110 protein-coding genes (2 of these 110 running past the window's edge) are annotated in these 111,920 nt (G+C 59.7%); 66 read left to right on the top strand and 44 right to left on the bottom strand.

Annotated elements, in window-relative coordinates; genetic code table 11:
* The 4 genes from ACLBW8_RS19920 to ACLBW8_RS19905 all read left to right on the top strand — a co-directional run.
* On the top strand, window positions 1-706 hold the 3' portion of the coding sequence (locus ACLBW8_RS19920) for a hypothetical protein (RefSeq protein ID WP_447806143.1). The gene continues 2,315 nt to the left of window position 1, outside the view; the window shows 706 of its 3,021 coding nt (coding positions 2,316-3,021); its start codon lies off the left edge, out of view; the stop codon is at window positions 704-706.
* Window positions 707-936: 230 nt separating this feature from the next.
* Complete coding sequence (gene mpl / locus ACLBW8_RS19915) at window positions 937-2,286, top strand: UDP-N-acetylmuramate:L-alanyl-gamma-D-glutamyl-meso-diaminopimelate ligase (RefSeq protein ID WP_447806142.1); 1,350 nt, start codon at window positions 937-939, stop codon at window positions 2,284-2,286.
* The gene (gene ubiX / locus ACLBW8_RS19910) at window positions 2,283-2,912 is read left to right on the top strand and encodes a flavin prenyltransferase UbiX (protein ID WP_003219402.1); all 630 of its coding nucleotides are present in this window, start codon (window positions 2,283-2,285) and stop codon (window positions 2,910-2,912) included. The genes mpl and ubiX overlap by 4 nt, the downstream gene beginning before the upstream one ends.
* Window positions 2,905-3,189: a YceK/YidQ family lipoprotein gene (locus tag ACLBW8_RS19905; RefSeq protein WP_447806141.1), complete on the top strand. Its 285-nt coding sequence runs from the start codon at window positions 2,905-2,907 to the stop codon at window positions 3,187-3,189. The genes ubiX and ACLBW8_RS19905 overlap by 8 nt, the downstream gene beginning before the upstream one ends.
* 132 nt (window positions 3,190-3,321) lie before the next feature.
* Here ACLBW8_RS19905 and ACLBW8_RS19900 read toward each other — a convergent pair whose 3' ends face one another.
* The 3 genes from ACLBW8_RS19900 to ACLBW8_RS19890 form a co-directional block, all read right to left on the bottom strand.
* Window positions 3,322-3,963, bottom strand: a complete 642-nt coding sequence (locus tag ACLBW8_RS19900) for an oxidoreductase (RefSeq protein WP_064454293.1) — start codon at window positions 3,961-3,963, stop codon at window positions 3,322-3,324.
* A 29-nt stretch (window positions 3,964-3,992) separates the two neighbouring features.
* Window positions 3,993-5,711, bottom strand: a complete 1,719-nt coding sequence (locus ACLBW8_RS19895; protein WP_064454292.1) for a C13 family peptidase — start codon at window positions 5,709-5,711, stop codon at window positions 3,993-3,995.
* Window positions 5,712-5,816: 105 nt separating this feature from the next.
* Window positions 5,817-6,272, bottom strand: a complete 456-nt coding sequence (locus ACLBW8_RS19890) for a MaoC family dehydratase (RefSeq protein ID WP_128587790.1) — start codon at window positions 6,270-6,272, stop codon at window positions 5,817-5,819.
* Between the two features lie 159 nt (window positions 6,273-6,431).
* Between ACLBW8_RS19890 and ACLBW8_RS19885 the strand changes: the two genes are divergently transcribed.
* Genes ACLBW8_RS19885 through ACLBW8_RS19875 form a run of 3 tightly spaced genes read left to right on the top strand, consistent with a single transcriptional unit; the run spans window position 6,432 to window position 8,113 of the window.
* Window positions 6,432-6,785, top strand: coding sequence for a CidA/LrgA family protein (locus ACLBW8_RS19885; RefSeq protein WP_064454290.1), 354 nt, complete (start codon window positions 6,432-6,434; stop codon window positions 6,783-6,785).
* Complete coding sequence (locus tag ACLBW8_RS19880) at window positions 6,782-7,498, top strand: LrgB family protein (RefSeq protein WP_064454289.1); 717 nt, start codon at window positions 6,782-6,784, stop codon at window positions 7,496-7,498. The genes ACLBW8_RS19885 and ACLBW8_RS19880 overlap by 4 nt, the downstream gene beginning before the upstream one ends.
* A 21-nt stretch (window positions 7,499-7,519) precedes the next feature.
* On the top strand, window positions 7,520-8,113 hold the full coding sequence (locus ACLBW8_RS19875; protein ID WP_447806140.1) for an LON peptidase substrate-binding domain-containing protein: 594 nt from the start codon (window positions 7,520-7,522) through the stop codon (window positions 8,111-8,113).
* On the opposite strand, the gene ACLBW8_RS19870 is transcribed toward ACLBW8_RS19875, so the two are convergent.
* Complete coding sequence (locus ACLBW8_RS19870; RefSeq protein WP_447806139.1) at window positions 8,107-9,423, bottom strand: bifunctional DedA family/phosphatase PAP2 family protein; 1,317 nt, start codon at window positions 9,421-9,423, stop codon at window positions 8,107-8,109. The genes ACLBW8_RS19875 and ACLBW8_RS19870 overlap by 7 nt on opposite strands.
* A gap of 113 nt (window positions 9,424-9,536) precedes the next feature.
* Complete coding sequence (locus tag ACLBW8_RS19865; RefSeq protein WP_447806138.1) at window positions 9,537-10,220, bottom strand: DNA-3-methyladenine glycosylase; 684 nt, start codon at window positions 10,218-10,220, stop codon at window positions 9,537-9,539.
* 175 nt (window positions 10,221-10,395) lie between these two features.
* Here ACLBW8_RS19865 and ACLBW8_RS19860 point away from each other — a divergent pair, with 175 nt between their 5' ends.
* The 13 genes from ACLBW8_RS19860 to ACLBW8_RS19800 all read left to right on the top strand — a co-directional run bounded on the left by ACLBW8_RS19860 (window position 10,396) and on the right by ACLBW8_RS19800 (window position 22,912).
* On the top strand, window positions 10,396-11,661 hold the full coding sequence (locus ACLBW8_RS19860) for a glutamate-5-semialdehyde dehydrogenase (protein WP_128587784.1): 1,266 nt from the start codon (window positions 10,396-10,398) through the stop codon (window positions 11,659-11,661).
* Entirely contained in the window at window positions 11,661-12,305 is a 645-nt protein-coding gene (gene nadD / locus ACLBW8_RS19855) for a nicotinate-nucleotide adenylyltransferase (RefSeq protein ID WP_048724668.1), read from the top strand. The genes ACLBW8_RS19860 and nadD overlap by 1 nt, the downstream gene beginning before the upstream one ends.
* Before the next feature lie 69 nt (window positions 12,306-12,374).
* The gene (rsfS, locus tag ACLBW8_RS19850) at window positions 12,375-12,869 is read left to right on the top strand and encodes a ribosome silencing factor (protein ID WP_003215432.1); all 495 of its coding nucleotides are present in this window, start codon (window positions 12,375-12,377) and stop codon (window positions 12,867-12,869) included.
* A 9-nt stretch (window positions 12,870-12,878) separates the two neighbouring features.
* Window positions 12,879-13,346, top strand: a complete 468-nt coding sequence (rlmH, locus tag ACLBW8_RS19845; RefSeq protein ID WP_003176297.1) for a 23S rRNA (pseudouridine(1915)-N(3))-methyltransferase RlmH — start codon at window positions 12,879-12,881, stop codon at window positions 13,344-13,346.
* A 15-nt stretch (window positions 13,347-13,361) separates the two neighbouring features.
* Complete coding sequence (gene mrdA, locus ACLBW8_RS19840; RefSeq protein ID WP_064454283.1) at window positions 13,362-15,260, top strand: penicillin-binding protein 2; 1,899 nt, start codon at window positions 13,362-13,364, stop codon at window positions 15,258-15,260.
* 31 nt (window positions 15,261-15,291) lie between these two features.
* Window positions 15,292-16,395 carry a rod shape-determining protein RodA gene (gene rodA, locus ACLBW8_RS19835; protein ID WP_057703348.1) on the top strand — a complete coding sequence of 368 codons (1,104 nt, stop codon included), beginning with the start codon at window positions 15,292-15,294 and terminating at the stop codon, window positions 16,393-16,395.
* Between the two features lie 17 nt (window positions 16,396-16,412).
* Complete coding sequence (mltB, locus tag ACLBW8_RS19830; protein WP_064454282.1) at window positions 16,413-17,423, top strand: lytic murein transglycosylase B; 1,011 nt, start codon at window positions 16,413-16,415, stop codon at window positions 17,421-17,423.
* On the top strand, window positions 17,423-18,424 hold the full coding sequence (locus ACLBW8_RS19825; protein WP_221295713.1) for a septal ring lytic transglycosylase RlpA family protein: 1,002 nt from the start codon (window positions 17,423-17,425) through the stop codon (window positions 18,422-18,424). The genes mltB and ACLBW8_RS19825 overlap by 1 nt, the downstream gene beginning before the upstream one ends.
* Window positions 18,425-18,602: 178 nt before the next feature.
* A complete protein-coding gene (locus ACLBW8_RS19820) occupies window positions 18,603-19,760 on the top strand; it encodes a D-alanyl-D-alanine carboxypeptidase family protein (protein WP_064454280.1) in 1,158 nt (385 codons plus the stop codon).
* 85 nt (window positions 19,761-19,845) lie between these two features.
* The gene (locus ACLBW8_RS19815; RefSeq protein WP_064454279.1) at window positions 19,846-20,121 is read left to right on the top strand and encodes a DUF493 domain-containing protein; all 276 of its coding nucleotides are present in this window, start codon (window positions 19,846-19,848) and stop codon (window positions 20,119-20,121) included.
* The gene (gene lipB / locus ACLBW8_RS19810; protein ID WP_447806137.1) at window positions 20,121-20,768 is read left to right on the top strand and encodes a lipoyl(octanoyl) transferase LipB; all 648 of its coding nucleotides are present in this window, start codon (window positions 20,121-20,123) and stop codon (window positions 20,766-20,768) included. Before ACLBW8_RS19815 ends, lipB begins: the two co-directional genes overlap by 1 nt.
* A gap of 26 nt (window positions 20,769-20,794) precedes the next feature.
* A complete protein-coding gene (gene lipA / locus ACLBW8_RS19805; protein ID WP_167353740.1) occupies window positions 20,795-21,796 on the top strand; it encodes a lipoyl synthase in 1,002 nt (333 codons plus the stop codon).
* A gap of 183 nt (window positions 21,797-21,979) precedes the next feature.
* Window positions 21,980-22,912, top strand: coding sequence for a S66 peptidase family protein (locus tag ACLBW8_RS19800; RefSeq protein WP_447806136.1), 933 nt, complete (start codon window positions 21,980-21,982; stop codon window positions 22,910-22,912).
* Between the two features lie 253 nt (window positions 22,913-23,165).
* On the opposite strand, the gene ACLBW8_RS19795 is transcribed toward ACLBW8_RS19800, so the two are convergent.
* The 5 genes from ACLBW8_RS19795 to leuS all read right to left on the bottom strand — a co-directional run bounded on the left by ACLBW8_RS19795 (window position 23,166) and on the right by leuS (window position 29,339).
* Window positions 23,166-24,491 (bottom strand): lytic murein transglycosylase, encoded by a 1,326-nt coding sequence (locus ACLBW8_RS19795; RefSeq protein ID WP_447806135.1) that lies wholly within the window; start codon window positions 24,489-24,491, stop codon window positions 23,166-23,168.
* Between the two features lie 61 nt (window positions 24,492-24,552).
* Window positions 24,553-24,717, bottom strand: a complete 165-nt coding sequence (gene arfA / locus ACLBW8_RS19790; protein WP_447806134.1) for an alternative ribosome rescue factor ArfA — start codon at window positions 24,715-24,717, stop codon at window positions 24,553-24,555.
* Between the two features lie 244 nt (window positions 24,718-24,961).
* Window positions 24,962-25,999 (bottom strand): DNA polymerase III subunit delta, encoded by a 1,038-nt coding sequence (gene holA, locus ACLBW8_RS19785; protein WP_447806133.1) that lies wholly within the window; start codon window positions 25,997-25,999, stop codon window positions 24,962-24,964.
* A gap of 39 nt (window positions 26,000-26,038) precedes the next feature.
* Window positions 26,039-26,644 carry an LPS-assembly lipoprotein LptE gene (locus tag ACLBW8_RS19780; protein ID WP_064454273.1) on the bottom strand — a complete coding sequence of 202 codons (606 nt, stop codon included), beginning with the start codon at window positions 26,642-26,644 and terminating at the stop codon, window positions 26,039-26,041.
* A gap of 88 nt (window positions 26,645-26,732) precedes the next feature.
* Entirely contained in the window at window positions 26,733-29,339 is a 2,607-nt protein-coding gene (leuS, locus tag ACLBW8_RS19775) for a leucine--tRNA ligase (RefSeq protein ID WP_447806132.1), read from the bottom strand.
* A gap of 261 nt (window positions 29,340-29,600) precedes the next feature.
* Between leuS and ACLBW8_RS19770 the strand changes: the two genes are divergently transcribed.
* Both ACLBW8_RS19770 and ACLBW8_RS19765 read left to right on the top strand, forming a co-directional pair.
* Window positions 29,601-29,918: a hypothetical protein gene (locus tag ACLBW8_RS19770; protein WP_064454271.1), complete on the top strand. Its 318-nt coding sequence runs from the start codon at window positions 29,601-29,603 to the stop codon at window positions 29,916-29,918.
* Window positions 29,919-30,015: 97 nt separating this feature from the next.
* Window positions 30,016-30,777: a YdcF family protein gene (locus ACLBW8_RS19765; protein ID WP_447806131.1), complete on the top strand. Its 762-nt coding sequence runs from the start codon at window positions 30,016-30,018 to the stop codon at window positions 30,775-30,777.
* 123 nt (window positions 30,778-30,900) lie between these two features.
* On the opposite strand, the gene lnt is transcribed toward ACLBW8_RS19765, so the two are convergent.
* From lnt to miaB, 5 genes are all read right to left on the bottom strand, one after another.
* A complete protein-coding gene (gene lnt / locus ACLBW8_RS19760) occupies window positions 30,901-32,424 on the bottom strand; it encodes an apolipoprotein N-acyltransferase (protein ID WP_064454269.1) in 1,524 nt (507 codons plus the stop codon).
* An 8-nt stretch (window positions 32,425-32,432) separates the two neighbouring features.
* Window positions 32,433-33,272, bottom strand: a complete 840-nt coding sequence (locus tag ACLBW8_RS19755; protein ID WP_015373027.1) for an HlyC/CorC family transporter — start codon at window positions 33,270-33,272, stop codon at window positions 32,433-32,435.
* A 43-nt stretch (window positions 33,273-33,315) separates the two neighbouring features.
* Window positions 33,316-33,774 (bottom strand): rRNA maturation RNase YbeY, encoded by a 459-nt coding sequence (gene ybeY, locus ACLBW8_RS19750; RefSeq protein WP_221295707.1) that lies wholly within the window; start codon window positions 33,772-33,774, stop codon window positions 33,316-33,318.
* On the bottom strand, window positions 33,767-34,768 hold the full coding sequence (locus tag ACLBW8_RS19745) for a PhoH family protein (RefSeq protein WP_262666328.1): 1,002 nt from the start codon (window positions 34,766-34,768) through the stop codon (window positions 33,767-33,769). Before ACLBW8_RS19745 ends, ybeY begins: the two co-directional genes overlap by 8 nt.
* A 226-nt stretch (window positions 34,769-34,994) precedes the next feature.
* On the bottom strand, window positions 34,995-36,323 hold the full coding sequence (miaB, locus tag ACLBW8_RS19740) for a tRNA (N6-isopentenyl adenosine(37)-C2)-methylthiotransferase MiaB (RefSeq protein WP_053258162.1): 1,329 nt from the start codon (window positions 36,321-36,323) through the stop codon (window positions 34,995-34,997).
* Between the two features lie 131 nt (window positions 36,324-36,454).
* Between miaB and ACLBW8_RS19735 the strand changes: the two genes are divergently transcribed.
* Window positions 36,455-36,781 (top strand): DUF1820 family protein, encoded by a 327-nt coding sequence (locus tag ACLBW8_RS19735; RefSeq protein WP_003194436.1) that lies wholly within the window; start codon window positions 36,455-36,457, stop codon window positions 36,779-36,781.
* 129 nt (window positions 36,782-36,910) lie between these two features.
* On the opposite strand, the gene ACLBW8_RS19730 is transcribed toward ACLBW8_RS19735, so the two are convergent.
* From ACLBW8_RS19730 to ACLBW8_RS19715, 4 genes are all read right to left on the bottom strand, one after another.
* Window positions 36,911-37,465, bottom strand: a complete 555-nt coding sequence (locus ACLBW8_RS19730) for a tetratricopeptide repeat protein (protein WP_064454266.1) — start codon at window positions 37,463-37,465, stop codon at window positions 36,911-36,913.
* Between the two features lie 225 nt (window positions 37,466-37,690).
* Entirely contained in the window at window positions 37,691-38,974 is a 1,284-nt protein-coding gene (hemL, locus tag ACLBW8_RS19725) for a glutamate-1-semialdehyde 2,1-aminomutase (RefSeq protein WP_064454265.1), read from the bottom strand.
* An 11-nt stretch (window positions 38,975-38,985) separates the two neighbouring features.
* A complete protein-coding gene (gene thiE, locus ACLBW8_RS19720) occupies window positions 38,986-39,615 on the bottom strand; it encodes a thiamine phosphate synthase (RefSeq protein ID WP_064454264.1) in 630 nt (209 codons plus the stop codon).
* A 32-nt stretch (window positions 39,616-39,647) separates the two neighbouring features.
* The gene (locus ACLBW8_RS19715; RefSeq protein ID WP_064454263.1) at window positions 39,648-40,445 is read right to left on the bottom strand and encodes a hydroxymethylpyrimidine/phosphomethylpyrimidine kinase; all 798 of its coding nucleotides are present in this window, start codon (window positions 40,443-40,445) and stop codon (window positions 39,648-39,650) included.
* 288 nt (window positions 40,446-40,733) lie between these two features.
* Between ACLBW8_RS19715 and ACLBW8_RS19710 the strand changes: the two genes are divergently transcribed.
* From ACLBW8_RS19710 to ACLBW8_RS19695, 4 genes are all read left to right on the top strand, one after another.
* Complete coding sequence (locus ACLBW8_RS19710) at window positions 40,734-43,112, top strand: hybrid sensor histidine kinase/response regulator (RefSeq protein WP_447806130.1); 2,379 nt, start codon at window positions 40,734-40,736, stop codon at window positions 43,110-43,112.
* 88 nt (window positions 43,113-43,200) lie between these two features.
* Window positions 43,201-44,850 (top strand): acyl-CoA dehydrogenase family protein, encoded by a 1,650-nt coding sequence (locus ACLBW8_RS19705; RefSeq protein ID WP_447806129.1) that lies wholly within the window; start codon window positions 43,201-43,203, stop codon window positions 44,848-44,850.
* 182 nt (window positions 44,851-45,032) lie between these two features.
* On the top strand, window positions 45,033-46,505 hold the full coding sequence (amn, locus tag ACLBW8_RS19700; protein ID WP_162238864.1) for an AMP nucleosidase: 1,473 nt from the start codon (window positions 45,033-45,035) through the stop codon (window positions 46,503-46,505).
* 71 nt (window positions 46,506-46,576) lie between these two features.
* Window positions 46,577-47,212, top strand: coding sequence for a pseudouridine synthase (locus tag ACLBW8_RS19695; RefSeq protein ID WP_262666326.1), 636 nt, complete (start codon window positions 46,577-46,579; stop codon window positions 47,210-47,212).
* On the opposite strand, the gene ACLBW8_RS19690 is transcribed toward ACLBW8_RS19695, so the two are convergent.
* Together ACLBW8_RS19690 and ACLBW8_RS19685 are read right to left on the bottom strand one after the other, a co-directional pair.
* Complete coding sequence (locus ACLBW8_RS19690; RefSeq protein ID WP_007975837.1) at window positions 47,207-47,416, bottom strand: DUF2788 domain-containing protein; 210 nt, start codon at window positions 47,414-47,416, stop codon at window positions 47,207-47,209. The two genes, ACLBW8_RS19695 and ACLBW8_RS19690, sit on opposite strands and share 6 nt — an antisense overlap.
* Before the next feature lie 204 nt (window positions 47,417-47,620).
* On the bottom strand, window positions 47,621-48,100 hold the full coding sequence (locus tag ACLBW8_RS19685) for an Lrp/AsnC family transcriptional regulator (protein WP_003194418.1): 480 nt from the start codon (window positions 48,098-48,100) through the stop codon (window positions 47,621-47,623).
* A 457-nt stretch (window positions 48,101-48,557) separates the two neighbouring features.
* On the opposite strand from ACLBW8_RS19685, the gene ACLBW8_RS19680 reads away from it, so the two are divergent.
* Window positions 48,558-49,649, top strand: coding sequence for a DUF6515 family protein (locus tag ACLBW8_RS19680; protein WP_262666325.1), 1,092 nt, complete (start codon window positions 48,558-48,560; stop codon window positions 49,647-49,649).
* On the opposite strand, the gene ACLBW8_RS19675 is transcribed toward ACLBW8_RS19680, so the two are convergent.
* Together ACLBW8_RS19675 and ACLBW8_RS19670 are read right to left on the bottom strand one after the other, a co-directional pair.
* Entirely contained in the window at window positions 49,646-50,539 is an 894-nt protein-coding gene (locus tag ACLBW8_RS19675) for a cation diffusion facilitator family transporter (protein WP_064454258.1), read from the bottom strand. The two genes, ACLBW8_RS19680 and ACLBW8_RS19675, sit on opposite strands and share 4 nt — an antisense overlap.
* Before the next feature lie 15 nt (window positions 50,540-50,554).
* Entirely contained in the window at window positions 50,555-50,974 is a 420-nt protein-coding gene (locus ACLBW8_RS19670) for a hypothetical protein (protein ID WP_064454257.1), read from the bottom strand.
* 252 nt (window positions 50,975-51,226) lie between these two features.
* Between ACLBW8_RS19670 and hrpB the strand changes: the two genes are divergently transcribed.
* A complete protein-coding gene (gene hrpB / locus ACLBW8_RS19665) occupies window positions 51,227-53,734 on the top strand; it encodes an ATP-dependent helicase HrpB (RefSeq protein WP_447806128.1) in 2,508 nt (835 codons plus the stop codon).
* Between the two features lie 375 nt (window positions 53,735-54,109).
* On the opposite strand, the gene ACLBW8_RS19660 is transcribed toward hrpB, so the two are convergent.
* Window positions 54,110-54,739 (bottom strand): response regulator transcription factor, encoded by a 630-nt coding sequence (locus ACLBW8_RS19660; protein ID WP_221295701.1) that lies wholly within the window; start codon window positions 54,737-54,739, stop codon window positions 54,110-54,112.
* A gap of 338 nt (window positions 54,740-55,077) precedes the next feature.
* On the opposite strand from ACLBW8_RS19660, the gene ACLBW8_RS19655 reads away from it, so the two are divergent.
* The 9 genes from ACLBW8_RS19655 (at window position 55,078) to ACLBW8_RS19615 (ending at window position 67,097) form a co-directional block, all read left to right on the top strand.
* Window positions 55,078-56,286, top strand: a complete 1,209-nt coding sequence (locus tag ACLBW8_RS19655) for an EAL domain-containing response regulator (RefSeq protein WP_221295700.1) — start codon at window positions 55,078-55,080, stop codon at window positions 56,284-56,286.
* Window positions 56,287-56,403: 117 nt separating this feature from the next.
* The gene (locus ACLBW8_RS19650; RefSeq protein WP_447806127.1) at window positions 56,404-60,096 is read left to right on the top strand and encodes a transporter substrate-binding domain-containing protein; all 3,693 of its coding nucleotides are present in this window, start codon (window positions 56,404-56,406) and stop codon (window positions 60,094-60,096) included.
* A gap of 344 nt (window positions 60,097-60,440) precedes the next feature.
* Complete coding sequence (locus tag ACLBW8_RS19645; protein WP_169998335.1) at window positions 60,441-60,980, top strand: fimbrial protein; 540 nt, start codon at window positions 60,441-60,443, stop codon at window positions 60,978-60,980.
* Window positions 60,981-61,290: 310 nt separating this feature from the next.
* Entirely contained in the window at window positions 61,291-63,708 is a 2,418-nt protein-coding gene (locus ACLBW8_RS19640) for a fimbria/pilus outer membrane usher protein (protein ID WP_447806126.1), read from the top strand.
* A gap of 13 nt (window positions 63,709-63,721) precedes the next feature.
* Entirely contained in the window at window positions 63,722-64,459 is a 738-nt protein-coding gene (locus ACLBW8_RS19635; RefSeq protein WP_221295697.1) for a fimbrial biogenesis chaperone, read from the top strand.
* 75 nt (window positions 64,460-64,534) lie between these two features.
* Window positions 64,535-65,047, top strand: coding sequence for a fimbrial protein (locus ACLBW8_RS19630; RefSeq protein WP_447806125.1), 513 nt, complete (start codon window positions 64,535-64,537; stop codon window positions 65,045-65,047).
* On the top strand, window positions 65,044-65,544 hold the full coding sequence (locus ACLBW8_RS19625) for a fimbrial protein (RefSeq protein WP_447806124.1): 501 nt from the start codon (window positions 65,044-65,046) through the stop codon (window positions 65,542-65,544). The genes ACLBW8_RS19630 and ACLBW8_RS19625 overlap by 4 nt, the downstream gene beginning before the upstream one ends.
* Window positions 65,545-65,735: 191 nt before the next feature.
* A complete protein-coding gene (locus ACLBW8_RS19620; RefSeq protein WP_447806184.1) occupies window positions 65,736-66,134 on the top strand; it encodes an MrpH family fimbial adhesin in 399 nt (132 codons plus the stop codon).
* Between the two features lie 153 nt (window positions 66,135-66,287).
* A complete protein-coding gene (locus ACLBW8_RS19615) occupies window positions 66,288-67,097 on the top strand; it encodes an MrpH family fimbial adhesin (protein WP_447806123.1) in 810 nt (269 codons plus the stop codon).
* Window positions 67,098-67,188: 91 nt separating this feature from the next.
* Here the strand turns inward: ACLBW8_RS19615 and ACLBW8_RS19610 are convergent, their stop codons facing one another.
* The 3 genes from ACLBW8_RS19610 to ACLBW8_RS19600 form a co-directional block, all read right to left on the bottom strand.
* On the bottom strand, window positions 67,189-67,569 hold the full coding sequence (locus tag ACLBW8_RS19610; protein WP_221295694.1) for a hypothetical protein: 381 nt from the start codon (window positions 67,567-67,569) through the stop codon (window positions 67,189-67,191).
* A gap of 378 nt (window positions 67,570-67,947) precedes the next feature.
* Complete coding sequence (locus tag ACLBW8_RS19605) at window positions 67,948-69,036, bottom strand: endonuclease/exonuclease/phosphatase family protein (protein ID WP_447806122.1); 1,089 nt, start codon at window positions 69,034-69,036, stop codon at window positions 67,948-67,950.
* A 40-nt stretch (window positions 69,037-69,076) separates the two neighbouring features.
* A complete protein-coding gene (locus ACLBW8_RS19600) occupies window positions 69,077-69,736 on the bottom strand; it encodes a YciC family protein (RefSeq protein ID WP_064455015.1) in 660 nt (219 codons plus the stop codon).
* 180 nt (window positions 69,737-69,916) lie between these two features.
* Between ACLBW8_RS19600 and ACLBW8_RS19595 the strand changes: the two genes are divergently transcribed.
* The 3 genes from ACLBW8_RS19595 (at window position 69,917) to ACLBW8_RS19585 (ending at window position 71,949) form a co-directional block, all read left to right on the top strand.
* A complete protein-coding gene (locus ACLBW8_RS19595) occupies window positions 69,917-70,690 on the top strand; it encodes a DUF2076 domain-containing protein (RefSeq protein WP_407017080.1) in 774 nt (257 codons plus the stop codon).
* Window positions 70,691-70,818: 128 nt separating this feature from the next.
* Window positions 70,819-71,295 carry a LabA-like NYN domain-containing protein gene (locus ACLBW8_RS19590; RefSeq protein WP_053258147.1) on the top strand — a complete coding sequence of 159 codons (477 nt, stop codon included), beginning with the start codon at window positions 70,819-70,821 and terminating at the stop codon, window positions 71,293-71,295.
* 42 nt (window positions 71,296-71,337) lie between these two features.
* Window positions 71,338-71,949, top strand: coding sequence for a 3'-5' exonuclease (locus tag ACLBW8_RS19585; protein WP_221295693.1), 612 nt, complete (start codon window positions 71,338-71,340; stop codon window positions 71,947-71,949).
* 139 nt (window positions 71,950-72,088) lie between these two features.
* Here the strand turns inward: ACLBW8_RS19585 and ACLBW8_RS19580 are convergent, their stop codons facing one another.
* On the bottom strand, window positions 72,089-72,397 hold the full coding sequence (locus ACLBW8_RS19580) for a DUF3077 domain-containing protein (RefSeq protein ID WP_447806121.1): 309 nt from the start codon (window positions 72,395-72,397) through the stop codon (window positions 72,089-72,091).
* A gap of 334 nt (window positions 72,398-72,731) precedes the next feature.
* Here ACLBW8_RS19580 and ACLBW8_RS19575 point away from each other — a divergent pair, with 334 nt between their 5' ends.
* On the top strand, window positions 72,732-73,298 hold the full coding sequence (locus ACLBW8_RS19575) for a hypothetical protein (RefSeq protein WP_447806120.1): 567 nt from the start codon (window positions 72,732-72,734) through the stop codon (window positions 73,296-73,298).
* Window positions 73,288-73,551: an acyl carrier protein gene (locus ACLBW8_RS19570; RefSeq protein ID WP_447806119.1), complete on the top strand. Its 264-nt coding sequence runs from the start codon at window positions 73,288-73,290 to the stop codon at window positions 73,549-73,551. Before ACLBW8_RS19575 ends, ACLBW8_RS19570 begins: the two co-directional genes overlap by 11 nt.
* Window positions 73,552-73,671: 120 nt before the next feature.
* Here the strand turns inward: ACLBW8_RS19570 and ACLBW8_RS19565 are convergent, their stop codons facing one another.
* A complete protein-coding gene (locus ACLBW8_RS19565; protein ID WP_053258144.1) occupies window positions 73,672-74,133 on the bottom strand; it encodes an Lrp/AsnC family transcriptional regulator in 462 nt (153 codons plus the stop codon).
* Between the two features lie 160 nt (window positions 74,134-74,293).
* Between ACLBW8_RS19565 and yedA the strand changes: the two genes are divergently transcribed.
* On the top strand, window positions 74,294-75,190 hold the full coding sequence (yedA, locus tag ACLBW8_RS19560; protein ID WP_221295690.1) for a drug/metabolite exporter YedA: 897 nt from the start codon (window positions 74,294-74,296) through the stop codon (window positions 75,188-75,190).
* 47 nt (window positions 75,191-75,237) lie between these two features.
* A complete protein-coding gene (locus ACLBW8_RS19555) occupies window positions 75,238-76,575 on the top strand; it encodes a DEAD/DEAH box helicase (protein ID WP_262666323.1) in 1,338 nt (445 codons plus the stop codon).
* A gap of 112 nt (window positions 76,576-76,687) precedes the next feature.
* On the opposite strand, the gene ACLBW8_RS19550 is transcribed toward ACLBW8_RS19555, so the two are convergent.
* Both ACLBW8_RS19550 and ACLBW8_RS19545 read right to left on the bottom strand, forming a co-directional pair.
* Complete coding sequence (locus tag ACLBW8_RS19550) at window positions 76,688-77,914, bottom strand: TIGR03862 family flavoprotein (protein ID WP_447806118.1); 1,227 nt, start codon at window positions 77,912-77,914, stop codon at window positions 76,688-76,690.
* A 170-nt stretch (window positions 77,915-78,084) separates the two neighbouring features.
* Entirely contained in the window at window positions 78,085-79,005 is a 921-nt protein-coding gene (locus tag ACLBW8_RS19545) for a histone deacetylase family protein (RefSeq protein ID WP_447806117.1), read from the bottom strand.
* A gap of 75 nt (window positions 79,006-79,080) precedes the next feature.
* On the opposite strand from ACLBW8_RS19545, the gene ACLBW8_RS19540 reads away from it, so the two are divergent.
* The 3 genes from ACLBW8_RS19540 to ACLBW8_RS19530 are packed head-to-tail and all read left to right on the top strand — an operon-like array spanning window position 79,081 to window position 81,145.
* On the top strand, window positions 79,081-79,650 hold the full coding sequence (locus tag ACLBW8_RS19540; RefSeq protein ID WP_064454246.1) for a GNAT family N-acetyltransferase: 570 nt from the start codon (window positions 79,081-79,083) through the stop codon (window positions 79,648-79,650).
* Window positions 79,651-79,691: 41 nt separating this feature from the next.
* The gene (gene tesB / locus ACLBW8_RS19535; RefSeq protein ID WP_064454245.1) at window positions 79,692-80,561 is read left to right on the top strand and encodes an acyl-CoA thioesterase II; all 870 of its coding nucleotides are present in this window, start codon (window positions 79,692-79,694) and stop codon (window positions 80,559-80,561) included.
* Window positions 80,558-81,145: an HAD family hydrolase gene (locus ACLBW8_RS19530; RefSeq protein WP_447806116.1), complete on the top strand. Its 588-nt coding sequence runs from the start codon at window positions 80,558-80,560 to the stop codon at window positions 81,143-81,145. The genes tesB and ACLBW8_RS19530 overlap by 4 nt, the downstream gene beginning before the upstream one ends.
* Window positions 81,146-81,313: 168 nt before the next feature.
* On the opposite strand, the gene ACLBW8_RS19525 is transcribed toward ACLBW8_RS19530, so the two are convergent.
* The 3 genes from ACLBW8_RS19525 to ACLBW8_RS19515 all read right to left on the bottom strand — a co-directional run bounded on the left by ACLBW8_RS19525 (window position 81,314) and on the right by ACLBW8_RS19515 (window position 83,776).
* Window positions 81,314-82,300 (bottom strand): alpha/beta hydrolase, encoded by a 987-nt coding sequence (locus ACLBW8_RS19525; RefSeq protein ID WP_447806115.1) that lies wholly within the window; start codon window positions 82,298-82,300, stop codon window positions 81,314-81,316.
* Window positions 82,301-83,188: a KPN_02809 family neutral zinc metallopeptidase gene (gene ypfJ / locus ACLBW8_RS19520; protein ID WP_064454242.1), complete on the bottom strand. Its 888-nt coding sequence runs from the start codon at window positions 83,186-83,188 to the stop codon at window positions 82,301-82,303.
* A gap of 171 nt (window positions 83,189-83,359) precedes the next feature.
* Window positions 83,360-83,776, bottom strand: a complete 417-nt coding sequence (locus ACLBW8_RS19515; protein ID WP_064454241.1) for a membrane lipoprotein lipid attachment site-containing protein — start codon at window positions 83,774-83,776, stop codon at window positions 83,360-83,362.
* A 199-nt stretch (window positions 83,777-83,975) separates the two neighbouring features.
* Here ACLBW8_RS19515 and ACLBW8_RS19510 point away from each other — a divergent pair, with 199 nt between their 5' ends.
* Window positions 83,976-84,854, top strand: coding sequence for a DMT family transporter (locus ACLBW8_RS19510; protein ID WP_407017086.1), 879 nt, complete (start codon window positions 83,976-83,978; stop codon window positions 84,852-84,854).
* Between the two features lies 1 nt (window position 84,855).
* Here ACLBW8_RS19510 and ACLBW8_RS19505 read toward each other — a convergent pair whose 3' ends face one another.
* The gene (locus ACLBW8_RS19505) at window positions 84,856-86,190 is read right to left on the bottom strand and encodes an MFS transporter (RefSeq protein WP_447806114.1); all 1,335 of its coding nucleotides are present in this window, start codon (window positions 86,188-86,190) and stop codon (window positions 84,856-84,858) included.
* A gap of 225 nt (window positions 86,191-86,415) precedes the next feature.
* On the opposite strand from ACLBW8_RS19505, the gene quiC reads away from it, so the two are divergent.
* Together quiC and ACLBW8_RS19495 are read left to right on the top strand one after the other, a co-directional pair.
* Window positions 86,416-88,317 (top strand): 3-dehydroshikimate dehydratase QuiC, encoded by a 1,902-nt coding sequence (gene quiC, locus ACLBW8_RS19500; RefSeq protein ID WP_447806113.1) that lies wholly within the window; start codon window positions 86,416-86,418, stop codon window positions 88,315-88,317.
* Between the two features lie 76 nt (window positions 88,318-88,393).
* Window positions 88,394-89,059: a TetR/AcrR family transcriptional regulator gene (locus tag ACLBW8_RS19495; RefSeq protein WP_128587730.1), complete on the top strand. Its 666-nt coding sequence runs from the start codon at window positions 88,394-88,396 to the stop codon at window positions 89,057-89,059.
* Window positions 89,060-89,180: 121 nt separating this feature from the next.
* Here ACLBW8_RS19495 and ACLBW8_RS19490 read toward each other — a convergent pair whose 3' ends face one another.
* Both ACLBW8_RS19490 and aroQ read right to left on the bottom strand, forming a co-directional pair.
* Complete coding sequence (locus ACLBW8_RS19490) at window positions 89,181-90,035, bottom strand: shikimate dehydrogenase (protein ID WP_447806112.1); 855 nt, start codon at window positions 90,033-90,035, stop codon at window positions 89,181-89,183.
* A gap of 5 nt (window positions 90,036-90,040) precedes the next feature.
* Complete coding sequence (gene aroQ / locus ACLBW8_RS19485; protein ID WP_017253796.1) at window positions 90,041-90,481, bottom strand: type II 3-dehydroquinate dehydratase; 441 nt, start codon at window positions 90,479-90,481, stop codon at window positions 90,041-90,043.
* Between the two features lie 273 nt (window positions 90,482-90,754).
* On the opposite strand from aroQ, the gene ACLBW8_RS19480 reads away from it, so the two are divergent.
* Both ACLBW8_RS19480 and ACLBW8_RS19475 read left to right on the top strand, forming a co-directional pair.
* The gene (locus ACLBW8_RS19480; protein ID WP_447806111.1) at window positions 90,755-91,183 is read left to right on the top strand and encodes a DUF4160 domain-containing protein; all 429 of its coding nucleotides are present in this window, start codon (window positions 90,755-90,757) and stop codon (window positions 91,181-91,183) included.
* Complete coding sequence (locus ACLBW8_RS19475) at window positions 91,180-91,620, top strand: DUF2442 domain-containing protein (protein WP_447806110.1); 441 nt, start codon at window positions 91,180-91,182, stop codon at window positions 91,618-91,620. Before ACLBW8_RS19480 ends, ACLBW8_RS19475 begins: the two co-directional genes overlap by 4 nt.
* 6 nt (window positions 91,621-91,626) lie before the next feature.
* Here ACLBW8_RS19475 and trmA read toward each other — a convergent pair whose 3' ends face one another.
* Both trmA and ACLBW8_RS19465 read right to left on the bottom strand, forming a co-directional pair.
* Window positions 91,627-92,706 (bottom strand): tRNA (uridine(54)-C5)-methyltransferase TrmA, encoded by a 1,080-nt coding sequence (gene trmA, locus ACLBW8_RS19470; RefSeq protein ID WP_447806109.1) that lies wholly within the window; start codon window positions 92,704-92,706, stop codon window positions 91,627-91,629.
* Window positions 92,703-93,998: an NCS2 family permease gene (locus ACLBW8_RS19465; RefSeq protein ID WP_064454233.1), complete on the bottom strand. Its 1,296-nt coding sequence runs from the start codon at window positions 93,996-93,998 to the stop codon at window positions 92,703-92,705. The genes trmA and ACLBW8_RS19465 overlap by 4 nt, the downstream gene beginning before the upstream one ends.
* Window positions 93,999-94,208: 210 nt before the next feature.
* Between ACLBW8_RS19465 and ACLBW8_RS19460 the strand changes: the two genes are divergently transcribed.
* The 4 genes from ACLBW8_RS19460 to ACLBW8_RS19445 all read left to right on the top strand — a co-directional run bounded on the left by ACLBW8_RS19460 (window position 94,209) and on the right by ACLBW8_RS19445 (window position 98,439).
* The gene (locus tag ACLBW8_RS19460; RefSeq protein WP_064454232.1) at window positions 94,209-94,652 is read left to right on the top strand and encodes a DUF4879 domain-containing protein; all 444 of its coding nucleotides are present in this window, start codon (window positions 94,209-94,211) and stop codon (window positions 94,650-94,652) included.
* A gap of 96 nt (window positions 94,653-94,748) precedes the next feature.
* Window positions 94,749-95,273 carry a (2Fe-2S)-binding protein gene (locus ACLBW8_RS19455; RefSeq protein ID WP_447806108.1) on the top strand — a complete coding sequence of 175 codons (525 nt, stop codon included), beginning with the start codon at window positions 94,749-94,751 and terminating at the stop codon, window positions 95,271-95,273.
* Entirely contained in the window at window positions 95,270-96,259 is a 990-nt protein-coding gene (locus ACLBW8_RS19450) for an FAD binding domain-containing protein (RefSeq protein WP_064454230.1), read from the top strand. Before ACLBW8_RS19455 ends, ACLBW8_RS19450 begins: the two co-directional genes overlap by 4 nt.
* Window positions 96,256-98,439, top strand: a complete 2,184-nt coding sequence (locus tag ACLBW8_RS19445; RefSeq protein WP_447806107.1) for a xanthine dehydrogenase family protein molybdopterin-binding subunit — start codon at window positions 96,256-96,258, stop codon at window positions 98,437-98,439. The genes ACLBW8_RS19450 and ACLBW8_RS19445 overlap by 4 nt, the downstream gene beginning before the upstream one ends.
* Window positions 98,440-98,595: 156 nt before the next feature.
* On the opposite strand, the gene ACLBW8_RS19440 is transcribed toward ACLBW8_RS19445, so the two are convergent.
* Window positions 98,596-99,834: an MFS transporter gene (locus ACLBW8_RS19440; protein ID WP_262666312.1), complete on the bottom strand. Its 1,239-nt coding sequence runs from the start codon at window positions 99,832-99,834 to the stop codon at window positions 98,596-98,598.
* A gap of 329 nt (window positions 99,835-100,163) precedes the next feature.
* On the opposite strand from ACLBW8_RS19440, the gene ACLBW8_RS19435 reads away from it, so the two are divergent.
* The 3 genes from ACLBW8_RS19435 to ACLBW8_RS19425 are packed head-to-tail and all read left to right on the top strand — an operon-like array spanning window position 100,164 to window position 102,792.
* Window positions 100,164-101,603, top strand: a complete 1,440-nt coding sequence (locus ACLBW8_RS19435; protein WP_447806106.1) for a cytochrome ubiquinol oxidase subunit I — start codon at window positions 100,164-100,166, stop codon at window positions 101,601-101,603.
* 1 nt (window position 101,604) lies between these two features.
* Window positions 101,605-102,612: a cytochrome d ubiquinol oxidase subunit II gene (cydB, locus tag ACLBW8_RS19430; protein WP_053258117.1), complete on the top strand. Its 1,008-nt coding sequence runs from the start codon at window positions 101,605-101,607 to the stop codon at window positions 102,610-102,612.
* A gap of 12 nt (window positions 102,613-102,624) precedes the next feature.
* Window positions 102,625-102,792, top strand: a complete 168-nt coding sequence (locus ACLBW8_RS19425; RefSeq protein ID WP_064502999.1) for a DUF2474 domain-containing protein — start codon at window positions 102,625-102,627, stop codon at window positions 102,790-102,792.
* A 64-nt stretch (window positions 102,793-102,856) separates the two neighbouring features.
* Here ACLBW8_RS19425 and ACLBW8_RS19420 read toward each other — a convergent pair whose 3' ends face one another.
* Complete coding sequence (locus tag ACLBW8_RS19420) at window positions 102,857-103,981, bottom strand: methyltransferase (protein WP_447806105.1); 1,125 nt, start codon at window positions 103,979-103,981, stop codon at window positions 102,857-102,859.
* Between the two features lie 181 nt (window positions 103,982-104,162).
* A complete protein-coding gene (locus tag ACLBW8_RS19415) occupies window positions 104,163-104,873 on the bottom strand; it encodes a helix-turn-helix transcriptional regulator (protein ID WP_447806104.1) in 711 nt (236 codons plus the stop codon).
* Between the two features lie 457 nt (window positions 104,874-105,330).
* Between ACLBW8_RS19415 and ACLBW8_RS19410 the strand changes: the two genes are divergently transcribed.
* Window positions 105,331-106,107 (top strand): ferredoxin--NADP reductase, encoded by a 777-nt coding sequence (locus tag ACLBW8_RS19410; protein ID WP_447806103.1) that lies wholly within the window; start codon window positions 105,331-105,333, stop codon window positions 106,105-106,107.
* A 42-nt stretch (window positions 106,108-106,149) separates the two neighbouring features.
* On the opposite strand, the gene mscL is transcribed toward ACLBW8_RS19410, so the two are convergent.
* A complete protein-coding gene (mscL, locus tag ACLBW8_RS19405; protein ID WP_064454222.1) occupies window positions 106,150-106,566 on the bottom strand; it encodes a large-conductance mechanosensitive channel protein MscL in 417 nt (138 codons plus the stop codon).
* A 286-nt stretch (window positions 106,567-106,852) separates the two neighbouring features.
* On the opposite strand from mscL, the gene katB reads away from it, so the two are divergent.
* Genes katB through ACLBW8_RS19385 form a run of 4 tightly spaced genes read left to right on the top strand, consistent with a single transcriptional unit; the run spans window position 106,853 to window position 111,155 of the window.
* On the top strand, window positions 106,853-108,394 hold the full coding sequence (gene katB / locus ACLBW8_RS19400) for a catalase KatB (RefSeq protein ID WP_447806102.1): 1,542 nt from the start codon (window positions 106,853-106,855) through the stop codon (window positions 108,392-108,394).
* 57 nt (window positions 108,395-108,451) lie between these two features.
* On the top strand, window positions 108,452-108,991 hold the full coding sequence (locus tag ACLBW8_RS19395; RefSeq protein WP_064454220.1) for an ankyrin repeat domain-containing protein: 540 nt from the start codon (window positions 108,452-108,454) through the stop codon (window positions 108,989-108,991).
* A gap of 35 nt (window positions 108,992-109,026) precedes the next feature.
* A complete protein-coding gene (gene radA, locus ACLBW8_RS19390) occupies window positions 109,027-110,394 on the top strand; it encodes a DNA repair protein RadA (protein ID WP_053258110.1) in 1,368 nt (455 codons plus the stop codon).
* A gap of 26 nt (window positions 110,395-110,420) precedes the next feature.
* Window positions 110,421-111,155, top strand: coding sequence for a hypothetical protein (locus ACLBW8_RS19385; protein WP_447806183.1), 735 nt, complete (start codon window positions 110,421-110,423; stop codon window positions 111,153-111,155).
* A 4-nt stretch (window positions 111,156-111,159) separates the two neighbouring features.
* On the opposite strand, the gene ACLBW8_RS19380 is transcribed toward ACLBW8_RS19385, so the two are convergent.
* On the bottom strand, window positions 111,160-111,528 hold the full coding sequence (locus ACLBW8_RS19380) for a PilZ domain-containing protein (RefSeq protein WP_447806101.1): 369 nt from the start codon (window positions 111,526-111,528) through the stop codon (window positions 111,160-111,162).
* A gap of 184 nt (window positions 111,529-111,712) precedes the next feature.
* Here ACLBW8_RS19380 and ACLBW8_RS19375 point away from each other — a divergent pair, with 184 nt between their 5' ends.
* Window positions 111,713-111,920, top strand: the 5' portion of a protein-coding gene (locus tag ACLBW8_RS19375) for a carbon starvation CstA family protein (RefSeq protein ID WP_064454217.1). The gene runs 1,859 nt beyond the window's last position; the window shows 208 of its 2,067 coding nt (coding positions 1-208); its start codon is at window positions 111,713-111,715; the stop codon falls past the right edge of the window.

The raw sequence follows: 111,920 nt of genomic DNA, 5'->3' as shown, positions 1-111,920 counted from the left end.
CGCTCGAGAAAAGATTTTCAACAACTTCATCCTGAGCCTTCTTCCCTTCCACGACTTGGTGAAAAATATAATCGAAGGCAATAAACATGATGCAGTTGTTAGCGGGGTTTTTGACTTTATCGGGTTGTTTAATCCTGCTGCTAAAGGCGGCTTCATAGCGGCTAGCGTCGGTGCCAAAGGGGTAAGTTCAGCCTTGACGTTTCTCAAAGGGGCTGCCAAGGCAGGGCTCAAGGCTGCCAACCCGTTAGGGGCTGTTTATGATGTGGGGAGTGGTTTATTCAAGCTGAGTAAGACCGCTTTGAATGCGGGGGGAGCTGTCACCTTGTCCTCGTTGGCGAATAAACTTCGCATCTCTGGGCGTGGTTGGGACATCCCTCACGGTGGTTCCAAACAGACCATCGCCGAAGGCACTTATCGGCGGCCAGGTGAAAGGAGTAGCAACACGCCCGTCGTTGCGGTGAAACAAGGCAACAACTGGTACGCCTTAGATTTCCAGACACTGAAGCCCTATGGTCCTGTGTTGAATGACTTCACGCCCATTACGGTGAAAGAGTTGCGTAATCTTCGTTATGACATTGGTACTTCTGTGAAGGACGGTTCTGGACCTGTTGAGACGGTAGGAGAGTTTCAGTCCGACACCGCCCCAGCAGCCTTTTCAGCTGCAGGCAGCCCGGTAGGCGTTGGTAAGACAACCCGTACTGCATGAGGGTGATGATCAATCTGGCAGGGCTGCGGGGTTCTTTTCCAGGTTTGGCCGCAAGCCTGCTGCTGTTAAGCCACTCGCAACCCTGTCCACGCCAGGTATTCACAGCCATCGCCTGACGTGAACGCGGCCAAACGAAGTGCAGGGATGCGCCTCGCTGCCTGCAGGCCCTATAAATAGTGCGATTTGCCCCTCCCTGCGCTAACCTGCCTCGATGTTTTACGAGGTCAACCATGCACATTCATATTCTCGGTATTTGCGGCACATTCATGGGCTCGATGGCGGTTCTGGCCAAAGAATTGGGCCATCACGTCACCGGCTCCGATGCCAACGTTTACCCGCCCATGAGCACGCAACTACAAGCCCAGGGTATTGAGTTGACCCAAGGCTACGATCCTTCGCAATTCGACCCGGTCCCGGACCTGGTGGTGATCGGCAACGCCATGGTGCGTGGCAACCCGGCGGTCGAGTACGTACTGAATAAAGGGTTGCCTTATGTCTCCGGCCCCCAGTGGTTGGCGGACCATGTACTGCAAGGCCGTTGGGTGCTCGCGGTGGCCGGTACTCACGGCAAGACCACCACCAGCAGCATGCTGGCCTGGGTGCTGGAGCACGCGGGCATGAGCCCGGGCTTCCTGATCGGCGGTGTGCCGCAAAACTTCTCGGTGTCGGCGCGTTTGGGCGATACACCGTTTTTCGTGATTGAGGCGGATGAATACGACAGCGCTTTCTTCGACAAGCGCTCCAAGTTCGTCCATTACCGCCCGCGCACCGCGATCTTGAACAACCTCGAGTTCGATCACGCTGACATCTTCCCCGATTTGTCGGCCATCGAGCGTCAGTTCCACCACTTGGTGCGCACCATCCCGAGTGAAGGCCTGGTCATCCATCCGACCACCGAGCCTGCCTTGCAGCGGGTGATCGAGATGGGCTGCTGGACCCCCGTGCAAACTACCGGTGCGGGCGGGCAGTGGCAGGTCAAGTTGCTCAGCGAAGACGGCTCCAGGTTTGAAGTGCTGTTCGAAGGCGAAGCACAGGGCATTGTCGAGTGGGGCATGACCGGCCAGCACAACGTCGCGAATGCCTTGGTGACCCTGGCAGCCGCGCGGCACGTGGGCGTGGTGCCTGCCATGGGCATCGCCGCGTTGAGCGCGTTCAAGAGCGTGAAGCGGCGTATGGAAAAAGTCGCCGACGTGAATGGGATTACCATCTACGACGACTTTGCCCACCACCCGACGGCGATTGCCACCACGCTGGATGGCCTGCGCAAGCGTGTCGGGGAGGCCAACATCATCGCGATTGTCGAGCCGCGTTCCAATTCCATGAAGCTTGGCGCACACCGTGATGGCCTGCCGGAAAGCGTCAATGACGCCGACCAGGTGGTCTGGTACGCACCGGCCAACCTCGGCTGGGACCTGCCGGCCATCGCCGCGCTTTGCACGGTGCCATCAACCGTCTGCGATTCCATCGAGGGCATCATTGAACACGTCAAGCATCAGGCCAAGCCCGGCACCCATGTGGTGGTCATGAGCAACGGCGGTTTCGGCGGCCTGCACGGCAAGCTGGCCGAGGCGTTGAAATGAGTGGCCCGGAACGCGTCACCCTGGCGATGACCGGCGCCTCCGGCGCTCCGTATGGCCTGCGCTTGCTCGATTGCCTGGTGCGCGAAGACCGTGAGGTGCACTTTTTGATCTCCAAGGCTGCGCAACTGGTGTTGGCCACCGAGACCGATGTCGCGCTGCCGCCCAAGGTGCAGATGATGCAGGCGTTCCTCACCGAATACACCGGTGCGGCGGCGGGTCAGATCAAGGTTTATGGTAAAGAGGACTGGATGTCGCCAGTGGCCTCCGGCTCGGGCGCACCGGCGGCGATGGTGGTGGTGCCGTGTTCCACCGGCACCTTGTCGGCGATTGCCACGGGTGCCTGCAACAACCTGATCGAGCGTGCGGCGGACGTGACCTTGAAGGAGCGTCGCCAGTTGATCCTGGTGCCGCGCGAAGCGCCGTATTCGAGTATCCACCTGGAGCACATGCTCAAGTTATCAAACATGGGCGTGACCATTTTGCCGGCATCGCCCGGGTTCTATCATCAGCCGCAGACCATCGATGACTTGGTGGACTTCGTCGTGGCGCGGATTCTCAACCTGCTGAATATTCCTCAGGACATGCTGCCGCGTTGGGGCGAGCACCATTTGAGCAGTGATGAATAAGGTGCTGCTGGTGGTGTTGGCGTTGCAACTGACGGGCTGCGCCACGGCGTGCACGCTGGATGCCGCGCAGCCTGGCGCACCGGTGGTGTATGCCGGTACGCGCCTGGATTTGTATGCTATTAACGGCGGCTGCTGCGCCAAAGATCGCTTTGGCGCTGAGGCACCGAGCTATCCACATGTCGATCTGCCGGCCAGTGCGGTGCTCGACACCTTGCTGTTGCCGTTGTCGTTATTGACGGTGTTGGGCGTGGGGTTTAATGCAACCGGCGGGCTTTAACCCCAGACTTATAAGCGACCTGAATCTATTGTGGGAGCGGGCTTGCTCGCGAATGCGGCGTGTCAGTCAGCTTATGCATCGACTGAAACACCACATTCGCGAGCAAGCCCGCTCCCACATTTTTAGATCGTATTACTTGCCGAGCTTACGCAACTCATCCGACTCCACCACCCGCACGCCGTCCTGCTCTTCCAGCGCCAGGCGCCACATGGCACGGGCCAGTTCGCAGACTTCAATGCCGTGATACTTGCCCGGAATCAAGCGCGACAATGTCCCGACCACCTGCTCGGCCAAGCGCGGCTCCAGTCGTTCGCCCAGCAGTAATGAAGGTCGCACGATGGTCAGTTGTGGCCAGTCCTGCGCCCTCAACGCCTGTTCCATCTCGCCTTTGACCCGGTTGTAGAAGATTGAGGATTTCGGGTCGGCGCCAATGGCGCTGATGACGATCAGGTGCCGTGCGCCCATTTCCCGTGCGCGCTTGGCGAAGGCCACCACCATGTCCAGGTCGACAGCGCTGAAGGCGGCTTCGGAACCCGCCTGCTTGATGGTCGTGCCCAGGCAGCAGAAGGCGATGTCCACCTGGCCGCTCAGTTGCGGCAGGAACACGGCCGGGTCACCCACGGGGTTTTCCAGGCGTGGGTGTTCGGCCAGTGGTTTGCGGCTCGGCGCGAGTACGCGGGTCACCGTGGGCTCATTGAGCAGGCGGTCCAGCAGGTGCTCGCCCGTCAGCCCGGAGGCCCCGGCAAGCAAAATATGCTGAGGTGTCAGGTACATGGTGTTTCCCCCTTGTTACACGTTACAGCTTAGTTGCCTTTGGCTTCCTTGCTATTCATTGAGACGCTTTCGAGCGCCTTTCGTGCCTGCTGTTTACGTAATAGTTGCCAATGGGCGATCACCCCTTTGGGGGCCCAGATCTGCGGTTCGGAGGCTTCGAAGTTGTCCGCCTGTTCGCGTTCGGCTACATGCAGTTGGGCCAGTTTGAAGGCTTGCTGCAAGTCATCGGTCTGGTTGAAGGCTTGCGCGAAAAGGGCATCGCCAAAGTAGGTGAAGTCCGCCTCTTCCGAGCAACCGAACGACACGCGGTCGGCACGGGAGGCCGTCATGATCAGCGTGCGCTCATCCTTCAGTGCCGGGATAAACCCGCCCGAGTAGCAGGCGGAAATCACGATGATTTTGTCGCGGTTCTTCAGCGGCGCGAGCACGGCGGCCAGTTCATCGGCGGGCAGGTCGGCGAGTTCCATGCGCGGTTGGTCCAGCACCAGTTCGTGCTCGTGGGTGCCGTGGCTGGTCATGTAGATAAACACCAGGTCTTGCGGCCCGGTGCGCTCGGCCAGGGTTTGCACCGCACGGCGCAGGCTTTCGCGGGTGGCCAGGGGGCGGTCGGCGATGTGGTCGCGGTGGTTGACCAGGCGAATCTGCCCGCGCGCACCGAAGCGGGTGGCGAGCATGTTGCTGACGTAATCGGCCTCACGCAGGAACACGCTTTGCTTGCCATCACCGGCCAGCGCCAGGGTGTATAACTCGACGGCGCCCGTTGAGGGCGGCACGGCGGCGAGGGCGGCATCGAGCAAGCGGCCTTGGGCCAGTACGCCGATTTCCAGCGGGTCGGGCAGCAGCTTGCCGTCGGCATCGCGCACGCGCATGCCGTTGACCCAGGTGCCGGCCTGCACCGTGCCGTCGCTGAGTACGAGGGTGCCGATGCCTTGATAGCTGTCGCTGTCGAAGCCGCCGATATAGAAGCTGCCGTCGGTGAGGTTCAGGCGGCCTTGGCCAGAGAAGCGCCATTCACTGAACTGACCGACATAGTGGCTGCCATCGACGCCAATCAGCTCGCCTTTGCCACTGAGTGCGCCTTCCTTGAACTGGCCGATCCACACGTCGCCGTCGGCGTTTTCATAACGGCCTTTGCCATTGAGTTGGTTCTGTTTGAACTGGCCGACATAGATATCGCCGTCGGCGCTGTTGAAGGTGCCGTTGCCTTCGAGCTGGCCGTCGACAAAGTGGCCGCTGAACTGGTTGCCACTGTCGTCGTTGCGCTGGCCTTCGCCATTCGGTTTGCCGTGGGCGAACTGGCCCTGGTATTGGCTGCCGTCGGCCAATTCCAGGCGGCCGAGGCCGGAGTACTGGTCGTCTTTGAATTCGCCGCGATAGGTCATTTGCCCCTCTTTGAGGGTACCTTCGCCATTGCGTCGGCCGTTCTTGAAACCGCCGACGTAGCTGCTGCCCGCCGTGGTCAGGCTGCCCTGGCCGTCGAACAGGCCTTGCTGGAACTGGCCTTTATAAACCTCGCCGTTGCTGCCATGCCATTCGCCCTGGCCGTGCCACTGGCCTTTGTCGAACTGGCCGGCGTACCAACTGCCGTTGGGGTAGTCCACGCGGCCCTGGCCTTGCAGCAAACCATTGACCACATCGCCACGGTAGCGGCCGCCGTCGGGCAGGCGCGCATCGGGCGGCAACAGCGATTCGCCGTCTCCGCAAGCGGTGAGCAACAGGGCAAGGGCAAGGGGAGCGAGTGGGCGCATAGCGGGATCCGGATAATTGAGCGCCGAGTATGCCGCAGCTGCGAGTTTCATACATAAATTTACATACACTGTGGCAAGGTTTCTCACCTCGCCACAGGCATAGCCTTATACGAAGTAGAGTGACAACGACTCGGCGACGTAAGCAGGCTTTTCCTGGCCTTCGATTTCCAGGGTGGCGGTGGCCTTCAGCAGCCATTGCCCCGGTTTTTTCTCGGTGACGTCGTTGAGGGTCACGTTTAGCCGGACCTTGGAGTCAACCTTCACCGGCTGGATGAAACGCACGCTGTCCAGCCCGTAGTTGACGGCCATCTTCAGGCCTTCGGGCATGATCAGGATGTCTTCCATGAGCTTGGGCATCAGCGACAGCGACAGGAAACCGTGGGCGATGGTGCTACCGAATGGCGTCTTGGCGGCCTTGACCGGGTCGACGTGGATGAACTGATGATCGCCGGTGGCCTCTGCGAACAGGTTGATACGCGCCTGGTCGATGGTGAGCCATTCGGAACGTCCCAGTTCCTTGCCGACATAATCTTTGAGTTGCGCTACAGGTACATAGGGCATTGCGACTCTCCTTGGTTCATCGTTTTTTATAGGTGTGCGAAATCCATCTTAGATCATCATGGGCAACCAGCCCGGTCAACCCACCATGCTTTTGGCGAATGCCGGAGCATAGGGCCGGCGTGCTTATAATGCGGGCGAGCGTCGAGGGGGAGAGAACGCATGCTGTTACGTGGCCTGACATGGCTGGTGCTGTTTCAATTGATTGGCACCGCCATCAATCATTTGCTGTTGCCGGTGCTGCCGGGGCCGATCATCGGGTTGCTGCTGATGCTCGGTTTTCTGATCTGGCGCGGTGAAGTCGGCGAGCCCTTGAGCCTGGCCGCCAGCAGCCTGTTGCGTTATTTGCCGTTGCTGCTGGTGCCGCCGGCGGTGGGCGTGATGGTGTATGCCAAGGACATCGCCGCGGACTTCTGGGCCATTGTCGGCGCACTGGTGTTGTCGCTGGTGATTGCCATGGGCTTTGTCGGCGTACTCATGCAGTCCATGGTCAAGCGCAAGGAGAAGGATCAATGACCGTCGACTGGCAGGGCGCTTGGACGGCAGTGATTCATCACCCGCTGTTCGGCATCGGTATCACCCTTGGAGCCTATCAACTGGTGCTGGCGGCGTTCGAGAAAACCCGCTGGATCTTCCTGCAACCGGTACTGGTGTCGATGCTGCTGGTCATCGGCGTGTTGCTCTCCTGCGGCCTGACTTACGCCGAGTACCGCAAGAGCACCGAGATCATGGGCATCCTGCTCGGCCCCGCGACCGTGGCCCTGGCGGTGCCGCTCTTTTTGAACCTGCGGCGGATTCGCCAATTGTTCTGGCCGATTTTTACTACGCTGGTGATAGGCGGTGTGGTGGCTACCGGCTTGTGCGTCTTGCTGGGCTGGTGGTTTGGCGCCGAACACAGGATGCTGATGACCATGGCGCCCAAGTCGGTTACCTCACCGATTGCCATGCTGGTGGCCGAGCAGATCGGCGGCGTGGCCGCGTTGGCGGCGGTGTTTGTGCTGATTACCGGAGTGATCGGTGCGATGATCGGCCCGGCTTACTTGTCACGATTGGGTGTGCACAGCCCCGAGGCGCGCGGCATGGCCCTGGGCATGACCGCCCACGCCGTCGGCACTTCGGTGGCCTTGCAGGAAAGCGAAGAGTGCGGTGCCTTTGCGGCGCTGGCCATGAGTCTGATGGGTGTGGCCACGGCGGTTTTTCTGCCGCTTGCCGTGTCCGTGATCGTTTAAACCGGGTTTAAGGAAACCTTTATGAGTCTGGCGCTGTTCCCGCTCAATACCGTGCTGTTCCCTGGCTGCACCCTCGATTTGCAACTGTTCGAGGCGCGCTACCTGGACATGATCAGCCGCTGCATGAAAAAGGGCGAAAGCTTTGGCGTGGTGTGCATCCTCGACGGCAGGGAAGTGGGCGTGGCCCCGGACGGCTACGCACTGGTCGGCTGTGAAGCGCTGATTCGCGATTTCAAGCAGCAGGATAACGGCCTGCTGGGGATTCGCGTCGAAGGCGGGCGCCGGTTTCGCGTGCGTGACGCCGGGGTGCAGAAGGACCAGTTGCTGGTGGCCGAGGTGCAATGGCTCGAAGAATTGCCGGACCAGCCTCTGGAAGAAGAGGACGCTGACCTGCTGGCGTTGCTGCAGGCCCTGGCCGAGCACCCGATGGTCGCCTCGCTGGACATGGGCACCCACGCCGATGGCCAGCAAGCCCTGGGCAATCAGCTGGCTTATCTGTTGCCGTTCACAGAGGCCGACAAGATCGACCTGCTGCAACTCGACGATCCGCAGCAACGCCTGGATGCAATCCAGATGTTGCTCGACGAATTGCAGGGCGAACTGTTCCCTCAGTAGGCGTAGCGCAACAGGGCGTGAGGTGTGCCGGTGAGGGCGATAACGCTGAGCACCGCCACCAGCACCGGAAGCAGCAGCCACCAGGTTTTTTGCGGCATGGCCGGCAGCGGGCTTCGATACTGGATAATGGTCAAACTGAACGCGCACACCGTCATCGCCAGCAGCGTGCCGGCGAGGATGTCCGTGGGCCAATGCGCCCCCAGGTAAACCCGTGACAGCGCAATAAAGGCGGCCGGAATACAGCCCAGCAGCATCCAGGTCAGGCGCAAGCGCGTGGGTTGCCCACGACCGGCCAGCACGGCCAGAGCCAGGAAAAACGCGAAGGCGCCGGAGGCGTGACCGCTGGGCATGCTGAAACTGGTCAGCGGGTCTGTGAGGATTTCCGGTCGACCACGGGCAAAAAACAGTTTGGTGCCGGTGTTGATCACCGCCGCCCCGGCCAAGGTGGCGCCGACAAACACGGCGTGCCGCCATTGCCGTGCCAGCAGCAACACGCCAGTAAACACCGCGCTGGCGACAAACATCTTCTTGAACTCACCCAATTGGGTAATCCGCACCATCACCTCGTCCAGCCATGGGCTGCGGTGTTCCTGCACCAGTGCGCTAAGGCCCTGATCGAAGTTATGAAGGTGCGGGTAGCCGATAAACAGCGCGATCAACAACGTCAGGCTGGCGCAGCCAATCCACAACGTGGCGCGACGATGGCCGCGCAGGCTGCTGTTCAAACTCAGCCCCAGCAACACCGCCAGGCAGGCAGTGACTATTCCGGCCTCCGGCCAGAAACCTTCCGGCAGCGGCAGGCGGAACGCGGCACCGGTTGCCCAGCCCGGCAGCAGATAAGCCACCGACCAACCGGCTGCGGCCACAATGCTCACGGCGGCAAAGCGCGGGAAGGGCATGTCGCACATCCCGGCCACCATCGGCAGCATCGGACGCAACGGGCCGATAAAGCGCCCTACAAGTAGACTGGCGATACCGTACTTATGGAAGTAGGTTTCTGCGCCATTCATCCACTCAGGGTGGTGGCGCAAACCCGGAAGCCGCCGAATGTTCTGATGAAAGTGTCGGCCCAGGAAGTAGGAAACCCCGTCACCGAGCAAACCGCCGAGGAAACCCAACAGCAAGGTTTCACTCAGGGATAACGCACCGCTGCCCGCCAGTGCGGCAATGGCAAACAGCAATACCGTGCCCGGCACGATCAGCCCGGCAATGGCCAGGCATTCCACGCACGCGACGACAAACACCGCCACGGCCAGCCATTCGGGGTTCAGGGTTAGCCAGCCGGTAATGCTATCGAGCCATTGGCCCATACAATCAACTCCCTTTATTCAATACATAACCTGAGACGCTGAAGATCAATTGTGGGAGCGAGCAAGCCCGCTCCCACATTCGATCCGTTGCGCGGCCGGTCTCAATGTTCAATTCAAATCAAAAAATAATCACGGCCTTCGACCTGGCCCCGGCGCAGCGGGTTCCGAGTGCAATAGGGCGCGTAGCCAGCATCGACGAAACGGTACATCAGGTGTTCATCACGGCCGCTGGGAATGCCCAGGCGAGTGGTCTGGATAATGTGCGTCGGGGCCTGGCCCACGTCTTCGACATAAAGCAACGCGGGGTCAAAGCGCTTGGCATCCCACATCGGCACTTTCAGGCCCAGGGCTTTGCACAACAGGGTCTGGCCGGCGCAGAGTTTCTGCGATGGGCGAGGGTGGCCGCTGGTGTCCGGGTTGTTCAATAGCATCTGCGCCAAGCTGGCCGGGCCAGACACGTCATCGACCCAGGGATAGGCCGATTTGATCAGCACGGCATTGCCGGGGCCCTGGGCGCTGAAGTTCAGCGAATCACCACCACGGGCGTAGTACATGTAGATGTGCCCCCCATCCAGAAACAAAGCCTTACGCTTTTCTGTGTAGCCAAGCGACGCATGGCTGCCTTTTTCGGCCACGTAATAGGCTTCGGTTTCAATAATTCGCGCGGAAAGCCACAAATCGCCGACGCGATGGCGTATGACTTTTCCGAGTAGTTCTCGCGCAAGAACTTGCGCGTCACGGTCGAAGAAGCTGTCGGGCAGGGCGCTGGCGGGGGGCTGCGGAGCAAAACTGGGCATGGCTGTCTGGGGTTAATACGGCTAAATGTGACGGAATAATAACAACTCCCGCCTTAATTACGGCTGAACCCCAGGTTTTTACAGTTCATTTCGACCATCCGCCCCACACCGCTGTCAGTCGGGCGGCGTCACAGCTATAATCTGCCGCTTTCCTCTTTGCCAAGACTCCCTGACCATGACTGAGTCCGTTCTTGACTACATGACCCGCCTGGGTCGCGCTGCCCGGCAGGCCTCGCGGTTGATCGCCCGTGCGAGCACTGCGCAGAAGAACCGCGCCCTGTTGGCTGCCGCCGATGCTCTGGATGCTTCGCGCTCCGAGCTGGCTGTCGCCAACGAACGGGACCTGGCCAACGGCCGCGCCAATGGCCTCGAGCCAGCCCTGCTGGACCGCCTGGCGCTGACGCCCGCGCGTATCGACGACATGATCGAAGGCCTGCGTCAGGTGGCCAAGCTGCCTGACCCCATCGGTGAAATCCGCGATATGCGCTACCTGCCGTCCGGCATTCAGGTCGGCAAGATGCGTGTGCCCCTGGGCGTCATCGGCATCATTTATGAGTCGCGCCCGAACGTGACCATCGACGCTGCGAGCCTGTGCCTCAAGTCGGGCAACGCGACCATCCTGCGTGGCGGTTCCGAGGCGATCAATTCCAACCGCGCCATTGCCGCCTGCATTCAGCAGGGCCTGGCGGTGGCCGAGTTGCCTGCCGAAGTGGTGCAAGTGGTGGAAACCACCGACCGCGCCGCCGTAGGCGCGCTGATTACCATGCCGGAATTTGTCGATGTGATCGTGCCGCGCGGTGGCAAGGGCCTGATTGAGCGCGTCAGCCGTGATGCCAAAGTGCCGGTGATCAAGCACCTGGACGGCGTGTGCCACGTGTTCATCGACGTCGCCGCCGATATCGACAAGGCGATCCGCATCGCCGACAACGCCAAGACCCACCGCTATGCCCCGTGCAACACCATGGAAACCCTGCTGGTGCACGTCGGCATTGCCGATCGCGTGCTGCCGCCGCTGGCTGCCATCTACCGGGACAAGGGTGTGGAATTGCGTGGTTGCGAGCGTACCCGTGCGCTGCTGGGCGCGGACGTGATCGAGGCGACTGAACAAGACTGGTACACCGAGTACACGGCGCCGATCCTGTCGATCCGCATCGTCGATGACCTGGACCAGGCCATCGAACACATCAACAAGTACGGCTCCAAGCACACCGACGCCATTGTTTCCGAGCATTTCAGCGATGCCCGGCGTTTCCTCAACGAAGTGGATTCCGCTTCGGTGATGGTCAACGCCTCGACGCGTTTTGCCGACGGCTTCGAGTATGGCCTGGGGGCGGAGATCGGCATCTCCACCGATAAGCTCCACGCACGCGGCCCGGTTGGCCTGGAAGGCCTGACCAGCGAGAAGTACGTGGTGTTCGGCGACGGTCATGTGCGCACTTGATGGCTAAACGCATCGGGCTGCTCGGCGGTACTTTCGACCCCGTGCACATCGGCCATTTGCGCAGTGCCCTGGAAGTCGCGGATGCCCTCGCGCTGGATGAGTTGCGCCTGGCACCCAATGCCCGGCCGCCGCATCGCGATACGCCGCAGGTGTCAGCGCAGCAGCGCCTGGAAATGGTGCGCCTTGCCGTAGACGGCATACCGCCGCTGGTGGTGGACGACCGTGAGCTCAAGCGCGATAAACCGTCCTACACTGTCGATACCCTGGAGCTGATGCGTGCCGAACTGGCCGCAGATGACCAGTTGTTTCTGCTTTTGGGCTGGGACGCATTTTGCGGCCTGCCCTCTTGGCATCGCTGGGAGGAACTCCTCCAGCATTGCCACATCCTGGTTTTGCAACGCCCGGATGCCGACAGCGAACCGCCGGATGCCTTGCGCAACCTGCTGGCCGCGCGGTCGGTAAGTGACCCCTTGGCCCTGACCGGGCCGAACGGGAATATTGCATTCGTCTGGCAGACCCCGCTTGCGGTGTCTGCCACCCAGATCCGTCAACTGCTGGCCAGCGGGAAGTCGGTACGTTTCCTGGTGCCTGACGCGGTCCTGGCCTACATCGATGCGCACGGGCTTTACCGTGCGTCGAACTGAAAAGGCGCGCTTGAACGCACGAACAATCGTGCAGCGAGCGCCCGAACATACGAGCAAAACGAGTTTTATATGACGAACAAAGACGTAAGCAAAGTTAAGCGTAAAGGCACTTTCAAAAGCGCCCCGCTGCCAGTTGAAGCGCACACCGGCCCTGAGCTGGCTGGCGAAGAGCTGGTAAAAGTCGCCGTAGCTGCCCTGGAAGACGTTAAGGCCCAGGACATCCAGGTTCTGGACGTACGCGACAAGCAGAGCATCACCGACTTCATGATCATCGCCACCGGTACCTCCAACCGCCAGATCGGCGCGATGCTGGACAAGGTTCGCGAAGCCGTCAAAGCCCAAGGCGTGAAGCCGCTGGGTGAAGAAGGCAAGGGCGACAGCGACTGGGTGCTGCTGGACATGGACGACGTGATCGTTCACATGATGACCTCCAACGCCCGTCAGTTCTACGACCTGGAGCGTCTGTGGAAAGGCGCCGAGCAGAGCCGTGCGGCAGATGGCAAGCACCACAGCCCGGAAGTGGGCCACGCGCACTTCGACAAGCTCAACAAAGACCAGGAATAAGGAACGGCTGTGCGCCTGCGTCTGATCGCTGTCGGTTCACGCATGCCCAAGTGGGTGGAAGAAGGCTGGCACGAGTATGCCAAGCGTCTGCCCGCTGAGCTGTCGCTGGAGCTGGTGGAAATACCGCTCAACACCCGGGGCAAGAATGCCGACGTGGCGCGCTTTATCCGTCAGGAAGGCGAAGCCATGTTGGCCAAGGTCGGCCCCAACGAGCGTATCGTCACCCTTGAGGTGCACGGCAAGCCCTGGAGCACCGAGCAGTTGGCGGTGGAACTGGACCGCTGGCGCCTGGATTCGCGCACCGTCAACTTCATGGTCGGCGGCCCCGAAGGGCTGGCGCCGGAAGTGTGTGCGCGGGCGGACCAGCGATGGTCGCTGTCGGCACTCACGTTGCCGCACCCGTTGGTAAGGATTCTGATCGGTGAACAGCTGTATCGCGCCTGGACAGTTCTGTCCGGGCACCCTTACCACAAATAATCTGCGCCCCTCCCGATGACCCAGCCGATCCGCATCAAGGACCACGAGAAAGACGCACGTCTGGTGCGCTCGCGGGTCGTTTTCGGCGCGTTTTTGGTGGTGGGTCTGATTGCGGTGCTGATTGCGCGCCTGTATTTCCTGCAGGTGATCCAGTACGACTATCACTCCACGCTGTCGGAGAACAATCGGGTGCATGTGCAGCCGATTCCGCCGACCCGTGGGCTGATTTTCGATCGTAATGGCGTGGTGGTCGCGGATAACCGGCCCAGCTTCAGCCTGAGCATGACCCGTGAGCGTTCCGGCGACTGGCAGCAGATCCTCGATGTCATCGTCGAAGTGCTGCAACTGACGCCGGAAGACCGGGTGATCTTCGAAAAACGCATGAAGCAGGGGCGCCGGCCCTTCGAGCCGGTGCCGATCCTGTTTGAACTGACTGAAGAGCAGATCGCGCGGATCGCGGTGAACCAGTTCCGCCTGCCCGGTGTGGAAGTCGTGGCGCAGTTGGTGCGGCACTACCCGCAAGGGGCGCATTTTGCGCATTCGGTCGGCTACATGGGCCGAATCAACGAGAAAGAGCTGAAAAGCCTCGATCCGGTGAATTACAGCGGCACCCACCACATCGGCAAAACCGGCATCGAGCGTTTCTACGAGCCCGAGCTGCACGGCCAGGTGGGTTACGAGGAAGTCGAGACCAACGCCCGAGGCCGTGTGCTGCGGGTGCTCAAGCGCACCGACCCGGTGCCGGGCAAGGACATTGTGCTGAGCCTGGACATCAAGCTGCAGGAAGCGGCCGAGATGGCGCTCGGCGGTCGGCGTGGCGCCGTGGTGGCACTGGACCCCAAGACCGGCGAAGTGCTGGCGATGGTCAGCCAACCGAGTTTCGACCCTAACCTGTTTGTGACCGGGATCAGCTTCAAGGCCTACGCCGAGCTGCGTGATTCGGTTGACCGGCCGCTGTTCAACCGCGTGCTGCGCGGGCTGTATCCGCCAGGCTCGACCATCAAGCCGGCGGTGGCGATTGCCGGCCTGGATTCGGGCGTCGTGACCGCATCGAGCCGTGTGTTCGACCCGGGCTACTACATGCTGCCCAACTACGATCACAAATACCGTAACTGGAACCGCACCGGTGACGGCTATGTCGACCTGGATACCGCGATCATGCGCTCCAACGACACTTATTTTTATGACCTGGCCCACAAGCTGGGGATCGACCGGCTATCTGCCTATATGGGCAAGTTCGGCCTTGGTCAGAAAGTCTCCCTGGACATGTTCGAAGAGTCTCCCGGACTGATGCCGTCGCGGGAGTGGAAGCGCGCGACCCGTCGCCAGGCGTGGTTCCCGGGTGAAACCCTGATTCTCGGGATCGGCCAGGGCTACATGCAGGCGACGCCGCTGCAACTGGCCCAGGCCACGGCGCTGGTGGCCAACAAAGGCATCTGGAACCGCCCGCACCTGGCCAAGACCATCGAGGGCGAGAAGCCTTTGGATGAAAACCCGATTCCCGACATTGTGCTGCGCGACCCGTCCGACTGGACCAAGGTCAACCACGGCATGCAGCAGGTGATGCACGGCGCCCGTGGTACCGCGCGCAAGGCGGCGGTCGGTGCGCAGTATCGCATTGCCGGCAAGAGCGGTACCGCCCAGGTGGTCGCGATCAAGCAGGGCGAGAAATATGACCGTTCCAAGGTTCAAGAGCGCCACCGTGACCACGCCTTGTTTGTCGGCTTCGCTCCGGCCGACGACCCGAAAATCGTGGTGGCGGTGATGGTTGAAAACGGCGAGTCCGGCTCCGGCGTCGCAGCGCCCGTGGTGCGCCAAGTGATGGACGCCTGGCTGTTGGCCGACGACGGCAAGCTCAAACCCGAATATGGCGGCCCCCCTTCAAGCACCGAGGTTACGGCCCGTGAAGAGTAATTTTGACCGCATCCTCTCCAGCGAAGATGTGATGCGTCGCCGTGCGACGTTGTTGCAGCGCATGCACATTGATGGCCCGTTGCTGATCCTGCTGCTGACGCTTGCAGCCGGCAGCCTGTTCGTTCTTTATTCGGCCAGCGGCAAGAACTGGGACCTGTTGATCAAGCAGGCCTCGTCGTTCGGCCTGGGTCTGTTGTCGATGGTGGTGATTGCCCAGTTGGAGCCGCGTTTCATGGCGCGCTGGGTGCCACTCGGTTATGTCGCCGGCGTATTGCTGTTGGTGGTGGTGGACGTGATGGGCCACAACGCCATGGGGGCGACGCGCTGGATCAACATTCCGGGGGTGATTCGCTTCCAGCCGTCGGAATTCATGAAGATCCTGATGCCAGCGACGATCGCCTGGTACCTGTCCAAGCGCACCTTGCCGCCACAGCTCAAGCACGTGGGGATCAGCCTGATATTGATCGGCGTGCCATTCATTCTGATCGTGCGCCAGCCGGACCTCGGCACCTCCCTGCTGATCCTCGCGGGCGGTGCGTTCGTGCTGTTTATGGGCGGTTTGCGCTGGCGCTGGATCCTCAGCGTGCTGGCTGCGGCGATCCCGGTGGCCGTGGCCATGTGGTTCTTCTTTATGCACGACTACCAGAAGCAGCGGATCTTGACGTTCCTCGACCCGGAGAGCGACCCGTTGGGCACCGGCTGGAACATCATCCAGTCCAAAGCCGCCATCGGCTCTGGCGGTGTATTTGGTAAGGGCTGGTTACTGGGCACTCAGTCGCACCTCGACTTTTTGCCCGAGAGCCACACGGACTTCATCATTGCGGTAATGGGCGAAGAGTTCGGCCTGGTGGGCATTTGCGCGCTGTTGCTGATTTATTTGCTGTTGATTGGTCGCGGGTTGGTGATTACCGCGCAAGCGCAGACGCTGTTCGGCAAATTGCTTGCCGGCAGCCTGACCATGACTTTTTTTGTTTACGTTTTCGTCAACATCGGTATGGTCAGTGGCCTGTTGCCGGTGGTTGGGGTGCCGTTGCCGTTCATTAGCTACGGCGGAACTTCGCTGGTGACATTGCTGTCAGCGTTTGGGGTTTTGATGTCGATTCATACGCATCGCAAGTGGATCGCGCAGGTTTGAATAAGGTGAAGATGTCAATGCAAGTAATGCGCGGCTGGGCGACTCGGCACGCGTCCTGGATGGGCCTGATTGGGCTGCTGGGCGCGACGCAAGAGGTGCAGGCCGGTGACTACGATGGCTCACCCCAGGTCGCCGAATTCGTCGGTGAAATGACCCGCGACTACGGTTTCGCCGGTGAGCAGTTGATGGGCATATTCCGTGAAGCCCAGCGCAAGCAGGCGATCCTCGACGCGATCTCGCGTCCCGCCGAGCGCGTAAAACAGTGGAAAGACTATCGCCCGATGTTCCTCACCGACGCCCGTGTGGCCCGCGGTGTGGATTTCTGGCGCCAGCACGAAGCCGTGTTGGCCCGTGCCGAGCAGGAGTACGGCGTGCCGGCTCAGGTAATCGTCGCGATCATCGGCATTGAAACCTTTTACGGGCGCAATACCGGCAGCTACCGGGTGATCGACGCCTTGTCGACCCTGGGCTTCGATTACCCGCCGCGCGCCGAGTTCTTCCGCAAGGAGCTGCGCGAATTCCTGTTGCTGGCCCGCGAAGAGCAGGTCGACCCGCTGACCCTCAAAGGCTCCTACGCCGGCGCGATGGGCTTGCCGCAGTTCATGCCGAGCAGCTTTCGCGCTTATGCAGTGGATTTCGACGGCGACGGCCACATCAATATCTGGAGCAACCCCGACGACGCCATTGGCAGCGTGGCCAGCTACTTCAAACGCCACGGCTGGGTGGCTGGCGAGCCCGTGGTGATTCGTGCCGATGTCACCGGTGATCGCGCCGATGAGGGCCTGACCCAGGGAATCGAGCCGGTCAAGACCGTTGGGGAGTTGCGAGCGCTGGGCTGGTCGAGTCAGAATGCGCCACGCGATGATATGCCAGTGACGGCGTTCCGCCTTGAAGGCGAAAACGGCCCGGAATACTGGATGGGCCTGAAGAATTTTTACGCAATCACGCGTTATAACCGCAGTGTGATGTACGCCATGGCCGTGCATCAGCTGTCAGACATGCTGGTCCAAGCACGGGGCAACAAGTAATGCGGGTACCGCCGTTCAATAAACCGCTCAAGCTGGTGGCGTTCGCCGCGTTGTCCTTGCTGGTCGTCAGTTGCTCATCCACCACCAGCCGCGCGCCAGCGCAAAAGGGCGGCGCGATCGTCCGTGCCAAGCCTGGGCTGGACATCAACCGCGCGCACAAAGATGGCGCGCCGTGGTGGGATGTCGACGTTTCGAAAATCCCGGATGCCACGCCAACCCTGCACACCGGCCCGTACAAGGCCAACCCCTATACCGTGCTGGGCAAGAACTACTTTCCGCTGCAGGATTCCAAGACCTATGTCCAGTCGGGCACGGCGTCCTGGTACGGCACCAAGTTCCATGGCCAGAACACCGCCAACGGCGAAGTCTATGACCTGTACGGCATGAGCGCGGCCCACAAGACGTTGCCGCTGCCCAGCTACGTACGCGTCACCAACCTGGACAACAACCGCTCGGTGATCCTGCGGGTCAACGACCGTGGCCCGTTCTATTCGGACCGGATCATCGACTTGTCCTACGCCGCGGCCAAGAAACTCGGTTATGCCGAAATCGGCACTGCGCGGGTGAAAGTAGAAGGCATCGACCCGGCGCAGTATTGGGCCCAGCGTGGCAAACCGGCACCGTTGATGCTCAACGAGCCGCAAACCCCGCAACCGCAAGTGACCGCATCCGCCGGCAAGATTGAACAGTGGACGCCACCTCCGGCGCAGCACGCACCGGACACCGTTGTCGTGCCTCGCGCGGCGCCGGGGGCTTCTACCGTGGGCGGTCAGTACCTGCAAGTGGGTGCTTTCGCCAACCCGGATGCGGCAGAACTGTTAAGGTCCAAGCTCAGCGGCATGGTCAACGCGCCGGTATTCATCAGCTCCATCGTGCGTAACCAGCAGACCTTGCACCGTGTGCGCATGGGGCCGATCGGGTCGCCAAGCGAAGTGGCGCAGGTTCAGAACAGCGTGCGCCTGGCCAACCTGGGGCAACCCAGCGTGGTCACCGCCGAATAACAAAGATTGATGGCTCAGGCGCGTACGCGGGCCTGGGCCCTGGTTGTTGGCTCGTTGAACAATAAAAACCCAGGGGCAAGGGGTGAGCGGGCAACCGAACACGTGACAGTCTGGCAGCGGGCTGTCTGAATAGTTTTGCCCGCGAGGGCAAGTTTCCATAAGCAATTTCGAGAGACGGATGAACATCACCACCTTAGCCAAACGCACGTGCCTGCTTCTTTCGCTGATCATCACTCCGGCCGCCTGGGCGGTTGAAATGGTGCCGGCTTCCCCGCAACTGGCCGCCAAGGCCTGGGTTCTCATGGATGCCGCCAGCGGCAACGTGCTGGTCGAGAACAACGGTGACCAGCGCCTGCCACCGGCCAGCCTGACCAAGCTGATGACGGCTTACATCGCGACCCTGGAAATCCGTCGCGGGCAGATCGGCGAAAACGACCCGGTCACCGTCAGCGAAAATGCCTGGCGCACCGGCGGTTCGCGGATGTTCATCAAGGTGGGTTCGCAAGTCACCGTGAGCGACCTGCTGCACGGCATCATCATCCAGTCTGGTAACGACGCCAGCGTGGCCCTGTCCGAGCACATCGCCGGCAGCGAAGATGCGTTCGCCGACATGATGAACAAAACCGCTGGCGACCTGGGCATGACCAACAGCCACTTCATGAACCCGACTGGTCTGCCGAACCCGGAGCACTATTCGTCGGCTCACGACATGGCGCTGCTGGCTCGCGCGATTATTCGTGTCGACCCGGTGCACTACGCGATCTACTCCCAGAAGGAATTCTTCTGGAACAACATCAAGCAGCCTAACCGCAACCTGCTGCTGTGGCGCGACAAGACCGTCGATGGCCTGAAAACCGGCCACACCGACGAAGCCGGCTACTGCATGGTGTCGTCCGCCGTACGTGATGGCCAGCGCCTGATCGCCGTCGTATTCGGCACCAACAGCGAGCAGGCCCGTGCGGCCGAAACGCAAAAACTGCTGACCTACGGCTTCCGCTTCTTCGAAACCCAGACCTTCTACCAGAAGGGCACTGAACTGGCGCAGGCGCCGGTATGGAAAGGCGCAACCCATCAAGTCAAAGCCGGCCTGGCTGAAGACCTGACCCTGACCATGCCTAAAGGCCAGCTGAAAAAGCTCGCTGCCAGCATGACCATGAACCCGCAATTGGTAGCGCCAATCGCCAAGGGTGACGTTATCGGTAAAGTCGAAGTGAAACTGGACGACAAGGTGGTGCACAGCGCCGACCTGATCGCGCTGGACGCCGTCGACGAAGGTGGTATCTTCCGCCGCGTGTGGGATAGCATCCGTCTATTCTTCTACAGCTTGTTCAACTGATAAGTGTGCACCTGCAAAGCCCCGTGTTGATCCGACACGGGGCTTTGCCCGTCGCCACGGCTTACGCTTACGAGGCCGTTACGCCATGACCGATAAAGAAGTAAAGGCGCCAAAGATCGAATTCCCAAACGTGGACTATCCCGTCAAGGTGATCAGCGATACCGGTGTGGGCAACAAAGACAAGATTCTCGAGATTGTGCGTAAACACGCGACGATCAACGACAACCGGGTGGACGAGCGTTTGAGCTCCAACGGTAAATACACCACGATCCAGTTGCACATCGTTGCGACCGGTCAAGACCAGCTCTACGACATCAACAGCGAACTGCGGGCCACCGGCTTCGTGCACATGGTGCTGTGATGTCACAGGTCCTGGGCTTTCGCGAGCTCGGCCAGATGGCCTACGAGCCCGTCTGGCACGCCATGCAGCGCTTCACCAATGAGCGCGGCAGTTCGGCACCGGATGAGATCTGGCTGGTGGAGCACCCGCCGGTGTTCACCCAGGGCCAGGCTGGCAAGCCAGAGCACCTGCTGCTGCCGGGGGATATCCCGGTGGTGCAGGTCGACCGAGGCGGTCAAGTGACTTACCATGGGCCGGGTCAGCTTGTAGCGTATCTATTGCTGGACGTGCGCAAGCTTGGGTTTGGCGTACGTGACCTTGTAAGCCGCATGGAGGCTTGCCTGATCGAGCTGTTGGCCAGTTACGGCGTGAGCGCTGCGGCCAAGCCCGATGCACCCGGTGTGTACGTGGACGGCGCGAAAATCGCCTCACTCGGTTTGCGGATTCGCCACGGTTGTTCCTTTCATGGCCTGGCCCTGAATGTGGACATGGACCTGGCGCCGTTTCGGCGGATCAACCCGTGCGGTTACGCCGGGTTGGCGATGACCCAACTGAGCGACCACGCCACACCGATTAAATTTGCCGAGGTAAGTGCCCGGCTGCGTGCGCAGCTCGTCAAACACCTCGACTATGCTGAGCAGACGACCCTCACGGGCGGAATCGACTGATTATGACTACTGATGCAGTGCAAACCATGATCCCGACGCTGGATGTTACCGAACGTCCGGCCCCGGCCCCGCGTGCCAAGGTGGAAGCCGGCGTCAAGCTGCGCGGCGCCGAGAAGGTTGCACGCATCCCGGTCAAGATCATCCCGACCACCGAACTGCCGAAAAAACCGGACTGGATTCGCGTGCGCATCCCGGTTTCGCCGGAAGTCGACCGTATCAAGGCCCTGCTGCGCAAACACAAGCTGCACAGCGTGTGCGAAGAAGCGTCCTGCCCGAACCTGGGTGAGTGCTTCTCCGGCGGCACCGCCACCTTCATGATCATGGGTGACATCTGCACCCGTCGTTGCCCGTTCTGCGACGTTGGCCATGGCCGGCCGAAGCCACTGGACGTCAACGAGCCGGAAAGCCTGGCCATCGCCATTGCCGACCTGAAACTCAAGTACGTGGTAATCACCTCGGTAGACCGCGACGACCTGCGTGATGGCGGTGCCCAGCACTTTGCCGACTGCATCCGCGAAATCCGCAAGCTGTCGCCGAACGTGATGCTCGAAACCCTGGTTCCTGACTATCGCGGTCGCATGGACGTCGCGCTGGAAATCACCGCGGCCGAGCCACCGGATGTGTTCAACCACAACCTGGAAACCGTGCCACGCCTTTACAAGGCAGCGCGCCCAGGTTCGGACTACCAGTGGTCGCTGACCCTGCTGCAGAAATTCAAGCAGATGATGCCGCACATCCCGACCAAGTCCGGCCTGATGCTGGGCCTGGGCGAAACAGACGAAGAAGTGATCGAAGTCATGAAGCGCATGCGCGAACACGACATCGACATGCTGACCTTGGGCCAGTACCTGCAGCCGTCCCGCAGCCACTTGCCGGTGCAGCGTTTCGTGCACCCGGACATCTTCGCCTGGTTTGCCGAGGAAGGTTACAAGATGGGCTTCAAGAACGTGGCGTCAGGCCCGCTGGTACGTTCCTCGTACCACGCTGATGAGCAGGCCAAGCTGGTCAAGGCAAGCCTGGTTTCCTGATAGGGGTTTGCGTAACGCCGCTTATCCAATGTGGGAGCGGGCTTGTGTGGGAACTGGCTTGCCTGCGATACAGACACCTCGATCTATCCGTTTATCGAGGTGATGCAATCGCAGGCAAGCCAGCTCCCACAAGGTCCCGCTCCCACATTTCGTTCTGCGTTGTTATATAGAGGGAGAGCATGGATGAAGACTCAACTCGCGGCTGCTGTGCCTGCTTTACGTGCCGAAGGTGTGATCGGCCTGATCGCCCCTGCCGGTCCTGCCGCACTGGATGTTGAAAAAGCCGGGCAATGGATGCGCGCCCGTGGCCACGAACTGCGGATATTTTCGGGTGTGTATGAGCGCGACGGCTACCTGGCCGGCAGTGATGACGTGCGCCTGCGTGACTTGCATGCTGCTTTCTCCGATCCTGAAATCGATGCCATCTTCTGCCTGCGTGGCGGCTATGGCACACCGCGCTTGCTCGACCGGCTGGATTTCGAGCTGATTCGCGCCAATCCCAAACCGTTCGTGGGTTATAGCGATATCACTGCTCTGCACCTTGCCATCAACCGTTATGCGGGTTTCTTGACCTTTCATGGGCCGATGCTTAACGCCGACCTGCTCGGTGACAAGCAGCAGCCTACCGAGTCGTCCTTGTTCAGCATGCTACGTGGCCAACTCCGCGCCGGTGGTGTGCTCGCGCACCCGGTGGCTTATCCGCTGACGACGATTGAGCCCGGTATCGCGTGTGGGCGTTTGCTCGGGGGGAACCTGTCGATGATCGCGGCGGTGATGGGCACAGCCTACGAAATCGACGCTGAAGGCATCATCCTGTTTATCGAAGACGTCAACGAGCCGATTTATCGGATTGACCGCCTGCTGACCCATTTGCGCCTGGCGGGCAAGCTGGCCCAGGTGGCGGGTGTGTTGGTGGGGGATGTCTCGGGTGTGGATAACGCTGCGCTTTCGCGACTGCTGAAGCAGACCTTCGAACCGTTGTGCATACCGGTATTGTCCGGCTGGCGCAGTGGCCACTGCGATCCGAACCTGACGTTGCCAATGGGCGCGTTGGTGCGGTTGGATGCCGGGGAGCAGCGTGTGGTGTTGGAACAGGATGTCGTGTCCAACTGCTGATTTTTGTCGCTGGTCAGGCCGCTATCGCAGGCAAGCCAGCTCCCACATTCAACCGTGTCCATACGTTGGAGTGCAGTCTAATGTGGGAGCAGCGGGTGGGGCTGGAACAGGATGTTGTTCTGAAGTAATTTTCGCCTGTCATGCCGTCTTCGCGAGCAAGCCCGCTCCCACATTCAACCGTGTCCATACGTTGGAGTGCAGTCTAATGTGGGAGCGGGCTTGCTCGCGAAGACGGCAGTCGCTGTAAGCCGATTTAACGGTTCTGCAACGACTCCAACAGCTTCACCGTCGGATATCCATCCGCCGGCCAACCCAACGACTGCTGTGCTGCCCGGATCGCCTTACGCGTATTCGCGCCGATAATGCCGTCCGGGTTACCAGCGTCATACCCATTGGCGCTGAGCGCCGTCTGCAAATCAATGCGCTGGGAACGACTCAGCGGCAGTTCATCTTTTGGCCAATCGCCACGAATCACACCCGCGCCACCAAACCGCCCTGACAACAGGCCCACGGCCAGCGCGTAGGACGACGAGTTGTTGTACTTGAGGATTGCGCGGAAGTTATCCAGCACCAGGAACGCCGGGCCACGGTAGCCTGCCGGCAGCAGCAGGGCGGCGGACAAGGAGTCGACGTTTGGCGGCATGCTCGCACCCGGCGGCAGTTGGATGCCAAGCTTCATCCACTCGCCAACGCTTTTGCGTATACCGCCATCGGCGAGGGCGTAATCGAAGTTCGCCGGCAGTTGTTTCACCTCAAAGCCCCACGGCTGGCCTTTCTGCCAGCCGGAGCTTTGCAGGTAGTGCGCGGTGGAGGCGAGGGCGTCGGCCGGGCTGTTCCAGATATCGCGACGACCGTCGCCATCGAAGTCGACGGCGTGGGTGTTGTAGGTGGTCGGGATGAACTGGGTCTGGCCCATGGCACCGGCCCAGGAGCCTTTCATCTGGTCGGCCTGGATGTCGCCATGCTGGATGATTTGCAGCGCCGCCAGCAGTTGTGCCTGGGCGAACGCCGGGCGACGGCCTTCATAAGCCAGGGTTGCCAGGGAGCGAATCACCGAATTATTGCCCTGGAACTGGCCAAAGTTGCTTTCCATACCCCACACCGACACCAACGCCTGGCGGTCGACGCCATAACGTTGCTCGATACTTTGCAGGATATCGGCGTACTTGATCAGCAAGGCCTGGCCGTTACGCACGCGCACTGGCGACAGGGCACCGTCGAGGTATTCCCATACTGGCCGGGAAAATTCCGGTTGGCTGCGGTCTGCGCGAATCACCGCCATATCGGGCGTGACGTTAGCGAAGGCGTTATCAAAAACGGCAGCGGTGATACCCGCTTTGAGGGCTTCCACTCGAAAGCCAGCCTGCCATTCGGCAAAGGTCTGGGTCGGTTGGATATCAAGGTTGTCCACAGCCAAGGGCGCAACCACAGCAGGCGCAACGGCCGGCACGGTCTGGAGTCTTGGCAGGGGTTGAGCGTCCGCGGCGGTAGGTTTTTCCGCGCAGGCGACAAGCAGAATGAGGCTGGAGGCAGCAATCAATTGGCGAAGGTGCCAACGACGGGAAAGACTAGAGGGCATGCACAGGTCCAGGGATTACAAATCAGGTACAGACCTTATCATGCCGGAGGGGCGCTTGCCTTCAGGCAGCCAGAAAGTAAGAAGCCTCCCAGCTATTAGACTGGAAGGCTTCGCGGCGGTAGCTGCCTTTGCCCTTGCCGGCGCGTTCCCGACGGCTGCGGAACAGTGGCTGGGCGATGATCGATTTGGCCTTGTTGGGGCCATGCTTGGATGGCTTTTTGCTCATGTCGGTGGTCTCTTTATGTGGGCTGAGATGGGATGAAGCGGTGCAAATCATCTGCCGAAGTGGCGCCGCTGTAAAGCCCGGCGCTGTGTAGGAAATATAGAAGATCTGAACGTGTGCACCGTTAAAAGGTGGTAGCGGGCTTGCTCGCGAATAGGGTGTGTCAGTCACTATACAGGTTGATTGAACCACCGTATTCGCGAGCAAGCCCGCTCCCACATAGGTTCTGTGCTGTCAGGTGAAACAGCTATTCAGCAGGCAATGTCAGGCGCTGGCCAGACATCAACAGTGACAAACGACTCAGGCTCATCCACGGCGAGCCCGCCGCCTGGCCTTTGATCTGCGCATCGATGCGCTGGGCTTCCAGCAACAGTTGAGCCCAGCGTTGCGCCGAGTACCGTTGCAGGGCTTTGCTCATCAGCGGTTTTCGTTTGTCCCACACAGGAGGTTTGGCCTGGCTGAAGCATTTGTCCAACGGTGTGCCCTGACTGAATTGCAGGGAAATATTAGCCAGTACCCGCAGTTCCCGGGCCAGGGCCCACAGAATCACCGGTGGCTCCACGCCTTCGCCACGCAGCCCTTCAAGCATGCGCAACGCGTGGGCGGGTTCGCCGTTAAGGATCGCATCCACCAGCCCGAACACGTCAAAGCGAGCGCTATCGGCCACTGCACCTTGGACGGTTTCGACCGTGATCTGCCCTTCGTCAGCCATCAGCTTGAGCTTTTCGATTTCCTGGGCGGCGGCAAGCAAGTTGCCTTCGACCCGGGCGGCAATCAGCTCTACCGCGTCTTGTGTGGCCGACAGCCCCGATTGGGACAGGCGCTGACGAATCCATTGCGGCAACTGGTTGCTGTCCACTGGCCAGATCTGGATGAACTGGGTTTGCGGGCCTTCTACCAGTGCCTTGCCCCACTTGGTTTTCTGCGCGCTGCCATCCAGCTTGGGCAGGCTGATCAGCAAGACCGTGTCTTCAGCGGGGCGCGAGCAGTATTCCATCAAGGCCGCCGCACCCTTGTCCCCGGGCTTGCCCGAAGGCAGGCGCAGTTCCAACAGGCGTTTTTCGGCGAACAGCGACATGCTCGCACCCGCTTGCAGCAGCGTCCCCCAGTCGAAACTGGCATCGGCACTGAACACCTGGCGTTCGTCGAAGCCTTGTTGGCGTGCGGCGGTGCGAATGGCGTCTGCGGCTTCCTGGCACAACAGCGGGTCATCACCGCTGACGATATAGACAGGCGTAAGGCCACCTTGCAGGTGTTTGGCGAGTTGGGCGGGGGCGAGTTTCATAGGCGGGGCGAACGGGGCGCCAAAGGCGCCCCGTCTGGCTTACTCGACAGGGACTTCAACAGGCGATTGTTTCGGCGTGTTGTCTTCATACTCTTTCGCGGCTTTCAGGGCATCGGCGTCAGCCTTGGCCTTGTTGTCGGCAGTTTGCTGCAAGGCTGCGAGTTTGTCCGGGGTCAGTTGCTGCAAGCGGACCATCAGACGCTGCACCAGCTCACGACGCATTTCCTTGCGAACCTGGATGATCTCCGAGTCCGAACCCACCAGGTTGTTACCGTCGTGGCTCACGACCTTCTGCACTTCAACCTTGTCACCCATCAATGGCAGGTGGTCGCGGCCTTGCAGTTCGTAGATCACCAGGCTGTTCAGCTCAATGTCCGACGCACGGCCGGCACTGGCGTAGCTGAGGTTACGCTGGGTTTCTTTCTCGTCCACCAGGACCAGTTTGTAGGTCGCGCCGGCAGCGACACGCACACCGCTGCTTTCCAGGGTCTGGCGCAGTTGCGTCACGGTATCGCCATAGGCGTTACGGGCGCTGACGTCCAGTTCCTTGATGCTCAGTTCGTTGGTGCCGGTGCCACGCAGCTGAAAGCCGCAAGCGCTCAGCAGCACAGCGAGGCCCATCACCAGCAAATTGCGTTTGATCATTTTGTTGCTCCCCTTGAAACCATGTGGGCCTTATCGAGGCCTTAAAGGTTTAGTTCGGCGCAGGGCTCAAGCCCTGCGCCCGATCCGATTAGCTGGCGACGATATTGACCAGTTTGCCAGGCACTACGATCACTTTGCGGATCGTCAGGCCTTCGGTAAAGCGCAGCACGTTCTCGTTGATACGCGCAGCCGCTTCCACGTCTTCACGGCTGGCGCTAGCCGGCATGTCGATCTGGCCACGCAGTTTACCGTTGACCTGAATCACCAGTTGCAACGTGTCCTGTACCAGGGCGCTGTCATCCTGAACCGGCCATTCGGCGTCGATCACCGCGCCGTCGTGGCCCAAACGGTTCCAAAGTTCGTGGCTGATGTGCGGCGTGATTGGCGCCAGCAGCAGTACGACCGTTTCCAGGCCTTCGTGCACCAGCGCGCGGTCCTTTTCGGTGGCTTGCGGTGCTTTTTCCAGCACGTTCATCAGCGTCATCACCTGGGCGATGGCGGTGTTGAATTTGTGGTTCTGCCCGACGTCCTGGCTCGCTTGGCGAATGGCCAGGTGCGTGCTGCGACGAATGGCTTTCTGTTCATCGTTCAAGGACGCCACGTCCAGCTTGCCCGGAAGGCCCTGGCTGACATGGGCGTGCGCCAGGCGCCAGACGCGCTTGAGGAAGCGGTGCGAACCCTCGACGCCGGAGTCGGACCATTCGGCGCTCATGTCAGGCGGCGAGGCGAACATCATGAACAGGCGGCAGGTGTCGGCGCCAAACTGATCGATCATCGACTGAGGGTCGACGCCGTTGTTCTTCGACTTGGCCATCTTCTCGGTGCCGCCGATTTCCACCGGCAGGCCGTCGGCGATCAGCTTGGCGCTGATGACCTTGGCTTTGCTGTCACGCTCGAGTTCGACGTCGGCCGGGTTGAACCAGGTGTAGGCGCCATTGGCTTCGCGGCGATAGTAAGTATCGGCGATCACCATGCCCTGGGTCAGCAGGTTCTTGAACGGCTCATCGGAGCTCACCAGGCCTTCGTCGCGCATCAGCTTGTGGAAGAAGCGCGCGTAGAGCAGGTGGAGAATGGCGTGCTCGATGCCACCGATGTACTGGTCCACCGGCAACCAATGGTCGGCTGCGGATTTTTCCACCAGGCCGCCTTCATAGTGCGGCGAGGCGTAGCGAGCGTAGTACCAGGAGGACTCGACGAAGGTGTCCATGGTGTCGGTTTCACGCTTGGCCGGTGCGCCGCATTTCGGGCAGCTGCATTCGTAGAACTCGGGCATGCGCGCCAATGGCGAACCCGCGCCATCCGGCACCACGTCTTCCGGCAGTACCACCGGCAACTGGTCTTCCGGCACCGGCACATCACCGCAGGTTTCGCAGTGGATGATCGGGATCGGGCAGCCCCAGTAGCGCTGGCGGCTGATGCCCCAGTCGCGCAGGCGGAACTGGGTGCGCGAAGCACCGAGGTTTTTCTTGATCAGTGCGACTTCGATGGCGTCGAAGGCGCCTGCGAAGTCCAGGCCGTCGAATTCGCCGGAGTTGATCAGTTCGCCGTGCTCGCCGTAGGCGTCTTGCCACGGGGCCGGGTTGGTATCACCCGAGCTGGTGCGCACGACCGACTTGATCGGCAGGTTGTACTTGGTGGCGAATTCGAAATCGCGCTCGTCGTGGGCCGGCACAGCCATTACCGCGCCATCGCCGTAGTGCATCAGCACGTAGTTGGCGACCCATACCGGCAGCTTCTCGCCGGTCAGTGGGTGCTCGACGAAGAGCCCGGTTGGCAGGCCTTTTTTCTCCTGGGTGGCGACGTCGGCTTCGGCCACGCTGCCGCCTTTGCATTCGGCGATGAACGCCTGCAGCTCAGGGTTGTTCTGTGCGGCCTGGGTGGCCAGCGGGTGTTCGGCGGCCACGGCGACATAGGTCGCGCCCATCAGGGTGTCCGGACGGGTGGTGAAGACTTTGAGTGCGCCCGCTTCGCCGATCGAATCGACGTTGTACGGGAATTGCACTTCCATGCCCTTGGATTTGCCGATCCAGTTGCGCTGCATGGTCTTGACCTGTTCAGGCCAGCCCGGCAGATCGTCGAGGCTCGACAAGAGTTCATCCGCATAGGCGGTGATCTTGAAGTAGTACATCGGGATTTCGCGCTTTTCGATCAGCGCGCCGGAACGCCAGCCGCGACCGTCGATGACCTGTTCGTTGGCCAGTACGGTCTGGTCGACCGGGTCCCAGTTCACGGTGCCGCTCTTTTTGTAGATCACCCCTTTTTGGAACAGGCGAGTGAACAGCCATTGTTCCCAACGGTAGTAATCCGGCTTGCAGGTGGTCACTTCGCGGGACCAGTCCACCGCCAGGCCCAGGCTGCGCAGCTGGGTCTTCATGTAGGCGATGTTTTCGTAGGTCCACTTGGCGGGCGCCACGTTGTTTTTCATCGCGGCGTTTTCCGCCGGCATGCCGAAGGCGTCCCAACCCATGGGTTGCAGGACGTTCTTGCCGAGCATGCGCTGGTAGCGCGAGATGACGTCGCCGATGGTGTAGTTACGCACGTGCCCCATGTGTAGCTTGCCGCTGGGGTAAGGGAACATCGATAGGCAGTAGTAAGTCTCCTTGCCTGGCTGTTCACTGACTTCAAAGGACTTTTGCTCGTCCCAGAAGGTTTGGGCGGCATTTTCTATTTCACGGGGCTGATATTGTTCGTGCATGGCTACTTTTGAACTGAATAGGGGTGGCCTAATCCTCTTCGGTGCAATGTTCAGGTTGATCGACACCAAAAAGCGGCGCGTCCGTGCCCAAACCCTGCGGGAAGTGGAGTTACAGGAAGCGCCGTAGCATACATGACCCCACTCTATCGAGGGAAACCCTGATTGCGCAGGCAGGGCCGTCTGTCGCGGCGCCAGGCAGGTGCAGCGATGGAGACTACGCTGTTTATTGGGGAGTGAGTCTTATCTTCAATGAGGTGAGGGATGGTTGAATCGCAGCGAACTTTAACGAAACCGCAGTTGTACGAAGGACTGATCGACCGTTTGGGTCGGGCATTGGATGCTGCAAGAACCGCAGGCCGTTTACGTGATGAACGGCCTCTGGAACTGGAGTTGCGAGGCTTGAGCCAGGCAGAGCTTGAATTGATCAAGGTCTACCTGGAATTGAATCACCACCGTGCCTCTCAGGAGCAGGCTTCCCCGCCTGTTCAAGGGCCCTCGCGTTCGGCCAAGGTGATCTGGCTGAAAGATGTGGCTGCCGGTCGCGGCCCCGAAAAACACCGGGCCGTACGGTGCAAGTGAAGCACAGCGTTACCCGTTAGCCTTCTCGAAATAGGCTGGTAAAGATTGTCGCTAAACCCCGTTGCATCTAGGCTTCGGGCATCTGTGGAGATGCCCGATGCCTTTTCGTTATTTCATTAAACAATTGCTCTTGCCGCCCGGTATTTTTTTGCTGTTGCTGGCGTTTGCCTGGTGGTTTCGTAAAAGCCGCCCGCGCCTGGCGGGCTTCTGCTTTGCGGTGGGATTGGGCGGGATGTGGCTGATCAGCTTGCCGGTGGCGGTGCAATGGGGTGCACATGCCCTGGAGACCGAACCGCCCTTGGCCCGTGAAGAGTGGGCAACGCTGGCCCAGCGCGCCGATGCGATTGTGGTGCTGGGATCCGGGCGTGAGCGGGGAGACCCCGCGTGGGGCACCGACCAACCCACCGGGATCGGGCTTGAACGCCAGCGTTATGCCGCGCGGCTGGCCAAGGCGTCCGGCTTGCCGGTGTTGACCAGCGGCGGCTTGCACTACGGCACGCCGCCGAGTGAGGCCGAGCTTATGGCGGTGTCGATGCAGGATGATTTCGGCGTTACGGTACGCTGGAAGGAAGAGCGCAGCCGTACCACCTGGGAAAACGCGCAGATGAGCGCCGGGATTCTATTGCCGCAAGGCATCAAGCGAGTGGTGGTGGTGACCCAGGCCTGGCATATGCCGCGCGCAGTCTGGAGCTTTGAGAAGGCCGGTTTCACTGTGGTGCCGGGGCCGGTGGGCTTTTTGGGCGTGGACAATACTCGACCGTTGGGCGGCTGGATGCCTGAGTTTGTGTCGGTGTGGCGCAGCGGGCAGTTGATCAATGAGGCGGTGGGGCAGGTGGGGTATCGGTTGTTTTATCGATAACGCCGCAATTCAAAATGTGGGAGCGGGCTTGCTCGCGAATGTAGTGGTTCAGCCAGCCCATACAGTGACTGACACCCCGCTTTCGCGAGCAAGCCCGCTCCCACATTGGTTTTGCAGTGTCTGTTAAACCGTTTTGGACATCCGGCCCGCCAGCAGCGCCCAGCCAAACAAGCCCAGGCACACGATGATCAGCGGCCACGAGCGCCATTGCAGGTACGGCGTCAGGTTGTGCATCGGCACCACTTCACCGTAGAGAATTCCCCGCTCGAACTGCGGGATCTGCTCGGTGATCTGCCCGAACGGGTTGATCAGGCCGGTGACGCCGTTGTTGGTCGCGCGGATCATCCAGCGTCCCGCCTCCAGTGCGCGCATCTGCGCCATTTGCAGGTGTTGCAGCGGGCCGATGGAGCGGCCGAACCAGGTGTCGTTGCTGATCGTCAGCAACAGATCGCTCTGGGCCGACAGGCCGGCGGCAAATTCCGGGTACACCACTTCATAACAAATGAACGGCGCAATCTGATAGCCCTTGGCTTGCAGCATCGCCTGATCGGCAGGGCCGCGGGCGAAGTCCGACATCGGCAAGTCGAAGAAGGCAATCACGCCACGCAGCATGTCTTGCAGCGGCACGTATTCGCCAAAGGGCACCAGCTTCTGCTTCAAGTAAGTGCCTTCGCCTTCGCCGACCACCGTGATGCCGTTGTAGTAGCGCTTCTGGTGGTGCACTTCCTGGCGGATCGGCACGCCGGTGATCAGCGCGGTGTGACGGTCGGCAGCGAACTTGCCCATCATGCCCAGATAGCCTTCGACGGATTCCTTGAGCACCGGTACGGCGGTTTCCGGCCACACCAACAAGTCGACTCGCTTGGAGCTGAAACTCATGTCGCGGTACAGCGCCAACTGCGCATTGAGCTGCTCAGGGTCCCACTTCATGCTTTGTTCGACATTGCCCTGCACGGCGGCCACGCTCAGGGGGGCGCCAGAAGGCGTCGTCCAGGCGTGATGCTTGAGCGCCAAACCGATGGCCCACGGCGCAACCAGCAGCACCAGGCCCGCACCGATAAAGCCGTTGCGCTTGCTCGCCAGCAGGCGCGGCAGGTTGCACAGCACGGCAGCGGTCAGTGCCAGGGCGAAGGAGATCAGCCACATCCCGCCCAGCGGCGCGAGGCCGGTGAGTGGGCCGTCCAACTGGCTGTAGCCGGAGTACAGCCATGGGAAACCGGTCAGGAACCAACCTCGAAACGCCTCCTGGCCAACCCACAGCGCAGCAAACGTCAGCGCATCGGCCAGCGGCGCTTCATTACGACGCAACCAGCGTGCCCATAACCAGGCGGGCAGGGCGAAGAACCAGGCAATGGCAGCGGTAAACAGCAGCATCAAAAAGCCAGCGAGCAACACCGAAGCGCCGCCGAAGTGGTGGATGCTGTAGTAGATCCAGCTGGTGCCGGCGCCAAACAGGCCGAACCCGAAACACCAGCCACGGCCCAGGGCCTGACGGGGTGTCAGTTCGCGCAGGCCGATATAGAATAATCCGACTGCCACCAGTGCAAACGGCCACAAGTCGAACGGCGCCAGCGCCAGGGTAGTGATGGCGCCGGCCACCACAGCCAGCAAATTACCGGGCCAGCCGGGTGCGATCATACGGCGCATGTCAGTCCTTAGCGGGCAATAGGTGTCAGGCGAATCAGATGGATGCGGCGGCTGTCGGCATTCAGGATGCGAAAGCGATACGCGCCGATCTCCGTGGTTTCGTTACGCTTGGGCAGGTGCCCGAACGCACTCATCACCAGGCCACCCACGGTGTCGAACTCATCGTCGGAGAATTCGCTGTCGAAGAACTCGTTGAAGTTCTCGATCGGCGTCAGTGCCTTGACCAGGAAGTCACCGCTGGGCAGTGGCTTGATGTAGCTGTCTTCTTCGACGTCGTGCTCGTCTTCGATGTCGCCGACGATCTGTTCCAGCACGTCTTCGATGGTCACCAGGCCCGCTACGCCGCCGTATTCGTCGATCACAATGGCCATGTGATTGTGGTTGGCGCGGAATTCGCGCAGCAGCACATTCAGGCGCTTGGATTCAGGCACGAAGGTGGCCGGACGCAGCAGGTCCTTGATGTTGAAGTTGTCGCCGTTCTCCTTGAGGATCAACGGCAGCAGGTCCTTGGCCAGCAGGACACCCATGACGTCGTCATGGCTTTCACCGATTACCGGGTAGCGCGAGTGCGCCGAATCGATCACGGCCGGGAGGAATTCCCGTGGGGTCTGGGTCGCCTTGATGCTGATCATCTGCGAACGCGGGACCATGATGTCCCGAACTTGCAGGTCAGCCACCTGGATGGCGCCTTCGACGATGGCCAGCGCTTCGCTGTCCAGCAACTTGTTCTGATGGGCCTCGCGCAGCAGCTCAAGCAGCTCCTGGCGGTTTTTCGGCTCGTGGGCAAAAGCCTGGGTCAGTTTACCCAGCCATGACTTCTGCCCGTTGCTCGATCGGTCTTCGCTCATAGCGATTACTCTAAATCCTTTGTTGTGTCAGTAAGGTGTCGTTTCAGTTTTCGTCGTCAGCGTAAGGGTCACGGTGACCCAATTCTGCAAGCAACGTTTGTTCCAGTGTTTCCATTTCCAAGGCTTCGTCATCGTCTATATGGTCGTAACCCAAGAGATGCAAGCAGCCGTGGATGACTAGATGGGCCCAATGGGCCTCAAGTTCCTTGCCTTGTTCCTTTGCTTCGCGTTCCACCACCTCGACGCAGATCACCAGATCGCCCAGCAACGGGATATCCAGTAACTCATCCGGTACGTCGGCGGGGAAGGACAGCACGTTGGTCGCGTAATCCTTTTGGCGCCAGGTGTGATTCAGTTCACGGCCTTCGGGCTCGTCCACCAGGCGGATGGTCAGTTCCGAATCCGCGGTGCGCTGGCGCAGGGCCAGTGCGCACCATTGGCGGAACTGGGCTTCGCTGGGGGCGGGCGCTTCGGTGGCCAGCTGCAGGTCAAGCTCAAGCATCGCGGCGAATGTCCTTGGCGGGGGCGTCATCTTTGTGCTCGAAACGCTCGTAAGCCTCGACAATGCGCTGCACCAACGGGTGACGCACCACGTCCTTCGGCATGAAATGCGTGAAGCTGATGCCCGGCACGTCCTTGAGTACGTCGATCACCTGCGCCAGCCCCGACTTGGTGCCCTTGGGCAGGTCGACCTGGGTCACGTCACCGGTGATAACGGCCGTGGAACCGAAACCGATACGGGTGAGGAACATCTTCATCTGTTCGACGGTGGTGTTCTGGCTTTCGTCGAGAATGATGAAGCTGTTGTTCAAGGTACGGCCACGCATGTAAGCCAGCGGGGCGATCTCGATAACCTGGCGCTCGATCAGCTTGGCCACGTATTCAAAGCCGAGCATCTCATAGAGCGCGTCATAGAGCGGGCGCAGGTACGGGTCGATCTTCTGGGCCAGGTCGCCGGGCAGGAAGCCGAGCTTCTCGCCAGCCTCGACCGCCGGGCGCACCAGCAGGATGCGGCGTACTTGCTCGCGCTCCAGGGCATCCACCGCACAGGCCACGGCCAGGTAGGTCTTGCCGGTACCGGCGGGGCCGATGCCGAAGTTGATGTCGTTGCCGAGAATTTCTTTGACGTAGCGCTGCTGATTCAAGCCGCGTGGGCGAATCATGCCTTTTTTGGTGCGCAGGGCCACGCTGGCTTCGGCCACCGGGTTGTTGGCCAGGTCTTCCACGGCAGATTCCTGCAGGTACAGGTGCACGGTCTCCGGCGAAAGCTCACTACCCTTGGTTTCGCGGTAGAGGCGGCGGAGCAGGTGTTCTGCAGACGTGGTGTGCTGGGGTTCACCAATAAGCTCGAACTGATTGCCGCGGTTGCGGATCTCGATACTCAGGCGTTGTTCGATCAGGCGCAGGTGCTCGTCGAACTGTCCGCACAGGTTGGCGAAACGGCGAGCCTCAAAGGGCTCGAGGAGAAAACGATGGGGTTCTATGGGTGCGTTCAAGGTCGCTTTTAGCCGCCCTTTGGCTGTTGAGATGAAAGAGAGGATAACGCCAGTGGCGCGGGTACGAAAGCACTTATCTAGCCCAAGTGCAGCACGGTTCCGATGTGGGAGCGGGCTTGCTCGCGAAGGCGGTGGGTCAGCTAATACATGTATCAACTGATCCACCGCCTTCGCGAGCAAGCCCGCTCCCACATTTTGATCTCAATCAGTCAGAAATATGGGTGGGTTACTGCACCAGCGAGCCGCGCAATGAGTGCGGTTGCGCCGCATCAATGTGCACATCGGCGAACTGGCCGATCAGGGTTGGGTTGTCGCAACGGAAATTGACGATTCGGTTGTTCTCGGTACGGCCTTGCAACTCGCCGGGGTCTTTTTTCGAATAATCGGTGACCAGGATGCGCTGGATCGAACCGACCATTTGTCGGCTGATCTCGAAACCTTGCTGGTTCAGGCGGTGCTGCAGCGCATTCAAACGCTCTTTTTTCAGCGCTTCCGGCGTCTCATCCAACAGGTCGGCAGCCGGGGTGCCCGGGCGCTGGCTGTAGACGAACGAGTATGAGAAGTCGAAGCCGACGTCCTCGATCAACTTCATGGTTTGCTGGAAGTCTTTCTCGGTTTCACCAGGGAAGCCGACGATAAAGTCTGAGCTGATGCAGATACCCGGCACCGCCGCACGCAATTTGCGCAGTTTGGATTTGTACTCCAGCGCGGTGTGGTTGCGCTTCATCGCAGACAGGATGCGGTCCGAGCCTGACTGCACCGGCAAGTGCAGGTGTTTGACCAGCTCCGGCACCTCGGCGTGGGCCTGGATCAGGCTGTCGGAAAACTCCAGCGGGTGCGAGGTGGTGTAGCGAATACGCTCAATACCATCGACGGCGGCGACCACGCGGATCAACTCCGCCAAGTCTGCCAGGCGCCCATCGTGGGTCTGGCCGCGATAGCCGTTGACGTTCTGGCCCAGCAGGGTGACTTCGCGCACGCCGTTTTCGGCCAGGTGGATGATTTCCGACATCACGTCGTCAAACGGCCGGCTGACTTCTTCGCCACGGGTGTAGGGCACCACGCAGAAGGTGCAGTACTTGCTGCAGCCTTCCATTACCGACACGTAAGCACTCGGCCCGTCGATGCGCGGCTCGGGCAGGTGGTCGAATTTTTCGATTTCCGGGAACGACACGTCGACCTGCGGCAGCTTGGTGATGCGTGCTGCGTCGATCATTTCCGGCAGGCGGTGCAGGGTTTGCGGGCCGAATACCACATCGACATACGGCGCGCGGTCGCGGATCGCAGCGCCTTCCTGGCTGGCTACGCAACCACCGACGGCGATCACCATCTCCGGGTTGGCCAGTTTCAATTCGCGCCAGCGGCCCAGCTGCGAGTACACACGGTCCTGGGCCCGCTCACGAATCGAGCAGGTGTTGAGCAGGATGACGTCGGCATCTTCGGCGCGGGCAGTGACTTCCAGGGCCTGGTGTTCGCCCAGCAGATCGACCATGCGCGAGCTGTCGTACTCGTTCATCTGGCAACCGTGGGTTTCGATGTAAAGCTTCTTGGCCATGGGAATCGTCAACTGGTGGTAAAGAACCGCGCATTATAGGGGGCATGTCCATTGGTTCCTAGCGCTGTGCATCGGGTGCCATGCTATAGTTCGCGCCCTCTTTTATATCCCCGATGTGTTATTCGCCCACCATGACGAAACGTGAAGCTCCAATCTACAAGGTGATTTTCCTTAACCAGGGCCAGGTGTTCGAAATGTACGCCAAGCAGATCTATCAAAGTGATCTGTGGGGTTTCCTGGAAGTGGAAGAGTTCGTCTTTGGCGAGCGCACCCAGTTGGTCGTCGACCCGGGCGAAGAAAAACTCAAGGCGCAGTTTGAAGGCGTGGTGCGCAGCTTTGTGCCGATGCATTCGATTGTGCGCATCGATGAAGTGGAACGCCTGGGCACGCCGAAGATCAGCGAGGCACGTGGCACCAGCAATGTGATGCCGTTTCCGATGCCGATGCCTGAGAAGTAGGCCGTTAGACCGAGTCGACCCTTTCGCGAGCAAGCCCGCTCCCACACTTAACCGCATTCCAAGGCTGGAACTCGGTTAAGTGTGGGAGCGGGCTTGCTCGCGAAAGCGGTAGTAGAAGCGCTGAATAATTCAGGGCAGTGGCGAGAAGGGCGAACGCCCATCGGCACTCTGCAATTCCTGCAGGTAATTGCGGAAGATCTGCCCCAGCACCTGCGTCGCCACTTCCAACTCATCGCGCTGCATGTGCTCGGCAACTTCGTCGGCCGTGTCCAGTGCGTCTTCCGCACCGTTGACCGCCGCCATTTTCAGCACAATGTACGCCTGGACGTTATTGGCCGGCACGCCTTCGCCTTTGAAGAACATATTGCCCAGCTGGAATTGTGCCTGGGCGTGGCCCTGCAACGAAGCCTTCTCGAAGTAGCTCAGGGCTTTGTTGAGGTCGCGGGCAGGGTTTTTTTCGTCGTGGTAGTACTGGCCCAACTCGTATTGCGCCTGCGCATCCCCGCCTTCAGCCTGTTTCTGGCACGCGCTCAGGGCTTCGGCCTGGCTGTCTGGCTGGGTATTGAGGGTGCAACGACCCATCGCTGGGATTAACAACGAGTTGCCGCCTGCTTGTGCATGTGCCAGCAGCGGCTGAAGGAGCAACAGGCAGCCCAGAACCAGGGTGCGGCCGGTGCGTTTCATGGGAATCGACTTACCTCTGACGGGGCACGCGGACCCTCGGGGAGTCCAATAAGCGCGCATTATGAAATAAGCAGGCCCCTGCTTACAAAGTCTTTACTCGTTTTTCTGCTGCGTAGGCAAGTTATCTGCCGGATTGCAGGTGATTTCTCGAAAAAAGTAGGAAATCTCTGTAGGCAAGGTAGCAAATCTGACGCCGCCAGGGGCAGCGTCAGATTTATCTGCCCCTTACTTCAGGGCCGCGAAGGCGCGCTCGGCAGCATCCAGGGTCAGTTTCAACTCCGCTTCGCCATGGGCGATCGACGTGAAGCCGGCTTCGAAGGCGCTCGGTGCCAGGTAAACCCCGCCTTCCAGCATCAAGTGGAAGAAGCGCTTGAACAGGTCGGCATCGCTGCCCATCACGTCATCGAAAGTGACGATATCGTCGGCGCCACTGAAGTACAGGCCGAACATGCCGCCCGCCTGAGTGGTGACAAACGGAATGCCGGCAGCATCGGCGCGCTGTTGCAGGCCATCCAGCAGTCGGGTGGTGTAGTCAGTCAGCTCGGCGTGGAAGCCTGGGCGGCTGATCAGGCGCAGGGTGGTCAGGCCGGCGGCCATGGCCAGTGGGTTACCCGACAGGGTGCCGGCCTGGTAGACCGGGCCCAGCGGTGCGATGTGCTGCATGATTTCGCGTTTGCCGCCGAAGCAACCCACCGGCATGCCGCCACCGATGATCTTGCCGAAGGTGCTCAGGTCCGGCGTGACGCCGTAATAAGCCTGGGCGCCACCGAGGGCAACGCGGAAACCGGTCATCACTTCGTCGAAAATCAGCACCACGCCGTGCTTGTCGCACTGTTCGCGCAGGCCTTCAAGGAAGCCCGGCGCCGGTGGCACGCAGTTCATGTTACCGGCGACCGGCTCGACGATGATGCACGCGACTTCTTGACCGACTTCGCTGAGCATCTGCTCGACGGCGGCGATGTCATTGAACGGCAGCGTCAGGGTGTGCTTGGCAAATGCTGCCGGCACACCTGCCGAGCTCGGTACGCCTTGGGTCAGCAGGCCGGAACCGGCTTTCACCAGCAGGCTGTCGGAGTGGCCGTGGTAGCAGCCTTCGAACTTGATGATGCTGTCGCGGCCGGTGAAACCACGGGCCAGGCGAATCGCGCTCATGGTGGCTTCGGTGCCGGAGCTGACCATGCGCACCATTTCCATCGACGGCACGATCGAGCACACCAGGTCGGCCATCTCGGTTTCCATGGCGGTCGGGGCGCCATAGGACAAACCGTGTTGCAGTTGCTGGCGCACGGCGTCCAGCACGTCCGGGTGGCTGTGGCCGAGGATCATCGGGCCCCAGGAACCCACATAGTCCACGTAGCGCTTGTCATCTTCGTCGGTGACGTACGCGCCTTCGGCATGCTTGAAGAACAATGGCGTGCCGCCCACGCTCTTGAACGCACGCACGGGGGAATTCACACCGCCGGGGATGTGTTTCTGGGCATTGGCAAACAGGGTTTCGGAACGGGACATGATCGGGCTCTCTAAACTGAATACTTAAGAAGATCGTTGAACGCGCGCGCACGGCGCGTGACTTCCTGGGTGCTGTCGGCACCGAACAGGCCGTGCACCACGGCGAGCAGGTCGGCACCGTGGGCCACCAGCGGTTCGGCGTTCTCCAGGGTGACGCCGCCGATCACGCAGATCGGCAGTTGCAAGCGTGTACGGGCCTGGGCCAGCATTTCAACGGTGGCGGCGGGTGCGCCGGGCTTGGTGCTGGAGTTAAAGAAGCGACCGAAGGCGACGTAGCTGGCGCCTTCTTTAGCGGCTTGTTCGGCCAGTTCGATCTGGCTGTGGCAGGTGGCGCCGATGATCGCCTTGGGGCCCAGTAATGCTCGGGCCGGGGTCAGCGGGCCGTCGGTCTGGCCCAGGTGCACGCCGACGCCCAGGCGCGCGGCCAACTCGGCGTCATCGTTGATGATCAGATGGGTCTTGTAGCGCGAGCACAGCTCTCGCAACTTCTCGGCTTCACGCAGGCGGCGGGCTTCGTCGCTGCTTTTATCGCGGTACTGCAACAGGGTCACACCGCCGTCCAGCGCCGCTTCGACGTAGGCGAGGAATTTGCCGGCCAACAGTTGGCTGTCGGTAATGGCGTAAAGGCCACGTAGTTTCATTGGGCAGGCCTCTTGCTGTTAAAAGCACAAAGTTACGAGCAGAAATCCAGCGGCAGCCGGCGCGGCACAAACTGGCCCTGGCCGAGTTGTTCAGCGTCACGCAGGGTGCGCCAAGTGTAGTTGAGCGCCGATTGCACGGCGCTGACCAGGCCTTCGCCTTGAGCGATCCGACCGGCCAGGGCGCTGGCGAGCGTGCAGCCTGAACCGTGATAGCTGCCGGGCAGGCGCTGGCAGGTGAAGGTCTGGTGCGTGCCGTCGCGGCTGTAGAGGCGGTTGTGCACTTCGTGCTCGTCGCCGTGCCCGCCGGTAATAAGAAGATGCTTGATAAACGGCAACAGCTTCTCGGCGCATTCGTCGGCCGTGCCATTTGGCAACTCGGCGAGAATGCGCGCCTCCGGCAAGTTGGGCGTGGCGATCAACGACAGCGGCAACAGCCGCTCACGCATGGCATAACCCACTTCGTCCTTGCCCAGGCTGCCGCCGCCGCCGGCACGCAGCACCGGGTCGCACACCACCGGCAGGTGCGGGTGCGCCTGCAGCAGTTCGACCACGGTGTCGACCATCGCGGTGGAACCGAGCATGCCGAGCTTCACGGCTGCCACTTCGGAGTCGCTGAGCACGGCATTGGCCTGGGCCATTACCCACTCGCGGTCGAGCACGCGGAAGTCGATGACATTGACGGTGTTTTGCACGGTCAACGCGGTGACGGCCGGTGCCGCATGACAGCCTTGGGCGAGCAGGGCTTCGATATCTGCCTGCAAGCCGGCGCCACCACTGGGATCATGGCCGGAGAGACAGAGGACAACGGGGCGAGAGCTGTAGATATTCATGGTGCGCGAGCTTACCACCAAACGCTTTTTGCGTGGCTGTCGGGCGAAGGGGAAATTTCAGTGTCAGCACAGGCGTGTTTATGGCTGTTTATGGGTTGCTTTTTACGTCGAAAAAACGCGCTGAAAGGCCCGTTATAGAGCCTTTCAAAAAATTATTTCAATGGTGTCCAATGGCCTCTACTGGCTATGCTAAAGTGCACCCAAACAACTTACTGTATCGCCGGTGTACGTCTACTCAAAAGGAATGGGGGGCTTTTGACACAACCGGACAGGCCACGCTGGGGCTCTATGCGCTATTTGCTGATCTTATTATTCTGCGGGCTGCCGATGCTCGCCGGCGCCGCCGAGTTCAACCAGGACACTCGAAGCCTGCCGCTGGGCCGGGTCATGCAAGTGCTTGAAGACCCAACCGGTTCTCTCACCGTCGCCGACGTCAGTTCCCTCGCTTACGCTGCTCAATTCAAACCCCATGACAAAGCCACCCTCAACGCCGGCTATTCGCGTTCGGTGTTCTGGCTCAAGGTCGACCTGCATTACACCGCCATTGACCCCCGTGCGCCACGCACCTGGTTCCTGGAGTTGGCGTACCCACCGCTGAATCATCTGGACCTGTACCAGAACGACGGCACTGGCAACTACCGACTGGCCACCCGCACCGGCAGCACGTTGCCTTTTTCCAGCCGTGAAGTGCACGCGAGCAACTACCTCTTCAAGCTCAACTTTTTGCCCAACCAGCAACACACCGTCTACCTGCGCCTGCAAAGCGAAGGCTCGATCCAGGCCCCATTGACGCTCTGGTCCGCCACCGCCTACCTGGAAGAACAGCCCCTGCGCCTGTATGTGTTGGGCGCAATCTATGGCGTCTTGTTGGGGATGCTGGTCTACAACCTGTTCATCTACTTGAGCGTACGCGACACCAGCTACCTGTATTACATCCTCTATATCGCCTCGTTTGGCGTCTACCAACTGTCGGTCAATGGCGTGGCCGTGGAGTACTTCTGGCCTAACAACCCGTGGTGGGCGAATGCTGCGGTGCCATTCCTGATCGGGTCGGCAGCGCTGTTCGGCAGCTTGTTTGCCCGCAGCTTCCTGCACACCGCGCAGCACAGCCGCTGGCTCAATCGCATATTGCTGACGCTGGCTGCTTGCGGTGGCGTGGTGATGGTATTGGCGTTGTTGACCAGCTACGCCGTGGCCCTGCGCCTGGCCACTGGCTTGGCGCTGGTGTTCACCGTGACCATCTTTATTGCTGCAATCAAGGCCTGGTGTTGCGGCCAGCGCATGGCGCGCTATTTCATCATTGCCTGGTCGGCGTTTCTGCTGGGTGGGGTGGTCAACACCCTGATGGTGTTGGGTTACCTGCCCAATATGTTCCTCACCATGTACGCCAGCCAACTCGGCTCGGCCATCGAAGTGGCACTGCTTTCCCTGGCCTTGGCGGATCGCATCAACGGCATGCGCGAGCAGCAGGCACAGATCCTGTTCGACGCCAGCCAGAAGCTTGAAGTGCTCAACCAGCAATTGGCCCGCAGTAACCGGCTGAAAGACGAATTCCTCGCCACCCTGACCCACGAGCTGCGCACACCGATGAACGGTGTGATTGGCTCGTTGGAGCTGATGCAAACCGTGCCGCTGGACGAAGACCTGGCGCAGTACCAGCAAACCGCCGCCGGTTCTGCGCGGGACATGATGCGCATGGTCAACGGCATCCTCACCCTGACCGAATTGCAAGCCGGACGCCTCACGGCCCAGCCGCAGGTGTTCAGCCTGCGCGGTGCACTCGACACCTTGCGCCAGCAATTCAGCGCCAGCGCCCAGAGCAAAGGCCTGGCATTTTCCATCGACGTGGCGGATGAGCTGCCGGACCGGGTGATCGGTGATGCGGACAAACTGATCCACTGCCTGGACTGCCTGCTGGACAACGCCTTCAAGTTCACCCACGAAGGCGCTGTGCGCTTGCGCGTGGTGGGTGTGCCGCAAAGTGATGGCGGGCTGCGCTTGAGCTTTATTGTGACCGACAGCGGTATCGGCTTTGCCTTCCTCGACGAGGCCACGTTGTACCAGCGGTTCTTCCAGCTCGACGGCTCGACCACCCGCGAATACGGCGGCATGGGTATCGGCCTGGCGATTTGCCGGCAGTTGATTGAACTGCTCGGTGGGCGCCTGACCCATCATTCCGAACCGCGCAAGGGCAGTCGTTTCCAATTGGAAGTGAGCGTCAGCCCGGTGCCGGCGGAGCCAAAGCCGGTGGGGCAGGCGCCCCTCACGCAACGCACTGCGCAGGATTGCACGGTGCTGTTGGTGGACGACAATAGCGTGGGCCAACTGGCGGTGCGCGGCATGCTGCTCAAGCTGGGTTACCGGGTGAAAACCGTGGATAACGGTGCGGCCGCACTGACCCTTTTGCAGGCCGAAACGTTTGATGCGGTACTGCTGGATGTGCCTGAAGGCGGCTTCTCTTTGTGCTGTCAGATTCGTGCATTGCCCGGCTGCGGCGAGCTGCCGGTGATCGCCCTGAGTACCTCGCTGCAGGCGCCGGATCGCGAGCGCTGTCATGGCGTAGGCATTACGGATCGTCTCACCAAGCCGGTGCGTTTCGAGGCATTGCAGGCCGTGCTGGAGCGCCGTCTGTTGTGCCCTCTAGAGGGCGAAAGCGCCGGACATTAGGCGCGTATGCCACTTTTTTAAGCCGGATGACGGTGCTTAACTGAAATTCAGGCCTCAACGCACGTGGCCTTTTTCCAGGAGGCCCGTCATGAACCTGCATCAGTTCGCCGAAACCCACGACGTCACCAACCAGCCGCCGTCCCTGAACGGCACTAACCTGTACCGCATCGACCTGCCGCTGCAAGAGTGGTCGCGCCGCTTTGGCGCCGGCTGGGCCGAGACGCGTATCGATGCGTATGGCGCGCTGGCCGGTGGGCCACTGATGGCGGCCGGGTTCCTGGCGAACCAGAACAAACCGGTGTTCAACAGCCATGACCGTTATGGCCATCGCATTGACCTGGTGGAGTTTCATCCGGCGTATCACGAACTGATGCGCACCGCCGTCGAGCATGGCCTGCCGTCACTGCCATGGGCCCATCCGCAGTCCGGCGCCCATGTGGCCCGCGCCGCCATGACTTACCTGCACAGCCAGGCCGAAGCCGGCACCGGTTGCCCGCTGACCATGACGTTCGCTTGCGTCCCGGCCCTGCGCCTGCAACCGGATCTGGCGCAGATCTGGCTGCCGAAGATCCTCAACACCGAATACGACCCGCGCAACGTCGGCATCGCCCACAAAGCCGGCGCCACCATTGGCATGGCCATGACCGAGAAACAAGGCGGCACCGACGTGCGCGCCAATACCACGCGCGCCTACCCTGTGGGGGCGGGTGGCCCGGGGCAAGCCTATGAACTGGTGGGGCACAAGTGGTTCTGCTCGGCGCCGATGTGCGATGGGTTCCTGACCCTGGCCCAGACCGACAAAGGCCTGACCTGTTTCCTGCTGCCCCGGCACCGGCCGGATGACACACGCAACGAGTTCTACATCCAGCGCCTGAAAAACAAACTTGGCAACTGCTCCAACGCCTCCAGCGAAGTGGAGTTTCGGGGCGCCCTGGCCTGGATGATCGGCGAAGAGGGGCGTGGTGTGCCGACCATTATCGAAATGGTCGCCATGACCCGTTTCGATTGCATGGTGGGCTCCAGCGCGTTGATGCGCCAGGCGCTGACCCAGGCCAGCCATCATTGCGCCCATCGTTTGGTCGGCGGTCGCGTCCTTAGTGAACAGCCACTGATGCAAAACGTACTGGCCGACCTGGCCCTGGAAAGTGAAGCGTCGCTGGCCCTGAGCATGCGCATGGGCCGCGCGCTGGATCACCTCGATAACGAGCAGGAAGCCAAATTCGCCCGGCTGGTGACGGCGGTGGGCAAGTATTGGATCTGCAAGCGCGCGCCGGCGATGATCAACGAAGCCGCCGAGTGCATGGGCGGTGCCGGGTATGTCGAGGACAGTATCCTGCCGCGCCTGTACCGTGAGGCACCGGTGAATTCGACGTGGGAAGGTTCCGGCAATGTTCAGTGCCTGGACGTGCTGCGGGCGCTGTCCAAGGAGCCGGGTGTGCTGGAGGCGCTGTTTGTCGAGCTGGGGAATGGGCATGGCAGCCAGCAACTGGCGCAGCATATTGAGCAGTTGAAGTCGGCGTTTATGGACACTCAAGATATCCAGTACCGGGCCCGTCAATTGACTGAGGACATTGCCGTGGCGTTGCAGGCCAAGCTGCTGCTGGAGGCCGGGAATGCGGCGGTCAGTGATGGTTTTATCGCCAGCCGCTTGGGCGATTCGTCCGGTCGGGTTTACGGCACCTTGCCGCGCGGTGTGAATGTTGAGGCGATTGTCGCCCGCTCGACCCCAAACCTCTGACTAAACTCGGTCAAAATGTGGGAGCGGGCTTGCTCGCGAATGCGCCGTATCAGTCGCATATTCAGCAACTGACAGACCGTATTCGCGAGCAAGCCCGCTCCCACATTGATCGCAATCCAATTCCACTGTTTCAGTGAGGCCGGGATACAGGCAAGATAAAGGTCTGCAAGTCAGAACACAGGATGCTTACCGTGACCGAAGCTTTTGTTGTCGTTCAAACCGCCGAAGAAGCCGTGGATCGGCTGGCGGCTCTTCATGAGCGTGCTACCGGCGCGCTCAATCAAGCCCTCAAGCAATACCTCAAGGACCGCGTCGAACCCGACGCCGAACAGCGCGCACAGTTTCGCTATCCGGAACTGCGCCTGACTTACCACTGCCACGGCGAAGTCCCACAGACTACTCGCGCGTATGCCAAGGTCCAGCTGCCGGGGACCTACAGCGTTACCGTCACTCATCCGGCCGCCTTCCGTAAATACCTGCTGGAGCAACTGGTACCGCTGATGCACGACTTCACCGTGACGGTGGAAGTCGGCGTCAGCCAGCAGAACATTCCGTACCCGTATGTGGTGGAGCAGGGCGACGAATTGGCCGGATCCGGCGTGACTGCCGCGACCCTCGCGCGCGTGTTCCCCAGCACCGATTTGTCTGCCGCCACCGATGGCATTGCCGACGGCCTCTATGACTGGGAAAACACCGACCCGCTGCCGCTGGCGCTGTTTGATGCCGCCCGTGTGGACTTTTCCCTGCGCCGCCTGGTGCACTACACCGGCAGTGACTGGCGCCATGTACAGCCGTGGATCCTGCTGACCAACTACCACCGCTATGTTGACCAGTTCATCCTGCATGGCCTGGAGCAACTGCGCAGCGACCCACGGTTTATCCGCATGGTGCTGCCGGGCAACGTGATCATCGACAAGAGCATGGACCACGGCGAAGCGTCGGCGATTGCTGCCGGCGTGGTCTGGCACCGTTACCAAATGCCGGCCTATCACCTGCAGGCCACTGACGGCCACGGCGTGACCCTGGTGAACATCGGCGTCGGCCCGTCCAACGCGAAAAACATCACCGACCACCTCGCGGTGCTGCGCCCACATTGCTGGCTGATGATTGGCCACTGCGGCGGCCTGCGCCAATCCCAGACCATCGGCGACTACGTATTGGCCCACGCCTATATGCGCCGCGACGGGATTCTCGACCGCGTGGTGCCGCCGAACATCCCGATCCCGGCCCTGGCCGAAGTGCAGATGGCCTTGCAACAAGCGGCGGCGAATGTCACGGGCGAAAAAGGCGAAGAGCTGAAAAAACGCCTGCGTACCGGCACCGTGCTGACCTACGACGACCGCAACTGGGAGCTGCGTTGGGCCCAGGAACGGCCGTTGATCAACCTGTCCCGCGCCGTGGCCGTGGACATGGAAAGCGGCACCATCGCCGCCCAGGGTTACCGCTTGCGGGTGCCGTATGGCACGTTGCTGTGTGTCTCGGACAAACCGCTGCACAGCGAAATCAAGCTGCCGGGTTCGGCCAACGCGTTCTATGAGCGTGCGGTCAGCCAGCACTTGAAGATCGGCATCGAGGCGGTGGATCTGTTGCGCACCGAACTCAACTCGCTGCACTCGCGCAAACTGCGCAGTTTCGACGAACCGCCGTTCCGCTAAGCGGTTGGGATGGTCATTTAACGGTCAGGCCACTAGCATTGTCGGTCCTGACCGTTAGATGTTCCTTTGCCATGTCCCGTCCCACCCGTCCCGATTCGCGCCGCCCTGGCGTGAAACCTCCGTACTCCGCAGCGCGTCGTGTCGCCAAGGCGCCACCGGCCGAGCCGAAGTTGGTCCTGTTCAATAAACCGTTCGACGTGCTGACCCAGTTCAGCGACGAAGGCGGGCGTGCGACCCTCAAGGATTTTATCGACATCCCCGGCATCTACCCGGCGGGCCGCCTGGACCGTGACAGCGAAGGCCTGTTGCTGTTGACCAATGATGGCCAGTTGCAGGCGCGGATTGCCGACCCCAAGCACAAGCTGGCGAAAACCTACTGGGTGCAAGTCGAAGGCGAACCCACCGAAGAACAACTGCAACGCCTGCGTGACGGCGTGGAGCTTAACGACGGCATGACCTTGCCCGCCGAAGCCCGGCAATTGGATGAGCCCGAGCTATGGCCGCGCAACCCGCCGGTACGGTTTCGCAAAAGCGTGCCGACGCACTGGCTGGAGCTGGTGATTCGCGAAGGGCGTAACCGCCAGGTACGGCGCATGACCGCTGCGGTGGGCTTGCCGACCTTGCGCCTGGTGCGCGTGCGTATCGGGGATTGGTCGATTGATGGCCTGGATCAAGGCCAATGGAAGGAAGTGCCGGCGCGGTTATAGGGCGCCGGACTCGATCAGGCCGATCACCACGCTCTTGATGATGAACGCGGCCACGCCCAGGCCCAGCACAAAAAACAGAATGAACGAGCCAAAGCGCCCGGCTTTGGATTTCTTCGCCAGGTCCCAGACGATGAATCCCATGAAAATGATCAGAATGGTGACCAGGCCGGTCATCATCCATTCTTCAAAAACGGCGGGATCGATGTTGTTCATGGGCTTCTTCCGACAGGGCAGGCGGGCAAGTATACGGCAGCGTTACAGACGCAATATTGACCTGAGTCGAAGTGCAGTCCAAATGTGGGAGCGGGCTTGCTCGCGAATGCGGTGGGTCAGCCACCTATTCATTAACTGACAGACCGCATTCGCGAGCAAGCCCGCTCCCACAGGGGATCTTCAGTGTGTTTGAGATCAGGTACGCAGGTGCGTCAGCGGCAACTCGGTGCTGTTGAGCACTTGGTTGAGCACAAAGCTGGAGCGCACGCTGGTCACGCCTTCAATGCGGGTCAGATGGCCCAGCAGCAGTTTTTGGTAGTGATCCATGTCCGGCACCACCACTTTCAACTGATAGTCAGCATCCATCCCGGTCACCAGACTGCATTCCAGCACTTGTGGCAGCGTGCGGATCGCGGCTTCAAAATTCTCGAAACGCTCGGGTGTGTGGCGGTCCATGCCGATCAGCACATAGGCCGTAAGGCTCAAGCCCAGCATCTTGCGGTCGAGCAGGGCGACCTGGCGCGCGATATAGCCGTCATCTTCCAGCTGCTTGACCCGGCGCGAGCAGGGCGACGGCGACAGGCCGATGCGTTCGGCCAACTCCTGGTTGGAGATCCTCGCGTCGCGCTGCAATTCCGCCAAAATACTCAGGTCGTATCGGTCAAGCTTGCTCATTGGGTTAGCCTTTGTCGTAACTATTGCGGTGAATTATCTATGAAGGGTTAAAAATTGCGCAAGCACTGTTTATTGACGCAATCTTCGCAATCATCTATCGGCGCGTCGGGCCTATGATTACCAACAGAATCACCGCCTGGACAACAGTCCACTTACAGCGAGCCCAATCAGGCCCGCTGCGGCCGCCACCCCAGCAGGGTTGAGCCGGCCTCCAGGCTGCACACTGTCCACAAGACGGCGTGAGGTGAGCCAACGTCAAAAGCGTTGAGCCAGGACGAAATTCTCAAGGGGTGGCCGACGGGTCACCCCTTTTCTTTTGCGTGGGTTTTACCTGCCTCTTTTTAACTGCAAAGAAAGTTCTCGTGACTGATAACCTGTCTCAGAACCGGGTGAGGCTTTTCCAGTCTCATACTATGAGGCCGGACACTCGAGGCCCTAATCCGCAGTGAGGAATAGCATGAAGCGCATCTGGCGTATGGCAGGTGTAGGTTTGCTGATGGTTACCGTCGGCACGCAAGTGATGGCCGACGACCCGCGCTCCGAAGGGGGCGGTCAGCATGAAAGAGGCCCGGAAGGCGGGCGGCAAGGTAACGAACAGCCGCGCCCGCAAAATAACCAACCGCGCCCGCAGAACAATCAACCGCGTCCGGAGAATAACCAGCCGCGGCCACAGAACCCGCATGTCGAGAACAATCAGCCGCGCCCGCAAAACCAGCATTTTGATCGCGCTGAGCAACAGCAGCACGGCGGCGGGCAGTGGCAAGGTCGCCCACAAGGCGCCGAACAGCCTCGGCCAGCGCCACAACCGGCGAATAATCTGCCGATTCAAGGTCGCCCGGACACGGTTCGACAAACCCAGGAGCCGCGTCAGGGCAACTATCAGGACATCCCGCGCCGCAACGACGGCAACCCGCATTGGCAGGCTGGGAATGGCGCACGCCCAGGTGGCGGCTTCAATAATGGCCACCCCAATGACAACCGCTGGCCAGGTCGCCCTGATGGGCACGGCAACGGATGGGGCCCGGGGCCGCAATATCGCCCTGGTTATATGGTTGATCGCTTCCCCGACCGCAATTACCGCGTGCCATACCGTGGCCAGGATTATTTCTTCTCCGGCGGCTACTGGTATCGCCCGCAAGGCCCGCGTTACGTAGTGGTCACGCCGCCGTACGGCATCCGCGTGCAATACCTGCCGGACTACGCCCGGGAAGTATGGGTAGGCAGCGCGTTGTTCTTCCTCGCGGCAGGTTCCTATTACACCTATGAAAGCGCCACCCAGCAGTACGTGGTGGTGCAACCGCCGACAGAAGTGCCGGCGCCGCAACCCGCGCCGCAAGGCAATGGTTATGACGTGATTGCCTATCCGGCGAACGGCCAATCACCGGCCCAGGTGCAGCAGGATGGCTATGACTGCTATCGCTGGGCGGTGCAGCAAAGTGGTTTCGATCCGCAGGCGGTCTCCTACGCCCCGGCCCCGGCAGTGGTGCAAACCTACCGCCAGGCCCAGGGCAACTGCCTGACCAGTCGCGGGTATCAGGTGCAGTATTAGGCCTTGGCGCCCGTGACGACTTCCAGCGGGTCGGCGTGCACCAGCACTTCGGCCCGAGGGTAGGCTTTGTGAATGGCATCGGCGGCCTGGTCGCTGATGCCATGGGCCACTGACAGCGTCAATTCCCCGGGCAATTCCAGATGCAGTTGTACAAACCAATGGCTGCCGGAGATCCGCGTGCGCAAATCATGGGCACCCAGCACGCCGGGTATGCCACGCGCCAGTTCCAGCATGTGCTGGCTGACATCCGGCGGCAGTTCCTCGTCCATCAGCACTGCAAAACTTTCCCGGGCGATCTGGATCGCACTCCACAAGATGTAGACGGCAATCCCCAGGCCGAACCACGCGTCAACCTGATGGAAACCAAAACCGGCCAACACCAGCGCCACCAGGATGCTGCCGTTGAGCATCAAGTCCGAGCGGTAATGCAGTGAGTCGGCACGCACGGCGTTGGAGCCGGTTTCGCGGATCACGCGGTGTTGCAACATCAGCAGCGCCACGGTCATCACCAGTGAAAACACAATCACGCCGATGCTCAACCACGGCGCACCGACCGGTTCCGGGTGCTGCAAGCGCTGGTACGCCTGGTAGGCGATCAACACCGCACTGCCGGCGATAAACAGCGCCTGGGCCATGCCCGACAGCGATTCCGCCTTGCCATGCCCATAGCGGTGATCATCATCGGCCGGGCGCAGCGCGTAATGCACCGCCAGCAGATTCAGCAGCGAGGTCACGCCGTCGAGCAACGAGTCGGTCAACCCGGCGAGCATACTCACCGAGCCACTGAGCCACCAGGCGATGGCCTTGGTGATAATCAGCGCACAGGCCACGCCCACCGAAGCGCGGGTGGCGAGGCGCAAGAGCCGTGCGTGTTCGGGACTGCTGGTCATAAACGGGTCGAATCCTTAAGCGGCGGGTTGCAGGCCCAGGGACGCAAGTTGTTGCACGCTGCCCTTGAACTGGATCATGCGCGGGTCATCCAGCGGCAGGGTGTGGCCGGTTTCTTTCTGGATGATGGTTTGCAGCTTGGCGTTATCGACTTTGCCGTCGGCGCCGATGGCTTCGTGCAACTTCTCCGGCGCGACTTGTGCGGTTTTGCCCGGCTCGAAATAAATAGCGCCGGTGGCGAAGTCGACGCCGAATGCGATCAACCCCGGGATGACATAAAACAGCAGGCCAACGGCATCGAGCACGGCAATCGCCGGGTCGACCTTGCCGCCGATCTGGCCCCGGCGGTCCGGGTAGAAAATCGAACCGCAGGCCGTCAGTTGGCTCAGCAGGGTGACGGCGAGGACACCGCCGATGACACGGGAAGCGATACGCATAAAATTCTCCTGAACACGGTTGAAAGGTGACTATAAGCCAGATCTACGCGACGACGACTATCCAATGTGGGAGCGGGCTTGCTCGCGAATGCGGTCTTTCAGAAACATATTCGTCGACTGACAGATTGCTTTCGCGAGCAAGCCCGCTCCCACTTTTGACCGTTTTTATCTTCGAAGCCAGTGGTGTCTTTGAGACCACCACCGGCATCCGCCAGTTCGCCGTTATACTCGCCGCTCTGCTTTGGAGCCAGTATGAATTCGTTGCCGATCGATGATGTTTTACCCGCCTTGCGTGACGCCTTGGCGAATCGCCATGAAGCCGTGCTGGAAGCGCCGCCCGGCGCCGGTAAAACCACCCGCGTACCCTTGGCGCTATTGAACGAGCCTTGGCTGGCGGGGCAAACCATCCTGATGCTCGAACCTCGCCGTCTCGCCGCGCGCGCGGCCGCCGAGCGCCTGGCCAGTGAGTTGGGTGAAAAGGTCGGCGAAACCGTCGGCTATCGTATCCGCCTCGACAGCAAGGTCGGCCCCACGACGCGCATCGAAGTGGTCACCGAAGGCATCCTCACCCGCCGCCTGCAGGACGACCCGGCGCTGGAGGGCGTGGGCCTGCTGATCTTCGACGAATTCCATGAACGCAGCCTCGACGCCGACCTGGCGCTGGCCCTGAGCCTGAACGGCCGCGACCTGTTTCGCGATGAGCAGCCACTGAAAATCCTGCTGATGTCCGCCACCCTCGAAGGCGAGCGCCTGGCCGGGCTGCTGGATGACGCGCCGATCCTGCGCAGTGAAGGGCGCATGTTCCCGGTGCAGATGCGCTGGGGGCGGCCGTACCAGCCCGGTGAATTCATCGAACCGCGTGTGGTGCAGACCATCCTCGAAGCCCTGCATGACCAAACCGGCAGCGTGCTGGTGTTTTTGCCGGGGCAGGCGGAGATTCGCCGGGTTAACCAGCAACTGGCCGACGCTTTGGGGGATCGCAGTGATGTGCTGCTGTGCCCGCTGCATGGCGAGCTCGACCTTAATGCCCAGCGCGCCGCCATCGACCCGGCGCCGGCGGGTAAACGCAAGGTTGTGCTGGCCACCAACATCGCCGAGACCAGCCTGACCATCAACGGTGTGCGCGTAGTGATCGACGCCGGGCTGGCGCGGGTGCCGCGGTTCGACCCGGGCAGCGGCATGACCCGCCTCGACACCCAACGCATCTCCCGTGCCAGTGCTACTCAGCGCGCCGGCCGGGCAGGGCGGTTGGAGCCGGGCGTGTGTTATCGCCTGTGGTCCGAGGACCAGCACGAAGGTCTGGCTGCGTACGGCAGCGCGGAAATCCTCGCCGCCGACCTCGCAGGCCTGGCCTTGCAGTTGGCGCGCTGGGGCGTCACGCCCACGCAGTTGGTGTGGCTGGATGTGCCGCCGACTGCCGCGTATGCCCAGGCCCAGGATCTGCTGGTGCGCCTTGGCGCCTTGAATGACGACAAACTGACCGCCCATGGCCAGAAAATGGCCGAGTTGCCGGCCCATCCGCGTATCGCCCATCTGCTGCTGCGCGGGCAGGACCTGGGACTGGCGTCGACAGCGTGTGATGTGGCCGCGCTGTTAGGTGAGCGCGATATCTTGCGCGGTGGCGGTGCTGACTTGCACAGCCGCCTGGCCTTGATGTCCGGTGAAGAACGCGCGCGCGGCACCCAAGGTGGCGTGCAGCGGGCCAAGCAACTGGCGCGGCAATACCGTGGCTATTTACGCGGCCCGGCGATTCAAGCCGTGGCCGACCCCGACCACCCGCGCTGGCTCGGTGCCTTGTTGGCGCTGGCCTACCCGGACCGTGTCGCCCAGCAACGTCGCCCCGGTGGCGCCGAGTACCGCCTGGCCAACGGCCGCGCCGCGCTGTTCGCCGAAGCCGACAGCCTGATGAAACAACCCTGGTTGGTTATCGCCGACCTCGGCAGCCGGCAGGGCCAGCGTGAAGAACGCATCTACCTCGCGGCGGACTTCGATCCGGCGCTGTTCGACACGGTGCTCGCCGAGCAAGTGCGCAACGTCGACCAGTTGGATTGGGATGAACGCGAAGGCGTCTTGCGTGCTGAACGCCAGCGCAAAGTCGGCGAACTGGTGCTGAGCCGTGAACCATTGACCGGGCTGGACGAGTCCGCCCGCAGCCAGGCACTGGTCAACCTTGTGCGCCGCAAAGGCCTGGAGCTGCTGCCGTGGACGCCTGAACTGCGCCAATGGCAGGCCCGCGTCATGCTGCTGCGCCACTTGGACGCCGGTAAAACCAGCGAATGGCCCGACATCAGTGACAAGGCGTTGCTTGCCAGCCTGGAGCACTGGCTGATGCCGTATCTGGGCAAAGTCTCGCGCCTGAGCCATTTCGCCAACCTGGATATTTCCAGTTTCCTGCACAACCTGCTGCCCTGGCCGCTGCCCCAACGCCTGGACGAGCTGGCGCCGCAGCATGTGAAAGTGCCGTCGGGCTCTTCGGTGCGTTTGGACTACAGCGAACAACCACCGATTCTGGCGGTGCGCTTGCAGGAATTGTTCGGCCTGGCGGACACACCGCGCATCGCCGGTGGGCGCCAGGTGGTCAAGCTGCACCTGCTGTCCCCGGCGCGACGGCCAGTGCAGGTGACGCAAGACCTGGCGAACTTCTGGCGCAGCACGTATACCGAGGTGAAGAAGGATTTGAAGGGCCGGTATCCGAAGCATTACTGGCCGGATGACCCGTTGGTGGCCGAACCAACCGCCCGGATCAAACCCCGCAAGTAGGTCGTGTGGAGATCAAATGTGGGAGCTGGCTTGCCCAGCGTTGTGTGGTGTTGGTTATTGCGCGGCGGGTAGCAGGATCGGCGCCCAGGCCTTTTTCACCGTTCATTGGCCGTCTTCAATAGGAAGTGTTCACGCAGCAATTGTCCGATGTCGAGTCGGAGTCGAATCGACTTGCCGAGCCAGTTCTGTCCGTTCAGAGGCTGATGGAAAAGGGACAGGAAGTTTCATGACGGCGGAATCTCACTGCCGATTAGTGGGTTTTTGCACCGGTACTCAGCGGCTGCACGCTGTGCAGATGAAATAAATGTGTTCGCCGCGCTCATAAAGAATAATCTGCACAGGCAAGGGGTGTTTAAATGCGAAGTGTGGGAAAAGTCATTTTATAATGTTGTTTCTTCTGGAGAAGTCAATCAGCTCCAAGAGGGTGTCCAGATTAAGCTTTCGCAGTATTCTGGTTTTGTAGGTGCTAATGGTTTTATTGCTGAGCTGCATCTTGTCGCCAATCACTTTGTTGCTATATCCCAGTGCAAGTTGCTGCAGTATTAATACTTCTCTGTCGGTCAATTTTTTTACTCTCGCCAGGTCGCTAGTCTCAATATCTCCGGCGTGCGGGGCATTCAAGGAACGGTTCGGGAAGTAGGTGTATCCGTCCAGCAGCGCGGTGATCGCATTGGTCAAATTATTTAAGCTTTCTTCTTTGCTGACAAAGCCGTTCGCGCCTAACGCAATGCAACGGTTGAGATAAGTTTCCACGGGTAAAGAAGTAAATACCAAAATCAATACCGGCTGTTCGAGCGCCCGGATACGACTGATGACTTCAAGGCCATCCTGTTTTGGCATCCCGATATCGAGAATGACGATGCGCGGCTGTAGAGTCTTGATAAGGCTCACCGCATCCACACCGTTATCGGCATCACCCACAATGTGCATGTCATGCTTTTCAAGTGCGATCCGCAGGGCGGCGCGTATAACTGGATGATCATCTACAATTAATACTTTTTTCATTTTTCACATCGTCCAAGTTTTTCACTCTTAAAAAGCTGACAGGATCATCCTGGCATCAGATCCGCTAGAAAGTTATGTGTCGCACCTCAATAATGTCGACCTCAAAGCCTAGTTGGGCCGCATTAAATTGTGAAAGCCGATGAATGGTAAAGTAACCAATCCTATCTCTCTAGGAAAATTTATCACGATTTTTAGTAAGTGCGAGTGCTTTTGTAGGGCCTGAGTTTTTTCCTCAGTCGCGTAGGAATGGTCTGACAACTCAGGAGGACGCGGACGAACGATTTTGTAGGAAAATTCGGTGATTATTGCGCTTGTTATCTATTTCTAGATGGTTTGCCATGCCCGAACTCAGCGTACTGGTACTTGAAGACCAGCCTTTTCAAAGGTTGGTCGCCGTATCTGCCTTAAAGAAGGCGGGAGTCGCGCACGTGTGTGAGGCGTCAGACGGAAATGAAGCGCTCGCAGCACTAAAAGCCATCGGCGGCGTAGACATTGCGATATGTGACCTGCGCATGCGTGGTATGGACGGCCTGACCTTCTTGCACCATGCGAGTCAACTCGGCCTGTTACGCTCAGTGATTCTTAGCAGCGACCTCGATCCGGTCCTGCGTCAGGCAACGGTTTCGATGGTCCACTCGCTTGGGCTGGTGTTTCTTGGGGACTTGGGAAAGCCATTCAATCTCGGCCGGGCTAAGGTGCTGTTGCAACGTTACCGTCGACCTCAACTCACCCAATCTACGCATGGCGAGGACACTGTAGCGATTTGCGCCTCGGATATTCAACGAGGCCTCAACAATGGCGAGTTCGAGGCCTACTATCAACCCAAAGTGAGTCTGGCCACAGGTCAGTTAAATGGGGCGGAGGTGCTGGCTCGCTGGAACCACCCGCAACTGGGGATACTGTCGCCTATTCGCTTTCTGCCCGTCATGGAAGCTAACGATCTTGTGGAGCAGTTGTTTACCTCGTTGTTCAGCCAAGGCATCGCGTTGCAAAAGCTGTTAGCGCAGCGACGACAGCCTATTGAGTTGGCCTTCAACCTGCACGTATCACAACTGGCCTCCTTGGAACTGCTGGAACATATCAGCCAAGCGCTGGAGCAGTCTCAATTACCCGCCAGTGGGTTGATGTTTGAAGTCACCGAGACAGGATTGGTGCTGGCGCCGGCCAGTAGCCTGGAAACGCTAGTCAGGCTAAGACTACTCGGATGCGGGTTGGCGATGGATGACTTCGGCGCCGGTTATTCCTCGCTTGAGCGGCTCTGCGAGTTCCCTTTCAGTCAGATAAAACTGGATGCCTCGTTCGTACGGAAACTGGACTTCCAACCCCGTAGCCGAGCGATTATCAGCAGCACGGTGACCCTCTCCGAATCCCTTGGACTGTCGCTGGTGATCGAGGGCGTGGAAACTCAAGAGCAGTCCAAGCAGCTACTGGAGCTTGGGTGCACGTTGGCTCAAGGCTTTTTGTTCGCACGGCCAATGCCCGGCAAGCACTTCATTTCCTACTGCCAGGACCAAAGTGCAAACTATGCAACGCCGGATGCAACTTAGTGATTAGACAATAGGCACCGTAGTGGCTGCCCGCCACCGTGCTTATCGGTTTTTACATTTTTCTACTGCATGAACTAGCGTTCAAACAGTACCTTTCGTTTCACGCAGGTAACCCGATTGAAAAACTTTCATATATCCACGCGGGTAACGAACGGCATGCTCGCCTTTTGTCTCATAGTGATGAGTTTTTTAGCGGCTGCCGAAGGCCCCGCGGTCAGCCCGCTCAATCTCGGCAGTCGGCTAAGCCAAGAGTCTACGGACATCGTGCTGGATGAAGACGACTGGCATTGGCTGAGACAAAAGCACCGTCTGGTGCTGGGTGTGTCTGCGTCAAGCTTTCCCCCACTGGACACCATCTTTAACGGTCAAGACTATGAGGGCATCAGTGCTGACATTGTCTCGTTGATCGCTCAGTTGTTGAACGTTGAGGTCCAGGTCGTTGCCCTACCTGACAGAGCGAGTGCCTTAGCCGCCCTGGAGTCCGGGCAAGTCGATCTGCTGTCCAGCTCCAACAGCTTTGAGCTCAACAATCCTTCGGTGGTGTTGAGCCAGCCCTACGTAAAGGATCGGCCGGCGCTGTTCAGGCGCCAAGGTGATTCCCGCACTTTTGACGATGACTTGAGCGGGCTGACGATTGCCACACCTGCGGACTATTTGCCGTTGGCTGAGCTACAAGCGCGCTTCCCCGCGGCGAAACTTGTTCCAATGAAGTCACACATGGAAGCCATGGCCTCCTTGGCATTTGGGCCCGCCGATCTCTACCTGGGCGATCACCTATCGGCGTTCAGCATGATCAACCGGGATTTTTTCAACGATATAAGACTTGAGCGTTTTCTGGATATCAATTCCGGCGGATTCGCTTTTGCTATGCACCAGGGAAACCCGCGCCTGGAGCATATTATCAATACGGTCATCGACTCCCTGGGTGAGGAGCGATTGATGACGATCGTCAAACGTTGGAGCGGCGGGGACGTTGCGCTGACGGATCGAAAATTGCTGCTGACGCCTCAGGAGCGTCGTTGGATTCAGCGCCATCCGGTGGTGCGTCTAGTGATCAATGACGACCTTGCACCTATTGCCTATTACAACACCGACGGTAATTTCAACGGTGTCGTCGCCGATCTGCTGAGTATGATTTCCCTGCGCAGCGGGCTGCAGTTCGAGGTGCTACGTAAGGGCAGTTTTCCAAGCATCATGGAGGCCATACGAACCAACGAAGCCGACTTGGCGATTTTGACCGCAAGTACCGACCGCGAAGCCTTTCTGCGCTTCAGTCGTCCGTTTGGCTCCACCTCTTTTGCACTGGTGACCAACGTCAGTTCCAGCCACGACATTACCGATCTGGACAGCCTACAAGGCAAGCGTCTGGCCGTCGCCGAAGGCCACGTGGTGTTCGACAAGATCAAAACCGACTTTCCACAAATCCGCATGGTGACGGCCTCTACCACTCTCGATGCCATGAGCATGGTCAACACGCACAAGGCCGATGCCGCCATCGTCTCTTTGAGTGTCGCCCGCTACTACGTGGCCCGGCTCTACGACCAGAAGCTAAAAGTGGCCAACATCATTGATAACGGCCAAGCCACCGGCAACTTTGCCATGCGCCGCAGTGATACCGAACTGCAGTCGATTCTAGACAAAGCCTTACTGAGCATTCCGCCTGAAGAACTGAACGCCGTTTCCAATCGTTGGCGTGCCAATGCTTCGATGAGCGGGCAGACCTGGCACGACTATCGAGGGGTGATCGCCAGCATTGTGGGCGCAGCGTTGCTTATATTACTGACGGCCTTGGGCTGGATCTTTTACTTGCGCCGGCAGATCAGAAAACGCGTCGCGGCGGAGCAGGCGCTGGTCGACCATCTGGCGCTGATGCAGGCACTGAGCAACGGCATGCCGCATCCCGTTTATATGCGCGACCGCGACGGCCGAATGCTGTCCTGCAATGACAGTTATCTGGAAGTAGTGGGGCTGACCCGGTCACAGGTTCTGGGCAAAACGGTTGAGCAAATCATCGACAGTAATTGCCCGCTGCTCCCCGATTTTCACAACAGTTATTTGAAGGCCATGGACGAAGACCGGGCGGTAACTCAGTCGTGCGCGCTGACACTGAATGCAAAGTCGCTGTGGATCGACTATTGGATTCAGCCGTTTCATGATGCCGCAGGCAACGTCATCGGTGTCATTTGTGGCTGGCTGGATGTAACAGAGCATCGTCAACTGGTCGATGAATTGGAGAAATCCAAGAACATTGCCGATGAAGCGAGCCGCACCAAAACCACGTTTCTCGCGTCCATGAGCCATGAAATTCGTACGCCGATGAACGCTGTGATCGGCATCCTTGAACTGGTGCTTAAGCGTGGCGAGCGAGGCACCTTCGATCAAGCCGGTATCGAGATTGCCTATTCATCAGCCAAAAGCTTGCTGGGCCTGATCGGTGACATTCTCGACATCGCGCGTATCGAGTCTGGGCGCCTGAGCTTGGCGCCCAAACGCTCCAACTTGCGTGAATTAATGGAGTCAGTGGTAAAGGTCTTTGAGGGGCTGACACTGCAAAAAGGCCTCGATCTGAAGCTGGATATCGACTCGAGTATCAACTGCGATGTGTTGCTCGATCCGCAGCGCTTCAAGCAGGTGCTCTCCAACCTGCTGAGCAATGCGATCAAATTTACCGACGAAGGGAGTGTCAAGGTACAAATCCGCGGCGAGGCCATGGAGTCGGGTCGCTTGAGCGTACAGTTGCTGATCGAAGACTCCGGCATCGGCATCTCCGATGACGATCAGCAAAAGCTCTTCCAACCCTTCAGCCAGACGATAGAAGGCGTAGGCAAAGGTCAAGAAGGCGCGGGTTTGGGGCTGCTGATCAGCCGCTCGTTGTGTGAACTCATGGGTGGCAGGCTCACGATGAACAGTGCACGGGGGCAGGGCACTCAGGTGCAGGTGGAACTGCTGCTCAATACGTTGGAATCGGTTGAAGTGCATCAGCTGGATGGCGTGAGAAACCTGCCGGAAATCGTCCAGACCTGGAAGGTGCTGGTGGTCGATGATCACGCGATCAACCGGGAGATTCTGCGCCAGCAAATGAGCTTTCTGGGGCATGAGGTCGTAGAGGCTGAAAACGGTTCGGTTGCGCTGGAAAAGTGGCTCAAAGGTGGACTCGACATCGTACTCACCGACTGCCATATGCCATTGATGAGCGGCCCGGAACTCGCCAAAGCCATCCGTCAGGAGGAACGCGAGCAACAACGTCAGGCCTGCGTCATCGTTGGGCTGACGGCTGATGCACAACCCGAAGAGATAGAACGCAGTATCCAGGCGGGCATGAACGATTGTTTGATCAAGCCCGTGGGGCTTGATGTACTCGCCGAGCGCATCAGCGCTATCCATCACCTGGTCCGGCAGAATCTGGGTTACAAACCCGTGATTAATACCGAGCCCCTTCAGCACTTTGACCAGGGTGTGCTCTACGACCTCGCGCCGCTTGAGGAACTGACCGGAAGCGACACGGCCTTGATGAACCATCTGATCGACGAATTGATGGTGAGTAATCGCAAAGACCTGGAGGACCTGATCCAGCTGGTGGAAGATCAGAACATCAGTGAGTTGTTCGAACTGGGCCACCGAATCAAAGGCGCAGCGCGCGTGGTAACCGCCAACCGCCTGATTACCTGTTGCGAACGCTTGGAGCAGGTCTGTAGCCAGCAACAAGTGCCCTACTCAACCTTGATGGACGCGGGCGACGCCGTTGAGCAAGCCATCTTTGAGCTGGAGCAAGCCCTCGCAAGCCTTCGCTCGGAACCTCCCCGTCTATAGCGGTGATCCTTCACCGCCGCCTCTTCACGCCATACGTATAGGGCAGGGCACGCCATTACTGCGATTCTTTGGCGGTGCTGTCGGACAGCCCTGCCTGTGCCAGCGAGAAACTCGAGCGGTTCCTCCGGGCGAGGCGCACTTCAATCCTGGCTATCAGGCGATTTTCAAAGGGTATCAGATGCAGCCTACAGTTCTGTAGGACTGGTCCTAAATGGACGCAGGAACGAGCCTCTTAGAACGCACCCTTGAAGTCCTTAATATACCAACGGCTGCGACAGCAAGCTTTCGAAGTAAGGTATTTAGCGTCGCATACACCCCCTCACTTGAACCCTAAGGATGACAAGATGAAGTTTCACAAGGCTCCCCTGGCAATTTTCACTGCGCTCATTGTTAGCAGTGCAACTGTTTATGCTGCACCTGCGCCTTCTGCCGGCAGCGGTAAAGTTCACTTTGAAGGTTCGATCATTGATGCGCCTTGCTCGCTGGACTCTAAAAGCGTAGACCAGACCGTCATCATGGACCAAGTTTCCAACAAGGCGTTGGCTGACAACGGTACCTCTGAAGTTAAAAACTTTAATATCGAACTGCGCCAGTGTGATATCAGCACACTGAAGAAAGTTAAAGTCACCTTCGGTGGTGATGCCGACGCGAACGATAGCAGCCTTCTGGGTATTGCAGGTTCGGCCAAAGGCGCTGGCATTGTGCTGACCAACGGTTCTGGCGTACAGGTAAAGCTGGGTGAGGCTTCCACCGCCCGTACACTGCTGCAAGGCGACAACACCCTGGTTTTCGGCGCTTACCTGAAAGGCACCACCGCTAAAGACGAAGCGGTCACCCCAGGTTCGTTCAATGCGACTGCTAACTTCATGTTGGCCTACGAATAAGCGTTAACCGTGTCTTGACACGCTGTTTCGTTATATCTCCGTTTGTGCGTCGGGGCTCTTGAGTCTCGGCGCTTTAAACGTCTAGTTTCAGTCTTGGCCGAGTATTGCGCTCGGGGCCAGGCAAAGAATATCAATATTTATATCCGGTTATGTCCAAGTCATAAGACTGCCTGCGTTACCAGACACAGACGTGAGTCACTGAAGTACCCATCTGCCTTCTAGCGTATCTAGAGCATTCAGAAACTAAATATAGTTCAGTGTTTGAAAACCTATGACCCCTGGGAAGAAAACTCTATCGACCGTGTTATTGGTGAGCTCGTTGAACTACTCACAGGCCTCTCAGGCCGTCGAATTTAACCTCGACGTCATGGACATCTCCGATCGCAGCGGCATTGACCTGAGCCGGTTCAAATCGGCCAACTATGTCACGCCCGGTCAGTACCTGATGAGTCTGAAAGTAAACGATAGAGCCTTGCCCGAAGGGAGCTTGCATTTCTACCCCGTCGACGAGAGCGAAACCACCACGCGGGCCTGCCTGCCGATGGAGATGGTGGCCAACTTTGGCTTAAAGCCCGAGGCGCTGCAGCAACTCGGTACCTGGGGGCCGGCACAGGCGTGCGCGGACGTAGAAAGTCTTGCCGGCGTGCGTCTTAGGCCCGATATGAGCAAAGGTGTTCTGTACGTTGTTGTGCCCCAAGCCTGGCTGGAATATCGCGACCCCAACTGGACGCCCATCAGTGAGTGGGACCAAGGCGTTGCCGGGTTCATGCTGGATTACAACCTTAACGGCTCGACTAGCCAATACTCGGACATGGGCAAATCCACGCAAATCGGCACCAACGGAACCCTGGGTTTTAACGCTGGCCCATGGCGCCTGCGTGGCGACTTCCAAGGCCGTCGCTACCAAAGCCAGACCTATAGTGGCCAGAACTTTTCCTGGAGCAGCCTCTACGCCTATCGCCCGTTACCGACAATGGGCGCCAAGTTGACGTTGGGTGAAATCAACCTGAACTCCAAGCTGTTCGATGGCTTCCGCTACCAGGGCGTCAACCTAGTCAGCGACGACCAAATGCTGCCGCCAAGCCTGCGCGGGTATGCACCTGAAGTCGTGGGTGTCGCTCAGGGTAATGCCCGGGTGACGGTACGCCAAGGTGAGCGCGTGCTCTATGAAACAGCGGTGCCGCCCGGCCCTTTTCGCATCCGTGACATCAACAGCGCGGTGAGCGGCAAGCTGGATATTGAAATCACCGAGGATGACGGCAGCACCCAGAACTACCAGATGGAAACAGCCAACGTGCCCTACCTGAGCCGGCCGGGCTACGTGCGTTACAACGTGACTGCCGGTCGCCCCAGCAGTTGGGACCGAGAGCAAACAGGGCCAACCTTTGCCACGGGCGAAATGTCTTTGGGCCTAAACAGCGATTGGTCGCTGTTTGGCGGCGGCCTGCTGACCGACGGCTATAGCGCGGTCGCGGGCGGCATCGGACACAACCTTGGCCAGTTCGGCGTGGTGTCGGTGGACGTCACCCAGACGCGCGCCGTTGTGCCCGAGCAAGGGCGGCTCACGGGGCACTCGTGGCGTTTGAACTACGCCAAGCGCTTCGACGAATACGACAGCGAAATCACCTTCGCCGGGTACCGGTTCTCTGAACGAAACTTCATGACGATGGATGAGTTTGTCAACGCCCGCAATCACGACGTCTACGGTCGAAACAGCAAGACGGCCTACACCATACTGGCCAATAAAAACTTTACCGACCTGGGCTTTAGCACCTTCCTGTCCTATACCCACGAAGACTATTGGGACAACAGCGCTACCGACTACCTGAGTGCGAATGCCAGCCGCTACTTTAACGTCGGGGCATTCAAAGGTGTCTCCGTGACCTTGTCCCTGAGCCAGACACGCAATACCCAATCAACCAGTAACAGCGTGTCCCTGTCTGTGTCTGTGCCTTTCGGTGCCAGCCAGAGAGTGGGCTACGACACCTATCTGAACAAAGGCGACTTGCGTCAATCCGCCAGCTACTCCAAGTACAACAACGAAAATAACTACCAGGTCAGGGCCAGTAGCGGTGCCGAAGGCCAAGGCATGCAGGGGTATTACAGCCAGAGAACCGCCCATGGCGACTACAACTTGAACGGCAGCTATCAATCGGATGGCAGCCAGAGCGTAGGGTTTGGCATGCAGGGCGGCGCGACGGTAACCGCTGCCGGCGGCGCCCTGCATCCTCCGACCTTCAATGGCGGTACACGCATCATGCTCGACACCAATGGCGTCGAGGGCGTGCCCCTGCGAAACGGCCAAGTTCGCACCAACGCAATGGGTGTGGCAGTAGTACCTGCCCACACCAGCTACTCGCGCACCGACGTGAGCATTGACGTGAACAAGTTGGCCGATGACATGGAAGCCAGCAAATCGGTGACCGAAGCGACCCTGACCGAAGGCGCCATCGGCTATCGCCGACTGACCGTCATTCAAGGGTCCAAGGCCCTGGTCACCTTAACGCTGCCGGATGGCTCATACCCACCGTTTGGCGCCAGCCTGCAGGATGCCTCAGGACGCGAAGTGGCCATCATTGCTGACAGCGGTTTTGCCTACCTAACCGGAATCACGGCCGAGTCCAAGTTCCAGGTGAAGTGGGGCGCGAACAACAGCTGCGACGTCATCCTGCCGACGAACGTGCAGTCAGAGCAGCGCCACACGTTGCGCTGCCAGCCTCAATATTAATACGAGTAACCTAATGAACATCAAAACCCCACACCTTAAGGCCCTTGCGGCTGTTGTTTGTATCGCGCTGCCGGGTCTTGCTCCACACGCTGCGATATCCCTGGACCGCACCCGGATTATTTTCGATGGCGACAAGAAATCGGTCAGTCTGAATATTCGCAACGACAACAAAGAAATGCCCTACCTGGCTCAGTCCTGGATCGAGAACGAGCAACAGCAAAAAGTCACCGCACCGATCATTGTGCTACCGCCCTTGCAGCGAGTAGAGCCCGATACGGGCGGGCAGGTGAAGTTGCTGAAAACGCCGGAAGCCGAGCAACTGCCCAAAGACCGCGAGTCGCTGTTTTACTTCAACCTTCGGGAAGTGCCGCCGCGTACCGAAACGTCGAATACCATGCAAATCGCTTTGCAGACCAAGATAAAACTCTTCTACCGACCGCAGGAAATCACGCCCGGCAGAAATATTGTCTGGCAGGAGCGCTTGATCGTTAGCAAGGCGTCGGGTGATTTTCAGGTGGAAAACCCGACCCCTTATTACGTGACCATCATTGATCTGCAGGATGCGTCGGACAAAAAAAGCGAAAGCAATTTTGAGCCGGTGATGCTCGCGCCCTTCTCATCGAGCACCCTGGAGCCTGAGGCACGTAACATCAAACACCCGGTAATCGGCTATATCAACGATTACGGCGGTTATCAAAAGCTGAACTACACCTGCGAACAAACGCTGTGCTCGTTTAAGCCTACGAAGTAGTCCTTCGCGGCCTCTTTGTGTGTAAAAAACCACAACCATGCCCTTTTATTTATCCGTAGAGCGCAGGCTTTTGCCATGAAAAAAACGCTTATCAACATTAGTGCTGCAAGCGCTCTATTATTAGCGGCGCACTCAGTATGCGCCGACGATATACGTATAAATTTCTCTGGCAAATTGATTGTCCCACCTTGCGACTTGAGCATCGACAGCCCGGAGCAGACCGTCCAGATGGGGACCTTCGATAAGCGCGAATTAATCAGCACAGGCAAAAGCCGCGCGACGCCCTTTCATATTACCGTTAACACCTGCGAGACGGCCTCCGCACTCAGCATCAGTTTCAGCGGCCAGCCAGAGCCGCTGCTGGCCGGTGCGTTGGCAATCAATGGCGCGGCGTCTGGCGTGGCAATCGTCCTTGAACAGGCAGACAGCACGCTTATCGCCATAAACACCGACACACTGACGTATCCCCTGAGCGGTACAACGCAGGAGCGCTTGTCTTTCAATGCCTACCTGCTAAGACTCAACGGCAAGGGTATTGTCAGTGGCAACTTTACTGCACTGGTCAACGTGACGGCAGCATACCCATGATCAAAAAAAACCATACTAACTGGCTAGTCGCTTTTGGGGCTTTGTTAATAGGTGTGATATCAAATGGCTGCCTGGCGGGAACGGATACAGTCACTGTGACAATCTCCGGAAGTGTAAATCAGCCAACCTGCAAGTTTAACCAGGGCAAATCTCTGGATGTAAAATTTAATGAGGTTGATGTTACGAAGATTTCCACGAGGCAATATCGGATACCTATTGGCCTTAAAGTGTCTTGCGGCGGGCAAGATGCCTATATTCATTTGAGTATGGCAGCCCCATTAGGTTGGGCTGGAAACCTAATTAATACGAGTGTTGAAGGTTTGGGTATCGAAATTTTCGTACCAAGAGTGAATAGTCCCTGGACGCCAGGCACCTCACATATTTCAAGGACTCAAGATGATAATAGTATTGTTGCCACCTTGGTTGCGCGGCCGGGGGCAAAGCTAAAGGGGGGGGAATTCACGAGCAGTATAACTATCTCGGTTAAATATTTTTAGGTGTAAATAAGTCGGGTTTAATAACGGTTCGAGCAACTTTTTAGGCTGAATGTATTTTATGAGATTTTTTCATAGCTTTTACGACGGAAGCTTCGGCTTCTCAATATATATTAAGACCAGTATTGGCTCAATTGGTAGCATAGTCCTTTTTTTTTTGTTATCGCCCCCTAAAAAATGCTCCCGGTGAAGCAATTTGGTGTCTAAAAGCGGGCAGTCAAACCGGAGGGATTATTATTGATCGGCCCCAGCAGAAACCTCTGAGCTGTAATCTTCACGGTAATCTTCAGATTCGCCACTATGAACTCACTTCCGAAAGAGTAAACAATGACCGCGCCTTCGCCACCGCATTCGTGAACTGTAATCGCAGCGCTAAAGTGACGCTTGCCATTGATAAAAGCATAAAACTAAATGGTGTAGAAGGACTTTATTCGCAGCTGCACATCGGCTATGCGTCCGCTGGCGAACCCTATACGGTTACAATTAACGCCAGCGACACAGCAATACGGGTGAACTCCACGCTAAACACTCAAGGTACACTGACTTCCGGTGCTTTCAGCGGCAGTACCCGACTGGTGATGACGTTTCCTTGATAAATGCTATTTGGTTTTGATTGCTACCCCAAAAAGTAAAGCTTAGAGGTGGCGTTTTTTAAGCAATATGACTGCATTAGCCACTTGTGTTCAGAGATCACCTCCCGAATATCCTGGTCGGCAAATGATTATGTATATTATAGGAGGTTGTTGATGAGGCTTTATGTTGGTTTTTTAATTTTGCTTTTTGCGACGCCAACGTTTGCGACGTTGTATTTAACTCAAGACGCGACGGGCTATATGACGTTGAAGGGAGAGATGCCAGCGTCAGAGTCGGATATGTTTAAAAAGAGCTATTCCAGTTCGCCGCTTAATGCCTTTCCTGCACACGAGCTGCCAGGGATGCGTTATTTTATTTTTTTTGGAAACGGCGAAAGTCATAGCGTGGGTCCTCCCGGGCAGATTTCTGGCTGGACACCGAGCACGCACAGTCCGCTTACGCATTATGCGAAACAACAATTAGGCTCTCAAGGGTTGCCGGTATTCAGCACGACCGATATTGGCGCTATTGGTCCCGTGGTTGTTTATTTTTGTTCTTTCCCCTTGGCGGGGAGTACCTGGGACGGTTGGTGTATGAAAACCGGCACTCAAAGCGGAGGGGTTGTTGTGGGGGGGGGAGCGCAGAAGCAAGTCACTTGCAGTCTTAACGGTGACCTTCAGCTTCGCCATTATGAACTTACACCTGAGAGAGCTAACACTGACCTCGCCTACGGCACCGTGTTCGTGAACTGTAATCGCAGCGCTAAAGTAACGATTACCCTTGATAAAAGCATAAAGCTAAACGGGGTAGAAGGGCTTTATTCGCAGCTGCACGTCGGCTATGCGGCCCCGGGCAAACCCTATACGCTGACCGTGGGGGCCGGCTATACACCGATACGCTTGAACTCCACGCTAAAATCGCAAGGTACAGTGACCTCCGGTGCTTTCAGCGGCAGTGCGAGGCTGGTGATGACGTTTCCCTGATCAAAACGAAGGGTTGGGGAATAGAATAAGTTGAGTAGGGTCAAGCGTGACGTATTAAAGAAACACTCGAAGATCGACTAAAAGGTTAGCGTCAAACGCCGCGAGTTAAAGGGTATGCCTGTAATGTCTCAGACGGGCGTGATTGTGTTACCCAGGCAGTCCGATGACGGTTTTTAGTTTCAGGGGTTGGTTTTCCACGGCGACCGAACCATTTTAATGCGGCATCTCCCATCATCTGGCATCCCTCTAGAGAAACTGGAAAGTTTTCAGCCAGCCACACCATAGGCACATAGACATGGTCAGCGCGGATCCGCACAGGCACCTGATCCCTTAGCGTGGAGATAGAGACTGTTTTTTCTACACCGCCAATGGCGGCTGGAACAAAGACGCTTCCATCTGCTGATATGCCTACTGTTCTTTTCCACTGCGGTAACGTATTGAGGCTTTTATAGTTCACAACCAGCCAGCGCATCTTTCTCTCCTCGCCGTTCAATTCACGCCATGGCTGTTAGTGTCTCTTATTTAACTTAGGGCTTTAAATAGGACGTTTCTCCAAGGGGTGTCGACATTTCCTACAGCTATATCGGCGTTGATCGCTCCTTATCCGAAGTCCATGTGAAAAAAAGCTTTTTAGAAGGAATGGCTTTGAGGGTCTGTAGAAAAGGCGCGGCGTCCTTCGGCTAGGCACGGGTTCTCCCTGAACGAGCGTCTTCAATCGTAGGTGATCGGTAAGTGATACTGGCCGCAGGGGCCGTGGGTGGCCGAATCAACTGCCAGGATCAAACCGCGCAAATAGCCACCACCGAGAACGACGGTGGGACCCAGCTTTCCACAGGGTTTGAGGTGTTGGTTATTGCGCAGCCGGCAGCAGGAAGCGGGCAATCACCGGCAAGTGATTGGAGATGCGCAACGTATCCGCCTGCCGCACTTTAGCCTCCACCCGCTTGATCCGAGGGCTGTAGAACAGATAATCCAACGTACGATCCGGACCCTCTACGCTCGGATCATTCGGGAAGTTTGTCAGCCATTTCTCACGATCAATCCCACTGGATTCACTGTTACTCGGGATCATCGGGTATTTGTCCCACAGCAAATGCAGCTCACTGTCCGGCGAATACTGGCCGCGCTTAACCGCGTCCAGGCGCAGTAATTGCCCCAATGGCAGCAAGTTGAAGTCCCCGCCGATCAGCCATGGCGTGCCACGGCCTTCGAACTTGTCCAGCAACTTCACCGTGGCTTTCGCTTGTGCTTGCACTGCCGACCGCCCAGGCATGTCGCCATCCAGCCGGGTATTGAGCACCGCCAGTTGGCCGCCATCGCTCAGCGGCAAATAGGTCAGCAACAAGGCCGGTCTGGGTTGGAACTGGCGGCTGATGAAGTTGGCCGGCGACACCGGGAGTTGCAGGCGTTCGGCGTGTTCGATCTGGTAACGGCTCAGGGTCACCAGTTTGCGGCCGACGCTGCCGAAGATATGCAGGTTGGGCACAAAATCGGCTTTCCAGTCGAAGGCCTGGGCGCTGCACGGGTAGAGGTCGACCAGGCGTTCCTGAAGCAGGGCCACCTGGTCCTGGTAGTGGGACGATTTGGCGCCTTCGTCGAGCTCCTGCAACAGCAGGATGTCGGGTTGTTCGTCGCGGATCACCCGGGCCACTTCGTCCAGGCTCGAGGCCATGTCTTCCACGGTCGGGCGGTCGTCCGGGCCGCTGCCGTCGGCGGTGTCGTACCAGAACACGTAGTTCTTGCCGGCCAGGTATTGCACGTTCCAGGTCATGACCTTGAGCGCCTGCCCGGGTAGCAGGGTCGGCGCACGGGGCGCGACGCAGCTCACGGGCAGGGTTTGCTTGTCGGCGGGGCGCCAGGTCAGGCTGTAGATCAGTGCCGTGAGCAGGCCCGCGATGATCAACAGGCTCAACAGGGTGATGCGCAATAAACGGGTCATTGGCTCGGCTTATAGCGTTTCAGAGGTGGCACGGAGCATATCACCGCGCGTCGGCGTCGCCACCGATCAGCATGAATAAACGGAACAGCACCACGCTGGTAAACAATTGCAGGAAGCTGTGGGCGCTGTCGATCAGCACGCCCAGCAGCGGCGCGGGATGGGGATACGCCGCCACGCTGGCGCCCTTGAGCAGCCACAGTGGCGTCATCACGCACAGCAGGCACACCAGAATTCGCCAGAAATGCCCGCGAGTCAGGCGAAAACTTTCCTTCATCGCCTCCAGCGCCGACAGGCCGCGCAGCACCAGCAGGTACTCGGCAAACGCCAGCACCACCATCAGCCACAGGCCCGGCAGGAAATACAACGACAGGCCCAGCAATATCAGCAGCGTACTGATGGCCGTGAGCAGGGCGAAGCGTGGCCACAGGGTCAGGGCCATGGCCCACACGTCTTTAGTACTCGGCGACTCGCCACGGGTGCGCGCGTCCAGAAACAGGATCAAGGCGCCTGTGTACAGCGGGTACACCAACAACCCCACCACCACGCTGTAGCCGGGGAAAGCATCCGGGCCCAGCGTGTGGTCGAGCACCTGTTGCAGCAGGGCTTCGAGAATCACCAACGGCAGGCACAGCTGGACGATGGCGCCCAGGTTGCGTTGGGTGAAACGGAAAGAGTCGCGCAATACGTCTAACGGATTCATCAGGTTCATCACAGGCCTAAAAGCAAGGCCAACACTTTAACCGATCATGACGAGAGGTAAGCAAACGTAAACCTTTCGTAAAGACCATTGAAACGTCTAGTAACAGCCCCATAACTGTTACGTAGCTTGCCTGACCCTGGGCAGGCCCATGATTTCTACCGGCAATCTAACGAGGTCGCCATGAACAGCGAAGAGCAAACCCTGATCGATGGACTGTTTTCACGGTTGCAGCAAGCCGAAACGGACTCAGCCCCCCGCGACGCCCTGGCCGAAGCGCGGATCAAGGAGCACATGACTCGCCAACCGGCCGCCGGGTACTACATGACCCAGTCGATCCTGGTGCAAGAGCACGCGATCAAAAGCCTCGACGCGCAGAACAAGCAACAGGCGCAACAGATCCAGCAATTGCAGGACGAGTTGCAACAAGCCAAATCCCAGGCGGCGCAGCCTGCGCAGAGCAGCGGTGGTTTCCTGTCGAGCATCTTTGGTGGCGGCAGTTCCCGTGACGCCCAGCCTGCGCAAAGCGCCCCGACGTCTTCCGGTGGCGGCTGGCGTGAGCCGGCGCGGCCATCATTCGGCCAGCCCGCGCCGCAACAGCAGAACTACGGTGCGCCGCAGCAGAACTACCAACAGCCGCAACAAGCGCCTGCTGCGCCCATTGGCAGTGGCTTCCTCGGTGGCGCGCTGAAAACCGCCGCCGGTGTGGCGGGTGGCGTAATGCTGGCCGAAGGCATCAGCAGCCTGTTCAACCACAACTCGCAACAGCCGCAAGTGGTAGAAGAAATCATCCGCGAAGAGCCGGCGCCTGCCAGCGACAACAGCAACTGGGGCAACGACGACCAGAAGTTTGCTGGCAATGACAACTGGGGCAGTGACAACGCCTCCGACAGCTTCGCTGACAGCGACTACTCCGACGATTCCTCCTCTTTTGGCGACGACGACTCCTTCGTCTGACCCGCACTCAACCGGGGCGCTTCGTCGCCCCGGGCTGATTTTTCGCTGAAACTTTCCCATGGCTGGCATACTGGCGCCTTTGCGGACCTTCGCGTTCGAGGTCCAAGCGGCAGCCATGGGGAAGTGCGGTGAAGAAAATTGCGGTGTTCGCCGATGTACAAAACCTCTATTACACCGTGCGCCAGGCGTATGGCTGCCACTTCAACTACGCCGCCCTGTGGGCTGACATCAGCGCGCGCGGGCAGATCGTCGAGGCGTATGCGTATGCCATCGACCGTGGCGACAGCAAGCAGCAGCAATTCCAGCAGATCCTGCGCAACCTGGGCTTTACGGTAAAACTCAAGCCGTACATCCAGCGCGCCGACGGCTCGGCCAAAGGCGACTGGGACGTGGGCATCACCCTCGACATCATGGACGCCGCCGACCACGTCGACGAAGTGGTGCTGGCCTCTGGCGACGGTGATTTCGACATGCTGCTCGACCGCATCATCCAAAAGCATGGCGTCGAAGCCGTGGCCTACGGCGTGCCGGGCCTGACGGCCAACTCGCTGATTCGCGCCGCCAGCCGCTACGTGCCGATCGAAGGCGCGCTGCTGCTCAAATAAGCGCGGCGGCCCACTAAATTGTTAGACGGAGTTGGAACAGGTTTGGAACGTATAGCGGTCATCGACTTTGAAACCACCGGCATCACCCCGAGCAGCCACTGCCGGGCTACGGAAATCGCGGTGGTCATCCTTGAGCGCGGCCAGATCGTGGACCGCTACCAGAGCCTGATGAATGCCGGCGTGCGTGTGCCGGGCTTTATCGAACAACTCACCGGCATCAGCAACGCCATGTTGCGCAGCGCGCCTCCGGCCGAGCGGGTGATGAACGAAGTCAACGAGTTCGTCGGCACCACGCCACTGCTGGCGCACAATGCTGCGTTCGACCAGAAGTTCTGGGACTTCGAACTGGGCCTGATCCGCCGCACCCGCCTGCAAAAATTCGCCTGTTCCCTGCTGCTGGCCCGTCGCCTGATGCCGGCGGCGCCGAACCACAAACTCGGCACCCTCAACAGCTACGCCCAACTGCCCCACACCGGCAAGGCTCACCGGGCGATGGCGGATGCGGAGATGGCGGCCAACCTCACGGCGCACCTGGCCGAGCAATTGCGCGGTACGCATGGGTTGCGCGAACTGTCCCACGACCTGCTGTGCACCTTGCAGAAAGTGCCGGCGGCGAAGATCAATGAACACCTGAAGAAGCATCGCGGGTTCTAAACCGGCCACCCGCCCAAGAACACAGACGTGTCAAATGTGGGAGGGGGCTTGCTCCCGATAGCGGTGTGTCAGCCAATCATCCAGTGACTGACACACTGTAATCGGGAGCAAGCCCCCTCCCACATGAGTTATGCGGTGTTCACCGAGGCTGCACACACTCCAACGCCCGACCCACCACGTCCTTCGCCATCCCCACCAAATGCATCACCGCCCGCTGTTGCGCATTCATCGCCTCTGCTGAACCGTGCGCCGTCTCCACCGCGCAATGCAGCAAGTCGGCCGCATGGGCGAGGGCGTCTTCGAAGCTCAGGTTGTCATTCAGCAAAAAGTTGGGCGCGTCCGGGGCGGAGGCTTTGAGGTAGTAGTCGATGGCTCGGCGGTTGAGCAGGGCGTCTTCGCTGAGGAAGTTTGTCTGGGTATCAGTTGAAGCAGAGGTTGCTTTGACCATGTTGAATCTCCGGGACTTTTGACGCTCTCCTTCCGCCAATTTCGGCTTGCACTTCCGGTCACCGAAGGGCCGATGACGTGGTGAAGACTAGCGGCGGAATTCAGCCGGAACAAGGCGTGAAATGGCGCTCGGAAACCTCCCGCAAATAAAAGGGATCAGTCTTGCTGGCCACTAAAACATCAGCTGTTTGTGGGGCCTTTTACGCTCTTTCTGAATAGTCAGTAGGGGAGTCCCTATTGCACTGTCGGACCTTTCTGATTTTTCCCTCCGCCCCTCCATCGCCCTTTGCTGCGACCTAACATCCCGCCTGTCATTTACGTAAAGGAACTACGTCATGCAGGAAAGCGATCTACACACCGCAATCATGCAAAGCCAATTTGAACTCGCGCAAAATGGCATCGATTTCGGCTCAACTTCCAGCATGGCGTTTCATTTGGGAAATACGATGACCAGCTGCCCGGCCGTCATGGTTTTGCCTCATTCGCCTGGCTGGACACACGGCGCCCATTACACGTTACTCAGGCCCGCTCAGGCGGACTCCACCGCGCCTGACACCACTGTTGACGACCTCTGGAAATGCACGCAGCAGCACTACGACTTGGCGGCAGCAACGGTTCTCACCGGAGCGGCGGGCATACCCATCAGCAAAATCGCCGTGGGGACATGGGTTCACGTCGGCTCCCGCAAAACGATGAACCTGGCCAGTCTCATTGGGATGCGCTTTTTCCCTCGTACACTGATCAGACAGCCAACAATGGCTAGGATGGCAAAAGCAACGTTTGGCACCGTCCGCGTAGTTGGCATTATTGGGCGGGGCATTCCCTTCGTTGCTGCGGGACTAGCTGTTTTTGATCTGATCAGTATTGGCAAGTGTGCCTATGAGGCGAGAAATGGACGGTAACCTGACCCGGGCCGAGATCAGCGAAAAAGTGATTCAACTGTTTCTTGATATCATTGGTTTTATTGATCGAAGCCAAGTGACGGAAAATACGGATTTCATCCATGACTTTAAGATCATCGATGATGATTTGACCTGCTTTGTCATGCAGGTTAAGTGGCAATTCAACCTGCAGACGACTCAGGAAGACTGGGATCACATCACGAGCATCAAGCAGATTGTCGACTTGATCGTTCAGCGCTCAATTTTGCAGTGAGGCCGCTGACGCTATCGCAGGCAAGCCAGCTCCCACATTTGACCGAGCTCGCCAGGGCTGGATGCAATCTACTGTGGGAGCGGGCTTGTCGGGTCGCCGCATCGCCGCGATGGCGGTGTATCAGCCGCCGTTTTTGCCATTGGCCTCCAACTGCCCCAACGGCACCCGCCGCTCTATCGCACTGGACAAAATAATCGAGGTCTTGCTGAACCCGAACTTCGCCACCCGGTTGATCAGGTTCTCCAACTCCGGCATCGAGCCCACCGCCGCCTGCATGATCACGCACGGGTCGCCCGTCACTCGGTGGCATTCGGTCAGTTCGGGGATTTCAGCCAGTGCGTCGTACACCTTCTGGCTGCCGTTGTTGGTCAAGCGCAGTTCGATTGTGCACTGGATCGGCAAGCCAATTTTGGACAGGTCCACCTTGGCCTGATACCCGGTGATTACGCCGCTGGCTTCCAGCTTGGCCACGCGTTCAGCCACGGCTGGCGCGGAGAGGTTTACCGTGCGGGCCAGTTCGGCGTAGGAAGCGCGGCCGTCTTTAAGCAAGGCGCTGAGGAGCATGCGGTCGTATTTGTCCATGATAAGGCTCTGGTCACGCGTGGCTTTCGAATCCACGGGTTATAGCCTTCATAACCATGCTTTGAAAAGTGTATGGGCGCTTTAAACAGGTTTTGTAACTTATGTTTAGCGTGCTGCCTTTCTAGAATAAGCCTCCAATTTCCTGCCGCAGAGCTACCCAATGCCTGGCCCACGTCGCTTTCCCTTACCGTTGATCGCCGCCTTTTTTGCTCTGTATGTGATCTGGGGTTCTACCTACCTGGTGATTCGAATCGGCGTGGAATACTGGCCGCCGCTGATGCTGGGCGGGATTCGCTTTTTGGTGGCGGGGTTGGCGATGTATGGTTATTTGCGCTGGCGCGGGGCGCCTGCGCCGACGTGGGTGCAGTGGAAGGCCGCCGCCAAGATCGGCATTTTGCTGCTGACCTTTGGTAATGGCGCGGTGACGGTGGCCGAGCACACGGGGGTGGCCTCCGGTGTGGCCGCGCTGGCGGTGGCGACGGTGCCGTTGTTCACCTTGTTGTGCGGGTATTTCTGGGGCGCGCGCAATACGCGTCTGGAGTGGGCCGGGGTGGTGCTGGGGATTATCGGCATCGCGATGCTTAACATGGGCTCCAACCTGCAATCGAGCCCGACGGGTGCCATGTTGCTACTGTTTGCCGCCGCCTCCTGGGCCTTCGGTTCGGTATGGAGCCGGCATTTGCCGCTGCCGCCGGGCGCCATGGCCAGCGCGGCCGAGATGATGATTGCCGGTGTCTTGTTGCTGGTGGGCAGTGCGTTGACCGGTGAGCGACTGCATTCCATCCCGCCGGTTGAGGGCTGGCTGGCCTTGGCGTATCTGGCCGTGTTTGGCTCGATCATCGCCTTCAATGCCTATATGTACCTGCTCAAGCACGTGCGCCCGGCGGCGGCGACCAGCTATGCCTACGTGAACCCGGCCGTCGCCGTGTTGTTGGGCATTGTGTTTGTCGGCGAGACCATCGGCATGGAAGAAGCCTTGGCGATGCTGGTGATCATCAGCGCCGTGCTGTTGATCAGCCTGCCCCAGTGGCGAAAGCCCAAGCCGGAAATAAGGTAAACTGCCGCGCATACGCCTATGCGCTGAATTTTTCCTACGGTAAACACATGACTTTCGCCACCCTTGGCCTGATCGAACCCTTGCTGCGCGCCCTTGAGACGCTTGGCTACCAGACCCCGACGCCGGTGCAGGCGCAAGCCATTCCGGCGGTGCTGGCCGGTCGCGACCTGATGGCTGCGGCCCAGACCGGCACCGGCAAGACCGCCGGTTTCGCCCTGCCGCTCCTGCAATTGCTGACCATGGAAGGGCCGAAAGTCGCCGCCAACTCGGCGCGCGCGCTGATCCTGTGCCCGACCCGCGAGCTGGCCGAGCAGGTTCACGCCAGTGTCGCCGAGTACGCCCAACACCTGCCGCTGACCACCTATGCGGTGTACGGCGGCGTGAGCATCAACCCGCAGATGATGAAGCTGCGCAAGGGCGTCGACATTCTGGTGGCCACGCCTGGCCGCCTGATCGACCTGTTCCGCCAGAACGCGCTGAAACTCAACCAGCTGCAAACCCTGGTGCTGGATGAAGCCGACCGCATGCTCGACCTGGGCTTCTCCGAAGAGCTGGCGAACATCTACCGCATGCTGCCGAAAAAGCGCCAGACCTTGCTGTTCTCCGCGACCTTCTCCGATGAGATCCGCCTGCTGGCCGGGCAGATGCTCAATGACCCGCTGACCGTCGAAGTCAGCCCGCGCAACGTCGCCGCCAACACCGTGAAACAATGGGTGGTACCGGTCGACAAGAAGCGCAAGGCAGAGCTGTTTGTGCACCTGATGCGCAAAGGCCGCTGGAAGCAGGTGCTGGTGTTCGCCAAGACCCGTAATGGCGTGGATGCGCTGGTGGATAAGTTGCAAGGCCTGGGCATCAATGCCGACGGCATCCACGGCGACAAACCCCAAGCCACCCGCCAGCGCGCACTGGACCGTTTCAAATCCAGCGACGTGCAGATTCTGGTGGCCACCGACGTGGCGGCCCGTGGCCTGGATATCGAAGACTTGCCGCTGGTGGTCAACTTTGACCTGCCGATCGTGGCCGAGGACTACATCCACCGTATCGGCCGTACCGGCCGCGCGGGCAACACCGGTGAGGCGATTTCCCTGGTGTGCGCCGATGAAGTGAACATGCTGTCGGCCATCGAGATGCTCACGCGTCAGACCCTGACCCGCAAGATGGAGGCGGATTTCGAGCCTGAGCACCGCGTGCCGGATACCGATGCCAGTGGGCAAGTGGTGAAGAAGCCGAAGAAACCGAAGAAGCCTAAGGCGTCGGGCGGCGGCGGCGGTAAGCGCAATTTGGGTAAGTGGGTGGACAGTGGGGATGCAGCGCCGGCTGAGCCGTCGATCAAGCCGGTGCGTAAGGTGCCGGTGTTTAATACTGGGCCGCGTAAGAAAAAATAAGATTTGAGGCGTTATTGAGGGCCTCTTCGCGAGCAAGCCCGCTCCCACATTTGAAATGCATTCCAAGTGTGGGAGCTTGCTCGCGAAGGCGGCTTTGAGTTCGCTACAGACCTCAGTGCTTAAGCCACTCCAACATCCCTCGCCCAGCCGCTCGCCCGCTGGTAAAGCACCCTGTCAGTAGGTAGCCGCCGGTCGGCGCTTCCCAATCCAGCATCTCCCCCGCACAAAACACGCCCGGCAATTGCTTGAGCATCAACCGCTCATCCAACGCCTCGAATGGCACGCCACCGGCCGTGCTGATTGCTTCATCCATCGGCCGGGTTTTTATCAAGGTCAGCGGCAATGCTTTGATATCCACCGCCAACTGCGCCGGATCATTGAAATGCTCCGCCGGTGCCAACTCACGCAACAGCGCCGCTTTGACCCCATCCAACCCCAACTGGCTGTGCAAATGCTTGCTCATCGAGCGCGAACCACGCGGTTTGGCCAAGGCAGCCTGGACTTTGTCCAACGGCTTGCTTGGCAGCAGATCGATATGCACGGTGGCTGAGCCCGTGCGGTTAATCGCTTCACGAATCGGTGCCGACAGCGCATAGATCAAACTGCCCTCGATGCCCATGGCCGTGACCACACATTCCCCCAGCCGAGGCTTGTCATCCCCTAGGCCGATGGCGACGTTTTTCAACGGCGCGCCGGCGAATTTGCTGACCATCAATTCGCTCCAGGCTGACACCTCGAAGCCGCAATTGCTCGGTTGCAGAGGCGCGTAGGGCACGCCTTTGTCTTCCAGCAATTTGAGCCAGGCGCCATCGGAGCCCAGGCGCGACCAGCTGCCACCGCCCAAGGCCAGCAACACTGCATCGCTGTGGACAGTTTTCTCACCCTCCGGGCTGTGGATAAGTAAACCACCGTCGGCCGTCCAGCCCAGCCAACGATGGCGGGTGTGGATAACCACGCCTTGGTCGCGCAGGCGCTTGAGCCAGGCGCGCAGCAGCGGCGCCGCCTTCATGTCAGTAGGAAAAACGCGGCCGGAGGTGCCGACAAAGGTTTGAATGCCCAGGCCATGAATCCATTCGCACAACGCCTCGGCACCAAACCCTCGCAGCAACGGCGCCATCTGCGGCGCGCGTTCGGCATAGCGCGACAGGAACGCCGGGTACGCCTCGGAGTGGGTGATGTTCATGCCGCCCACGCCCGCCAGCAGGAACTTGCGCCCCACCGACGGCATGCCGTCATACAGGTCAACCTGCACGCCCGCCTGGCTCAAGACTTCAGCGGCCATCAGCCCGGCAGGGCCGCCGCCGATGATAGTGACGTGTTGAGACGGTGTCTGAGGCATGGGCAAGGCTACGGTCGCGGAATAGGCCGAGCATTCTACCCGACGCCGGCATCACTGCCTGATCAAAAAACGTACACTTTCCTACAAGCCATGCGGTTACTCGCTTTCAGGCCCTTACGCTCAAGTTATCCACAGGCCGTTCCACAGGCATTGTGGGTAACGCCCACACTTCAATGACAACCGGATGACGTCCACACCCGCTGTGCACTGTGATGCAGGATGCCGTGGCGGCGGGCCAGGGCAGGGCGGTCCTTGCTGTAGCCACCACCGATCACGCCCATGACCGGGATGTCGCGGCCCAGGCAGTGGCGCATCACGCTTTCATCACGCGCGGCGACGCCTGCGTCTGTCAGCTTGAGGTAACCGAGGGCGTCATCTTTATGCACATCGACACCGGCGTCGTAGAGCACCAGGTCCGGCTGGTAGAGCGGCAGCAGGTAGTTGAGCGCGTCGTCCACGGTTTTGAGGTAGTCGGCATCGCCCATGCCCATGGGCAGCGGGATGTCCCAGTCGCTCTGGGCCTTGCGGGCGGGGAAGTTTTTTTCGCAGTGCAGCGACACGGTGATTGCATCCGGCGTGTCGTGAAGGATGCGTGCGGTGCCGTCGCCCTGGTGCACGTCACAGTCGAAGATCAGTATGCGGTTGACCCGCCCGCTGGCCAGCAGGTACTGGCTGATCACCGCGAGGTCGTTGAAGATACAAAAGCCGGCCGGGTAATCGTAATGGGCGTGATGAGTGCCACCCGCCAGGTGGCAGGCCAGGCCGTGTTCCAGCGCTTGTTCGGCGGCCAGTATCGAGCCGCCGACCGCGCGCACAGTGCGCCGGGCCAGGGCTTCGTTCCAGGGCAGGCCAAGGCGGCGTTGGTCTTCGCGGGACAACTCGCCGCTCATGTAGCGTTCGATATACCCAGGTTCATGGGCGAGGGCCAGAATCTCTGCCGGGCACAGCTCCGGGCGCAGCAATTGGCTGTCCTCCGTCAGGCCGCTGTCCACCAGGTGGTCGCGCAACAGGCGAAACTTATCCATAGGGAACCGGTGGTCCGCTGGGAACTCGGGGCTGTAGTCGTCGTGGTAGATCAATGGCAAGGGCATGGGATTTTCTGACGGGAACCTGCGAAGGATCTTACCAGCGCTGTACACTCACGCACATGGCAAGGGAGGGGACCCATGGAGCCGATACTCGAGTTGGAAAGCGCACGTCTGGTGCTGCGCCAATGGCGCGACAGCGACCTGCCGGAATTTGCGCGCATGTGCGCCGACTCGCAGGTGATGCGCTATTTCCCGGCCAAGCTGAGCCATCTGGAAAGCGCCGCGCTGATTGGGCGGATTCGCGGCCATTTTGCCGAATACGGCTTTGGCTTTTGGGCCTTGCAGCGCAAGGACACGCGCGAGTTTATCGGCCTGACCGGGCTGCAAAATGTCAATTTCGAAGCCGACTTTGTGCCGGCCGTCGAGATCGGCTGGCGCCTGGCCCGTGAGCACTGGGGCCTGGGCTACGCCAGCGAAGCGGCCTGGACCGCACTGCGCTGTGGTTTCGATCGGCTGCAACTGGATGAAATCCTGTCCTTCACCACCGAAACCAATCTGCCATCACAAAAAGTCATGCAGGCCATCGGTATGCATTACGATCCCCAGGCAGATTTTGAACACCCCAAGGTCGCAGCCGATGACCCGCTGCGCCATCATGTTTTGTACCGCATCACCCGCGCCCAATGGTTGGACACGCTGCACGGATAAGCAGCCCGGAATGCCCTATCGATTGTTGTAGGAGTTGCTCTATGAGCCAAGTATTGGAAGATCTGGTGGACTTGCTGACCCTGGAGCCGATCGAGGAAAACCTCTTTCGCGGCCGCAGCCAGGACCTGGGCTTTCGCCAACTGTTCGGCGGCCAGGTGCTCGGCCAGTCGTTGTCGGCTGCCAGCCAGACCGTAGAAGAAGCGCGGCACGTGCATTCCTTGCATGGTTATTTCCTGCGTCCCGGCGACGCCGCATTGCCGGTGGTGTATTCGGTAGACCGTGTGCGCGATGGCGGTAGCTTCAGCACCCGCCGCGTCACCGCGATCCAGAAGGGCAACCCGATTTTTACCTGCACCACTTCGTTCCAGTACGACGAACAAGGCTTCGAGCACCAGACCACCATGCCAGTGGTCGTTGGCCCGGAGAACCTTCCGTCGGAACTGGAGCTGACCAAACAGCGCGCGCACCTGATCCCTGAGCACATGCGCGAAAAGTTGCTGTGCCCCAAGCCCATCGAAGTGCGCCCGGTCACCGAGAAAGACCCGTTCAACCCGCAACCGTCCGACCCGGTCAAGTACGTGTGGTTCCGGGCCGACGGTGCCTTGGCTGATTCGCCGGCGCTGCATAAATACCTGTTGGCCTATGCGTCGGACTTCGGTCTGCTGACCACCTCGCTGCTGCCCCACGGCAAGACGGTGTGGCAAAAAGATATGCAAGTCGCCAGCCTCGACCATGCGCTGTGGTTCCACGCTGACCTGCGCGCCGATGACTGGTTGCTGTACGCGATGGACAGCCCGTGGGCCGGCAACTCGCGTGGGTTCTCGCGGGGCAGCGTGTACAACCGCGCCGGGCAACTGGTGGCTTCGGTCACCCAGGAAGGCTTGATTCGCCATCGCAAGGATTGGGCATGAGCCTGGCGGACATTAAGCACTGGGTCTTTGATATGGACGGCACGCTCACGGTGGCCGTGCATGATTTTGCGGCCATTCGCGTGGCTCTGGAGATTCCGCCCGAGGATGACATTCTCACCCACCTCGCGGCGTTGCCGGCAGAGGTGGCGGCGGTCAAGCATGCATGGTTGCTGGAGCATGAGCGGGCGCTGGCCGTTGGCTCGGTTGCCGCAGACGGCGCAGTGGAGCTGGTGCGTGAGCTGGCCGGGCGCGGCTGTCGTCTGGGCATCCTGACCCGCAATGCGCGGGAGTTGGCGCATATCACGCTGGAAGCAATTGGTCTGGCGGACTGCTTTGCTGTCGAGGATGTGCTGGGGCGTGAGGATGCGCCGCCCAAGCCGAATCCGGGTGGTTTGCTGAAACTGGCGACGGCTTGGGAGGTGGCGCCGAGCGAGATGGTGATGGTCGGGGATTACCGCTTTGACCTGGACTGCGGCCGGGCGGCCGGGACCAGGACGGTGTTGGTGAACGTGCCGGAAAACCCGTGGCCGGGGTTGGCAGATTGGCATGCTGAAGATTGCGCCGCCCTGCGCCAGATGATCTAAACCTGGCACCGCACATCAAATGTGGGAGGGGGCTTGTGTGGGAGTCGGGCTTGCCCGCGATAGGATCACCTCGGTATGGCTGACAGACCGAGGTGTGCGCATCGCGGGCAAGCCAGCTCCCACAAAAAGCCTTTTCCCACATTTTTAAGCCGGCTTCGTCAGTGCCTGCTATTTCCCGAACAACACCTTCTCGCCCTCCGGCGAGGTAAACATCTTGTCCCCGTCGTGCCCGACTCCCGGTACTTCCACCAGTTTGTGACTCAGCTGCGGATGACGCGCTTTGAGGTAATCAAAGTAGTTATGCCCACGAATCAGCCGATACGCGCCCTGGGTTTCGGCTTCGCAGCTTTTATCCAGCGCCGGGTGGTTCGGGTCGGTGTCCTGCTGGCCCAGCAGGTAGGTAATGTCGCGTGATACGTAAGCCTGCTCAAGCTGCTGCGCACTCTGGCCCTTGGCGTAGTCCGGCAGGTTTTGCATGCCGTACTTCCAGTCGTTGAAGCCCGGGCAACTGGCCGCATCAAACTTTACCGGACGCTGCGGGCTGAAGTAGGCGTAGGACGATGGGTTGGCCACCACATAACGCAGGCTGATACCTTCGGTTTGCAGCAGCGGGTGGTCGTGCCCGGTGAGCGCAAAACGCTGTATCACTTGGCCACCGCCGGAGTGGCCGGCGACGACGATTTCTTTCAGCGCCGGGAACAGCTTGCGGTTACCCAGGTGCTTGATGATCTGGTCAAGTGCGCCGTAGGAGCTGACCTGGCCCGGGCCGGTCGACGGCGCGCCGGCCATCCAGTCATTGCCGTTCCAGCGCAGCACTTGGTGGTCCAGGTGGTTGCGTTTTACATCCGACTCATTCAGAAACTGCGGCGCGATCACCAGAGTGCTGGCGGCCAGCCCGGCGTGTTCGGCGGCATCTTCGCCACTTTTCAGGTAGGTCTGCGCGTTACGCAGGCGACCGTGCACGATGATCAGTGCGCGGGTTACCTGAGGCAGCGGCTTGCCCCAGTCCTGGCTCAAGCCGAGACTGAGATCGCCCGCATCCAAGTGAAAACGATCGGGGCTGACCACCTTGACGCCGTGGTCTTTCTCGGCGGCCCAGGTGAAGGAGGAACACGTGATTAACACGCCGAACAGCAATCCCAATCGTTTATTCATTTAAAGACTCTTCGCTGTAAAAGTGTCGCATTGAGAGATCTGGCCCTGGGCGAAGCCGGTTTTAAACCAGCGAACGCGCTGTGCCGAGGTGCCGTGGGTAAACGAGTCTGGCACGACGCGCCCTTGACCCTGTTGCTGCAAACGGTCGTCGCCGATGGCGTTGGCCGCATTCAGTGCCGCTTCAATATCGCCGGGCTCCAGCCAGTTCAGGCGTTTTTGCGCGCGGTTGGCCCACACGCCGGCGAAACAGTCGGCTTGCAACTCCTGGCGTACCAACAGGCCGCCATCGCCTTGCATCTGCCGGCCCTGTTGGCGCGCGGCCTGGATCTTGGCCGAGATGCCCAGCAGCGTTTGCACGTGGTGCCCGACTTCGTGGGCGATCACGTAGGCCTGGGCGAACTCGCCGGAGGCCTTGAAGCGTTGTGACATTTCCCGGAAGAAATCCAGGTCCAGATACACTTGCTGGTCGGCCGGGCAATAGAACGGGCCGCTGGCCGAGGTGGCGCCACCGCAGGCGGAATTCACCCGGCCACGGAACAGAATCAGTTTCGGGTTCTTGTAGGCCAACCCATTTTCCTGGAACACCTGGCCCCAGGTGTCTTCCGTGTCCCCCAGAATCGCTCGGACGAAGTCGGCCTGCTGATCATTGGCCGGCGGAGCCTGTTGCGATTGGGTGCTCACCGAGGGCGCTTGTTCCATCTGGCCGGTCAATTGGCCGAGGATCTGCATCGGGTCCTGGCCGGTCAGCCAGCCGATGCCGACAATCAGCACAATCGCCGTAAGGCTCAGGCCCTTGCCGCCACCAAAACGCATGCCGCCACCACCGCCTCCACTGTCATCGCGGGCATCCACCACGTTGTCGCTGCGTCGGCCTTTTTTCCATAGCATGGGGCAATCCTCTCGATAAACCTGTGGAACACTTTTTTCAGAACAGTGTTGTTGGTGCGTATGAATGGCGCCAGCCCGGCTGTCCGACAAGTAACGAGAGCTGCGTAGTATCGCTGCTGTCAGTCGGTGTCGGCACGGGCGCCAGATGAAAGTTGTGTCAGCAAAACCGGGTCAGTCGCGGCAATAACCTTCGCCGGTATCGACCACCAGGCAGTCTTTTTTATCCGCCAGCCATTTCAGTCCGGTGGCTTCACCGTCGCCGGCGCGCAGCAGTTGCGGGCCGTCCGGGCGAGTGAACGTGATGCCTTCTTCGTTGGCTTCACCCTTGAAGGTGCCTGAGTCGTCGGCGTCGAGGCCGTACTTCATGGTGAGGAGGTAGTGGCCACGGCCGATGCTGTCGTCCTTGGCGATGCTCAGGTTCAGGCCTTCGACGCCCATCCACGTGCCGACCCATTTATCGGTGGGCGGGGTCGCCGGTACCAGCGTGGCTTGCACGGAGGCGGGCGCAGGTTTCGGGGCTTCCTTGGGTTCCTTATTACAGGCGGTGAGCAGGGCAAGGGCAGAAAGAACAAAGAGTGTCTTTTTCATAGCGGCAAGGCCTTGGTTAAAAAGTGTGCAACGCGCGGGCTAACGTGCAGCGTTGGACTCAAATCCCGTGATTTAGTGCGCTGTTCGCACGGTGTTTGGTTATGCTCTTGGGGCAGACTTCGGCCCGGCTGCTAGATTACCGGGTTGAGTGCTACCGCGTTCAGTGCTCAGCGTTCAGCCCGCCATGCAAGAGAATTAAATGACTGTCAGCACACCCCTTTCCGGCGTCAACCATCCTTTCAAAGGCATCCTGCTGATTGTGGTGGCGACGTTTCTGTTTTCCAGCCACGACGCCTTGTCCAAATACCTGGCCGGGTTCTATCCGATTGTGATGGTGGTGTGGGCGCGTTACCTGGTGCACACCTTGCTGATGGCCGGGATCTTCCTGCCGCAATCGGGCTTGCGTGTGCTGCGCAGCAAGCGCCCGGGGATGCAGGTGGTGCGGGCGTTGTGCCTGTTGGGCACGAGCCTGTTCTTTACCGCTGCGCTGCATTACATCCCGTTGGCGGAAGCCACGGCGGTGAACTTCCTGGCGCCGATCCTGGTGACGGCGCTCTCGGTACCGTTGCTTGGTGAACGCGTGACGCGTGGCCAATGGCTGGCGGTGATCTGCGGGTTTATCGGCGTGCTGATCATCATCCACCCGGGCGGCGAGTTGTTCACACCGGCGGTGTTGCTGCCCCTGTGTTCGGCGCTGTTCTTCTGTTTCTACCAACTGCTCACACGCATCTTGAGCAAATACGACACCCCGACCACCAGCAACTTCTTCGCTGGCCTGTGCAATACCTTGGTGATGAGCGCGCTGGTGCCGTTCTTCTGGCAGCTCCCTACGCTGTGGCACGGTGTGTTGATGCTGGCGCTGGGCAGCTGCGGGATGACGGCGCACTTGATGTTGACCCAGGCCTTCCGCTTCGCGGCGCCGGCCTTGCTGGCACCGTTCGGCTATTGCCAGATCGTGTTTGCGGGGTTGTTGGGCTGGCTGGTGTTCAACCATACCCCCGACTTGACCACGGTGGTCGGCATCGGGGTGATCTGCATGAGTGGGTTGGCCGCTGCCTGGCAGCAGCGGCGTCGGTGAGTCAAACCTCGACGGTAGGAATCTTGCGCGGCGCCATGAAGTACATCCAGGTCAGCGCGATGAAGTACATCGCCGGGATCAGGGTGAACAGCACGGTGTAGTTGTTGTTCGTCACCGTAAGGATATGGCCGACGATCTGGGTCATGAACATGCCGCCGATGGCTGCGCACATACCGCCGAAACCGAACACCGTGCTCATCATGTGCTTGGGCGTGTAGTCCATCACCAGGCTCCAGATGTTGGCGGTCCAGGCCTGGTGCGCGCCGATGGCCAGGGAGATGGCAAACACCGCGACCCACAACTGGCTGGAGCCGGCCGCCATGATCACGCCGACGATGCAGCAGGCAAACAGCAGCATCGACAACAGCCGCGCCTTGATCGCATTCATCCCACGGCCGATCAGGAATGACGACAGAATCCCACCACCCACGCTGCCGAAGTCGGCTGTCAGGTAAATGATGATCAGCGGGATACCCATCTGGGTCACGTTGATGCCCAGGTTGTATTGCTGGTTCAAGAACGGCGGCAGCCAATACAGGTAGAACCAGAACACCGGGGCGGTCATCGCATAGGCCAGGGCGAAGGCCCAGGTGCCGCGCATGCGCAGGATGCGGCTGAAAGGCACGCTCGGTTGTTCCGGTTCGGATTCCTGTTGCACGTAGTCCAATTCGGATTGTTTGGCCGTTGGATGGTCTTCCGGGTTGTAGTACTTCAAACCCCAGAACACCAGCCAGATTGCGCCCAGCGATGCCATGCACAGGAACGCTGCCTGCCAGCCCCATACATGCAGGATCAGCGGCAGCAGCATCGGCGTCATCATTGCGCCCACGTTGGTGCCGGCGTTGAAGATACCGGTGGCCACCGCGCGCTCACCGGCCGGGAACCACAACCGTGTGGTCTTGACGCAAGCCGGGTAGTTGGCGGCTTCGGTCAGCCCGAGGATAAAGCGGCACACCATAAAGCCGACGGCCGAGGTGGCCAGGCCGTGGGCGCCGGTTGCCAGGCTCCATAACAGCACTGCGCAGAAGAACACGCGCTTCACGCCGACGCGGTCGATCAAGCGACCCTGCAGCACAAAGCCGATGGCGTAGCCGACCTGGAACCAGAAGTTGATGTTAGCGTAATCCATCGCCGTCCAGCTCATCTCTTTGGCCAGGATCGGTTGCATCACGCCCAGGGCGGCGCGGTCGATGTAGTTGAGGGTGGTGGCGAAGAACACCAGGGCCAGCATGCCCCAGCGAGTTTTACCCACGGCCAGTGCGCCACGGATTTTGTCGCCGATGCCGGCGTGCGGGTTGCCCGGGCGCGCGGCCAGGGCGGAGTTTTGCAGAGGCATGAGGTCGTACCCGTTTTTTGAAATTTTTATGGTGTGTTCTGGGTCTTTTTTTCTTTGAAGGTTGCGTCGTCGATGGTGCGCAGCGGTTAAAAAACCGTCAATTCGCCAAACGGGCATAGTGTTCGGTAATCGCACGAAAAACTAACCGGTTCGTACATTTTAATTGCTGCGTGTAGGCTAGGGGCGAATAATTTGCCGCAAATAACAACTGCCGGGAGTCGCCCCATGCAACGTTCCATTGCCACCGTTTCCTTGAGCGGTACCCTGCCGGAAAAGCTCGAAGCCATTGCCGCCGCCGGGTTTGATGGGGTTGAGATCTTCGAGAACGACCTGTTGTATTACGACGGCAGCCCGCGGGAAGTTAAACAAATGTGTGCCGACCTCGGCATCGCCATCACGTTGTTCCAGCCGTTTCGCGACTTTGAAGGCTGCCGCCGTGATCGCCTGGCACGCAACCTGGAACGCGCCGAGCGCAAGTTCGATTTGATGCAGGAGCTGGGCACCGACCTGGTGCTGGTGTGCAGCAATGCCTCGGCCGATTGCGTGGGCGATGAACGCATTCTACTGGATGACCTTGGCCTTTTGGCGGAGCACGCCGGCCGCCGTGGCCTGCGTATTGGTTATGAAGCACTGGCCTGGGGCAAGCACGTGAACACCTGGCAGCAGGTGTGGAACCTGGTGCGTCAGGTCGATCACCCAAGCCTCGGCGTGTTGCTCGACAGCTTCCACACGCTGTCGCTGAAGGGCGACCCAAGCGCCATCGCCGAAATCCCTGGCGACAAGATCTTTTTTGTGCAAATGGCCGACGCACCGATCCTGGCCATGGATGTGCTGGAGTGGAGTCGACATTTCCGCTGTTTCCCAGGGCAGGGCGAATTTGATTTGGCAGGGTTCCTGGCGCCGATTATCAAGACGGGTTACACCGGGCCGTTGTCCCTGGAAATTTTCAATGATGGTTTTCGCGCGGCGCCGACCCGAGCGAACGCGGCGGATGGCTTGCGTTCGCTGCTGTACCTGGAAGAGAAAACCCGTCAGCGCCTGGCACAGGAACAACCGGCTGCGCCGGTGGATATTTTGTTTGAAACCCCGGCCGCCAGCGAATACGACGGCATCGAATTCCTCGAGTTCGCCGTAGATGAAAGCCTCGGCGCCAAGCTGACCCACTGGCTGGAACGCCTGGGGTTCGTCAAGGCCGGGCAGCACCGTTCCAAGAGTGTGAGCCTGTTGCGCCAGGGTGATATCAACCTGATTCTCAACTGTGAACCCTATTCCTTCGCCCATAACTTCTTTGAAGCCCACGGGCCGTCTTTATGCGCCACGGCGATTCGGGTCAAGGACAGCGCTAAAGCGTTGGAGCGGGCGGTGGCCTACAAGGGCCAGCCCTATCGCGGACTGGTCGGCCCCAACGAGCTTGAACTGGCGGCCGTACGTGCGCCGGACGGCAGCCTGATTTACCTGGTGGACCCGAGTGAAGGCGGGCTTTACGACACCGACTTCAATCTGCAACCGGCCACCGCCGCAAGTGGCGGCCTGTTGCGTATCGACCATATGGCCATGGCGCTGCCGGCCGACAGCCTCGACAGCTGGGTGCTGTTCTACAAGAGCCTGCTGGACTTTGAGGCCGATGACGAAGTGGTGCTCCCCGACCCCTACGGGTTGGTAAAAAGCCGCGCGTTACGCAGCCGCTGCAGTTCGATTCGGTTGCCGTTGAATATTTCCGAGAACCGCAACACCGCGATTTCCCACGCGCTGTCGAGTTATCGCGGCTCGGGTGTGCATCACATTGCCTTCGACTGTGCGGACATTTTCGCCGAGGTGAGCCGCGCCAAAGAGGCGGGCGTGCCGTTGCTGGATATCCCGCTCAACTACTACGACGACCTGGCGGCGCGGTTTGATTTCGACGACGAGTTCCTCAGCGAGCTGGCGTACTACAACGTGTTGTACGACCGTGACGCCCAGGGCGGTGAGTTGTTTCATGTCTACACCGAGCCGTTCGAAGGGCGGTTTTTCTTTGAGATCATCCAACGCAAAAATGGCTACGCCGGTTATGGCGCGGCCAACGTGGCGGTGCGCCTGGCAGCAATGGCCAAGTCCCGCAGCGGCGCGGCACGCCAGGCTCGGTTGTAACGGCTGACAGGTGCTTCCTTCAGAGGGCGCTGCGGCCCATAATCATGGCCTGCATAACAATGGCCGTGAGCGCACCATGACCTCGAGTCCCGATCTCCCCGCGGTGTCAGACGCACCGCGCAAGAGTCGTAAGAACAATCCGGAAAAGACCCGCGAAAACATCCTGCAGGAAGCCATCGTCGAGTTTGTTCAACAGGGCCTGTCCGGCGCTCGCGTGGATGCGATTGCTGAGCGTATCCACACCTCAAAACGCATGATCTATTACTACTTCGGCAGCAAGGAGCAGTTGTACGTCGAGGTGCTGGAAAAGCTCTACGGCGATATTCGCAACACGGAAACCCGCATGAACCTCACGGCCCTGGAACCGCGCGAAGCGATTCGCAGGCTGGTGGAGTTCACCTTTGATCACCACGACCAGAACGTGGACTTCGTGCGCATTGTCAGCATCGAAAATATCAACAACGCCGAGTACGTAAAGCGCTCGGATTCGATCAAGGCAATGAACAGCAACATCCTCGAAGGGTTGGGGGCTACGTTGCGGCGGGGTGCTGAGATGGGCGTATTTCGCCAAGGATTGAATCCGCTGGACGTGCACTTGCTGATCAACTCATTCAGCTTCTACCGCGTGTCCAATCGCCATACGTTCAGTGAGATCTTTCAGATCGAGCTGTCGGATGAGGCCGTCAAACAGCGGCATCGCGAGATGATTTGTGAATCGGTGATGCGTTACCTGCAGGCTTGAGGATACCGCAGAACCGGATGTGGAGCGGGCTTGCTCGCGAATGCGCAGTATCAGTCCATACCTCCGGCGACTGATACACCGCTTTCGCGAGCAAGCCCGCTCCCACAGTTGAATTGGGTTTCTACTGCGAGGTGTTCATGCTCTGAAAATGCGCCAACATCCTTTGCGCATCCGGCGCTTCGCCACTGAACAACTCAAACGCCTTCACCGCCTGAAACACCGCCATGTTGCCGCCATCCAGCGTGCGGCAGCCCAAGGCGCGGGCGCTGCGTAGCAGCTCGGTTTCCAGTGGGAAATACACGATTTCCGCGACCCACAACTCAGCCCGTAACAGGGCAGGCGGCACCGGCGTGCCGGGCAGCTTGGCCATGCCCATCGGCGTGGTGTTGACCAAACCATCCGCCTCGGCCATGGCGTTTTCCAGGTGGTTGCCGACCTGGGCGCGACCGGCCCCGAAACGCTGCGCAAGGTTATCCACAAGGTCTCGGGCACGGCTGGCGTCCACGTCGAAAATGCTCAAGTGCTCCACGCCTTCGGCCAGCAGCGCATGAGCCACCGCTGCACCGGCACCGCCGGCACCCATCTGGACGACACGGTGGCGGGCAACGTCATTCAAGTTCCTGCGAAAACCTTCGGCGAACCCCAGGCAATCGGTGTTGTGGCCGATGCGTTTACCCGCCTTGAATACCACCGTGTTAACCGCCCCAATGCCCCGGGCCTCGTCGGATAATTCATCAAGCAGCGGCAGGATCGCCTGCTTGCACGGGTAGGTAATGTTCAACCCGGTGAACTGCATCACCTCGGCCGCATTCAGCAGGTCGGGCAAGGCGCTGATGCTCAGTTGCAGTGGTTCCAGATCGATCAGGCGGTACAAATATCGCAAGCCTTGGGCGTCACCTTCCTGCTCATGCAAGGCGGGGGTGCGGGAGGCCTGGATGCCCGAGCCGATCAGGCCGGCGAGGATACGCGGTTTCATCGGACTCATCCCTTCAAGGTGTGGCTGAAGTGTTCCAGGGCCAGGTGATAGCCGTGGCTGCCAAACCCGGCGAGTACCGCCTTGGCGATGGGTGAGACAAAAGAGTGATGCCGAAACGCCTCTCGCGCATGCACATTGGATAAATGCACTTCGATCACTGGCACTTCACTGGCGACCAGTGCGTCGCGAATCGCCACCGAGGTGTGGGTCCAGGCCGCCGGGTTGATCACGATCCCGGCGCAGCGGGCGCGGGCACCGTGGATCCAGTCAAGTAATTCGCCTTCGTGGTTGGTCTGGCGGAATTCGATTTTCAGCCCTAGTTTTTCGGCGCTGCGGCCACACAGCGCAGCCACGTCGGCCAGGGTTTCATGGCCGTAGGTAGCGGGCTCGCGGGTACCGAGCAGGTTGAGATTGGGGCCGTTGAGTACCAGCACGATCGGCGGCATAAGGGGTGTCTCCACAGTTATTATTGGTTGTGGAGATAAAATGTACTGAATGGTTAATTTGGTCAATTGGTGGCCGCGTATGTGTTCGATTATCGAACTGTTAATCGGTAATAGCTGATCTCCAGACGCGGCCATGCGCGGTTACAAGACGGTATTCGACGCTTCCTCCTTCACGACTAACCTGTGAAAAACCTCCCTGATCACGCAGCCGGCTATCGGGCTGCAGGAGGAAAAGTGTTTCCTGACAGAAAATAACCTAACGGATGGGTTACGATGAAAGTAGGGGCTTACAAAGGATATGTGATTGCGGTTTTTCTCAGGGACGAACATTGCCCGCCTCACGTACATGTCAGGGGAGAGGCATGGGATGCACGCTTTCGTTTCAGCTTTCAGGATGGAGGCGTGGCGTTGTGGGATGTGAACCCCGAACGGTGCCGGCCAGCGGGCGCGATTCTGGAAGGTATTCGCCAGGCCCTCATGCAACCGCATTATTTGGCGCGGGCGCGAAGGATCTGGTGGCAAAAGCTGCAAACGGTCTGCCTGGAGAACCATTCCTGGGACTGGGACGCTGATGAGTTAGTGCCAGGGTTAGTCATTCGGCGTGGTGTTTATGTGATCGCCAATGCCCGACACGATGTCGTTGGGCAGAGAACCATTTTGAATCTGGTGAGGGCGCCAGGTTGCGTGGAGATTGATTTATGAAAAAAATCGTAAAAGCCAAAATCTTGCCTGATCTACCGATCACTGAGGCTGATATCGACAAGGCCATCGTGCGTGGGCGCAAGCTGAAGCGCTTGTACGCCAATGCCAGTGATGTGCGTCACGAAGACGACTGCATCTCCATCGGCTTCGGCGATGGCAGCCGTATCGTGCTGCCGGTGGCCGGGCTCGCGGAGTTCGAAGGGTTTTCTGCGCAGGACTTTCAGCAACTGGAGGTCGGGTTTGGTGGCAAGGCGCTGTGCTGTGAAGCCCGTGACCTGCACGTCTCCATCAGTGGCCTGATTGCTACGAGCCAGCCCTTGATGGACCTGGCTGCAAGCATGGTGGCGTCGCGTAACGGGCGTAAAAGCAGTGCCGCCAAGTCCGCCGCCGCCCGAGCCAATGGCAAGAAGGGCGGCCGGCCACGCAAGGACACGTGAGCGTGTTTAACGCCGGGTCAACAACACGCCGGATTCCATATGGTGCGTCCACGGGAACTGGTCAAACATCGCACACTGGGTAATCCGGTGCGTGTCGTGCAATTGCGCAATGTTCGCAGCCAGGGTCTCCGGGTTGCAGGAGATGTACAGGATGTTGTCGAAGCGTCGGGTCAGTTCGCAGGTGTCCGGGTCCATGCCCGCACGCGGCGGGTCGACGAAGACACTCCCGAATTCGTAGCTTTTCAGGTCGATGCCGTGCAGGCGGCGGAACGGACGCACTTCGTTAAGTGCTTCGGTGAGTTCTTCGGCGGAGAGGCGCACCAGGGTGACGTTATCCACCGCGTTTTCATCGAGGTTGCTCAGGGCCGCGTTTACCGAGGTTTTGCTGATTTCGGTGGCCAGCACTTTTCGTACGCGGGTAGCCAAAGGCAGCGTGAAGTTGCCATTGCCGCAATACAGCTCCAACAAATCATCCGGACGATCACCCAAGGCGTCGTACGCCCAGTTGAGCATCTTCTGGTTCACCGTGCCGTTGGGCTGGGTAAACGCACCTTCGGGTTGGCGATAGCTGAAGGTGCGGCCGCCGACTTCGAGCTTTTCAACCACGTAGTCGTGGCCGATAACATCGCGCTTGCCCTTGGAGCGGCCGATGATGCTGACATTCAAGTCGGCAGCGAGCTTGTTCGCCGCAGTGTGCCAATGCTCGTCAAGCGGGCGGTGATAACACAGGGTGATCATCGCGTCGCCGGCCAAGGTGGTGAGGAACTCCACCTGGAACAGCTTGTGGCTCAGGGCGGCGCTGGCCTGCCAGGCAGCCTTGAGTTGCGGCATCAACTGGTTGATGCGTTGGCTGGCGATGGGGAACTCTTCGATCAGGATCGGCGTGCGCTTGTCGTCCTGGGAAAACATCGCGTAGTGACGTTCACCGCCTTCGCGCCACAGGCGGAACTCCGCCCGCAGGCGGAAGTTCTGCAACGGTGAATCGAAGACCTGCGGCTCGGGCGCATCGAAGGGTGCCAGCAGGTCACGCAGGCGCGTGACCTTGTCTTGCAGTTGAGCGGTGTAGCTTGCGGCGTCAAAAGTCATGCGTTGAACCAGCCCAGCTTGATCACAAACAGAATCGACAGGATCACCAGTGCCGGGTTCAGCTCACGGTAGCGGCCCGAAAGCAGCTTGATGGCGGTCCAGGCGATGAAACCGAAGGCAATGCCGTTGGCGATGGAGTAAGTGAAGGGCATTGCCAGGGCGGTGATCACCACCGGCGCTGCAACAGTAATGTCATCCCAGTCGATTTCGGCCAGGCCCGAGGTCATCAGCACGGCCACGAACAGCAGCGCCGGCGCGGTCGCGAAGGCTGGAACGCTGGCAGCCAATGGCGAGAAGAACAGCGCCAGCAGGAACAGGATCGCGACCACGACGGCGGTCAAGCCGGTGCGGCCACCGGCACTCACGCCCGCAGCGGATTCGATGTAGCTGGTGGTGGTCGAGGTGCCCAGCAGCGAACCGGCCATGGCCGCGGTGCTGTCGGCGATCAGCGCACGGCCCATTTTCGGCATGTGGCCGTCTTTGCCCATCAGGCCGGCGCGCTTGGCAACGCCGATCAGGGTGCCGGAGTTGTCGAACAGGTCCACGAACAGGAAAGCGAAAATCACGCTGACCAAGCCGATATCCAGTGCGCCTTTGATATCCAGCTGCAGGAAGGTTGGGGCCAGGGACGGTGGCATCGACGTCACGCCGCCGAACGGGGTGAAACCCATGGCGATGGACACAATAGTCACCGCGAGGATGCCGATCAGTACAGCGCCGCGCACGGCCAGGGCTTCCAGCGCCACGATCAGCGCGAAACCGAGGGTGGCGAGGATCGGTGCCGGTTGTTTCAGGTCGCCCAGGCCCACCATGGTGGCCGGGTTGCTGACGACGATGCCGGCGTTGTGCAGGGCGATCAGCGCCAGGAACAGGCCGATACCGGCTGCAATCGCCGAGCGCAGGGGCAGCGGGATGCTGTTGATGATCCACTCACGGATGCGGAAGATCGACAGCAGGAAGAACAACACCGCCGAAATGAATACCGCGCCCAGCGCCACTTGCCAGGTGTGGCCCATGTGCAGGACCACGGTGTAGGTAAAGAAGGCATTGAGGCCCATGCCCGGCGCCAGTGCGATCGGGTAGTTGGCGATCAGGCCCATCACGGTCGAACCGATGGCGGCGGCCAGGCAGGTTGCGACAAACACCGCGCCCTTGTCCATGCCGGTTTCGCCGAGAATGCTCGGGTTCACGAACAGGATGTAGGCCATGGCCAAAAAGGTGGTGATACCCGCGAGAATCTCGGTGCGCACGTTGGTGTTGTGTGCTTTGAGTTGAAACAGCTTTTCCAGCATGCCGGCTCCCTGTGACGCTATTTTGCGTCGTTATTTGTTGACCTCTAAGTCAAAGCACAAACTGCGCCAAGCGCGTGTGGTTTCAGAGAGGATCGGAAAAAGCGGCGCATCATACCAGCAGCCGAAGGCCAATGGCGTATGGGCTTGGTTTTGATGGTCCATGGGCTTGAGGCATACTGCGCCGACGTTTAATACAGGGTCGTTAACAGCATGAAAAAAGCCAACGCCAGCAGTCTAGCTCTGTTCGCCGTTATCGGCCTTGGGCTGGTGGCACCGGCTTGGGGCGCGACTGCACCGGCCTTGAGCGAGGTGCGGGTGTTCAAGGTCGAGTCTGCCGGTTGCGCTGAAACGATCCCGGAGCGGGCGAGCAGCACACAGATGTGCACGCACCGTGGGCCCACCAAGGTTTCAGTGATGGAAGTCGGCCTGGGCAAAAGCCCGATGGGCCGTTTCGATGGTGCAGAATTGAACGGGCAACGCACGCCGGTATGCCAGGTGGGCAATATCAGCCAGACCTGTAATGGTGCGGGCACGGTGATGGGCTACATCTATGTATTCGACGTGAATGTCGAAGCGCCCGGCTGGTTCGAATACAGCAATTCCTCGATCAATGGCGCGCAAACCCCGCTGAAGACCCTGCTCAACATCCGCTGATCAATCTCCTTGAACGCTCGATACCCCGGGAAGTCGTACCCCTGAGACGGCGATTTCCCTGAACGCCGCGGATGTACACCAACCCGTGAGGTGTTTATGAGCGCAATTCCCAATGGTGCGGCGGCCCCACCGTTCGCCACCCACTCCATACGCCTGAGCCTCAACGGCCAGGACCGCCAACTGGACGTGTTGCCCTGGACCACCTTGCTGGATCTGCTGCGCGAGCAACTTGACCTGGTCGGCAGCAAAAAAGGCTGCGACCACGGCCAATGCGGCGCCTGCACGGTGTTGCGCGACGGTAAACGCGTGAACGCCTGCCTGACCCTGGCGGTGATGTGCGACGGCGCCGAGCTGACCACTGTCGAAGGCCTGGCCGACGGCGACGTGTTGCACCCGATGCAGCAGGCCTTTATCAAGCATGACGCGTTCCAGTGCGGCTACTGCACCCCTGGCCAGATTTGCTCGGCTATTGGCCTGGCCAATGAGGGCCGTGCCCACGATACGGCGCAAATTCAGGAACTGATGAGCGGCAACCTGTGCCGCTGCGGCGCCTACAGCAACATCCGCGATGCCATAGAAGAAGCCTTGCCCGCCTGCCGCGCAAAGGGAGGTGAGCAATGAACCCCTTCCAGTACAGCAAGCCGGCCGATGTGCACGAAGCGGTGCACCTGAGCAGTGCGGCGTCGCGCTTCATTGCCGGTGGCACCAACCTGCTCGACCTGATGAAAGAAAACATCAGCCGCCCCGAACACCTGATCGACATCACCGGCCTGCCGCTGCAAGGCGTTGAAGAGACCGCTGAGGGCGGCCTGATGATCGGTGCCTTGGTGAGCAATGCCGACCTGGCCTGGCACCCGCTGATCGAACAGCGTTACCCGTTGCTGTCCCAGGCCATCCTCGCCGGTGCTTCACCGCAATTGCGCAATATGGCCAGCACCGGTGGCAACCTGCTGCAGCGCACCCGTTGCTATTACTTTTATGACGCCAGCGTGCCCTGCAACAAGCGCGAACCGGGCAGTGGTTGCCCGGCGCGCACCGGCTTGAACCGCATCCATGCGATTCTCGGCGCCAGCGAGCACTGTGTGGCCACGCACCCCTCGGACATGTGTGTGGCCCTGGCGGCACTGGCGGCGCGGGTTCACGTGGAAGGGCGCGGCGGGGCGCGGGTCATTGAATTTGCTGACTTCCATCGGCTGCCCGGCGATACGCCGCAGCGCGATAACTTGCTGGCCGATGATGAGCTGATTACCGCCATCGAGCTGCCAGCCGACCATCTGGCCAACCACAGCCACTACCTGAAAATTCGCGACCGTGCGTCTTACGCATTCGCCTTGGTGTCCGTCGCCGCTGCCCTGGAACTGGACGGTGAGACCATCGTCGATGCCCGCCTGGCCCTTGGCGGCGTGGCCCACAAACCGTGGCGCGACCGCGCAGTGGAAGTCACGCTGATCGGCCAGACCGTCAGCCGCGAAACCTTCAGCAACGCCGCCGACGCTTTGCTGCAAGACGCCGAGCCGTTGGAGCACAACGCCTTCAAGGTAAAGCTGGCGCGCCGCGCAATTATTCGCGCCCTCAGCGACGCTGCCATCGCAGGAGAACGGTCATGACGGCTATCGGTAAACCCATGGATCGCGTTGACGGTCTGCTCAAGGTCACAGGTCAAGCGCGGTATGCCGGTGAGTTTCCCGACCAGGGCTTGCTGCATGCCAGCGTGGTCTCCAGCACCATCGCCAAAGGCCGGGTCGTCAGGATCGATGCCTCCAAAGCCCTGGCGCTGCCGGGCGTGGTCATGGTGCTCGATCACCTCAACCGGCCGAAACTCGCCAGCTACGATGACGCGTTCGCCGACGCCGACGCGGCGGACGGCTCGCCGTTTCGGCCTTTGTATAACGACCGTGTGCTCTACAGCGGCCAGCCATTGGCGTTGGTGATCGCCGACAACCTGGAGCTGGCGCGGCACGCCGGTTCGCTGGTGCAGATCGAGTACGCAAGCGAAGCCTTTGAAACCGACTTGCTGGCCATGCAGGAACAGGCGCACCCATCACCGCAAACGCCGCCCGCGCCACGCGGTAACTTCCAGGCGGAATGGGCCGCTGCTGCCGTCAACCTCGATGTGCACTACAGCACGCCCATCGAACACCACAACCCGATGGAGCCCCACGCCAGCACCGTGCTGTATCAGCCGGACGGCACCCTGCATATCCACGACAAGACCCAAGGCCCGCAGAACTGCCAGGCGTATGTGCAAAAAATCTTTGGTCTGGATAAAAGCCAGGTGCGCATCTTCGCTGCGTTCGTCGGTGGCGCCTTCGGTTCGGGCCTGCGCCCGCAATACCAGTTGCCGCTGGCGGTGATGGCAGCATTGGCGCTCAAGCGCTCGGTGCGTGTCACGCTCACCCGGCAACAGATGTTCACGTTCGGCTACCGGCCGCGCACTTTGCAGCGCTTGCAGATGGGCGCCGCTGCCAATGGCCGCCTGCTGGCGTTGGGGCATACCGCGATTGGCCAGACTTCCCGTTTCGAAGACTTCAGTGAACACGTGGTGGAGTGGAGCGGCATGCTCTACCACTGCGACAACGTGCAGCTGACTTACAAACTGGTGCCTCTGGACGTATTTACCCCGCTGGACATGCGGGCGCCGGGGGCTGCGCTGGGCGTGATCGGCCTGGAGTGCGCCATGGATGAACTGGCCTGCGCCTTGGGCATCGACCCGGTGCAACTGCGGCTGATCAACTATGCCGAGCGTAACCAGAACGAGGACAAACCCTGGTCGAGCAAAGCCTTGCGCGAGTGCTACAGCGAAGGCGCCGAGCGCTTCGGCTGGGCCCAGCGCAACCCGGAACCGCGCAGCATGCGCGACGGCAACCAGTTGATCGGCTGGGGCATGGCCGGTGGTGTGTGGGAAGCCTTGCAGATGAAGGCCAGCGCCAAGGCGCGGATCGACGCGAAGGGCCAATTGACGGTGAGCAGCGCCACCACCGATATCGGCACCGGCACTTATACGGTCATGACCCAGATTGCCGCCCAGGCCAGCGGTGTGGCGATGGCGGATATCCGCTTTTTGCTGGGGGATTCGTCATTGCCCACCGCGCCGTTGCAGGGCGGCTCGTTTACCGTGTCATCCGTCGGCACCGCCGTGCAGCAAGCCTGCGAAGCGTTGACTGGCAAACTGCTGGCCATTGCCCGGCAGACTTACCCGGTCTTCAAGGATGCAGAAACCGTGCGCTTTGAAGACGGCCAGTTGCACACCGGGGACGTGAGTGTGTCGTTGGCACAATTGGTCAAGGACAGTGGTGAAGATGCGTTGGAAGTGCAGGTCGACAGCGAGCCGGACAAAAAGCGTCAAGGCTATGCGAGCGCTACTCACTCGGCGGTGTTTGTCGAAGTTCAGGTAGACGAAGACCTTGGCACGATCAAGGTGCGTCGCGTGGTCAGCGCCATTGCCGCCGGGCGCGTAGTCAACCCGAAGATGGCGCGCAGCCAGATCCTGGGCGGTGTGGTGTGGGGCATTGGTATGGCGCTGCACGAAGAAACCCAGACCGACCACCAACTGGGGCGCAATATGAACCACAGCCTGGCCGAGTATCACATCCCGGTAAATGCCGATATCGGCGACATTGATGTGATTTTTGTCGAAGAGCACGACGAGATCGTCAACGCGCTCGGTTCCAAGGGCGTGGGTGAGATCGGCATTGTCGGTGTCGCGGCGGCCGTCGCGAATGCGATTTATCACGCCACCGGGAAGCGAGTACGGGACTTTCCCATCACCCTGGACAAGGTGCTTTAGCGCAAACCTTCAAACCACCGAAGATCAAAATGTGGGAGCGGGCTTGCTCGCGAATGCGGTGCATCAGTCAATACATTAGGTGACTGACACTTCGCATTCGCGAGCAAGCCCGCTCCCACCTTTACTGCATTCCAGCATCAAATCAGGCGGTGGGACTTAGACTTTGGCCTCTTCCACCGGCACATGCATGCGGTCGCGGTTGGCCAGGGACGGGAACAGCTTGATCCACACGCCCGTCACCAGCAGCGTACCGATCCCGCCCATGACCACGGCGGGCACGGTGCCGAACCAATGGGCGGTGATACCGGACTCGAACTCGCCCAACTGATTCGAAGCGCCGATAAACAGCCCGTTGACCGCACTGACGCGCCCGCGCATTTCATCAGGGGTTTCCAGCTGCACAAAGGAGGCGCGGATCACCATACTGATCATGTCCGCCGCGCCGAGCACCACCAGCACGGCCAGGGAAAACCAGAACGAAGTCGACAGCCCGAACGCGATGGTTGCTACGCCGAACACACCCACAGCGGTAAACATTACGCGACCGACCTGGCGGTCCACCGAGAACCGCGCCAGCCACAGCGACATCAACAACGCGCCCACCGCCGGTGCCGAACGCAGCAGGCCCAGGCCCCAGGCGCCGGTCAGCAGGATGTCTTTGGCGAACACCGGCAGCAACGCCGTGGCGCCGCCCAGCAGCACGGCGAACAAGTCGAGGGAGATGGCACCGAGGATGTCCGGGCGGCTGCGGATAAAGCGAACCCCGGCCAACAGCGAGTCCAGGGTGGCCTTGGCTTTGTTCAGCGGGGTCTGGCGGGCGGGCAGGTTGAGGGTCAGCACGCAGGCAATCAGGTACAGCGCCACCGTTGGGCCATACACCCACACGCTGCCGAATGCGTACAGCAAACCGCCGAGGGCCGGCGCGACGATGGTTGCCAGTTGCTGGGCCGACTGCGACGACGCCACGGCCCGCGGAAACAGTGCGCTGGGCACGATGCTCGGCAGCAGCGCCTGGGTAGTGGGCATTTCAAACGAGCGTGCGGCGCCGAGCAGGAAGGCCAGGATAAAGATCATTTCGCGGGTGACGTTGCCGGTCAGGCCGCCGATGGCCAGGGACAACGCAATCAGTGCCTGCACGGTTTGGCAGATGGCGGCGACCTTGCGCCGTTCATAACGATCGGCCACGTGCCCGGTATGCAACATGAACAGTACGCGCGGTACGAATTCCACCAGGCCGACCAAACCCAGGTCCAGCACGTTACCGGTCAGTTGGTAGAGGTTCCAGCCGATGGCCACGGTGAGCATCTGGAAGCCGCTGGCGGTGAAGATCCGTGCCAGCCAGAACGCGATGAAAGGGCGGTGGTGACGCAACAGCAACGCAGGTTCACTAGGCATCGGGAATACAGGTTCGGAGCGGAGGGAGCACCGAGGTTAGCATCAAGCTGTAACAAATAGTTGCAAGGGTTTGCTGGGCGCCGGGCTGAGACAAGCTGTCACGCGGCAAAAGACCACGCCTTCCTACAGCCAAAATGGGACTACTCTTTCAGCAATGCTTGATCCAGATCAAAACCGGCCCCGGGATTGTTCTGGCGGCCGAAAGGCCAGAATCCCTGCGTGATGGGTAAAAAAAGAAACGAATTGAAATTCGCCACACTCCATATCCGTGGGGGCAGTGGGTGCAGGCTCCCAGCCAGCAGCCGGTATTACCTGACAGAGGAAAACTTATGTTCGGTTTGGAGGCGCTAGATCTCGCCCGAATTCAATTCGCGTTCACCATCTCGTTCCACATCCTGTTCCCGGCGATCACCATCGGCCTGGCCAGTTACCTTGCGGTGCTCGAGGGCTTGTGGCTCAAGACTCACAACGACACCTACCGTGACCTCTACCATTTCTGGTCAAAGATCTTTGCCGTCAACTTCGGCATGGGTGTGGTCTCCGGGTTGGTCATGGCCTACCAGTTCGGCACCAACTGGAGCCGCTTCTCGGACTTCGCCGGCGCCGTTACCGGGCCGTTGCTGACCTATGAAGTGCTGACAGCCTTCTTCCTCGAGGCCGGTTTCCTCGGTGTGATGCTGTTCGGCTGGAACAAGGTCGGGCGCAAACTGCACTTCTTTGCCACGGTGATGGTGGCCGTCGGTACGTTGATCTCGACCTTCTGGATCCTGTCGTCCAACAGTTGGATGCAGACACCCCAGGGCTTCGAAATCGTGGACGGCCGCGTGATACCGACCGATTGGTTCGCCGTCGTCTTCAACCCGTCATTCCCGTATCGCCTGGCGCACATGGCCACGGCGGCGTTTGTGGCCACGGCGTTCTTCGTCGGTTCCTCGGCGGCCTGGCACTTGCTGCGCGGCAAGGACAACCCGGCGATCCGCACCATGTTGTCGATGGCGATGTGGATGGCTTTGATCGTCGCGCCTATCCAGGCGGTGATTGGCGACTTCCATGGCCTGAACACGCTGAAGCATCAGCCGGCGAAAATCGCCGCGATTGAAGGTCACTGGGAAAATATCGGCAACGAGCCGACGCCGTTGATCCTGTTCGGCTGGCCTGACATGAAAGCCGAGAAGACCAAATACGCGGTCGAAATCCCGTACCTGGGCAGCCTGATCCTGACCCACTCCCTGGACAAGCAAGTGCCGGCGCTCAAGGATTTCCCACCGGAGGACCGTCCCAACTCGACCATCGTGTTCTGGTCGTTCCGGGTCATGGTCGGCTTGGGTTTCCTGATGATCTTCACCGGTTTGTTCAGCCTGTGGCTGCGCCGGGGCGACAAGATGTATACCTCCAGGCCGTTCCTGTACGTGGCGTTGTGGATGGGCCCGTCCGGCTTGATCGCGATTCTCGCCGGCTGGTTCACCACCGAAATCGGTCGCCAGCCCTGGGTGGTCTACGGGTTGATGCGCACGGCGGATGCATCCTCCGGGCATAGCCTGGCGCAGATGACCATTACCCTGGTGTTGTTCGTGGTGGTGTACTTCGCGCTGTTCGGCGCCGGGTTGGGCTACATGATGCGTCTGGTGCGCAAAGGGCCTCAGACGCACGAAGGCTCCGAGCCAACCCATGGTGGGCCTGGGCAGAAACGCACACCGGCCCGTCCGTTGTCTGCGGCCGATGATGGCAGCGATGACGACCACACTCACATCCAGCACAAGGGGAATTGAGATGGGTATTGATCTTCCGCTGATCTGGGCCGTGATCATCATCTTCGGCATCATGATGTACGTGGTAATGGACGGTTTCGACCTGGGTATCGGCATTCTCTTCCCGTTTATCCCGGGCAAAGTCGACCGTGACGTGATGATGAACACCGTCGCCCCGGTTTGGGACGGCAACGAAACCTGGTTGGTCCTGGGGGGGGCGGCGCTGTTCGGTGCGTTCCCGCTGGCCTATTCGGTGGTGTTGTCGGCGTTGTACCTGCCGCTGATCCTGATGCTGATCGGGCTGATCTTCCGGGGCGTGGCCTTCGAGTTCCGCTTCAAGGCCAAGGACGATAAGCGTCACCTGTGGGACAAGGCGTTTATCGGCGGCTCCATCGCGGCGACGTTCTTCCAGGGCGTGGCGCTGGGGGCATTTATCGACGGCATCCCGGTGGTGAATCGCCAGTTTGCCGGCGGCTCACTCGACTGGGCCACGCCGTTCACGATGTTCTGCGGCGTGGCCCTGGTGGTCGCGTATGCCTTGCTCGGTTGCACCTGGCTGATCATGAAGACCGAAGGCAAGTTGCAGGAACAGATGCACAACCTGGCGCGGCCGTTGGCCTTTGTGGTGTTGGCGGTGATCGGTATCGTCAGCCTGTGGACGCCGCTGGCGCACCCGGAAATCGCTTCGCGCTGGTTCACCCTGCCGAACCTGTTCTGGTTCCTGCCGGTGCCCATCCTGGTGCTGGTGACCATGTACGGTTTGATCCGCGCAGTGGCGCGTAATGCGCACTACACGCCGTTCCTGCTGACACTGGTACTGATCTTCCTCGGCTACAGCGGCCTGGGGATCAGCCTGTGGCCGAACATCATTCCACCGTCTGTCTCGATCTGGGACGCCGCCGCGCCGCCGCAAAGCCAGGGCTTCATGCTGGTGGGCACGCTGTTCATCATCCCGTTTATCCTGGGTTACACCTTCTGGAGCTACTACGTGTTCCGCGGCAAGGTCACCCACGAAGACGGTTATCACTAGGAGGGTCGTAACATGCCCGGCAAACCTACGTTGCACGAGATCGAACAGGCCGAAAAACAGCCGTTGTGGCGGCGCCTGGGGTGGCTGGCGATGATCTGGACCGGCAGTGTGCTGGCCCTGTTCGTCGTGGCCAGCCTGATGCGTATGTTCATGAGCGCGGCCGGCCTGACGACTCACTGACATCCCGTTCCGGGCCTTGCGGCCCGGCTTTCAACCCTGCCTTTTGCAAGAAAGGCGGGGTTTTTTATTTGCGCGCTTTGAGAATCACGAACTTAGGCGTGGCGGCCACTTGCTCAACGCCACGGAATAAACGCGCCAACTTGCTGTGATAGCCCAAGTGGCGGTTACCCACGATGTAAAGCGCGCCACCGACCACCAGGGCCTCCCGCGCCTGCTGGAACATGCGCCAGGCAAGGAAGTCGCCGACCACCTGTTGCTGGTGGAACGGCGGGTTGCACAGCACTACGTCCAGGGACTGCGGGTCCTGGCCGGCGAGGCCATCAGCGGCGCGAACGATGACTTCTCGCGCCCCGAGTGCCGCCTGCCAATTCTCGAGCGCCGACTGCACGGCCATGTAGGATTCATCCACGAGCGTGTACTGCGCGTCGGGGTTTTGCAGTGCACTGGCAATCGCCAGCACGCCGTTACCGCAGCCCAGGTCGGCGACGCGAGCGCTGCCCAGGTTTTTCGGCAGGTGCGGGAGGAAGGCGCGGGTGCCGATGTCCAGGCCTTCACGGCAGAACACGTTGGCGTGGTTACGCAACTCGATGGCCGGTGCGTCCAAGGCGTAGCGAGTGGGGTAGGGCGAGGCGGCAACCGGGCGATCTCCGACGGTGGCAATCAGCAGCCGGGCTTTTTTGACCGCAAGTGAGGCGTGCATGGGCCCGATATAGCGCTCAAGCAGCTCGCCTGCAGCCCGTGGCAGGTGCTTGATCATAGCGCCCGCGATCACCTCGGCGCCCGGCGCCAACTGGCCTTGCAGGCGAATCAGTTGCTCTTCCAGCAAGGCCAGGGTCTTCGGCACGCGGATCAGTACGCGGTCGAACGGCCCGGTCGGCACTTGGCTGGCGGGCACGAACGGTACTGCATCAAACGCCTTGCCATTGCGCACCAGGTTTTTCTCCAGGCCCTGGGCTGCCAGATACGAGTCGCCGCTGGACGTCACCTGAACCTTGCCTTCCAGGCTGGCCGCCACGGCACCGAAGCTGTCATTGAGCACCAGTACGCGGGTTACGGCGCCATGCGGCTGTTCGGCCAGGTAGTTGAGCAGGTACTCGTCGGCGGCATCGAAAGCCTGCAGCGGGTCATTGTGTTGCTCTGGCTGGCGGATCAGATCGAGCTGGGCGAAGGGGCTGTCAAGCAGGGGCATGGCGGGGGAGGCTCTGGGTCAACGATGGGCGGCGGCGGGTGCGGGCAACCGGCGCAACTATCCGTGTGAACGGCAACTGAGTGAACGGCGAGGCGGCACCTAGGCGCGGCTTCAACACTCAGAATAGGCCGTAAATGTTACTTTTTTTTCGGTGGGATTACATGCGGTGTTTGTACGCCGGTTAAAACAGGCCCGCTTTGGAGGCGCAGAGCACGGCGGCGATCTTGTTATTGACGCCCAATTTTTTGAGGCAGCTGCTGATATGAAAGCCCACGGTACGTTCTGACAGACACAGGATCGTGGCAATGTCCGACGCCGTCTTGCCCATGGCTGACCATTTGAGGATTTCCGTTTCCCGTGGGGTCAATTTGCAAGGCGGCGTAATACTCGGTTTATCGGCATGTTTTTGTGCCACCGCCGCGTGCAATACGTGGCAAAGCCACAGTGCCTGGCCGGCTTTCTCGTAAAGCTCTTGCGCACTGACTTCGCCGGTACTTCGGCCCAGGGTCAGCATGCTGAACACGCCCTGGAAGTCGTGTACTGCCTGGGTCCAACCAAAATGCACGCCAAACGACTGGGCCAACGACCATAAGTGTGGCGTGGTGCTGAACGTTTTTTCGTCCCACACGATAGGCATTACGCTACGTTTGCAGTGGGCTACTACCGGGTCTATATCAAAGAAGTTCGCTTGCTTGTAAACGCTGTTCCATTCATTTGGATAGTTGTTTAAGTGAAACTGTTTTGTTTGAAGGGTGGGTTGTAGGGAACTCATCGTAAATGAGCAATATTCAAAGCCGAGCTGATAGGTATGATTCATGACCATCTCATAAATAGTGGTGATCTTATCCTCGCCTTCAAGTTTTGGGATCCTCGTGTTACGCCAGTTGACCATCGGTAACTCTCCATACATGTTGTTGTTGCCCGGGCACTTCCTGGCTCCCAATGAGGCACGGAAAGGAGTGTAGGATAAAGGCTACATGGAGAGGTGAAAAAAATGTCATGTGGCCTTCGTCTTTACACTTCATGAACTTGTACAGCAGTGAGTTTTTTGTGTAAGTTTAGTTTTTAGTAAGAGAATCTCATTGGTTTTAACAGGTTGCTGACGATATTGGATTAATATCAGTTAGATTGACTGTGTCATCTAATGGCGTATTGGAAGTTGGGAAATAGCTAAATGATTAGTTGGTAATTTAATGCCCGTCTTGCGCTTAAATATCTTTGGAATGTAGTAATTTTACGTTCCCCTCTGTCTGTAAGCATCCGGGTCAACGGTAATGCCAGTACAAACCAACGGTGTTTCCCTGTGCGACTTTGGGGGACACTAGGGGTCCTGTTGAACGGAGACCCCCATGACGGCCAGTGCTGAGAAATTTACCCGCCAGACGTTGCTCGACGTGCAATCGCTGACCCCTAGCCTGTTTACCCTGCGCATCACACGCGATCCGGGCTTTCGGTTTACTGCCGGCCAGTTTGTGCGCCTGGGGGTGAGCAAGGCGGATGGGAGTACCGTATGGCGTGCTTACTCCATCGTGTCGTCGCCGTTTGACGAGCACCTGGACTTCTTCTCTATTGTTGTTCCGGAGGGCGAGTTCACCAGTGAGTTGAGCCGGCTACAGGTGGGTGACACCTTGATGGTGGAGCGCCAGGCCACAGGCTTCCTGACCCTGAACCGCTTTGTGGACGGGCGCGACCTGTGGTTGTTGGGCACCGGTACCGGGGTGGCGCCGTTTCTGTCGATCCTGCAGGACTTCGAGGCCTGGGAGAAATTCGAGCGTATCGTTCTGGTGTACAGCGCGCGCGAGGCCAAAGAGCTTGCGTATCAGCACCTGATTGCAGCGTTGGGTGAGCGAGAGTACCTGGCCGAATACGCCCATAAACTCGTCTACATCCCCATCGTTACGCGTGAACAGCATCCCGGGGCGCTGAACGGGCGCATTACCACGCTGATCGAGAATGGCGAACTGGAGCGCGCTGCTGGCGTCGCGCTGACCCCCGAATTCTCCCGCGTGCTGATTTGCGGCAACCCGCAGATGGTCGATGACACACGGCAACTGCTCAAACAACGCGACATGCAACTGAGCCTGAGCCGGCGCCCAGGGCAAGTGGCGGTGGAAAATTATTGGTAAAAAAAAGGCGCCTGCAATAGGCGCCTTTCTGGGGCTGCCGATTTAAAGCGGCTTGTTGTTCTGAGCCTTGAGCAGATCACGGATCTCCGTCAGCAACTCTTCCTCTTTGCTCGGCGTTGCCGGCAGGGTCGGCGCCACGGCCTCTTCACGCTTGAGGCGGTTGATCGCTTTTACGCCCATGAAGATCGCAAACGCGATGATCACGAAGTCGATAATGCTTTGGATGAATTTGCCGTAAGCCAGTACCACGGCCGGAGCACTGCCTTGCGCCGCCTTGAGTTGCACGGCCAGGTCAGCGAAGTCCACGCCACCGATCAGCAGACCGATGGGCGGCATGACCACGTCGCCTACAAACGAGGAAACAATCTTGCCGAAGGCGGCGCCGATGATGATACCGACGGCCATATCGACCACATTACCTTTGACCGCGAAGGCCTTGAACTCACTGATCACGCCCATAGGTTATTCCTTGTTACAGATGAGAAGGGTGGAGGTCAGTGTAATTCAGTCGTAGGCGGCTTGCGCGACACAACCGTTAACACTGTCAATTTTTATCGACACATTAAATCGCAAATAGTTTGCAAAGTGCCACCAATCGCGCGCGAAATACTCGCTGTTTCAGTGGGTTACCACACTTTTTTCTTAATCGTACCGGTGGTGTTTTTCTATTTATCTTCTGACTCGCAGGTCACTAGCCTCTGGCAAGCACAACTGAATGTGCACAAAAAAACCAGAGGACACCTCGATGAATACTCCAATGAGCCGCGGGCCGGTTTCAGCGCGATACGCGTTGGCACTGGTGACCGCCAGCCTGCTTTCCCTCTCTGTACAAGCCGCCAACCTGACCCGCGATAACGGCGCTGCCGTGGGTGACAACCAGAACTCCCAAACGGCCGGGGCCAATGGCCCGGTGCTGCTGCAGGACGTGCAGCTTATTCAAAAACTGCAACGCTTCGACCGTGAGCGCATCCCGGAACGTGTGGTGCACGCGCGTGGCACCGGCGCCCACGGTACCTTCACCGTCACCGACAACCTCAGCGACCTGACCAAAGCCAAGGTCTTCGCCGCAGGTGAAGCGACGCCGGTATTCGTGCGCTTCTCGGCCGTGGTCCACGGCAACCACTCTCCAGAAACCCTGCGTGACCCGCGCGGCTTCGCCACCAAGTTCTACACCGCCGAAGGCAACTGGGACCTGGTAGGAAACAACTTCCCGACGTTTTTCATCCGTGACGCCATTAAGTTTCCGGACATGGTGCACGCGTTCAAACCCGACCCACGCACTAACCTGGACGACGACTCCCGTCGTTTTGACTTCTTCTCCCATGTTCCCGAGTCCACCCGTACGCTGACCGAGTTGTACTCAGACTCCGGCACCCCGGCCAGTTATCGGGAAATGGACGGCAACGGCGTACATGCCTACAAGTTGATCAACGCCAAAGGCGAAGTGCACTACGTCAAGTTCCACTGGAAGAGCCTGCAAGGCATCAAGAACCTCGATCCCCAGCAAGTTACCGAGGTGCAAGGGCGTGACTACAGCCACATGACCAATGACTTGGTTACCCACATCAACAAGGGCGACTTCCCCAAGTGGGACCTGTATGTGCAAGTGCTTAAACCCGAGGACTTGGCCAAGTTTGATTTCGACCCGCTGGACGCCACCAAGATCTGGCCGAACGTGCCGGAGCGTAAAGTCGGGCAGATGGTGTTGAACCGCAACCCGGCGAATGTCTTCCAGGAAACCGAGCAAGTGGCCATGGCCCCGGCCAACCTGGTGCCGGGCATCGAACCGTCGGAAGACCGCTTGCTGCAAGGCCGGGTGTTCTCCTACGCCGACACCCAGATGTACCGCCTGGGGCCGAATGCCCTGCAACTGCCGATCAACGCACCCCGCGTCACCGTCAACAACGGTAACCAGGACGGCGCGATGAATTTCGGCAAAACCACCACCGGCGTGAACTACCAGCCAAGCCGGCTGTTACCACGCGAAGAGCCGCAAACCGCGCGCTACAGCCAGTCGGCGCTGTCGGGTAGCACCCAGCAGGCGAAGATCCAGCGTGAGCAGAACTTCAAACAGGCCGGTGACTTGTACCGCACCTACAGCAAGAAAGAGCGTCAGGACCTGATCGAAAACTTCGGCGGCTCGCTGGCGACGACTGATGATGAGAGCAAGCACATCATCCTGTCGTTCCTCTATAAAGCTGACCCGGAGTACGGCACGGGTGTGACCAAGGTCGCCAAAGGTGACCTGGCTCGCGTTAAAGCGCTGGCAGAAAAACTGACTGACTGACGTTGGTTCCGGTCGACGCCCAGCTCAGGGTGTCGACCCCCTGTTAGGAGAAAACCCATGCGAATCTCTCTCGGTTTACTGATGGCAATGCTCGCCTTCGTCGCCCATGCCGAGGCTCCCGACCCGGTCGCGCTCAAGGCGCAGTTGCAGGACTACTACTTCGACGCCGCCCGCCGTGGCGATGTCGATATGCTCAACACCTTCATCGAATCCGGCTACAGCCTCAATACCCAGGACGACAAGGGGTACACCGCGCTGATCCTTGCCGCCTACCACGGCCAGGGGTCTTTCGTGGAGCGCCTGCTCAACGCCGGCGCCGACGCCTGCGTGCAGGACAAACGCGGCAACACGGCGTTGATGGGGGCAATCTTCAAAGGTGAGTTGAAAATTGCCCAACGGCTGCTGGCCACCGACTGCAACCCCGACCAGCGCAACGGCGCCGGGCAGACCGCCGCCATGTACGCCGGGCTGTTCAAGCGCATCGAGCTGATGGATGAATTAAAAGCCAAGGGCGCCGACCTCAACGCCGAGGACCCGATCGGCAACAGTGCTTCACGATTAGCCAGTGGTGAAATCCGGACCCCGGCGCCGCGCTGAGCTATCATCGCGGTTTTTCGGTTGGAGGTTCTCAAATGGCAAAGGCCAAGCGCATGTACGGCTGCACGGAGTGCGGCGCGACCTTTCCCAAGTGGGCCGGCCAATGCTCCGAGTGTGGCGCGTGGAACACCCTGACTGAAACCATGATCGAAAGCGGCGGCGCCGCAGCCCCCACCGGCCGAGCGGGCTGGACCGGGCAGCAGGCGCAGATCAAGACCTTGGCCGAAGTCAGTGTTGAAGAGATCCCGCGTTTCTCCACGGCTTCCGGTGAGCTGGACCGTGTGCTCGGCGGTGGCCTGGTGGACGGTTCGGTGGTGCTGATCGGTGGCGACCCCGGCATCGGTAAATCAACCATCCTGTTGCAAACCCTGTGCAGCATCGCCAGTCGCATGCCGGCGCTGTACGTCACCGGCGAAGAATCCCAGCAGCAAGTGGCCATGCGCGCCCGTCGCCTGGGCCTGCCCCAGGATCAACTGCGGGTAATGACCGAAACCTGCATCGAAAGCATCATCGCCACGGCCCGCATCGAAAAACCCAAGGTCATGGTCATCGACTCGATCCAGACGATTTTCACCGAGCAGTTGCAGTCGGCACCGGGCGGCGTATCCCAGGTGCGTGAAAGCGCGGCGCTGCTGGTGCGGTATGCCAAGCAAAGCGGCACGGCGATCTTCCTGGTCGGCCATGTGACCAAAGAAGGCGCGCTGGCCGGGCCACGGGTGCTTGAGCATATGGTCGACACGGTGCTGTATTTCGAAGGCGAATCCGATGGCCGCTTACGATTGCTGCGGGCGGTGAAGAACCGCTTTGGCGCAGTCAATGAGTTGGGCGTGTTCGCCATGACCGACCGAGGTTTGAAAGAAGTCTCTAACCCGTCGGCCATTTTTCTCACACGTGCCCAGGAAGAAGTTCCGGGAAGTGTGGTGATGGCGACGTGGGAAGGCACTCGGCCAATGCTGGTGGAAGTGCAGGCGCTGGTGGATGACAGCCACCTGGCCAACCCGCGCCGGGTCACGCTGGGTCTGGATCAGAACCGCCTGGCGATGTTGCTCGCTGTGCTACACCGTCACGGCGGCATTCCCACCCATGACCAGGACGTATTCCTCAACGTGGTTGGCGGGGTCAAGGTGCTGGAAACCGCCTCCGACCTGGCCTTGATGGCGGCGGTGATGTCCAGCCTGCGCAATCGGCCGCTGCCCCATGACTTGTTGGTGTTCGGTGAAGTCGGCCTGTCGGGCGAGGTGCGCCCGGTGCCGAGTGGCCAGGAACGCTTGAAAGAAGCGGCCAAGCACGGTTTCAAGCGCGCAATTGTGCCCAAGGGCAATGCGCCGAAAGAATCGCCGCCGGGCTTGCAGGTTATTGCGGTCACGCGCCTGGAGCAGGCGTTGGATGCACTTTTCGAATAAACGTGGAGCAATCAGGGATGAGCGCAATGCAACAGACCCATCGTTGGGGGGTATGTGCCCTGTTCGTGGCCTTGCTCGGGTTACCGGGCATTGCCTTGGCTGAGTCGGCCACACTGCCGGCCGGTTACCGCCTGGCCCAGAAGTTGGCGACGGAAGACGGCAGCGTGTTGCAGGTGCTGGAAGACCAGCGCATCAGCGCGCAGTTGCACAAGGACAGTTGGGGCAATGGCCTGGATGAGGACTCGTTTGACGAGCCCGGCGATCTGGTGGAGAACCCGTTGCTCAACGCTCAGGTACGCTTGCTGTCGGCGTCCGGCGAGTTACTGGCAAGCGAAGATCTCGGCTACCCCTTGGCCAAGGTTGAGAAGGCCCCAATCAAAGGGCTGCCGGAACCTGTGTATTTTTTGACCATCGATCAGACGGCACCGATGGGCAGTTACAGCGGCCCGGCGACTCAACTGCTGCTGCCGACCCAGCAGCAACTCAAACCTGTGAATTACAAGGGCGCCGATGCTAAGGTCGAGACATTGACCCTGGCCCAGACCGGCAAAGCCGCGTGGCAGATTGCAACGCCCACCGAGGGTGGCGCGGATGAATTGTTGCAAGTCTCGTCATTTATGGACGGTGACGGCGATGATGATTTCGCGACACGCTTTGAAACTTACCGTTTCGTCGACGGGAAATGGCAGGCCACGTGGAGTCAGAAGGCGGGCTACTGGGACGCAGAAAACGAATTCCCTGCGCGTACGGCGTTTCCCTGAATCGTCACACCTGCAGCAGCGCGCCGAGTTCCCGCTCAAGTTCTTCCTGATCGCCGAGGTTAAGTTCGATCAACCGCCGCAAATGGCTGATCGACTCCAAGTCGATGTGCTCGCACACAAACCCCAACTGGCCATGGTCGTCATGGGTCAGCCTGACCTGCATCTTTATATGCGCCTGTGGGTCCAGGCGAATATCCACGTCGAACAGTTCTGCGCGATTACCCTGCCAGTCTTCGGGCCGTTGCACCAACAAACCTTTCAGCGACAAATCCACCAGTTGCACCGGCCAATTCCAGCCGTTTTGTGCAAGGGTCGTCCGCGCATCGAAGGCGATACGCCGGAAACGGCGTCGATCTGAGGGCTGCTCGCTCATGGTCAATTCCTCTGTGGGTAGAAAGATTGTAGCCCTGCGCCACCATTGGGCTTTTATTTCTGATTTTTTTGCCGTTTTTTTCCTTGGCAAGGCTCTAGACCAACGTAGGGGGCTGGTCTTTGAGGCCAGTAGCGCTAAACTCGGGCTGGCTGTCCTTTCTGTCCACCCTGGCTGGAATATAAAAATGAAAAATAATAATAGCCTGCTACGCCACCTACCCTGGCTGCTGCTGGCAATCGTAGGAGCGTGCGCCCTCGGCGTAGTGGCCTTGCGCCGCGGCGAGGCGATCAACGCCTTGTGGATTGTGGTCGCTGCAGTGGCCATCTATCTGGTTGCGTACCGTTACTACAGTCTGTTCATCGCTAACAATGTGATGCAACTTGATCCACTGC

Source organism: Pseudomonas sp. M5A4_2d (assembly GCF_053345295.1).
This window is presented reverse-complemented; position numbering and strand designations above follow the sequence as displayed.

Bases quoted from the DNA above. Each gene is read 5' to 3' on its own strand.
- mpl (WP_447806142.1), top strand. From the start codon at position 937: ATGCACATTCATATTCTCGGTATTTGCGGCACATTCATGGGCTCGATG.
- ubiX (WP_003219402.1), top strand. From the start codon at position 2,283: ATGAGTGGCCCGGAACGCGTCACCCTGGCGATGACCGGCGCCTCCGGC.
- ACLBW8_RS19905 (WP_447806141.1), top strand. From the start codon at position 2,905: ATGAATAAGGTGCTGCTGGTGGTGTTGGCGTTGCAACTGACGGGCTGC.
- ACLBW8_RS19900 (WP_064454293.1), bottom strand. From the start codon at position 3,963: ATGTACCTGACACCTCAGCATATTTTGCTTGCCGGGGCCTCCGGGCTG.
- ACLBW8_RS19895 (WP_064454292.1), bottom strand. From the start codon at position 5,711: ATGCGCCCACTCGCTCCCCTTGCCCTTGCCCTGTTGCTCACCGCTTGC.
- ACLBW8_RS19890 (WP_128587790.1), bottom strand. From the start codon at position 6,272: ATGCCCTATGTACCTGTAGCGCAACTCAAAGATTATGTCGGCAAGGAA.
- ACLBW8_RS19885 (WP_064454290.1), top strand. From the start codon at position 6,432: ATGCTGTTACGTGGCCTGACATGGCTGGTGCTGTTTCAATTGATTGGC.
- ACLBW8_RS19880 (WP_064454289.1), top strand. From the start codon at position 6,782: ATGACCGTCGACTGGCAGGGCGCTTGGACGGCAGTGATTCATCACCCG.
- ACLBW8_RS19875 (WP_447806140.1), top strand. From the start codon at position 7,520: ATGAGTCTGGCGCTGTTCCCGCTCAATACCGTGCTGTTCCCTGGCTGC.
- ACLBW8_RS19870 (WP_447806139.1), bottom strand. From the start codon at position 9,423: ATGGGCCAATGGCTCGATAGCATTACCGGCTGGCTAACCCTGAACCCC.
- ACLBW8_RS19865 (WP_447806138.1), bottom strand. From the start codon at position 10,220: ATGCCCAGTTTTGCTCCGCAGCCCCCCGCCAGCGCCCTGCCCGACAGC.
- ACLBW8_RS19860 (WP_128587784.1), top strand. From the start codon at position 10,396: ATGACTGAGTCCGTTCTTGACTACATGACCCGCCTGGGTCGCGCTGCC.
- nadD (WP_048724668.1), top strand. From the start codon at position 11,661: ATGGCTAAACGCATCGGGCTGCTCGGCGGTACTTTCGACCCCGTGCAC.
- rsfS (WP_003215432.1), top strand. From the start codon at position 12,375: ATGACGAACAAAGACGTAAGCAAAGTTAAGCGTAAAGGCACTTTCAAA.
- mrdA (WP_064454283.1), top strand. From the start codon at position 13,362: ATGACCCAGCCGATCCGCATCAAGGACCACGAGAAAGACGCACGTCTG.
- rodA (WP_057703348.1), top strand. From the start codon at position 15,292: ATGCGTCGCCGTGCGACGTTGTTGCAGCGCATGCACATTGATGGCCCG.
- mltB (WP_064454282.1), top strand. From the start codon at position 16,413: ATGCAAGTAATGCGCGGCTGGGCGACTCGGCACGCGTCCTGGATGGGC.
- ACLBW8_RS19825 (WP_221295713.1), top strand. From the start codon at position 17,423: ATGCGGGTACCGCCGTTCAATAAACCGCTCAAGCTGGTGGCGTTCGCC.
- ACLBW8_RS19820 (WP_064454280.1), top strand. From the start codon at position 18,603: ATGAACATCACCACCTTAGCCAAACGCACGTGCCTGCTTCTTTCGCTG.
- ACLBW8_RS19815 (WP_064454279.1), top strand. From the start codon at position 19,846: ATGACCGATAAAGAAGTAAAGGCGCCAAAGATCGAATTCCCAAACGTG.
- lipB (WP_447806137.1), top strand. From the start codon at position 20,121: ATGTCACAGGTCCTGGGCTTTCGCGAGCTCGGCCAGATGGCCTACGAG.
- lipA (WP_167353740.1), top strand. From the start codon at position 20,795: ATGATCCCGACGCTGGATGTTACCGAACGTCCGGCCCCGGCCCCGCGT.
- ACLBW8_RS19800 (WP_447806136.1), top strand. From the start codon at position 21,980: ATGAAGACTCAACTCGCGGCTGCTGTGCCTGCTTTACGTGCCGAAGGT.
- ACLBW8_RS19795 (WP_447806135.1), bottom strand. From the start codon at position 24,491: ATGCCCTCTAGTCTTTCCCGTCGTTGGCACCTTCGCCAATTGATTGCT.
- arfA (WP_447806134.1), bottom strand. From the start codon at position 24,717: ATGAGCAAAAAGCCATCCAAGCATGGCCCCAACAAGGCCAAATCGATC.
- holA (WP_447806133.1), bottom strand. From the start codon at position 25,999: ATGAAACTCGCCCCCGCCCAACTCGCCAAACACCTGCAAGGTGGCCTT.
- ACLBW8_RS19780 (WP_064454273.1), bottom strand. From the start codon at position 26,644: ATGATCAAACGCAATTTGCTGGTGATGGGCCTCGCTGTGCTGCTGAGC.
- leuS (WP_447806132.1), bottom strand. From the start codon at position 29,339: ATGCACGAACAATATCAGCCCCGTGAAATAGAAAATGCCGCCCAAACC.
- ACLBW8_RS19770 (WP_064454271.1), top strand. From the start codon at position 29,601: ATGGTTGAATCGCAGCGAACTTTAACGAAACCGCAGTTGTACGAAGGA.
- ACLBW8_RS19765 (WP_447806131.1), top strand. From the start codon at position 30,016: ATGCCTTTTCGTTATTTCATTAAACAATTGCTCTTGCCGCCCGGTATT.
- lnt (WP_064454269.1), bottom strand. From the start codon at position 32,424: ATGCGCCGTATGATCGCACCCGGCTGGCCCGGTAATTTGCTGGCTGTG.
- ACLBW8_RS19755 (WP_015373027.1), bottom strand. From the start codon at position 33,272: ATGAGCGAAGACCGATCGAGCAACGGGCAGAAGTCATGGCTGGGTAAA.
- ybeY (WP_221295707.1), bottom strand. From the start codon at position 33,774: ATGCTTGAGCTTGACCTGCAGCTGGCCACCGAAGCGCCCGCCCCCAGC.
- miaB (WP_053258162.1), bottom strand. From the start codon at position 36,323: ATGGCCAAGAAGCTTTACATCGAAACCCACGGTTGCCAGATGAACGAG.
- ACLBW8_RS19735 (WP_003194436.1), top strand. From the start codon at position 36,455: ATGACGAAACGTGAAGCTCCAATCTACAAGGTGATTTTCCTTAACCAG.
- ACLBW8_RS19730 (WP_064454266.1), bottom strand. From the start codon at position 37,465: ATGAAACGCACCGGCCGCACCCTGGTTCTGGGCTGCCTGTTGCTCCTT.
- hemL (WP_064454265.1), bottom strand. From the start codon at position 38,974: ATGTCCCGTTCCGAAACCCTGTTTGCCAATGCCCAGAAACACATCCCC.
- thiE (WP_064454264.1), bottom strand. From the start codon at position 39,615: ATGAAACTACGTGGCCTTTACGCCATTACCGACAGCCAACTGTTGGCC.
- ACLBW8_RS19715 (WP_064454263.1), bottom strand. From the start codon at position 40,445: ATGAATATCTACAGCTCTCGCCCCGTTGTCCTCTGTCTCTCCGGCCAT.
- ACLBW8_RS19710 (WP_447806130.1), top strand. From the start codon at position 40,734: ATGCGCTATTTGCTGATCTTATTATTCTGCGGGCTGCCGATGCTCGCC.
- ACLBW8_RS19705 (WP_447806129.1), top strand. From the start codon at position 43,201: ATGAACCTGCATCAGTTCGCCGAAACCCACGACGTCACCAACCAGCCG.
- amn (WP_162238864.1), top strand. From the start codon at position 45,033: ATGCTTACCGTGACCGAAGCTTTTGTTGTCGTTCAAACCGCCGAAGAA.
- ACLBW8_RS19695 (WP_262666326.1), top strand. From the start codon at position 46,577: ATGTCCCGTCCCACCCGTCCCGATTCGCGCCGCCCTGGCGTGAAACCT.
- ACLBW8_RS19685 (WP_003194418.1), bottom strand. From the start codon at position 48,100: ATGAGCAAGCTTGACCGATACGACCTGAGTATTTTGGCGGAATTGCAG.
- ACLBW8_RS19680 (WP_262666325.1), top strand. From the start codon at position 48,558: ATGAAGCGCATCTGGCGTATGGCAGGTGTAGGTTTGCTGATGGTTACC.
- ACLBW8_RS19675 (WP_064454258.1), bottom strand. From the start codon at position 50,539: ATGACCAGCAGTCCCGAACACGCACGGCTCTTGCGCCTCGCCACCCGC.
- ACLBW8_RS19670 (WP_064454257.1), bottom strand. From the start codon at position 50,974: ATGCGTATCGCTTCCCGTGTCATCGGCGGTGTCCTCGCCGTCACCCTG.
- hrpB (WP_447806128.1), top strand. From the start codon at position 51,227: ATGAATTCGTTGCCGATCGATGATGTTTTACCCGCCTTGCGTGACGCC.
- ACLBW8_RS19660 (WP_221295701.1), bottom strand. From the start codon at position 54,739: ATGAAAAAAGTATTAATTGTAGATGATCATCCAGTTATACGCGCCGCC.
- ACLBW8_RS19655 (WP_221295700.1), top strand. From the start codon at position 55,078: ATGCCCGAACTCAGCGTACTGGTACTTGAAGACCAGCCTTTTCAAAGG.
- ACLBW8_RS19645 (WP_169998335.1), top strand. From the start codon at position 60,441: ATGAAGTTTCACAAGGCTCCCCTGGCAATTTTCACTGCGCTCATTGTT.
- ACLBW8_RS19635 (WP_221295697.1), top strand. From the start codon at position 63,722: ATGAACATCAAAACCCCACACCTTAAGGCCCTTGCGGCTGTTGTTTGT.
- ACLBW8_RS19630 (WP_447806125.1), top strand. From the start codon at position 64,535: ATGAAAAAAACGCTTATCAACATTAGTGCTGCAAGCGCTCTATTATTA.
- ACLBW8_RS19625 (WP_447806124.1), top strand. From the start codon at position 65,044: ATGATCAAAAAAAACCATACTAACTGGCTAGTCGCTTTTGGGGCTTTG.
- ACLBW8_RS19615 (WP_447806123.1), top strand. From the start codon at position 66,288: ATGAGGCTTTATGTTGGTTTTTTAATTTTGCTTTTTGCGACGCCAACG.
- ACLBW8_RS19610 (WP_221295694.1), bottom strand. From the start codon at position 67,569: ATGCGCTGGCTGGTTGTGAACTATAAAAGCCTCAATACGTTACCGCAG.
- ACLBW8_RS19605 (WP_447806122.1), bottom strand. From the start codon at position 69,036: ATGACCCGTTTATTGCGCATCACCCTGTTGAGCCTGTTGATCATCGCG.
- ACLBW8_RS19600 (WP_064455015.1), bottom strand. From the start codon at position 69,736: ATGAATCCGTTAGACGTATTGCGCGACTCTTTCCGTTTCACCCAACGC.
- ACLBW8_RS19595 (WP_407017080.1), top strand. From the start codon at position 69,917: ATGAACAGCGAAGAGCAAACCCTGATCGATGGACTGTTTTCACGGTTG.
- ACLBW8_RS19580 (WP_447806121.1), bottom strand. From the start codon at position 72,397: ATGGTCAAAGCAACCTCTGCTTCAACTGATACCCAGACAAACTTCCTC.
- ACLBW8_RS19575 (WP_447806120.1), top strand. From the start codon at position 72,732: ATGCAGGAAAGCGATCTACACACCGCAATCATGCAAAGCCAATTTGAA.
- ACLBW8_RS19570 (WP_447806119.1), top strand. From the start codon at position 73,288: ATGGACGGTAACCTGACCCGGGCCGAGATCAGCGAAAAAGTGATTCAA.
- ACLBW8_RS19565 (WP_053258144.1), bottom strand. From the start codon at position 74,133: ATGGACAAATACGACCGCATGCTCCTCAGCGCCTTGCTTAAAGACGGC.
- yedA (WP_221295690.1), top strand. From the start codon at position 74,294: ATGCCTGGCCCACGTCGCTTTCCCTTACCGTTGATCGCCGCCTTTTTT.
- ACLBW8_RS19555 (WP_262666323.1), top strand. From the start codon at position 75,238: ATGACTTTCGCCACCCTTGGCCTGATCGAACCCTTGCTGCGCGCCCTT.
- ACLBW8_RS19550 (WP_447806118.1), bottom strand. From the start codon at position 77,914: ATGCCTCAGACACCGTCTCAACACGTCACTATCATCGGCGGCGGCCCT.
- ACLBW8_RS19545 (WP_447806117.1), bottom strand. From the start codon at position 79,005: ATGCCCTTGCCATTGATCTACCACGACGACTACAGCCCCGAGTTCCCA.
- ACLBW8_RS19540 (WP_064454246.1), top strand. From the start codon at position 79,081: ATGGAGCCGATACTCGAGTTGGAAAGCGCACGTCTGGTGCTGCGCCAA.
- tesB (WP_064454245.1), top strand. From the start codon at position 79,692: ATGAGCCAAGTATTGGAAGATCTGGTGGACTTGCTGACCCTGGAGCCG.
- ACLBW8_RS19530 (WP_447806116.1), top strand. From the start codon at position 80,558: ATGAGCCTGGCGGACATTAAGCACTGGGTCTTTGATATGGACGGCACG.
- ACLBW8_RS19525 (WP_447806115.1), bottom strand. From the start codon at position 82,300: ATGAATAAACGATTGGGATTGCTGTTCGGCGTGTTAATCACGTGTTCC.
- ypfJ (WP_064454242.1), bottom strand. From the start codon at position 83,188: ATGCTATGGAAAAAAGGCCGACGCAGCGACAACGTGGTGGATGCCCGC.
- ACLBW8_RS19515 (WP_064454241.1), bottom strand. From the start codon at position 83,776: ATGAAAAAGACACTCTTTGTTCTTTCTGCCCTTGCCCTGCTCACCGCC.
- ACLBW8_RS19510 (WP_407017086.1), top strand. From the start codon at position 83,976: ATGACTGTCAGCACACCCCTTTCCGGCGTCAACCATCCTTTCAAAGGC.
- ACLBW8_RS19505 (WP_447806114.1), bottom strand. From the start codon at position 86,190: ATGCCTCTGCAAAACTCCGCCCTGGCCGCGCGCCCGGGCAACCCGCAC.
- quiC (WP_447806113.1), top strand. From the start codon at position 86,416: ATGCAACGTTCCATTGCCACCGTTTCCTTGAGCGGTACCCTGCCGGAA.
- ACLBW8_RS19495 (WP_128587730.1), top strand. From the start codon at position 88,394: ATGACCTCGAGTCCCGATCTCCCCGCGGTGTCAGACGCACCGCGCAAG.
- ACLBW8_RS19490 (WP_447806112.1), bottom strand. From the start codon at position 90,035: ATGAAACCGCGTATCCTCGCCGGCCTGATCGGCTCGGGCATCCAGGCC.
- aroQ (WP_017253796.1), bottom strand. From the start codon at position 90,481: ATGCCGCCGATCGTGCTGGTACTCAACGGCCCCAATCTCAACCTGCTC.
- ACLBW8_RS19480 (WP_447806111.1), top strand. From the start codon at position 90,755: ATGAAAGTAGGGGCTTACAAAGGATATGTGATTGCGGTTTTTCTCAGG.
- ACLBW8_RS19475 (WP_447806110.1), top strand. From the start codon at position 91,180: ATGAAAAAAATCGTAAAAGCCAAAATCTTGCCTGATCTACCGATCACT.
- trmA (WP_447806109.1), bottom strand. From the start codon at position 92,706: ATGACTTTTGACGCCGCAAGCTACACCGCTCAACTGCAAGACAAGGTC.
- ACLBW8_RS19465 (WP_064454233.1), bottom strand. From the start codon at position 93,998: ATGCTGGAAAAGCTGTTTCAACTCAAAGCACACAACACCAACGTGCGC.
- ACLBW8_RS19460 (WP_064454232.1), top strand. From the start codon at position 94,209: ATGAAAAAAGCCAACGCCAGCAGTCTAGCTCTGTTCGCCGTTATCGGC.
- ACLBW8_RS19455 (WP_447806108.1), top strand. From the start codon at position 94,749: ATGAGCGCAATTCCCAATGGTGCGGCGGCCCCACCGTTCGCCACCCAC.
- ACLBW8_RS19450 (WP_064454230.1), top strand. From the start codon at position 95,270: ATGAACCCCTTCCAGTACAGCAAGCCGGCCGATGTGCACGAAGCGGTG.
- ACLBW8_RS19445 (WP_447806107.1), top strand. From the start codon at position 96,256: ATGACGGCTATCGGTAAACCCATGGATCGCGTTGACGGTCTGCTCAAG.
- ACLBW8_RS19440 (WP_262666312.1), bottom strand. From the start codon at position 99,834: ATGCCTAGTGAACCTGCGTTGCTGTTGCGTCACCACCGCCCTTTCATC.
- ACLBW8_RS19435 (WP_447806106.1), top strand. From the start codon at position 100,164: ATGTTCGGTTTGGAGGCGCTAGATCTCGCCCGAATTCAATTCGCGTTC.
- cydB (WP_053258117.1), top strand. From the start codon at position 101,605: ATGGGTATTGATCTTCCGCTGATCTGGGCCGTGATCATCATCTTCGGC.
- ACLBW8_RS19425 (WP_064502999.1), top strand. From the start codon at position 102,625: ATGCCCGGCAAACCTACGTTGCACGAGATCGAACAGGCCGAAAAACAG.
- ACLBW8_RS19420 (WP_447806105.1), bottom strand. From the start codon at position 103,981: ATGCCCCTGCTTGACAGCCCCTTCGCCCAGCTCGATCTGATCCGCCAG.
- ACLBW8_RS19415 (WP_447806104.1), bottom strand. From the start codon at position 104,873: ATGGTCAACTGGCGTAACACGAGGATCCCAAAACTTGAAGGCGAGGAT.
- ACLBW8_RS19410 (WP_447806103.1), top strand. From the start codon at position 105,331: ATGACGGCCAGTGCTGAGAAATTTACCCGCCAGACGTTGCTCGACGTG.
- mscL (WP_064454222.1), bottom strand. From the start codon at position 106,566: ATGGGCGTGATCAGTGAGTTCAAGGCCTTCGCGGTCAAAGGTAATGTG.
- katB (WP_447806102.1), top strand. From the start codon at position 106,853: ATGAATACTCCAATGAGCCGCGGGCCGGTTTCAGCGCGATACGCGTTG.
- ACLBW8_RS19395 (WP_064454220.1), top strand. From the start codon at position 108,452: ATGCGAATCTCTCTCGGTTTACTGATGGCAATGCTCGCCTTCGTCGCC.
- radA (WP_053258110.1), top strand. From the start codon at position 109,027: ATGGCAAAGGCCAAGCGCATGTACGGCTGCACGGAGTGCGGCGCGACC.
- ACLBW8_RS19385 (WP_447806183.1), top strand. From the start codon at position 110,421: ATGCAACAGACCCATCGTTGGGGGGTATGTGCCCTGTTCGTGGCCTTG.
- ACLBW8_RS19380 (WP_447806101.1), bottom strand. From the start codon at position 111,528: ATGAGCGAGCAGCCCTCAGATCGACGCCGTTTCCGGCGTATCGCCTTC.